At 39.2% G+C, this 114,044-nt stretch carries 115 protein-coding genes and 2 tRNA genes (2 of these 117 running past the window's edge); 52 read left to right on the plus strand and 65 right to left on the minus strand.

What is annotated here, in order from left to right; all coding sequences use genetic code 11:
• The 6 genes from EHQ52_RS00790 to EHQ52_RS00815 form a co-directional block, all read left to right on the plus strand.
• Nucleotides 1–61, plus strand: partial view of an FKBP-type peptidyl-prolyl cis-trans isomerase gene (locus EHQ52_RS00790; RefSeq protein WP_100723911.1) — the final stretch only. It extends 410 nt beyond the left edge of the window; only the last 61 of its 471 coding nucleotides appear in the window; its start codon lies beyond the left edge, outside the window; its stop codon occupies nt 59–61.
• Nucleotides 62–67: 6 nt separating this feature from the next.
• A complete protein-coding gene (locus EHQ52_RS00795; RefSeq protein WP_135613386.1) occupies nt 68–2,059 on the plus strand; it encodes an ATP-dependent helicase in 1,992 nt (663 codons plus the stop codon).
• Nucleotides 2,022–2,816 (plus strand): SprT-like domain-containing protein, encoded by a 795-nt coding sequence (locus EHQ52_RS00800; RefSeq protein ID WP_135613387.1) that lies wholly within the window; start codon nt 2,022–2,024, stop codon nt 2,814–2,816. The genes EHQ52_RS00795 and EHQ52_RS00800 overlap by 38 nt, the downstream gene beginning before the upstream one ends.
• Nucleotides 2,817–2,821: 5 nt before the next feature.
• Entirely contained in the window at nt 2,822–3,007 is a 186-nt protein-coding gene (locus tag EHQ52_RS00805; protein WP_135613388.1) for a hypothetical protein, read from the plus strand.
• Nucleotides 3,008–3,153: 146 nt separating this feature from the next.
• Nucleotides 3,154–3,876 (plus strand): hypothetical protein, encoded by a 723-nt coding sequence (locus EHQ52_RS00810; RefSeq protein WP_135613389.1) that lies wholly within the window; start codon nt 3,154–3,156, stop codon nt 3,874–3,876.
• Nucleotides 3,877–3,886: 10 nt separating this feature from the next.
• Nucleotides 3,887–4,432 (plus strand): YceI family protein, encoded by a 546-nt coding sequence (locus EHQ52_RS00815; protein WP_135613390.1) that lies wholly within the window; start codon nt 3,887–3,889, stop codon nt 4,430–4,432.
• On the opposite strand, the gene EHQ52_RS00820 is transcribed toward EHQ52_RS00815, so the two are convergent.
• From EHQ52_RS00820 to EHQ52_RS00845, 6 genes are read right to left on the minus strand one after another with little or no spacing between them, the layout of a single operon-like run.
• A complete protein-coding gene (locus EHQ52_RS00820; protein WP_135613391.1) occupies nt 4,433–5,623 on the minus strand; it encodes a VWA containing CoxE family protein in 1,191 nt (396 codons plus the stop codon). It abuts the gene before it with no gap.
• Between the two features lie 7 nt (nt 5,624–5,630).
• The gene (locus EHQ52_RS00825; RefSeq protein ID WP_135613392.1) at nt 5,631–6,434 is read right to left on the minus strand and encodes an AAA family ATPase; all 804 of its coding nucleotides are present in this window, start codon (nt 6,432–6,434) and stop codon (nt 5,631–5,633) included.
• A gap of 2 nt (nt 6,435–6,436) precedes the next feature.
• Nucleotides 6,437–7,774 (minus strand): TldD/PmbA family protein, encoded by a 1,338-nt coding sequence (locus tag EHQ52_RS00830; protein ID WP_135613393.1) that lies wholly within the window; start codon nt 7,772–7,774, stop codon nt 6,437–6,439.
• Nucleotides 7,774–9,156: a TldD/PmbA family protein gene (locus tag EHQ52_RS00835; RefSeq protein ID WP_135613394.1), complete on the minus strand. Its 1,383-nt coding sequence runs from the start codon at nt 9,154–9,156 to the stop codon at nt 7,774–7,776. The genes EHQ52_RS00830 and EHQ52_RS00835 overlap by 1 nt, the downstream gene beginning before the upstream one ends.
• A 51-nt stretch (nt 9,157–9,207) precedes the next feature.
• Nucleotides 9,208–9,627: an HIT family protein gene (locus EHQ52_RS00840; protein WP_135613395.1), complete on the minus strand. Its 420-nt coding sequence runs from the start codon at nt 9,625–9,627 to the stop codon at nt 9,208–9,210.
• Entirely contained in the window at nt 9,627–10,100 is a 474-nt protein-coding gene (locus EHQ52_RS00845; protein ID WP_135613396.1) for a hypothetical protein, read from the minus strand. The genes EHQ52_RS00840 and EHQ52_RS00845 overlap by 1 nt, the downstream gene beginning before the upstream one ends.
• A gap of 69 nt (nt 10,101–10,169) precedes the next feature.
• On the opposite strand from EHQ52_RS00845, the gene EHQ52_RS00850 reads away from it, so the two are divergent.
• From EHQ52_RS00850 to EHQ52_RS00870, 5 genes are all read left to right on the plus strand, one after another.
• Nucleotides 10,170–11,015 carry a hypothetical protein gene (locus EHQ52_RS00850; RefSeq protein ID WP_135613397.1) on the plus strand — a complete coding sequence of 282 codons (846 nt, stop codon included), beginning with the start codon at nt 10,170–10,172 and terminating at the stop codon, nt 11,013–11,015.
• 275 nt (nt 11,016–11,290) lie between these two features.
• Nucleotides 11,291–12,379 (plus strand): recombinase RecA, encoded by a 1,089-nt coding sequence (gene recA, locus EHQ52_RS00855; protein WP_135613398.1) that lies wholly within the window; start codon nt 11,291–11,293, stop codon nt 12,377–12,379.
• A gap of 123 nt (nt 12,380–12,502) precedes the next feature.
• The gene (gene argC / locus EHQ52_RS00860) at nt 12,503–13,516 is read left to right on the plus strand and encodes an N-acetyl-gamma-glutamyl-phosphate reductase (RefSeq protein WP_135613399.1); all 1,014 of its coding nucleotides are present in this window, start codon (nt 12,503–12,505) and stop codon (nt 13,514–13,516) included.
• Nucleotides 13,517–13,522: 6 nt separating this feature from the next.
• The gene (locus EHQ52_RS00865) at nt 13,523–15,451 is read left to right on the plus strand and encodes an AMP-binding protein (RefSeq protein WP_135613400.1); all 1,929 of its coding nucleotides are present in this window, start codon (nt 13,523–13,525) and stop codon (nt 15,449–15,451) included.
• 4 nt (nt 15,452–15,455) lie between these two features.
• Complete coding sequence (locus tag EHQ52_RS00870) at nt 15,456–16,085, plus strand: phosphorylase (RefSeq protein WP_135613401.1); 630 nt, start codon at nt 15,456–15,458, stop codon at nt 16,083–16,085.
• Here the strand turns inward: EHQ52_RS00870 and EHQ52_RS00875 are convergent, their stop codons facing one another.
• Nucleotides 16,086–17,840, minus strand: coding sequence for a patatin-like phospholipase family protein (locus tag EHQ52_RS00875; protein WP_135613402.1), 1,755 nt, complete (start codon nt 17,838–17,840; stop codon nt 16,086–16,088). It lies immediately after the preceding gene.
• Nucleotides 17,841–17,968: 128 nt separating this feature from the next.
• Here EHQ52_RS00875 and EHQ52_RS00880 point away from each other — a divergent pair, with 128 nt between their 5' ends.
• The gene (locus EHQ52_RS00880) at nt 17,969–18,571 is read left to right on the plus strand and encodes a DUF4254 domain-containing protein (protein ID WP_135613403.1); all 603 of its coding nucleotides are present in this window, start codon (nt 17,969–17,971) and stop codon (nt 18,569–18,571) included.
• Nucleotides 18,568–19,626 carry a glycosyltransferase family 9 protein gene (locus tag EHQ52_RS00885; protein WP_135613404.1) on the plus strand — a complete coding sequence of 353 codons (1,059 nt, stop codon included), beginning with the start codon at nt 18,568–18,570 and terminating at the stop codon, nt 19,624–19,626. The genes EHQ52_RS00880 and EHQ52_RS00885 overlap by 4 nt, the downstream gene beginning before the upstream one ends.
• On the opposite strand, the gene EHQ52_RS00890 is transcribed toward EHQ52_RS00885, so the two are convergent.
• Nucleotides 19,627–20,922: a glycosyltransferase gene (locus EHQ52_RS00890; RefSeq protein WP_135613405.1), complete on the minus strand. Its 1,296-nt coding sequence runs from the start codon at nt 20,920–20,922 to the stop codon at nt 19,627–19,629. It lies immediately after the preceding gene.
• Between the two features lie 125 nt (nt 20,923–21,047).
• Between EHQ52_RS00890 and EHQ52_RS00895 the strand changes: the two genes are divergently transcribed.
• A complete protein-coding gene (locus EHQ52_RS00895; RefSeq protein WP_167492167.1) occupies nt 21,048–22,376 on the plus strand; it encodes an O-antigen ligase family protein in 1,329 nt (442 codons plus the stop codon).
• On the opposite strand, the gene EHQ52_RS00900 is transcribed toward EHQ52_RS00895, so the two are convergent.
• The 9 genes from EHQ52_RS00900 to EHQ52_RS00940 form a co-directional block, all read right to left on the minus strand.
• On the minus strand, nt 22,356–24,122 hold the full coding sequence (locus EHQ52_RS00900; RefSeq protein ID WP_135613407.1) for a phospholipase D-like domain-containing protein: 1,767 nt from the start codon (nt 24,120–24,122) through the stop codon (nt 22,356–22,358). The genes EHQ52_RS00895 and EHQ52_RS00900 overlap by 21 nt on opposite strands.
• Nucleotides 24,119–25,507, minus strand: coding sequence for an LA_2168 family protein (locus EHQ52_RS00905; RefSeq protein WP_135613408.1), 1,389 nt, complete (start codon nt 25,505–25,507; stop codon nt 24,119–24,121). The genes EHQ52_RS00900 and EHQ52_RS00905 overlap by 4 nt, the downstream gene beginning before the upstream one ends.
• A gap of 11 nt (nt 25,508–25,518) precedes the next feature.
• The gene (locus EHQ52_RS00910; protein ID WP_135613409.1) at nt 25,519–27,630 is read right to left on the minus strand and encodes an LIC11755 family lipoprotein; all 2,112 of its coding nucleotides are present in this window, start codon (nt 27,628–27,630) and stop codon (nt 25,519–25,521) included.
• 50 nt (nt 27,631–27,680) lie between these two features.
• Entirely contained in the window at nt 27,681–29,567 is a 1,887-nt protein-coding gene (gene uvrC, locus EHQ52_RS00915) for an excinuclease ABC subunit UvrC (protein ID WP_135613410.1), read from the minus strand.
• A 3-nt stretch (nt 29,568–29,570) separates the two neighbouring features.
• Nucleotides 29,571–29,990, minus strand: coding sequence for a peptide chain release factor family protein (locus EHQ52_RS00920; protein ID WP_135613411.1), 420 nt, complete (start codon nt 29,988–29,990; stop codon nt 29,571–29,573).
• Between the two features lie 4 nt (nt 29,991–29,994).
• A complete protein-coding gene (locus tag EHQ52_RS00925; RefSeq protein ID WP_135613412.1) occupies nt 29,995–30,423 on the minus strand; it encodes an acyl-CoA thioesterase in 429 nt (142 codons plus the stop codon).
• 10 nt (nt 30,424–30,433) lie between these two features.
• Nucleotides 30,434–31,129: an endonuclease III domain-containing protein gene (locus tag EHQ52_RS00930; protein WP_135613413.1), complete on the minus strand. Its 696-nt coding sequence runs from the start codon at nt 31,127–31,129 to the stop codon at nt 30,434–30,436.
• Entirely contained in the window at nt 31,086–31,361 is a 276-nt protein-coding gene (rpmB, locus tag EHQ52_RS00935; RefSeq protein WP_100705946.1) for a 50S ribosomal protein L28, read from the minus strand. Before rpmB ends, EHQ52_RS00930 begins: the two co-directional genes overlap by 44 nt.
• A 90-nt stretch (nt 31,362–31,451) precedes the next feature.
• A complete protein-coding gene (locus EHQ52_RS00940) occupies nt 31,452–32,225 on the minus strand; it encodes an LOG family protein (RefSeq protein WP_135613414.1) in 774 nt (257 codons plus the stop codon).
• 31 nt (nt 32,226–32,256) lie between these two features.
• Between EHQ52_RS00940 and EHQ52_RS00945 the strand changes: the two genes are divergently transcribed.
• A complete protein-coding gene (locus EHQ52_RS00945; protein ID WP_135613415.1) occupies nt 32,257–33,405 on the plus strand; it encodes a hypothetical protein in 1,149 nt (382 codons plus the stop codon).
• Here EHQ52_RS00945 and EHQ52_RS00950 read toward each other — a convergent pair.
• Both EHQ52_RS00950 and EHQ52_RS00955 read right to left on the minus strand, forming a co-directional pair.
• Nucleotides 33,303–34,451 (minus strand): pyridoxal phosphate-dependent aminotransferase, encoded by a 1,149-nt coding sequence (locus tag EHQ52_RS00950; protein WP_135613954.1) that lies wholly within the window; start codon nt 34,449–34,451, stop codon nt 33,303–33,305. The genes EHQ52_RS00945 and EHQ52_RS00950 overlap by 103 nt on opposite strands.
• Nucleotides 34,452–34,473: 22 nt before the next feature.
• Entirely contained in the window at nt 34,474–34,839 is a 366-nt protein-coding gene (locus EHQ52_RS00955; RefSeq protein ID WP_135613416.1) for a hypothetical protein, read from the minus strand.
• An 83-nt stretch (nt 34,840–34,922) separates the two neighbouring features.
• On the opposite strand from EHQ52_RS00955, the gene EHQ52_RS00960 reads away from it, so the two are divergent.
• The 4 genes from EHQ52_RS00960 (at nt 34,923) to EHQ52_RS00975 (ending at nt 39,510) form a co-directional block, all read left to right on the plus strand.
• The gene (locus tag EHQ52_RS00960) at nt 34,923–36,686 is read left to right on the plus strand and encodes a phospho-sugar mutase (RefSeq protein ID WP_135613417.1); all 1,764 of its coding nucleotides are present in this window, start codon (nt 34,923–34,925) and stop codon (nt 36,684–36,686) included.
• Entirely contained in the window at nt 36,683–37,897 is a 1,215-nt protein-coding gene (locus tag EHQ52_RS00965; RefSeq protein ID WP_135613418.1) for an acetylornithine transaminase, read from the plus strand. The genes EHQ52_RS00960 and EHQ52_RS00965 overlap by 4 nt, the downstream gene beginning before the upstream one ends.
• A gap of 20 nt (nt 37,898–37,917) precedes the next feature.
• On the plus strand, nt 37,918–38,994 hold the full coding sequence (leuB, locus tag EHQ52_RS00970; RefSeq protein ID WP_135613419.1) for a 3-isopropylmalate dehydrogenase: 1,077 nt from the start codon (nt 37,918–37,920) through the stop codon (nt 38,992–38,994).
• Nucleotides 38,995–39,102: 108 nt separating this feature from the next.
• Entirely contained in the window at nt 39,103–39,510 is a 408-nt protein-coding gene (locus tag EHQ52_RS00975; RefSeq protein WP_100710094.1) for a response regulator, read from the plus strand.
• Between the two features lie 25 nt (nt 39,511–39,535).
• Here EHQ52_RS00975 and EHQ52_RS00980 read toward each other — a convergent pair whose 3' ends face one another.
• Complete coding sequence (locus EHQ52_RS00980; protein WP_135613420.1) at nt 39,536–40,234, minus strand: purine nucleoside phosphorylase YfiH/LACC1 family protein; 699 nt, start codon at nt 40,232–40,234, stop codon at nt 39,536–39,538.
• A gap of 95 nt (nt 40,235–40,329) precedes the next feature.
• On the opposite strand from EHQ52_RS00980, the gene EHQ52_RS00985 reads away from it, so the two are divergent.
• Nucleotides 40,330–40,992 carry a phosphoribosylanthranilate isomerase gene (locus tag EHQ52_RS00985; RefSeq protein ID WP_135613421.1) on the plus strand — a complete coding sequence of 221 codons (663 nt, stop codon included), beginning with the start codon at nt 40,330–40,332 and terminating at the stop codon, nt 40,990–40,992.
• A complete protein-coding gene (mutS, locus tag EHQ52_RS00990; RefSeq protein ID WP_135613422.1) occupies nt 40,961–43,519 on the plus strand; it encodes a DNA mismatch repair protein MutS in 2,559 nt (852 codons plus the stop codon). The genes EHQ52_RS00985 and mutS overlap by 32 nt, the downstream gene beginning before the upstream one ends.
• Nucleotides 43,520–43,537: 18 nt before the next feature.
• Here mutS and serB read toward each other — a convergent pair whose 3' ends face one another.
• The 9 genes from serB to EHQ52_RS01030 form a co-directional block, all read right to left on the minus strand.
• Complete coding sequence (gene serB / locus EHQ52_RS00995) at nt 43,538–44,404, minus strand: phosphoserine phosphatase SerB (RefSeq protein WP_135613423.1); 867 nt, start codon at nt 44,402–44,404, stop codon at nt 43,538–43,540.
• Nucleotides 44,405–44,409: 5 nt separating this feature from the next.
• Nucleotides 44,410–45,153, minus strand: a complete 744-nt coding sequence (locus EHQ52_RS01000; protein WP_135613424.1) for a GDSL-type esterase/lipase family protein — start codon at nt 45,151–45,153, stop codon at nt 44,410–44,412.
• Between the two features lie 23 nt (nt 45,154–45,176).
• On the minus strand, nt 45,177–45,350 hold the full coding sequence (locus EHQ52_RS19995) for a hypothetical protein (protein WP_008591702.1): 174 nt from the start codon (nt 45,348–45,350) through the stop codon (nt 45,177–45,179).
• A gap of 148 nt (nt 45,351–45,498) precedes the next feature.
• A complete protein-coding gene (gene bioB / locus EHQ52_RS01005) occupies nt 45,499–46,593 on the minus strand; it encodes a biotin synthase BioB (RefSeq protein WP_135613425.1) in 1,095 nt (364 codons plus the stop codon).
• Nucleotides 46,594–46,661: 68 nt separating this feature from the next.
• Nucleotides 46,662–47,966: an adenosylmethionine--8-amino-7-oxononanoate transaminase gene (bioA, locus tag EHQ52_RS01010; protein WP_135613426.1), complete on the minus strand. Its 1,305-nt coding sequence runs from the start codon at nt 47,964–47,966 to the stop codon at nt 46,662–46,664.
• Complete coding sequence (bioD, locus tag EHQ52_RS01015) at nt 47,963–48,628, minus strand: dethiobiotin synthase (RefSeq protein WP_135613427.1); 666 nt, start codon at nt 48,626–48,628, stop codon at nt 47,963–47,965. The genes bioA and bioD overlap by 4 nt, the downstream gene beginning before the upstream one ends.
• Nucleotides 48,629–48,630: 2 nt before the next feature.
• Nucleotides 48,631–49,770 carry an aminotransferase class I/II-fold pyridoxal phosphate-dependent enzyme gene (locus EHQ52_RS01020; RefSeq protein ID WP_135613429.1) on the minus strand — a complete coding sequence of 380 codons (1,140 nt, stop codon included), beginning with the start codon at nt 49,768–49,770 and terminating at the stop codon, nt 48,631–48,633.
• 16 nt (nt 49,771–49,786) lie between these two features.
• Nucleotides 49,787–50,767, minus strand: coding sequence for a malate dehydrogenase (locus EHQ52_RS01025; protein ID WP_135613430.1), 981 nt, complete (start codon nt 50,765–50,767; stop codon nt 49,787–49,789).
• Nucleotides 50,768–50,799: 32 nt separating this feature from the next.
• The gene (locus EHQ52_RS01030; RefSeq protein WP_135613431.1) at nt 50,800–51,867 is read right to left on the minus strand and encodes a DsbA family protein; all 1,068 of its coding nucleotides are present in this window, start codon (nt 51,865–51,867) and stop codon (nt 50,800–50,802) included.
• 230 nt (nt 51,868–52,097) lie between these two features.
• Here EHQ52_RS01030 and EHQ52_RS01035 point away from each other — a divergent pair, with 230 nt between their 5' ends.
• Together EHQ52_RS01035 and EHQ52_RS01040 are read left to right on the plus strand one after the other, a co-directional pair.
• The gene (locus tag EHQ52_RS01035) at nt 52,098–52,415 is read left to right on the plus strand and encodes a hypothetical protein (RefSeq protein ID WP_135613432.1); all 318 of its coding nucleotides are present in this window, start codon (nt 52,098–52,100) and stop codon (nt 52,413–52,415) included.
• Nucleotides 52,416–52,418: 3 nt separating this feature from the next.
• The gene (locus EHQ52_RS01040; RefSeq protein WP_135613434.1) at nt 52,419–53,063 is read left to right on the plus strand and encodes a hypothetical protein; all 645 of its coding nucleotides are present in this window, start codon (nt 52,419–52,421) and stop codon (nt 53,061–53,063) included.
• Here EHQ52_RS01040 and thrB read toward each other — a convergent pair.
• On the minus strand, nt 53,060–54,037 hold the full coding sequence (thrB, locus tag EHQ52_RS01045; RefSeq protein ID WP_135613955.1) for a homoserine kinase: 978 nt from the start codon (nt 54,035–54,037) through the stop codon (nt 53,060–53,062). The two genes, EHQ52_RS01040 and thrB, sit on opposite strands and share 4 nt — an antisense overlap.
• A 116-nt stretch (nt 54,038–54,153) precedes the next feature.
• Between thrB and EHQ52_RS01050 the strand changes: the two genes are divergently transcribed.
• Entirely contained in the window at nt 54,154–55,611 is a 1,458-nt protein-coding gene (locus EHQ52_RS01050; protein ID WP_135613436.1) for a sodium:solute symporter family transporter, read from the plus strand.
• Here EHQ52_RS01050 and EHQ52_RS01055 read toward each other — a convergent pair.
• The 5 genes from EHQ52_RS01055 to EHQ52_RS01075 all read right to left on the minus strand — a co-directional run bounded on the left by EHQ52_RS01055 (nt 55,586) and on the right by EHQ52_RS01075 (nt 61,258).
• Nucleotides 55,586–56,401 carry an alpha/beta fold hydrolase gene (locus EHQ52_RS01055; protein ID WP_135613438.1) on the minus strand — a complete coding sequence of 272 codons (816 nt, stop codon included), beginning with the start codon at nt 56,399–56,401 and terminating at the stop codon, nt 55,586–55,588. The two genes, EHQ52_RS01050 and EHQ52_RS01055, sit on opposite strands and share 26 nt — an antisense overlap.
• Nucleotides 56,386–57,375, minus strand: coding sequence for an SH3 domain-containing protein (locus tag EHQ52_RS01060; protein WP_135613439.1), 990 nt, complete (start codon nt 57,373–57,375; stop codon nt 56,386–56,388). The genes EHQ52_RS01055 and EHQ52_RS01060 overlap by 16 nt, the downstream gene beginning before the upstream one ends.
• A gap of 4 nt (nt 57,376–57,379) precedes the next feature.
• Nucleotides 57,380–58,597: a pyridoxal phosphate-dependent aminotransferase gene (locus EHQ52_RS01065; RefSeq protein WP_135613441.1), complete on the minus strand. Its 1,218-nt coding sequence runs from the start codon at nt 58,595–58,597 to the stop codon at nt 57,380–57,382.
• A gap of 14 nt (nt 58,598–58,611) precedes the next feature.
• A complete protein-coding gene (locus EHQ52_RS01070; protein ID WP_135613442.1) occupies nt 58,612–60,309 on the minus strand; it encodes a DNA repair helicase XPB in 1,698 nt (565 codons plus the stop codon).
• Between the two features lie 76 nt (nt 60,310–60,385).
• Nucleotides 60,386–61,258 carry an aldose epimerase family protein gene (locus EHQ52_RS01075; protein ID WP_135613443.1) on the minus strand — a complete coding sequence of 291 codons (873 nt, stop codon included), beginning with the start codon at nt 61,256–61,258 and terminating at the stop codon, nt 60,386–60,388.
• Between the two features lie 169 nt (nt 61,259–61,427).
• On the opposite strand from EHQ52_RS01075, the gene sppA reads away from it, so the two are divergent.
• The 6 genes from sppA to EHQ52_RS01105 all read left to right on the plus strand — a co-directional run bounded on the left by sppA (nt 61,428) and on the right by EHQ52_RS01105 (nt 67,234).
• Nucleotides 61,428–62,423: a signal peptide peptidase SppA gene (gene sppA, locus EHQ52_RS01080; RefSeq protein ID WP_135613444.1), complete on the plus strand. Its 996-nt coding sequence runs from the start codon at nt 61,428–61,430 to the stop codon at nt 62,421–62,423.
• A gap of 21 nt (nt 62,424–62,444) precedes the next feature.
• Nucleotides 62,445–63,863, plus strand: coding sequence for an MBOAT family O-acyltransferase (locus EHQ52_RS01085; RefSeq protein ID WP_135613446.1), 1,419 nt, complete (start codon nt 62,445–62,447; stop codon nt 63,861–63,863).
• Between the two features lie 131 nt (nt 63,864–63,994).
• Nucleotides 63,995–64,612: a hypothetical protein gene (locus tag EHQ52_RS01090; protein WP_135613448.1), complete on the plus strand. Its 618-nt coding sequence runs from the start codon at nt 63,995–63,997 to the stop codon at nt 64,610–64,612.
• Complete coding sequence (locus EHQ52_RS01095; RefSeq protein WP_135613449.1) at nt 64,609–65,589, plus strand: PP2C family protein-serine/threonine phosphatase; 981 nt, start codon at nt 64,609–64,611, stop codon at nt 65,587–65,589. The genes EHQ52_RS01090 and EHQ52_RS01095 overlap by 4 nt, the downstream gene beginning before the upstream one ends.
• 50 nt (nt 65,590–65,639) lie before the next feature.
• The gene (locus EHQ52_RS01100; RefSeq protein WP_135613451.1) at nt 65,640–65,927 is read left to right on the plus strand and encodes a hypothetical protein; all 288 of its coding nucleotides are present in this window, start codon (nt 65,640–65,642) and stop codon (nt 65,925–65,927) included.
• 14 nt (nt 65,928–65,941) lie between these two features.
• Nucleotides 65,942–67,234, plus strand: a complete 1,293-nt coding sequence (locus tag EHQ52_RS01105; protein ID WP_135613452.1) for a hypothetical protein — start codon at nt 65,942–65,944, stop codon at nt 67,232–67,234.
• Here the strand turns inward: EHQ52_RS01105 and glpK are convergent, their stop codons facing one another.
• Entirely contained in the window at nt 67,235–68,728 is a 1,494-nt protein-coding gene (gene glpK / locus EHQ52_RS01110; RefSeq protein WP_135613454.1) for a glycerol kinase GlpK, read from the minus strand.
• A 31-nt stretch (nt 68,729–68,759) separates the two neighbouring features.
• Complete coding sequence (locus EHQ52_RS01115; RefSeq protein ID WP_135613456.1) at nt 68,760–69,716, minus strand: MBL fold metallo-hydrolase; 957 nt, start codon at nt 69,714–69,716, stop codon at nt 68,760–68,762.
• A 276-nt stretch (nt 69,717–69,992) separates the two neighbouring features.
• On the opposite strand from EHQ52_RS01115, the gene EHQ52_RS01120 reads away from it, so the two are divergent.
• The 9 genes from EHQ52_RS01120 to EHQ52_RS01160 all read left to right on the plus strand — a co-directional run bounded on the left by EHQ52_RS01120 (nt 69,993) and on the right by EHQ52_RS01160 (nt 75,607).
• Nucleotides 69,993–70,307 carry an STAS domain-containing protein gene (locus tag EHQ52_RS01120; RefSeq protein ID WP_020768055.1) on the plus strand — a complete coding sequence of 105 codons (315 nt, stop codon included), beginning with the start codon at nt 69,993–69,995 and terminating at the stop codon, nt 70,305–70,307.
• A gap of 28 nt (nt 70,308–70,335) precedes the next feature.
• Nucleotides 70,336–71,151 carry a hydroxyacylglutathione hydrolase family protein gene (locus EHQ52_RS01125; protein ID WP_135613457.1) on the plus strand — a complete coding sequence of 272 codons (816 nt, stop codon included), beginning with the start codon at nt 70,336–70,338 and terminating at the stop codon, nt 71,149–71,151.
• A 168-nt stretch (nt 71,152–71,319) separates the two neighbouring features.
• Nucleotides 71,320–72,699, plus strand: coding sequence for a dihydrolipoyl dehydrogenase (locus EHQ52_RS01130; protein ID WP_135613458.1), 1,380 nt, complete (start codon nt 71,320–71,322; stop codon nt 72,697–72,699).
• Between the two features lie 62 nt (nt 72,700–72,761).
• On the plus strand, nt 72,762–73,679 hold the full coding sequence (locus EHQ52_RS01135) for an ABC transporter ATP-binding protein (RefSeq protein ID WP_135613460.1): 918 nt from the start codon (nt 72,762–72,764) through the stop codon (nt 73,677–73,679).
• Entirely contained in the window at nt 73,676–74,449 is a 774-nt protein-coding gene (locus EHQ52_RS01140; protein WP_135613461.1) for an ABC transporter permease, read from the plus strand. Before EHQ52_RS01135 ends, EHQ52_RS01140 begins: the two co-directional genes overlap by 4 nt.
• Nucleotides 74,449–74,721, plus strand: a complete 273-nt coding sequence (locus EHQ52_RS01145; protein ID WP_135613463.1) for a BolA family protein — start codon at nt 74,449–74,451, stop codon at nt 74,719–74,721. The genes EHQ52_RS01140 and EHQ52_RS01145 overlap by 1 nt, the downstream gene beginning before the upstream one ends.
• Nucleotides 74,722–74,786: 65 nt before the next feature.
• Nucleotides 74,787–75,011, plus strand: a complete 225-nt coding sequence (locus EHQ52_RS01150; RefSeq protein ID WP_135613465.1) for a BolA/IbaG family iron-sulfur metabolism protein — start codon at nt 74,787–74,789, stop codon at nt 75,009–75,011.
• A gap of 22 nt (nt 75,012–75,033) precedes the next feature.
• Nucleotides 75,034–75,345, plus strand: a complete 312-nt coding sequence (gene grxD / locus EHQ52_RS01155; protein WP_135613467.1) for a Grx4 family monothiol glutaredoxin — start codon at nt 75,034–75,036, stop codon at nt 75,343–75,345.
• Nucleotide 75,346: 1 nt separating this feature from the next.
• The gene (locus EHQ52_RS01160) at nt 75,347–75,607 is read left to right on the plus strand and encodes a glutathione S-transferase N-terminal domain-containing protein (RefSeq protein ID WP_135613469.1); all 261 of its coding nucleotides are present in this window, start codon (nt 75,347–75,349) and stop codon (nt 75,605–75,607) included.
• Here the strand turns inward: EHQ52_RS01160 and gshAB are convergent.
• Genes gshAB through EHQ52_RS01195 form a run of 7 tightly spaced genes read right to left on the minus strand, consistent with a single transcriptional unit; the run spans nt 75,590 to nt 84,275 of the window.
• Nucleotides 75,590–76,630, minus strand: coding sequence for a bifunctional glutamate--cysteine ligase GshA/glutathione synthetase GshB (gene gshAB / locus EHQ52_RS01165; RefSeq protein WP_167492168.1), 1,041 nt, complete (start codon nt 76,628–76,630; stop codon nt 75,590–75,592). The genes EHQ52_RS01160 and gshAB overlap by 18 nt on opposite strands.
• On the minus strand, nt 76,618–78,159 hold the full coding sequence (gshA, locus tag EHQ52_RS01170) for a glutamate--cysteine ligase (protein WP_135613471.1): 1,542 nt from the start codon (nt 78,157–78,159) through the stop codon (nt 76,618–76,620). Before gshA ends, gshAB begins: the two co-directional genes overlap by 13 nt.
• 29 nt (nt 78,160–78,188) lie before the next feature.
• The gene (gene ggt / locus EHQ52_RS01175; RefSeq protein WP_135613472.1) at nt 78,189–79,952 is read right to left on the minus strand and encodes a gamma-glutamyltransferase; all 1,764 of its coding nucleotides are present in this window, start codon (nt 79,950–79,952) and stop codon (nt 78,189–78,191) included.
• Entirely contained in the window at nt 79,952–82,195 is a 2,244-nt protein-coding gene (gene clpA / locus EHQ52_RS01180) for an ATP-dependent Clp protease ATP-binding subunit ClpA (protein ID WP_135613473.1), read from the minus strand. Before clpA ends, ggt begins: the two co-directional genes overlap by 1 nt.
• The gene (gene clpS, locus EHQ52_RS01185; protein ID WP_100710057.1) at nt 82,192–82,515 is read right to left on the minus strand and encodes an ATP-dependent Clp protease adapter ClpS; all 324 of its coding nucleotides are present in this window, start codon (nt 82,513–82,515) and stop codon (nt 82,192–82,194) included. The genes clpA and clpS overlap by 4 nt, the downstream gene beginning before the upstream one ends.
• Nucleotides 82,512–83,684 carry a GNAT family N-acetyltransferase gene (locus EHQ52_RS01190; protein WP_135613474.1) on the minus strand — a complete coding sequence of 391 codons (1,173 nt, stop codon included), beginning with the start codon at nt 83,682–83,684 and terminating at the stop codon, nt 82,512–82,514. Before EHQ52_RS01190 ends, clpS begins: the two co-directional genes overlap by 4 nt.
• A 3-nt stretch (nt 83,685–83,687) precedes the next feature.
• Nucleotides 83,688–84,275 (minus strand): sigma-70 family RNA polymerase sigma factor, encoded by a 588-nt coding sequence (locus EHQ52_RS01195; protein WP_135613475.1) that lies wholly within the window; start codon nt 84,273–84,275, stop codon nt 83,688–83,690.
• A 125-nt stretch (nt 84,276–84,400) separates the two neighbouring features.
• Here EHQ52_RS01195 and EHQ52_RS01200 point away from each other — a divergent pair, with 125 nt between their 5' ends.
• Nucleotides 84,401–85,027, plus strand: a complete 627-nt coding sequence (locus EHQ52_RS01200; RefSeq protein ID WP_135613476.1) for an NrsF family protein — start codon at nt 84,401–84,403, stop codon at nt 85,025–85,027.
• 2 nt (nt 85,028–85,029) lie between these two features.
• On the opposite strand, the gene EHQ52_RS01205 is transcribed toward EHQ52_RS01200, so the two are convergent.
• The 9 genes from EHQ52_RS01205 to EHQ52_RS01245 form a co-directional block, all read right to left on the minus strand.
• Nucleotides 85,030–86,913, minus strand: a complete 1,884-nt coding sequence (locus EHQ52_RS01205; protein ID WP_135613477.1) for an AAA domain-containing protein — start codon at nt 86,911–86,913, stop codon at nt 85,030–85,032.
• A gap of 5 nt (nt 86,914–86,918) precedes the next feature.
• Nucleotides 86,919–87,920 (minus strand): PLP-dependent cysteine synthase family protein, encoded by a 1,002-nt coding sequence (locus EHQ52_RS01210; protein ID WP_135613478.1) that lies wholly within the window; start codon nt 87,918–87,920, stop codon nt 86,919–86,921.
• 29 nt (nt 87,921–87,949) lie between these two features.
• Nucleotides 87,950–88,576 carry a 3-isopropylmalate dehydratase small subunit gene (leuD, locus tag EHQ52_RS01215; protein WP_135613479.1) on the minus strand — a complete coding sequence of 209 codons (627 nt, stop codon included), beginning with the start codon at nt 88,574–88,576 and terminating at the stop codon, nt 87,950–87,952.
• Between the two features lie 12 nt (nt 88,577–88,588).
• Nucleotides 88,589–89,986 carry a 3-isopropylmalate dehydratase large subunit gene (gene leuC, locus EHQ52_RS01220; protein ID WP_135613480.1) on the minus strand — a complete coding sequence of 466 codons (1,398 nt, stop codon included), beginning with the start codon at nt 89,984–89,986 and terminating at the stop codon, nt 88,589–88,591.
• Between the two features lie 124 nt (nt 89,987–90,110).
• On the minus strand, nt 90,111–91,586 hold the full coding sequence (locus EHQ52_RS01225) for an FHA domain-containing protein (protein ID WP_135613481.1): 1,476 nt from the start codon (nt 91,584–91,586) through the stop codon (nt 90,111–90,113).
• The gene (locus EHQ52_RS01230; RefSeq protein ID WP_135613482.1) at nt 91,570–92,355 is read right to left on the minus strand and encodes an ATP-binding cassette domain-containing protein; all 786 of its coding nucleotides are present in this window, start codon (nt 92,353–92,355) and stop codon (nt 91,570–91,572) included. Before EHQ52_RS01230 ends, EHQ52_RS01225 begins: the two co-directional genes overlap by 17 nt.
• 3 nt (nt 92,356–92,358) lie before the next feature.
• A complete protein-coding gene (locus EHQ52_RS01235; RefSeq protein WP_135613483.1) occupies nt 92,359–92,946 on the minus strand; it encodes a D-sedoheptulose 7-phosphate isomerase in 588 nt (195 codons plus the stop codon).
• A 2-nt stretch (nt 92,947–92,948) separates the two neighbouring features.
• Entirely contained in the window at nt 92,949–93,728 is a 780-nt protein-coding gene (locus EHQ52_RS01240; RefSeq protein WP_135613484.1) for an LBBP_01157 family protein, read from the minus strand.
• Between the two features lies 1 nt (nt 93,729).
• Entirely contained in the window at nt 93,730–94,629 is a 900-nt protein-coding gene (locus EHQ52_RS01245; RefSeq protein WP_135613485.1) for a glycosyltransferase family 2 protein, read from the minus strand.
• A gap of 109 nt (nt 94,630–94,738) precedes the next feature.
• Between EHQ52_RS01245 and EHQ52_RS01250 the strand changes: the two genes are divergently transcribed.
• Nucleotides 94,739–96,709: an O-antigen ligase family protein gene (locus tag EHQ52_RS01250; protein ID WP_135613486.1), complete on the plus strand. Its 1,971-nt coding sequence runs from the start codon at nt 94,739–94,741 to the stop codon at nt 96,707–96,709.
• Between the two features lie 2 nt (nt 96,710–96,711).
• Here EHQ52_RS01250 and EHQ52_RS01255 read toward each other — a convergent pair.
• Nucleotides 96,712–96,798: transfer RNA gene (locus EHQ52_RS01255), tRNA-Leu, on the minus strand.
• A gap of 17 nt (nt 96,799–96,815) precedes the next feature.
• Nucleotides 96,816–96,886, minus strand: a tRNA-Cys gene (locus tag EHQ52_RS01260).
• Between the two features lie 59 nt (nt 96,887–96,945).
• Between EHQ52_RS01260 and EHQ52_RS01265 the strand changes: the two genes are divergently transcribed.
• Entirely contained in the window at nt 96,946–97,398 is a 453-nt protein-coding gene (locus EHQ52_RS01265) for a DUF4505 family protein (protein ID WP_135613487.1), read from the plus strand.
• A gap of 44 nt (nt 97,399–97,442) precedes the next feature.
• On the opposite strand, the gene guaA is transcribed toward EHQ52_RS01265, so the two are convergent.
• Nucleotides 97,443–99,254: a glutamine-hydrolyzing GMP synthase gene (gene guaA, locus EHQ52_RS01270; protein ID WP_135613488.1), complete on the minus strand. Its 1,812-nt coding sequence runs from the start codon at nt 99,252–99,254 to the stop codon at nt 97,443–97,445.
• A gap of 89 nt (nt 99,255–99,343) precedes the next feature.
• Between guaA and queF the strand changes: the two genes are divergently transcribed.
• Nucleotides 99,344–99,757 (plus strand): preQ(1) synthase, encoded by a 414-nt coding sequence (gene queF, locus EHQ52_RS01275; RefSeq protein ID WP_100710043.1) that lies wholly within the window; start codon nt 99,344–99,346, stop codon nt 99,755–99,757.
• Nucleotides 99,757–100,020, plus strand: a complete 264-nt coding sequence (locus EHQ52_RS01280; protein WP_165780250.1) for a SemiSWEET transporter — start codon at nt 99,757–99,759, stop codon at nt 100,018–100,020. Before queF ends, EHQ52_RS01280 begins: the two co-directional genes overlap by 1 nt.
• Nucleotides 100,021–100,076: 56 nt before the next feature.
• Here EHQ52_RS01280 and lsa33 read toward each other — a convergent pair whose 3' ends face one another.
• Nucleotides 100,077–101,006 carry a surface adhesin Lsa33 gene (gene lsa33 / locus EHQ52_RS01285; protein ID WP_135613489.1) on the minus strand — a complete coding sequence of 310 codons (930 nt, stop codon included), beginning with the start codon at nt 101,004–101,006 and terminating at the stop codon, nt 100,077–100,079.
• A gap of 253 nt (nt 101,007–101,259) precedes the next feature.
• Here lsa33 and EHQ52_RS01290 point away from each other — a divergent pair, with 253 nt between their 5' ends.
• Nucleotides 101,260–101,478, plus strand: coding sequence for a ferredoxin (locus EHQ52_RS01290; protein ID WP_100710041.1), 219 nt, complete (start codon nt 101,260–101,262; stop codon nt 101,476–101,478).
• A gap of 103 nt (nt 101,479–101,581) precedes the next feature.
• Here the strand turns inward: EHQ52_RS01290 and fliM are convergent, their stop codons facing one another.
• From fliM to EHQ52_RS01320, 6 genes are all read right to left on the minus strand, one after another.
• Complete coding sequence (gene fliM / locus EHQ52_RS01295) at nt 101,582–102,607, minus strand: flagellar motor switch protein FliM (RefSeq protein ID WP_020768525.1); 1,026 nt, start codon at nt 102,605–102,607, stop codon at nt 101,582–101,584.
• Entirely contained in the window at nt 102,604–103,587 is a 984-nt protein-coding gene (locus tag EHQ52_RS01300; RefSeq protein ID WP_135613490.1) for a hypothetical protein, read from the minus strand. The genes fliM and EHQ52_RS01300 overlap by 4 nt, the downstream gene beginning before the upstream one ends.
• 116 nt (nt 103,588–103,703) lie before the next feature.
• A complete protein-coding gene (locus EHQ52_RS01305) occupies nt 103,704–104,312 on the minus strand; it encodes a hypothetical protein (protein WP_135613491.1) in 609 nt (202 codons plus the stop codon).
• Nucleotides 104,312–105,175 carry a peptidylprolyl isomerase gene (locus EHQ52_RS01310; protein ID WP_167492169.1) on the minus strand — a complete coding sequence of 288 codons (864 nt, stop codon included), beginning with the start codon at nt 105,173–105,175 and terminating at the stop codon, nt 104,312–104,314. Before EHQ52_RS01310 ends, EHQ52_RS01305 begins: the two co-directional genes overlap by 1 nt.
• A gap of 35 nt (nt 105,176–105,210) precedes the next feature.
• Complete coding sequence (gene argH / locus EHQ52_RS01315; RefSeq protein ID WP_135613493.1) at nt 105,211–106,632, minus strand: argininosuccinate lyase; 1,422 nt, start codon at nt 106,630–106,632, stop codon at nt 105,211–105,213.
• 18 nt (nt 106,633–106,650) lie between these two features.
• Nucleotides 106,651–107,088, minus strand: a complete 438-nt coding sequence (locus EHQ52_RS01320) for a heme-binding domain-containing protein (RefSeq protein WP_135613494.1) — start codon at nt 107,086–107,088, stop codon at nt 106,651–106,653.
• A 72-nt stretch (nt 107,089–107,160) separates the two neighbouring features.
• Here EHQ52_RS01320 and EHQ52_RS01325 point away from each other — a divergent pair, with 72 nt between their 5' ends.
• The 3 genes from EHQ52_RS01325 to EHQ52_RS01335 are packed head-to-tail and all read left to right on the plus strand — an operon-like array spanning nt 107,161 to nt 109,534.
• The gene (locus tag EHQ52_RS01325) at nt 107,161–107,631 is read left to right on the plus strand and encodes an NfeD family protein (RefSeq protein WP_135613495.1); all 471 of its coding nucleotides are present in this window, start codon (nt 107,161–107,163) and stop codon (nt 107,629–107,631) included.
• Between the two features lie 32 nt (nt 107,632–107,663).
• Nucleotides 107,664–108,599, plus strand: coding sequence for an SPFH domain-containing protein (locus EHQ52_RS01330; protein WP_135613496.1), 936 nt, complete (start codon nt 107,664–107,666; stop codon nt 108,597–108,599).
• Nucleotides 108,600–108,607: 8 nt separating this feature from the next.
• Nucleotides 108,608–109,534, plus strand: coding sequence for an SPFH domain-containing protein (locus tag EHQ52_RS01335; RefSeq protein ID WP_135613497.1), 927 nt, complete (start codon nt 108,608–108,610; stop codon nt 109,532–109,534).
• A gap of 48 nt (nt 109,535–109,582) precedes the next feature.
• On the opposite strand, the gene fliN is transcribed toward EHQ52_RS01335, so the two are convergent.
• Entirely contained in the window at nt 109,583–110,101 is a 519-nt protein-coding gene (gene fliN, locus EHQ52_RS01340; protein ID WP_086448896.1) for a flagellar motor switch protein FliN, read from the minus strand.
• An 81-nt stretch (nt 110,102–110,182) separates the two neighbouring features.
• Here fliN and EHQ52_RS01345 point away from each other — a divergent pair, with 81 nt between their 5' ends.
• The 4 genes from EHQ52_RS01345 (at nt 110,183) to EHQ52_RS01360 (ending at nt 113,718) form a co-directional block, all read left to right on the plus strand.
• Nucleotides 110,183–111,478 carry an AAA family ATPase gene (locus EHQ52_RS01345; protein ID WP_135613498.1) on the plus strand — a complete coding sequence of 432 codons (1,296 nt, stop codon included), beginning with the start codon at nt 110,183–110,185 and terminating at the stop codon, nt 111,476–111,478.
• A 125-nt stretch (nt 111,479–111,603) separates the two neighbouring features.
• A complete protein-coding gene (gene fcpB, locus EHQ52_RS01350; RefSeq protein WP_086448898.1) occupies nt 111,604–112,428 on the plus strand; it encodes a flagellar-coiling protein FcpB in 825 nt (274 codons plus the stop codon).
• Nucleotides 112,429–112,490: 62 nt separating this feature from the next.
• Nucleotides 112,491–112,952, plus strand: a complete 462-nt coding sequence (locus EHQ52_RS01355) for a hypothetical protein (protein ID WP_135613499.1) — start codon at nt 112,491–112,493, stop codon at nt 112,950–112,952.
• A gap of 4 nt (nt 112,953–112,956) precedes the next feature.
• On the plus strand, nt 112,957–113,718 hold the full coding sequence (locus EHQ52_RS01360) for an RsmE family RNA methyltransferase (RefSeq protein WP_135613500.1): 762 nt from the start codon (nt 112,957–112,959) through the stop codon (nt 113,716–113,718).
• On the opposite strand, the gene impL63 is transcribed toward EHQ52_RS01360, so the two are convergent.
• Nucleotides 113,715–114,044, minus strand: the 3' portion of a protein-coding gene (gene impL63, locus EHQ52_RS01365) for a cytoplasmic membrane protein ImpL63 (RefSeq protein ID WP_135613501.1). The gene runs 1,347 nt beyond the window's last position; the window shows 330 of its 1,677 coding nt (coding positions 1,348–1,677); its start codon lies beyond the right edge, outside the window; its stop codon occupies nt 113,715–113,717. The two genes, EHQ52_RS01360 and impL63, sit on opposite strands and share 4 nt — an antisense overlap.

Consider the following 114,044-nt stretch of genomic DNA (forward strand, 5'->3'; position numbering starts at 1 on the left):
AACCGACGAAGAAGTGAGTCACGGACATGTTCACGGTGAGGGGGGACATCACCACCACTGATCTCAAATGACTGCCTCCTTAGAGTCACTTAACGAAAAACAAAAGGAAGCTATCGAGACCCTAAACGGCCCGGTTTTAGTGATCGCCGGTGCCGGAACTGGAAAAACAAAAACAATCGTCCACAGACTTTCCAAATTAGTCGAATCAGGCATTCCTGCCGAAAATATCCTACTTCTTACATTCACTCGCAAAGCTTCTCGAGAAATGCTTTCGAGAGCCGTATCTCTATTGGACAAACGATGTGCTCGAGTCCACGGAGGAACATTCCATTCCTTCGGAAGTCATATTCTCAGAAAATATGCACCTGTTCTTGGATTCTCCTCTCAGTTTTCAGTTTTGGATGAATCGGATACTTCTGATATATTCCAACTTTTAAGAACAGAAGGAGAATATGCAAAGCAGAAGTCTAGGTTTCCTTCTAATGATACATTGATCTCCCTCCACTCTTCTATTATCAATCGTGGCAAATCATTAGAAGAATTATTAGAAGCAGAAAATCCTAAGTTCTTAGACCAAAAATCTGCTATTCGTAAAATTTTCCAAGAGTATGCGAATTATAAAAAACAAAGATCTCTTTTAGATTATGATGATCTATTGACCTATACAAGAGACCTTCTGAACAAGAATGAAACAGTTCGAAAAAAAGTCTCGGAACAATACAAATATATCATGGTAGATGAATTTCAGGATACAAATCAGATCCAAGCTCATATCACATGTTTACTCGCGTTAGATCATGAAAATATTTTAGTCGTTGGTGATGATGCACAAAGTGTATATTCCTTTCGAGGAGCCGACGTAAATGGAATATTCAATTTTCCGAAACTATTTCCTAAAACAAAAACGATCTATTTAGAAAGAAATTACAGGAGCACTCCGTCTATTCTAAATCTTGCAAATGTGGTCCTGGCTAATTTTAGGGAAAAATATGAGAAGTATCTATATACCAAAAATGAAGACTTCCAAAAGCCTACCTTGATCGGTTATGCAGACGAATTAGAAGAAGCAGAAGGAATCGCAGATCTGATCTTGGAAAGAAGAGAAGATGGTGTTCCTTTAAAAGATATTGCAGTTCTATTTAGATCCGGCTGGAATTCGAACCAGTTGGAACTTGTTCTTTCTCAGAGAAATATTCCATTCTTAAAATTCGGTGGAAAAAAATTCGTAGAAAGCGCTCATGCTAAAGATTATCTTTCTCTTCTAAAAATAAGGGAGAATAAGACTGACTCGGTTTCTTGGCTAAGAGTTTTGTTACTTCTTCCTGGAATTGGAGCTGCAAAAGCAAGATCCATCTTAACTGACCTAGAAAAGTCAGGCGGAAATTTGGAAAGAATCGTTTCCGAATCCAAGGGTACCACTGCTTCTCATTTAAAAGAATTAAATCATTTAATCAACGAGTCTGAAAAAGACTTAAAAAACCTTTTAGGGAAATTCATAGATTATTATTCTCCTTTACTCGAAAAGAAATATGATGATTTCAAAAGAAGATTAGAAGATCTGAATGCATTTTTAACTCTTTCCCAAAAATACGAAACTTTACACGAATTTTTAGTGGATATGAGTTTAGAGGGGCCAAGCCCCAGCCTGGACAAAATTTCCCCAGAAGAGGAAGATGAAAGATTAGTTCTATCCACGGTCCATTCTTCCAAAGGATTAGAATTTGATACTGTAGTTCTTTTAAATGTTTCAGAAGGTTCTTTTCCTTCCGGCAGAGGCGAAAAAAACTTAGAAGAAGAAAGAAGATTATTCTATGTGGGAATAACAAGAGCCAAGAAAAAACTGGTGCTCACCTACCCTCAAATCTCCCAGCAAAAAAATTCACAATATTTCAATCGAGTTTCCAGATTCATCGATGAAATTAAAGACCCCGAAAAAGTAATAGATAAAAGTTTTATCAATAAAAAAGAAGAAACTTCCGGTCCTTCTTCTTCCCAAAATCCTCAGCAAATCAGTGATTCAGATGCCAGAAAAAGAATTAGAGAGTTTTTCGGTTCCTGATCCGAGTTCAGATCGAAACTGGGAAGAACTTCTAGTTTCTATTTGGGATTCTTTGAAAATCAAATCCAGACGTTTCAAGGAAAGCCAGGTACGTACTGTAGAACTCAAATTTTATCCCTATAGAAACGGAAATCATTCTGTATCTTATCATAACGGCCTCTTAACCGCGAAATTTCATACTTCCTTATTGGAAGCAAGAGAAGAGACAATATTATCCTTTGTTTCATTACTCATTTCTAAATTGTTGGGACTCAAACCAAAACCATCCTGGAAAGAAGAAGTTGCCGAATTCCTAAATTCTCTTCCTGAATCTGGACCTATAAATTTCAAAAAATTGAAGGAAACCGGAGTTGCTTACGATCTAAAGGTCATTCTGGAAAAAATTTCTTCTTTCTATTTTCCTAAAATGGATGCAAAACTTCTTTCTATCGGCTGGGCAGATCGTTTGGGAAAGAGACGATTGGGTAGTTACGAAAAACGGAATATGAATATACGTATTAGCCCCATCCTGGACCATAAAGAGGTCCCACTTTATGTTATAGAACATGTAGTACATCACGAAATTCTACATCATATTCTTCCGAGTAGAGTTAAAAACGGCCAAAACTCGATCCATAGCCCTGAATTCAAACGTAAGGAAAAAGAATACGTTAGATACAGAGAGGCCATAAATTGGTTGAAAATGGAATATCCTAAGTTTCTAATAAAACACCAGAGAGAAATTGGCCTTAGGCTGAGATCAGAATTTTACAGATAAACTTCATGCATCCGAACCATTTCGAAACAGTATATATTCGCAAAAACATAATTGAAGAAGAACTTTCCAAACTTTTAAAAGAGTTTACTGGGTTAAATTATAAATCATTATCCGATTACGATAAGGGTGTTTATGATGGATATACCCAGGCAGTTACTGAAGTACTTAGAAAAGTGCAAACCAAAAGATAATACAGATACGCATTCTCAAAATCCTAAGAACTAAGTTCCCGGATTTTGGATCTTTCGTTTATTCCAAATTTTCTGCTGCTCATTGCTTTTTGTCATCCAGCCCAAATAATGATTTTCTTTTCTAAAATTTGTTTTATAGATCGGATATGTCTTTCGCAAAGAAAGTATTCGCGATTTCCTATTTTCTTTTCTGCACAAGTTCGATGCTGTATTCTTCTCCATACGTTTATAATGATTTTTCTGGATGGTCGGAGACGAGTCCCTTAACGCCAGATTATTCTAAATATTCTCCCAAATTTTATAACCAGGAATCTTCTCCCGTAAATACTGCTGAAACTAAGGATTTGCAAAAAGAAAAGGAACGTGTGGAATTACGTCGTTCTATGTTGGATTGGCACCAAGTTTTAGGACTTGCAACCTGGGCGTTCTGGCTCACCACAAACTTAGTAGGAGAACAAGCACTCTCTAATCTTAAAAAAGAATACGAGCCTTACGCAAATTATTTGCTTATCTCTGATCCCCAAAAAAATCTTCTTTTATATACTGCACTCATGAAAGCATCTCCATGGGATTCAGAATCTTCAGGTAGTTCCCATGCAGCACTCGCAGGCACAACATTTACTTTATATGCAATCACTGCAGGCCTCGCATTCTTCTCCCCTTCCAAAAGTTTAGAAAGAGAACCAGGACTTAGCACAATATTCACCCATAAGGCAATGATCTGGATCCATTTGCCTGCAATGCTTGCTCTTCCTCTTATTGGAGAAAGAATTTCTAAAGAGGGCCCAAGTGCTGCAAATGAAATGAGAGCGGTCGGTTGGGCTGGTTTTGGTGCATTTAGTGTTTCTATCGCAGTTTTTTATTTTTAAGGAGTATTTTGTGTCTTATCTTTTACGTTTTCTGATTTTGTTCTTATTAAGTGTTTCTTCGATTTTTTCAGAAGAATTAAAACTGCAAGAATCTACGATCAATTTTATAGCAATCCATCCGTTCAAAACGGTGAATGGAAAATGTTCAGGAACGGTTGTAAGTCCTACAATATTGACTCAGACAACCGGTGGTTTACAAATCCCTAAACTTGTAAAAATAGAGATCCCAATCTCACAAATCAAATCCGGAGACGAAAATAGAGATGAGCATATCATAGAATCTCTAGGATATCCTACAATTACCAATATAGTTTTTATGAGCACATCTATTATAGCAAAAGAGAATGAATGGACTATTACCGGAAACCTAACGGTTAAAGGTAAGACCAAAACGGTTAAATCAGTGGCGACTATCCAAAAAGAAGGACAGGAAACCATTCTTTCTGGAAAATTCCAGGTTTTGATGAGCGATTTTGATGTGGAAAGACCTAGCTTGTTATTTGCGACTGCAAAGGATGAGGTAAGTATTGATTATAGGTTTATTCTAAAACCTTAATTATCTTTTTCCTAAAAGTTCACGTATCCCGTCTTCTAATCCATCTACACTTAGAAAAAACATTGGAAATACTTTTTTGAGTTCGTAGATGGTAGGGGCATCCCAATATCTTTTTGGTTCAGGATTCATCCAGATCGTGTCGGTCCAATGAGATTTGATCCGTTTAAAACTATCCAGTCCTGATTCGGGATGTTCTGGAAGTTTTGATTCCTGCCTAAACCTGGAATGATAAAATCCATAAGAAGGATCCAAAAGTTCATAAGGAGCCATATAGGCATCTCCCACAATAATTACCTTTGTATCGTCTTTATGTTTTTTAAAAAGATTTTTTAGAGGAACAGGATATCTAAGATCTCCCTTAGGATATACTGAATCGTAAACTGAGTTATGAAAATAATAATGTCCGAACTCCTTAAAATGATTCATCTGGTGGGCTGCCGAAAAAAGTTTACTCACTCTTTCTGCATAAGGAGTCATACTCCCACCAGTGTCCATTAAAAGTAACACTTTGATCCCATTCTTTCTGGTTCGATCAAATACAAGCTCAGGGTCTCCCGCATTTTTGCAAGTTGCGTCCACAGTTTTAGGAAGATGAAATTCTGGGATCCCTTCCTTTCTTAAATTCCTGAGTTTTTTAAGTGCGATCTTAATTTGTCGAACATCCAATTGTTCGTCAGTTCTGTAGTCCTTATACTTTCTTTCCATCGCCTGGAAGACAGCTGACTTACCGCCACCTTCCCCGCCGATTCGGACTCCACCTGGATTTACTCCAGAATGTCCGAAAGGAGAACTTCCTCCAGTGCCGATCCATTTATTCCCACCATGATGTTCTCCCTTTTGATTTTGGAGTCTGTCCAAAAACTCTTTCCAGAGTTCTTCCGGAGGAATCATGCCTGGGGGAAGTTTATTCGGATTTTCGAATATTGTAGAAAGCCAATCCATCATTTCTTTACGAAAAGATTCTTTCAGCACTCCTCTTTCGCCGAAGAGTTCAGTGAATACAAGATCAAAAGCGTCGTAATATTTTACGTCTTTAACTAAGCAGAGCCTGGAAACTCTATAGAATTCATTTAAGGAAAGAAATGTTTTATCTCTGGTAAGTGTATCCGTTGCTTTTAGAAAATCCAAAAGTTCCACAGTGGAGATTGGAACTCCAGATGATTTCAGCCTGTAGAAAAAAGGGAAAAACAAAATATTTTTATCTGAACAATTTCAGATCCTCTTCATTCTTTACAAGAGCGCCTATATATGGAGTTCTTCCGTCTTCAGGAAGTGTTGCCCCCATATGGATTAGAATTTGGATCCAATCCAGTAGTTCGCTTGTACCAGGCTTTTTTTTCATATCATCCATGGTTCGGATCACATAGAAGGACTCGAGGGCCCTTTTCAAAAGAGAAGATTCAATCTTTGGAAAATGAGAAGATACTATATCCGCCATAAAGGCCGGTTCAGGAAAATCAATATAATGAAAGATACATCTTCTTAAAAAAGCTGCAGGAAGTTCCTTTTCATTATTTGACGTAATGAGAGTCAAAGGCCGATTAACAGCCTTGATCTTACGACCAGTTTCCTGGATCACAAATTCCATTCTGTCTAATTCTAAAAGTAGATCATTCGGGAATTCTATATCCGCTTTGTCTATCTCGTCAATTAATACTACAGAAGGTTCAGTGGCAGAGAATGCTTCCCCAAGAGCGCCCAATCGGATATAATTTTCGATATTGCGGACCTTCTCCTTATCTTCCGTAAATCTGGAATCGTTTAACCTGGAAACTGCATCATAAAAATATAAACCTTCCTTTGCAAGAGAGGTGGATTTTACATGCCAGGAATAAAGTGTTTTTTTGGTCTTGAAGGAAAGATAATCTGCTAAAAGTGATTTTCCAGTTCCTGGTTCTCCTTTTAGTAATAAAGGTCTTGCAGTTATCTCAGCCACTTGGACTGCTTCTTCTAATTCTTTGGAGAGTAAGTATGTTTCGGGCTTGTTCCTTTCTTCCGACATGATCAACCTGCTATATGAATTTCTGAGATCAAAATATCAGGGACCTTGATAGAAGAATAACTGTCAGAATATTCGTTGGAAATCCCTTGGATCTTATGGAGTAGATCGAAATAGTTTGTATTCATCGTGATACGATCCACTGCGTGTTCCGGTTTTCCATTTTTATAATAGATCCCTTGGACCCCGATGGAAATTTCTCCGGAAACTGCACTACAACCTGCCCCACCTTCCAACTTAGTTACCAAAATACAATGAGAATCGGACGCTAATAATTCATCTCTTGTCTTATTTCCCAGAGGAACGATCATATTAGAAAAAGAAGTTCCCGCTCTTCCTGAATAAGAACGTACTCCGTGACCCGTAGGCAAAACATTATCCTTTTTGGCAGATTCTAAATTATACAAATAAGATTTAAGAATACCATTTTCCAAAACCATGGTACGTGCAGATGTTGGAATTCCTTCTGCGTCTACCAAACGAGAACCTGGATAATCAGGAGTATGAGCTTCACAATAAATACTTAATGCAGTAGAAGCCACCTCGTTGCCTAATTTTCCAACTAAACGAGAAGATCCTTTTTGAACTGCATCTGCAAAATAAGGAGAAGAGAACATTCCGAATATCTGAGGACTGATACGATTTCCTAAAACGATCGTATACACACCGCTCGGAAGAGGTTTCGCTCCTAAAAGTTCAGTTCCTCGATAAGCAGCTTCCTTTGCGATATAAGATGGATCGAATTGGGAAATATCCCTGCCGGAGCGGTAATAACTTCCCATCTTCTTGATATCACCTTCGGCGACGACAAGACCTGTTCCAAGGTAAGCAACATTGGATTCTTTTTTAACAAATACACCTTTTGAATTTGCGATCAAACTTTGGGTGGAACTTTTTCCTACACCTACATGAGGAACATTCTCTACTCTTTTATCTGATTCCCAAGAAGCATGGTCTAGTGCAAGTCCCTGCTCTCTCATCCATGCAAAATCCAATTTTTCTAATGCAGGATTATAATGTTTTAGATCCACTTCTGCCAATGGTTTTGGCTCAGGAAGTTCCATGTCCAAAGGATCAGTGATCTCTGTTTGGTCCATTGCATCTCTTACCATTTGGGAAAGAGCTTCTTTGCTAAAACGTTCGCTATAAGAATATCCTGGGCGGGAATTATTCAGAACTCGGATGCCAACTCCTCTAGAGCGAGAAGTTTCTGTGGAAACAATTCTTCCTTTAAATACTTCTATTCCGATATCTTCTGAGTCAGTGGCGATCAGGTCAAAGGAATCGATTCCATAACGTTTTCCTTCTTCGAGTACGAATCCGGCAGCTTGTTCCAAATCCATTATCTTCCTCCCACTAGGATCTCATCCACTTTAAGCGATGGTTGTCCTACAGTTACTGGGATAGATCCGGAAGAAGCACCGCAGGTTCCTGCAGCCAATTCTAAGTCTTTTCCAACCATTGAAATTTTAGGAAGAATTTCATGACCTTTGCCAATCAGAGTGGCTCCTCTTACAGGTTCTGAGATCTTTCCATTTCGGATAACATATCCTTCTTCTACCGCAAAATTAAATTCTCCAGTGGCTGGGTTTACCGAACCACCACCCATTCTTTTTGCATAAAGTCCAAAATCTACGGATGCAAACATCTCATCCAAAGAATCTTTTCCAGCTTCAATATAAGTGTTTCTCATTCTGGAAACTGGTGCATATTGGTAGGATTCTCTTCTTCCGCTTCCGGTTCTAGCGGATCCTGTTTCCATAGATCCGATCCTATCAGCTAAATATGCTTTTAAAATTCCGTTTTCTATCAGAAGAGTTTTTTGAGTAGGCATTCCCTCATCGTCCACCTTCAAAGAACCATATTGTTCTTCAATAGTGCCATCATCATATGCTGTAAGGCAGGATTGTGCGATTGACTCTCCTAGTTTTCCTACAAATGGAGAAGACTTTTTGCGAATAGCCTCAGTTTCCAAAGGATGACCACATGCTTCATGGAAAATTACTCCGCCGAAACCATTGCCCATGACCACAGGCATTTTTTTGCCTTCTATATAACCTGCGTCCAACATGAAGAGAGCTCTTTCGCCAGCTTTTCGTGCTATATCTTCTACAGCGAGTCCTTCGAAAAATTCGAATCCTTTTAGAGCGCCTGGAGATTCACTTGCTACGAATCTTTCTCCTTTATTCTCCGCAGTTACAGAGAGAAAAAATCTACTTCTGACCCGAAGATCTTCTACCCATAGTCCTTCTGAGTTTGCGATCAATACATTTGTTACTATATCAGAAGCGCTTACACCTACTTGTATGATCTTAGAAGAAACTTTTCGAGCGATTGTATCTGCCGTTTGTAGAAGTTCCAACCTTCTAAATGGGGGAACTTTTCTAGGATCATGAATATTTTTAGAAAAAGAATATTTAGCTACATCTCCCGGAAGAGTGAATGTCCCAGAACCATTTGCCACTTCTCCGCGAGAATCGGCGAGTAATTGTATTAAAGAAAGTAAATGTTGTTGGTCATCGTTACTTGTATAAGCATACAAAACATCGGTCCCATATACCAATCGAATCCCGATCCCATAATCAGTTGCTGCAAGTGATTGTTCTATTTTTTGGTCTCTGAGAGAGATAGAAGAATTTCTGGATTCTTCTTCATAAATTTCTACAAAGTCCGCTTTTCTTTTTTTACCTGCGTCGATCAGGGTTTCTATATTAGATTGATTCATAACCTTTTACTTTAGACAGAAATTTTTTGATAATAATGGAAGGAAAAAGGATCATTCGAATTTTGGGAATGGTATCCCGACCGGAGCCGAGGCCAAACCTTCTAATGCTAATCGAATATACTCAGGTCCTTTGATCTCTTCGTATCTAGGAACCAAATGAAAATGCATATGAGCTACTTTTTCTGCAACTAAGACTGTATAAATTTTAGGCGGAGAATATTTTTTCTCTATCCAATTAGTTGCGAATTTAAGTGTCTCTCCTAAATCCTTGAACTCTTTAGGGTCCCAGTCAGAATATTTTTCTCTATGGGAAATTGGTTCTATATACAGATAACCTGGGATTTTTTTATCTTCAGGTGCATGACGAATGATAAAAGAAGAATTTTGGTGAATTAAACCTGGTATCTTTGCCCCACGCAACACTGCGCAAATGGGACAATCTGGAGATACTACTAATGTTTTTTGGGCCATTACACCCCGCTGCCCTGAGAAAGATAAGATTTATATTTTTCGTACACCCTAAAAATATAATCCTTATCAGAACAAAAACGGATAATACATCTATAGAAATGGTATCTTTCCAGATCCTTTCTTTCTCCGTTTTCATCTACCTTATACTCTTTTAAGAGAGACTTTAACATTCCTAAAAATAGGGATCTTTCCTTTTGATTATAACCGTCTTGGGAATAACGCACACCTTCTAATATATTCACGAACTTTTCGGCAGATGCTTGGAATGCATCCGGAGAAGATAGGAATTCAGACTTCTCTTCCGCTGAAAAAGTGGAGAGATAATCATGGAATAAAGTGAGTTGTATCGCCTCTACCAAAGACTGGGTTTTGGCCTTTGTTTCGGTATAAAAAGGAGTTTGGATGCTATATTCCACAAAGTCTTGCCAGGAAGATTTGGTGGTTTGTATTTTATGTAGTTCTAACAGGCTCATATATTTTTTAAAGCTTTTCAGTTTTGGGTTTTCGATTATGGTTTGAGTATTACAGGATAAAAGCCGCCTATGTCAAAGGTTTTCCGATTCTTCTTTTTGCTTTTCTTTCTCTCCTATCCCTTAAGCCTTATAGCTTCCGAAAAATCCTCGGAAGAGTTATTAAACTCGTTTTTAGAATGGTCCGGACATCCGATTTTAGAGGAAGAAAGGATAGTCCGTAATATAAGTTCTGAATATATTACAGAGTTGAAAAAGGATTCTGAACAAAGTTTAGAATTGTTCCTAAAAAACGATCTAAAACCTGACAGAAGACAAAACCAAAAGCCAGGACTTGATAAACTAAGAAAAGACCTGCAAAGTTTGGAAAGGTTTGAAGGAGTTCAGATCAAATTTACAGGAAAAGAATGGGAGACCCTATTCTATAATAAGGGGAATTTCCCAGATTCTTATTACGAATTCGAGACTGGTCCCGTTTCAATTAGATACATATTCCGTAATCTTCCCTATCGCCCTTTACCTAAATGGGGAGAATTGAAACTACAAGGAAGCTTTCTACTCTTCTCTGAATCAGGAGCACTTTTATTACACAAAACAGCACAAGAGTTTCCTATCAAGGATCTGGACATCAGGGAAGTCAGGACACTCTTTGATGAAAATAAAAAGAATGGAGGACACGCGAAAAACTTCTCCGAAAACAAAACAGAGCTGTTTTATTTTCCAAATCAAAACCTGGCTCCATTTTATATATTACTTCTCTCTAAAATACTTTTAGTATTCTCCTCATTCATTATATTTATATTATATGCTGGAAGGTTCTGGAGATTCCTTATAGAACAAACTCGTAGAAGCCAAAAGGCAGAAGTCTCGTTTTTAGAGGATAAAGAGAAGGCCGAGAAGGGACTTTTGTCCGATTAGGCCTTGTTTTTCCGGGTCCATTTTACTACAATCATATTTACTATACAAATATTTGCACTTTTTTCGCCCTTGATCCAATTTTTTGGGTGACATAAGAGTGATTTCATTAGAAACTTTTCTAAAGGGAATCTGAAGGTTTTTTAGATCTGACCTGGAATTTGTCCGGGACTAAGAGTATCCTTCGTATTAGAAAAGATTGATTCCCATTAAAAAAGTACACGCAGTTTTATCTGAGGGGGAACCGGGTCTTGGCAAGAGAAGGAGCTAAAGAGTCCATGAAAAAGCAAAAAGAAGAAGCACAGGGTTTGGATGATTCCAAGCGCCAGGCCATAGACCAGGCAATGACCCAAATCGAAAAACAATTCGGTAAGGGCTCCATTATGCGCTTAGGATCAGCATCTGCAAGCGTAGTTGCCCCTGTTATTCCTACAGGATCCTTAGATCTGGATATCGCACTTGGAATTGGCGGTTATCCATTAGGAAGGATTGTAGAGATCTACGGTCCGGAATCTTCCGGTAAGACCACTCTTACACTTTCAGCAATCGCAGAATGCCAGAAAAGAGGCGGAGTTGCAGCGTTTATAGACGCAGAGCACGCACTGGATCCCGCTTATGCTAAAAAGTTAGGAGTAAACTTAGAGGAACTACTCGTTTCTCAACCAGACAACGGAGAAGAAGCATTAGAAATTTGTGAATCTTTAGTCCGAAGTAACGCAATTGATATCGTGGTCTTAGACTCAGTTGCTGCATTAGTTCCTAAGGCGGAGATCGAAGGAGATATGGGAGATTCTCATATGGGTCTGCAAGCGAGACTTATGTCCCAAGCACTTCGCAAACTGACTGGAACCATTTCTAAGTCAAAAACTGTCGTTATCTTCATCAACCAGATCCGTATGAAGATCGGTGTTATGTTCGGTTCTCCTGAAACTACCACTGGTGGAAACGCATTAAAGTTTTATAGTACGGTTCGTTTAGACATCCGTAAGATTGAAACACTTAAAGAGAAGGAAGAAGCCACCGGTAACAGGGTACGTGTAAAAGTTGTAAAAAACAAAATGGCACCACCTTTCCGTCAGGCGGAATTCGACATAATCTTTAACACCGGAATCAGCCGAGAAAGTTCTCTCGTTGACTTAGGGGTAAAACACGACATTATTAGCAAATCCGGGGCCTGGTATTCCTATAACACGGAAAAGATAGGCCAAGGAAAAGAAGCCGCTAAAGAATTTCTGAAATCAAATCCAGAGATCGCCTTCCAAGTAGAAAATATGGTAAGAGATCTAAATGGATTACCCCCTTTAGCACCTGACGGTAAACTACCACCTGCTCCGCCGTCTGAAGAAGTCCAAAAAGCAGCAGGCTAATTACTACTGGCTTTCTTTTTAGAAACCATTGACCGCCGGATGAGAACTCATCCGGCGTTTTTTTATTCCAAGCCTAATCCCGATTTTTAGAATTGTTTCAAACGCTAGTCATAAGGAAGATACATGTCAGAGATCAGCATCATCGGAGCAGGCGGATTTACAGGAAAAGAATTATTAGGATTACTCGCCCGCCATCCAAAATACAAGGCTGTGCATGTTACTAGCGATAAACTTGCAGGCAAATCTCTTTCAGAAGTTTTTCCGGATTTAGTTTCTCCCAAAGATCTAATCTTTAAAAAACACGAAGAGGAACTTCCAAAAGGTTCACTCGTGGTTCTTGCAGTTCCAAACGATGCTGCCTTAGAGTTAGCTCCTAAATTTTTAGACAAAGGTCATAAGGTAATCGATCTTTCCGGAGTATATCGTCTTCATAACCAAGAAAAATTCGAAACGAATTATAAATTAAAACATACTAGCTTTCATTTAACTGCAAAAGCTGTATTCGGTATTCCGGAAATTTTCAGAAATCAATTGAAGGGCGCTGACTTTGTTTCCAATCCCGGCTGCTTCTCCACTTCAGTGATATTGGCTCTGTATCTTTTGGGAAATCTCAGAAAGGAAATTAAACCGAGGATTATAGCAGATTGTAAATCAGGGATTAGCGGCGCTGGCGGAAGAGTAGAAGACGGTGGATATTCCTTCAATGGTGTGTACGAAAACTTCAGAGCTTATAAAATTTTAAGCCACCAACATGAACCAGAAATCCAAGAATATTGTTTTGCTGGATCAGGACTTTCCGAACCTGAAATTTTATTTGTACCTCATTTACTTCCAGTATATAGAGGAATTCTATCTACGATCTATCTGGAAGCAAATTCAGAAAATCTACCTTTCTTAGATACACTGATCGAAAATTCTAAATTAGAACCATTTATTCGGATCAGAAAAACTCCAGAAGAGATTGATCTGGCGAAAGTGCAACATACAAACTTCTTGGATATAAGCCTCAGACAGAGAGGAAAAAATATCACAATCGTTTCTGCTTTGGACAATCTCATGAAGGGAGCAGCTAGCCAGGCGTTACAAAATATAAATTTAATGTTGAACGAGTCAGAAACTCTGGGTTTACTCTCTTAATTCCCTATGGAAAAAAGAAGCATCTATCATCTAGTCAGGGACTCTTGTATTCATTACAAAGACAGGCCTTTCCAATGGATCTGGGATGAAAAATTAAAATCATTCTCAGGGATCTCCTATTCTGAATGGTTTTTAAATCTGGAAAATCTCTCCGGATTTTTCAGGCAGAAAAATGTAAACAAAGGTGATAAGGTAGGCTTATTCTGTGATAATAGAACAGAATGGGCATTATGCTCCTTCTCAGTAATGTGTTCGGGTGGAGCGGATGTTCCAAGAGGATGTGACGCAAGTGAAGAAGAGATTTTTTATATTTTAGATCACACTGAATCCAAGATCACATTTATTGAAAAAGAACAGGTCCTAGTTAAATTAGGAAATATTCTAAACAGATTAAAACATCTAGAAACTGTAATACTCATAGAGTCGGAAGAGAATTTTGCATCTTTGGCAAAATTGAAAGCTGCTTATCCTAAAATTGAATTTATAGATCTGGAAACTGCGATCGCTCACGGAAGAGCCTGGGTCGAAAAAAAAGGAAAAAATCTTTTACATTCTATCGGTGAATCTTTAACTGAAAACGATATTGCAACAATTATCTATACTTCCGGGACCACTGGAGTTCCTAAAGGTGTAGTTTTAAAACATAGATCCTTTACCTGGACGATTGATCAGTTACAACAATTTGTGCCTGCAAATTATTCTGATAGAGTGGTAGTTTTCCTACCTCCTTGGCATATTGCAGAAAGGATTTTAGAAACTGCACTTCTTTCCTGGGGAGCCTCACTCGCCTGCTCTAATGTTTCTCAACTTACGCGTGACTTTGAGATCATCAAACCTACAGTTCTTGTTTCTGTCCCCAGAGTTTGGGAAGCATTGTATCGTAGGATCTGGGATAAGGTTTCTAAATCTTCTCCTGCAAAACTTGCTATTTTCAAAACTGCAGTTCGGATTGCAGAAACTTACAATTCTTTGTTAGATACTGTCACTGGAAATTATTCAGAAACAGAAGAATCAAATAAAGAAGAGAAATTGACTGACACATTCGTGGCTACCCTTCTTCTTCCTGTATTCTATTCTTTAAATATTGTGGCTCAGAAAGTGCTCGCACCTGTTAGAGCTCTATTCGGTGGACAACTTAAGTTTGCATTTTGTGGTGCTGGAGCAATGCCTCCTAAGATCCAATTTTTCTTTCGTTCTATGGGAGTTCCTATTATAGAAACTTACGGAATGACTGAGACTACTGGAATGGGAGCATTAGGAAGTTTTCCGATCCCAAAAACAGGATCTATAGGACCTGTGTTTCCTGGAGCACATATCAAATTAGTCAATGAGCAGAATGTTGTAGTTTCCAAACCTGGAGACAAAGGCATCGCATGGCATAAGGGGCCACATGTAACTGCAGGCTATTATAAAAATGCTGAACTCACTCAAGTAAATTTTTCAGATGGATGGTTTAACTCAGGTGACTTATTCGTTTGGACCAAAACAGGCGAATTAAAATTTGCGGGTAGAGCAAAGGATACGATCGTTCTTTCTTCCGGAGAGAATGTGGAGCCAGAACCAATCGAAGGAAAAATTTTAGAAACTGGCTGGGTGCTAACAGCGGTAGTTATAGGCCAGGATCAAAAGTTTTTAGCAGTATTGATCGTTCCGGACTTTGGCAAAATCAGAGATCATTTTTCCTCCCAAGGGATTAGTCTCTCTAATGACAATTCCACCCTGGCCAAAGACCCAAAAGTACTGAAGTTTTACAAGGATCTGATCAAGAACACGATCTCAGAAAAGAACGGATTTAAAAATTTCGAAAAAATCAGTGAGTTTCGCCTTTTAGACAAGGAATTCGAAAAAGGAAAAGAACTCACCGAAACCATGAAAGTGAAAAGAAATAAGGTTGCAGAACTCTATGCCGATCTGATAAAAACGATCTTTCTTTAATCAGATGAGCGACCTTAAAATCCAGGATATCCTTTTCTGCTCGGCTTTCGCGGGAGAAATCGACAAACTCAAATCGAATCCGAGTATCCATACCTTCGAAGCAGGTATTGGAGAATTGGAAGCCGCAATCAATCTCCAAAAATATCTATCAGATCCTTCTAACTGGAAACCCAAAGCGATTCTGGGGATAGGCTCCGCAGGCGTTTATAACTGGATACCTCGAAAAGATTGGGAAGGTAAATTCGGAATTTCAAAAGTATTCGCAAATTACCAAATCGCATTTTTAGACAAAAAGATCAGACTTCCAGAAAGTATGACTTTTAAGTTAGAATTCCCAGATTTACAATTTCCATTCGAAGGGAACGATTTTGTAGAATCCGCAACTAATGGAACTGGCTCAGTCACCCTTGAAGATTTAAGCCCACGCGCATTAGAAAGGATTAAGGGAGAAGGTTTGGCTTTCGAAAATATGGAAGCCTTCGGTCTCGCAAAAGTATGCCATCTATTTAATATTCCTTTCGGGACAATATTCGCTCTTACGAACAAAGTAGGACCAAAAGGAAGTGAAGAATGGAAACTTTCCTGGAGAAAACATTCAGATAGACTCCAGGAAAAGATCCTAAGTTATCTCTGACTATTTTTCCGCGGGGAAGAATAATTTACGGATATCACCGATTGCGGCTTCCGTTTCTAATTCTCCCTTCTTAATGATTTCTTTGTATTTTCCGAAATCAGTAAATGCGAATTCTTCAATATGCAAATTGATAAAAAGATCCATTTTTTCTTTTCTCAGTTTTGTGATCTCTCTTCCCTCTAATGTGATCGCTCTTGCCATGATCTTCAGAATTGGAGGATAAGTAATATCTTCCCAAAGATTTTTGAAAAATGATTTCCCAGTTACCTTTCTATCTTCTAAAAGCCTGACGATCCCCTCATCTCTCAAAGGGGAAACGTTTACGGATAAGATCACATCCGCACCTTTTCTTCTGATCAAGTTTTCTGGAACATTATTGATCACTCCCCCATCTATCAAAAGATGATCACCTTTGAAAACAGGAGGAAACATACCAGGTAAACTCATTGCTGCAGCAAGTGCTTCCCAGACAGGTCCTTGGTCCATTACATATTCTTGTCCGCTGTGAAGATCCACTGCAGAAGTTGCGAATGGGATTTTTAGATCTTCTATTAATTGGGTCCCAAATGCATCTTTTAACATTCGAAGCATTCTTTTTCCTTTAAAGAATGAGATGAGCGGAATAGTAGGATCGAATGGTTTTTCTATTCCTCCAAAAAACTTACCGATCATTTTGAAGATGGAATCAGTGCTTTCTCCTCTTGCATATAAAGCTCCGATCACTGCACCGAAGGAAGAACCGCTTACAAAATCAAAACGGATCCCTTCCCTTTCTAAAACTTTTAAAAGGCCTACATGGGCAAGTGCTCTTGCTCCTCCTCCACCAAGTGCAAGTCCTCTGGTTCTTGAAACCAAATATCTGGCGAATGTTTCTCCCTTATAAAATATCTTTTGGTTCGCGGATTCTTCATGTTTTCTTAATCCGTTTTCAGAAACAATAATGCGGGAAGTCCTTCCTGAAAAATTTCGTATCCTTGGTTCCCAATAGCCTAAGATCTCATTTTTCTGTTTTAAATTTCTTTCCGGTTTTTCTTCCCAGAAAACGATCTGATCACATTGTTGTACAAGTTTATCCAGCTCAGGTTGGATTTCTGGATTTTTAAAATAGAGATGTAGTATAGAAGACTTCTTTCTCAATTGAGCGATTGTTCTGATCATCTCAGAAACTGATTTTCCTTTGAATGTATCCATTCTTAAGAGAGAAACATGGCCTTCGTGGGACTTCCTACCGTTATCTACGATGGACTCTAGATGGACTTTAAAATCCTCTACTTCTTCAATAGGTATATGGCATACAAGCCTTCTTGGAGAATGTATTTGGCTAGAAGAATCTTCCATCACCTCTCTCATTCTCATTCCCATCAGTCTCATTAGGTTTTGAGAAAGAACCCTTTCTTTGGCGGCTAGTTTGAGGAAATATTCTCCATCTAAAACATATAATAATGTATCCAGAATTGCAGTTGCAGAACCAGTGTGAGCTGTTCTTGTAAGAACGCTATTTTCAGCGAATACGTCACCTTCTCCCAAATAACGAACTGTTTTGCCAGCCTCTCCCAAGGTCATCATTACTTCTCCATGTCGGATTATGTAAAGTTCCTTGGAGATCTCCCCCTTATAATAAATGACTGTATGATTGTGAACGTTCCGCTCTTCTATATGGCCATAGAGTAAGACTAGTAATTTTCTCGGGAGACCCTTGAACAAGGGGATGGACGCTAAAAATTGCAACGCTTCCGGAGGTACTATTTTTTTCATGCGGGCAAAATCCTAATCGGGGAAATTTATTTTGTAAAGCGGAACTAGATCTTACTCTGGTATTAGCCGACGGACCGACAAACGGAAATCCTCTTGATTTTTGGTCTATCGCGTAAATTCTAGCTCCGATGAAGTTAGAATCGGCCAAAGTGGTTGAGATATTCAAAAATTCTGTCACGGACTGGCATAAAGAGGAAGCTCTTTCCCCGAATCCATTCCCCGGGTCCTCCCTTGAATTCCTATTTTACCAAAAAAACCAGATAGATACTATCCAATGGCATGTGGAAGACGAGATCAGAAGGCCTGACCTCCCTGATAAGGAACTTGTCCAGTTTAAAAGAAAAATAGACGCTTTGAACCAGGAAAGGACAGACCTTGTTGAGCAGATTGACGACCAGGTCTCTGCGATGTACAAGTCTGTGGAAAGAAAGCCAAACGCCAGAATGAACTCTGAAACCCCTGCTTGGCTGATTGACAGGATGAGCATCCTGGAACTCAAAATTTATCATATGAAAGAGCAAACGGAAAGAAAGGACGTGAGCCCGGAACATATCCAAACCTGCCAAAACAAACTGAATGTTTTGCTTGAGCAGAGGACAGATCTTTCTAAATGTCTAGATGAACTTCTGGACGATTTATCTAAAGGAGATAAATTCTATAAGGTGTATAGGCAGATGAAAATGTATAACGACAAAAATCTGAACCCATCCTTATATACAAAACAAGCATGAATCTTTTGGTGCTAAGATTCTCAGCGATGGGAGATGTCGCCTTGATGGCTCCGGCATTGATCGCCGTAGCCGCCAAGTATCCGAATATACAACTCACTGTTGTTACAAGAGGGAACTATGCTCCCTTCTTTTATAATATCCCGAACGTTCATGTAATCGGGATCAATCTTAAAAAGTACAAAGGGCTCTCTGGCTTATATCGTTTATTCAAGGAATTGAATAAACTAGGTCCTTACGAAAAGATCGTAGACCTGCACTCTAGCGTTAGATCTCGCTTTATCAGTTTTTTCTTTTGGATCAGAGGGATTTCGGCCTTTCGGATCATCAAAGGAAGAAGAGAAAAAATGCGCCAGATACGTAAGACCAGAAAGGTTTTGCGCAAACTTCCTCATACTGTAGATCGATATCTTAAAGTTTTTGAAAAAGCAGGATTTCCTGCAACAGTTCGCAAAGGTCCTTGGATCAATGTGGATCCTGACTCCAAAATTTATGCAAAAGACTTCCTCCTCGCTAGAAAAATAGATAAAAAAGAAGGACTCTGGGTAGGTTATGCACCTTTTGCTGGCCATAAGCTGAAAGAATGGCCTTTAGAAAAAAGCCTAGAATTACTCAAACTACTCAAAGAAGAATTTCCTAATATTAGAATTTTCTTATTTGGTTCCTCCCAAGAAGCAGTTCAAATGGAAGAATGGAGAAATGGGGACCAATCCATGACAATCGTTTCCGGTGGTAAACTTGGAATACGAGGTGAATTGGGTATCATGGAAAGAATGGATGTGATCATCGGAATGGATTCTTCCAATATCCATATCGCAGCACTTCTTAAACGCCCTGTCATAGCACTATTCGGGACCACTCACCCACTTTCTGGATTCGCACCTTTCGGTCAGGAAGATACTGGAGTTTTACAAATAGACGATCTACCTTGTAGGCCATGTAGTATTTACGGAAATACCACATGTTATCGAAAAGACTTTGCCTGTATGGAAAGAATTACTCCGGAAGACGTAATCAAACGGATCAACGTCATCAAGAATATTAATACACTTTTCTGATCAGCCTAAGATCCCGAAAGGATCCAATGAAAAGATCGTATTTAATATAGATCTTTTCTTCTTCTTATTCTTTTGATCCGCAACAGATTTATATACTTCTTCCATTCTATCCACACAAGCTTTCATCTCGTGGTTTTGGGAAATTTTTAAGGATTCCTTGGAGAACTCAGCATACATTGTTGGATCTTCTAGAATCCGAACTGTTTTCTCTGCAATATCTTTTACATCAAATGGTTTTGCGATAAATCCATTCACACCATCATGAACGAGTTCCGGGATCGCAAATGAATCCACACCTACCGCAGGAAGTCCACAAGCCACAGATTCTAAAATTACAAGTCCCTGTGTTTCCATAGTAGAAGCAGTCAAGAATAGATCGTAATTCGGATAATGGTTCGGAAGTTCGGCCCTATCTATAAAACCTGTAAAAGTTATCGCTTGGTCTATTCCAAGTTTCTGGGCCTGAACCTTAAGAGAAGCCAAAGCAGGTCCATCTCCGATAATTGTCAAAGTTGCTGATGGGACCTTTTCAACGATCAATTTGAAAGAATTAATGATCACATCACAATTTTTCTCGTAGGAGATCCTGCCAACATGCAAAAGTTTAGGACTTTCAGAAAGAGTTTTAGGACTTCCTTTAAACTGGGAAAGATCCAGACCATTGGAGATAACAGCTACAGGTTTTTTTAATCCAAACTCTTCTAATTGCTTTTTGATCAAATGAGAAGGAGAAATGATCAGATCGCAACGATCGTATAAATTATTCGTAATTTTCAAAATGATCTTTTTGCGAATATTGAACTTGTCTAATTTTTCAAACTTAACTAGATCTTTAGTTTTGATCTTCTTATTCAACTTTCCAATTCTCATAAAAAGTTTGTCTAGTTTAAGAAGTCGGTAAAAGGAAAGATACATGTCCTGTTCAGACATCAAAGTATGATAAGTTCCGATACTTGGGATCCCGTATTTTTCAGTTGCGTTGATCCCATAGACTCCCATAAGCCCAGGAGTATGAATATGTACTAGATCAGGTTGGAATTCCTTGATTGCTTTTTTAATTTTAGAAGGAGAAGGCAAAACCACCTTAATATCAGGGTAGCTTGGTAGATATCCGCTTCTAAATCTTTCTAAACGAATATGATCTCCCATTCGATCAAAGTCACCTTCTCCATAACGTGGACAACAAATCAAAAATTCATGTCCTCTTTCGGCGAGGGCTTCCGCAAAATTTCTCATTGAAATAGCGACCCCGTCTATTTTGGGTAAAAAGGTGTCCGAAAAATAAAGAATCTTCATCTAGGTTCCTAATGCGGAACCAATCTCCTCCATAATATAGATTTTGCCACTCCATTACAGAAATCTATGCGAAAAATAATCGAATTTACAAAGAATAGATGAGTGAGATTATTTCCAGAAACCAGATGAAAGAGTTTTTAAAAAAGGCATATCTATTCTGTTTACTCGCAACCCTTCCTTCCATAGGAATTTCGGTCAGTCTCAGCCAGGGATTTCTGGTGCTTTCCTTTTTTTTCGGACTTGCGGAGCAACTGAAATCAGGAAATTGGAAGGAGATCCTACCAAATCATCCAGTTTCTAAAATTTCACTTTCCCTTTTTCTCTGGTACGGGATCGTATTTCTAATCCACCTTGTTTCGGATAATTCTCCCGGGTATGCAAAGGTTGCCTGGAACGGAGAACTCAAAGACTTCTTCCTATTTTTTGGATTTCTGTCTGTAGGATTTACTACAAAGGAGGATTTGCCAAAGGTATACAGAGCACTCTTTTGGCTTTTTTTACTCCTTGTATTCACAGGAGTCGCAGGCGGTTTTACTCCAGTCAGACTTTCGAGGCTTATAAGCGATCTATACAAGACTTCCAGCAGTTATAGATTCACTCATCCATTAGGCTCGCTTTCTTCCATTCCTCTTTATATCTCCATAGGTTTGATGAATACTCATTTAACCTTTGGAGGTTTATTACAATTTTTCTCTGCTTTTGCAGTCTTCGGATTTCTAAGAACTCTAATCCAAGGAGATAAGAAAAAAATCCTGATCGCAGGACTTCTTCTCTTTTTATATTGCCTAGTGTTCTTATTGAATCAGGCAAGATCCAGTATGATCGGTGCTGGAGTAAGTATCTTCTTTGCAAGTGCGCATTTATTTTTTATCAGAAAAGAATTTTCAAAATCCTTTTTGATTAAGGGTGCTTCCCTCTTTTTAGGACTTTTATTTTTGATAGGACTTGTTCTGGCTTTCAGTCCTGCTGGAAAGAAGGTTATAGGTCCACTTTTCGGAAAAGAAAAACATACTGATTCCGGAAGAACATTCATATGGGATTCCAGTTTTCCACTCATCCAAGAACATCCAATCATAGGAGTTGGTCCCGGAAATTATAATAAAGAGATAGAAAAGGTAAGAATTTCTCATTCAGAAGAATATTCTGAACTCTCCTATTTTTATGAAGTCACACAAAGAGGACATGCTCATAACGACTATTTCCATCTGGCTTCCGTATTTGGGATCCCAGCTGCTTTGATCTATTTAGGTTTAGGCGCAATTCTAATAGCTTTCCTTTTTCAATCTAAACAAGATTTTCAGGTGCTAATATTCTTTTATGGGTTGATCGGATTTTTTGTTTCGGGTTTATTCCAATGCTATTTCCAAGATGACGAAGTGGTTATCCTATTCTGGATCTTACTAGGACTTTTCGTAAAAGGAGAAGTTCTAATCTCAAAGAGAGATAACGCATAAGTTTTTTCTTCTTTGATTTGGAAGTCCTTGTTCTGCGAAAAATTCCAGATCGGATTTAGAATATCGATCTGGAAAACCAGAATTTCCTCTGAAATTGTAAGCTGCAAATAAGATCTGATCTGGCCAGTTTAGATTATAATTAACTGACTTATAACAAAAATACAACCCAAAGTTATCATATTCAAGCATCAGAACGCCAGAATTCGATAGAATGCTCTCTGAAAGATAATACACTTCTTCTTCCAATTCTATACCGACTTTTTTAGGGAGTTTCCCTCTTTCTAAGATCCAAACTTGCACAGGAGAATTTTGGGAGAGAAGGTTATTAAGTTCAGAATCATTTGGAAAAATCCAGGCTCCTTCTATTTCTAAAAATTGAGAAGGTCTTAAGAAAACAGAAGGTTTCAAAATCGCAGAATGAAATTCTTCCATCAGATCTGATTTAGGAAGTGAAAATTCTAATTTACCTGATCTAGAAAATGATTGGATCCCAAGGCTTTCTGCTTCCAACTTTGGAAATTCACTTTTACCTGCGAAATAACGAGAGCTAATTGATTCATAGTCTGCAACGGATTTGCAAGATTCTTCTTTCCACCTATAGAAATTATTCCAGCGAAACCAAACAAATCCAATCTCTAAAAATATATCCTCTGATTGAGTTTGAGATCTGCAAATCTGATCGTTCCAAGGATCGTAACTATAAGTATTATTGATATTTAGCGGCAAATTTGATCCTAACACATCTACACGTTTAGATTTGTTCCGTATATTCTCCCACTCTTCTTTGAATTCTTTGGCAATTCGAGAATCCTTTATTCTAATTAGAATCTCTCGATTAGAATCCCTTGCGCTCAAAGAATAATTATAAGATCCAGTTAGAATTTCTAGATCATCTAAGATCATAGTCTTATGATGAAGAAGCCCGCCTTTACCGATCGTTAGATCATCCAAAATATCTTCATTTCCATCTTCTGAGATCTCGATCCCAGGAATTCCAGATAAAATATTTCCTTCTGGATCCACCGGACGATTATAGATCCCATTGATGGATCCATGATTTGTTCTAGTAAATCCTGAACTTAAAATAGGATCATAATGATCAAAGATCAGATATTGAATAGAATGCTGAGAAGAAAGGACAGAGTCCAAAAGTCGATTCTGGATCAAATTTCCTTCCTGAGGAGAATTCCAAAATTCTAATCCACCAATTCGCAAAACAGGAAAAGGATATTTTTCCTTTAAAAAAGAATGAAAGTTGTCCCATTCTTTTTGATCCAATTTAAATTCTAAATAGCCGTTATGATCTTGCTCCAGACCGTAATAGGTAAAATTACCAGTCCCCATAAACACCAAAGAACGATCGGAAACTAGAACCTTGGTATGTTGTAAACCAGTTCCTTTCCAATATTTTAGAAACGGTAGAATGGAGCTTGGATATGTTTTTCCCCATTCTCCCATGAATTCTAAACGAACTCCTCGTTTGTTTGCTTGGATAAGTTCTGTTTCTATTTCAGGATCATCGAATGAATAAATATGCATATAGATAGAGTTATTCGTTTCACGAATGATCCTTAGGATTTCATCTTTTACATTTCTCTTCTTGCCGGAAGGAACAAATCGCCCAGGATAAGAGAAGAAAACCTTGGGATATAAGTCATCTTCCCAAAAAACAGAGACATCTTCTTCCGTTCTTTCGCAGTATAAGAAGCAGAGAATGGTGAACATGAAAAAACAAAACTTCTTCATCTCCAAACTCCTCCTATACGAAAGAGCATGTACCATTGTTTAAGTCCTTCTTGCTCGTCAGATTCAAAACCTCCTAGATCTAATTCAATTTTTGCAGAATTATCTTCCAAAGGAGACCAGGCGACACTTACACCTGCCTCTCTCAGGAATTTATTTTGCATATTCTTGGAAGAAATGGACCAAATACCTGAGGAAGAATTCTCTTCCTTCAGAAATCCGATATAGGTAAAATGAACACTCGGAGATATTCCGAAAAAATTTCCTTCTGCTTTCCAGCCGAATAGATTTGCTGAACGTTTACCGGGAAGATTAGTTTCTTCTCTTTCCAATCCCTGGTCCGTGATCCAAGCCGACGGATAAAATCCCCAGACTTGTTGTAAAATCGGATTCGAAATGGGAGAAGCGCCCATTCCTATAAAACCCATTTCTAAAACTTCGCCCTGAGATGATCTTTTCTCTCTATCAGGTAAAAAACCAAAAATGGAAATTTTTCCGTATGTATTATAAAATCCTAAATCAAATCTAAGAGCTTCCCCGCTAATTGGTATAGCTCTTTCAGGTCGAGAAGGATGATATCCTGTTTTATCAATCCCACGCGAAAAAAAGAAGTCGCCGGAAACATAAAAATATTTCCAAAGAAACCCAAGTCCGAGCCTCCATTCTACTAAATAATCTCTATCTCCTTCTATTGTTTCTGTTTTTGATTCTTTTGTATCAGAGCCGAACCTTCCCCAATCTCCCAAAGAAAGATAACGAACCCTGAATCTATATACAAACAGATCTTCCTTGTTTCCAGTCAGACTTATCCCTGCTCTATATCTAGACTGAGAAGAAAATACTGTATCCTTTTCAGAGATTAATTCATCTCTTGCTTCCTTCGGAAGGAAAAATTCTCTACCTTGTAGTTTCAGCCATTGATTTTCTAATAAAGGAAATCCCCTATATAGATCCAAAACATCGAATCTAATCTTGATCCGATCTAATTCAGTTTCCGCAAATAAACCTTCTACTCCATCTTTCCAAGAGGACCAGGCAGGAAATTCTTCGGAATCCAACCTTCTTCCTGCTCCGAATAAAAATCCTTTGTAATAGGCTCCAATATAAGAGTTTTTACCAGGTAAGAAGAATGTTCCTGAATTTGCTGTAGTAATCAGATTCCATTCTAGACCTGTTCGAAACTTCTCCGTGGTCTTCTCAAATTTAAAACCAAAAATAGCAGGAGAAGCTAAAGCTGAAATTCTAGAACTTTCTTTTTCTTCTGAGATCCTTCCTTGTGTTCTAAATAAGATCCACTGGAAATAAATTTGCAAGGATGGATTTTGAACTTCCTCTGAAGATAAAATTTCTGAGTATAAAAATATAAATAAGAAGAAGATTTTTTTCATAATCCACCTTCTTATTCTGGAAATCCAGGATGAGCATCTGTCAAAGGACAACTAGGATCACGATAAGGCCTACCCGCATAAGAACTTACAGACCAAAACCTCGTAGCTGGTCCAATTTTAGAATATGCAGATTTTCGAATCTTATTCCTGGTATCATTAACCCCTGGGCCAGCAGAACTATAAGAGAACTCATCCCAAAGTTTTCCAGTGTAAGGATCGTAAATTTTAAGAATGTTTGTTCCGGAAGAAGGTAGGCTGAAACTTGTATCCTTCCAAAACTCAATCTCGGGAAAACATGTCGATTTTCCAGAAGAGAGTAAGCTTAAACCTTCTTTCTCCAAAGGTAAGAGAATAGAAATCGCTGTTCCATTCCCCTGGATAATTTCTAAATAAGCGGAGTCAGGAGAATTCTCAGTAACAGATACGAACTCCAAAAATCTATCTTTAGAAATCGGATCTGGTCCCTGATAGGAACCCATCCATGAAACTTCTGAAAATATTGCTTTGCTTTCAATCTCAGATCTTTTACAAAATTTCCTAGCTGGAGAAGTCCTAGGATTTTCGGAGTAGATCGCTGATTGTGAAAAAGCAGGATCAGCTGAATTAGAATGAAGAATGGCCAGGCCATTCTTAAAACAAATACTTACAGTTTCACCATTCGTTTTTTGAAGTACGATCCTATTCGGAATTCCTCTAAAAGTTCTAAAGATCCCATCCCAAAGCACCTTCTCCTTTCCTGAAGAATTCGAGAGTGAAACAATATCATTCGCAGTGACTGATTTAAAATTCGAAAGAGAATAAGAAGAATTCCCCAACAGAAAAGGAAGATTCCCGATATTAAGTATTTCATCCGAAGAAATTCTTTTAGAGATATGTATCGGAAAGAGGTTTTTACCCCAAGCAATTCTTAAAGAAGAAGGATCGCAAATTTTGCTTCCATTATAGATCAGATCTAAATATTTCCAATCTGAATGAAGAATTCCCTTATGCAATAATCCATTCGGGTTTAACTCTTCTAATTCAAAATCATTTAGATCACAAGCAGATTCGCTCTCTATATTAGAGTCGCGATTTTCTCCCGGATCCATACAAAACTTAGAAGCAGCTTCGCAATTAGAGAATGATTTTCCTTTCCAGGAATAATACGTTTCTCCAAATAGATAACCTGTTCCTGGAAGATTGAACTCTAGATACTGATCTAATCGGCCCAGTAAAATTTTTCCAACCTTCTTCAGATCCCCCCATTTGATTCCTGAAAGTGAGATCCTTTCTAAACTAGCAGAATCTTCTGCATAGATCCTAGTTTCATAAGGAGAGATAAAGCCAGTTGTTATTGGAAGGGAAACCTTGTTCCCTAATAAATTAAATTCCAAACCTTCTTCGCAGATCGGGAATGTATTTGGATTATAGATCTCTATCCATCTCCCTATACTTGAATTCGTTTCACCGAATATTTCAGTGATGATCGGAATTGATGAGACACAGGTGTCTAATCCATTTTGGTTTTTACTCTGAATTAGATTCTGGATATCTTTTTCTAAACTTGGTGCTTTAAAGAATAATCCAAGATAAATTTCTGATTCTCCTAAAGGGGAAAGAACTAAATAGCAAGTTCCATTCGAAAATATGAATATGCTAAGAACTTTAAAATGATTTTTGAGATTTATATTTGCTCTATCCCAAACCAAAGCATCAGTGCTCAAAGATTTAAGTTTTCTATCCCCGATCAGTGCAAATTTAGAACCTTCTACCTTTTTCTTAATCCCAGAAAATGGATAGGTTCCTAGTTTGTATTCAGAATCATCTGAAAGTGTAGAACTAAATTCAGGAATTAATGTACCTTCTTTCCATGCCGAAACAACTTGTGCAAATTCTGAAATTCCATCTTCGCTAATACAAATCCGGATCTTAAAATTTGGATCTTCTCCTGAGATGAAACAAGCTCGCCCATCTTCATGGACAAGATCTGAAATGAGTTTTGGATCTTTCGCTAAATTAGGATTATATTGGAATTGTATAGATTTTTCTAGATCTTCCCAGAGTAACTCCGCCCCTAAGTCCTGTTTACAAGAAGCCGAAATGAAAAAGATGATTAGGCAGAAAGCCAATAGTATTGTTCGCATTTTCCCCTCCAGAGCTACTTGTCTGGGGAAAAACTTATTACTTGCGAATTTTAAGAGTTAGAGTTGGAATTTTCCGGAATATTGGTTCCGCCAGTCTCACTGTTTTGGTTTGCTGAAGTATGAAAATAAGTATAAATTTTTTCTGCTAATGCTTCTCCAATGCCTGGGACTTTCATTAGCTCTGCTATATTTGCATCTTCTATTTTTTTCTGTCCTGAAAATGATTTAAGTAATAGTTTACTTCTTTTTAAGCCAATATCTGGAACTTCTCTGATAAGACCAGTTAGAGCTTCACGATTTCGTCTAGAACGATGATGTTCCACTCCGAATCTGTGAGCCTCGTCTCTAAGATGACGAAGTAATCTCATTCCAGGCGAATTCATATCAAAGCTATAAGGAGAAGTTTCTCCAGGAAAATAGATCTCTTCTCTTTTTTTAGCAAGTCCAACCATCGGAAGATTTGCAGCCCCTGCTTCCACCGCTGCCTCGCATGCTCTTCCAAGCTGTGTAGGACCTCCATCAATTACGATCAGATCAGGCATCACACCATCTTCATTTATGATCCTTTGTAATCTTCTGGAGATTACTTCATGCATCATTCCTGGATCATTAATGCCTTCATAACCTCTGATATTATATTTTCTATAACCTTGTTTGAATGGTTTTCCTTCGACAAACATCACACCACTTGCTACAGGAAAAGATCCTTGGAAATGGGAAATATCATAACATTCTATAATATGAGGAGGTTCCTTGAGTTGGAACATATCTTGTATTTCTTTTAAGCCTACAGTTTGGTCTTTATAATGAGTTGCCAGAAGTCTTTCTGTAAGTCCAAGTTCTGCGTTTTTTTCTGCGATCTTTAAGAGGGACTTTTTTTCACCTGCTTTAGGAAATCTTAATTTAGGTCTAAATCCTGTTTTCTCTTGTAGGAAGTCTAGAACAGTCTCTCCTTCTTCTTTTAAACCGAAAGGAACTACTATACTTGCAGGGATCATTCCTGCTCCCATATAATAATCCCGGAAGAAGGAGGATAATATTTCTTCTTCTGTGGAATTCTGCACACCTTGCAAAGGAAAAGACTTTTTATTATCTAAAAGTCCTCCTCGAACTTCCATGAGTACAACTTGTCCTTCGTCTTCTTTACGAGCAAATGCGATTACATCCTCGTCACCGCCATCCATACTCACTACGGTTTGTTTTTGTCGGAAGATCTGTAATCTTCCCAACATATCTCTATATCTGGCAGCGATCTCGAATTCCATCTTTCCAGAATACTCATCCATACGTTTGGTGAGTTCGGTTGCCAGGATCTCTTTTTTGCCTTCTAAAAATTGGATGATCTGATTTACAATAACAGCATATTCCTCTTCCGGGACTGTTCCTTGGCAGGGGCCCAAACATCTTCCCATTTGAAAATTTAAACAAGGACGTTTAGGTTTAGGAAGAGGAAGTTTTTGTCTAACTTTTCGAATCGGGAAAATTCGAAGTATCACATCTAAAATTTCGCGAGTGGTTCTTACATCTGTAAAAGGACCAAAATATCTATCACCATTATCCTTTATTTTACGTGTGATAAACACCATTGGATAAGGTTCAGAAAGCGAAACACATATATATGGGTACTTTTTATCATCCTTTAAACGGACATTATAACGCGGATTATGTTTTTTGATCAGAGTAGCTTCTAAAATTAAAGCTTCTTTTTCTGTGGAAGTGGCAAACCAATCCAGATCAAAAATTTCTTTTTGCAGGTATCTAGTTTTAAGATCTGTCTGTTTTTCTTTTAGATAATTACGGATCCTTTTATCTAAATTTTTGGCCTTGCCTACATAGATTACCTCTCCTTCTGAATTCTTCCAGAGATAACATCCAGGAGAACCAGTCAGGTTTTTGAGTTTTTCTACAATCAGAGTATGATTGATCACTTCAGGCATGGTTTAATATTCTTCGCCCCAATCTTCAGAAGAGGTTTTTCTTTTTAGACCTGCCAAAGTTTTAGAAGCGGCCTTTCTTTTGGCTTTTCTGGCCTTATCCGCCTTAGCCTTTCTGATCTTAGCAAGTTTAGGATCTTCTATCTTAGAAGCTTCTAAAATTTCGGCCTCTATTTTATCACATAGAAGAATTCTGGCCTTGTATCTGTTTAAACCTTGGGTGCGATGAATGGAACATTTAATTTCGAGGCCGGTTTTTTTATAAAACAATCGGACAGCAGTCGAAACCTTGTTTACGTTCTGTCCCCCCTTTCCTCCACTTCTTACAAAAGTTTCTTCCAGATCGGATTCTTTGATCCCAAGCTTTCGCATTCTGGAAATAAGAAGGTTTGCTTTTTCCGGAGAGACCGGGAATAGAACGGCCATTTTATTATCTTAGAAATTCTTCCGGATCAAATTGACTGAAATAAGGGAATGGTTTTCCGGAATCATCCAAACATACATAGGTCACTCTACAATCTATGATCTCTCTTATTTCTTTTTTCTTCTGATTTTTTGCGATGGCTGCACTTCGGATGGTGATAGAACTTTTTCCTACTTTTTCAATTTTAGAAAAAATTTGAATGATCTCTCCGAGTAATCCAGGGCTTTTAAAGATCACATTATCCATCGTTACTGTAACAAGATTCGAATATCCGATCTTTTCGATAACGAACATTGCACAACCTTCGTCGATCCATGCAAGCATCTGCCCGCCAAAAAGAAAACCATGCTGGTTTAAATCCCTGGACATGACTATATGTTGGGTGCTTAATTCCATCCCTTGGATTTTTTCATCTAAAAAGACTTCTACGCTCATGTGGGCCTCTCTAATCTTTCGGTGAAGTGGAAGAAGGACATTCTTTTCTGAGAATACAAGTCTCACAGAATGTCTTATGCGCCTTACAATATTTTCTTCCTAAAAATATAAAATACAAAGACAGATCCATCCAATATTCAGGCTGAATATTTTGCATCAGATCCTTCTCCACTTTTACAGGATCCGATTGTTTGGTAAGACCTAACTTTTTAGAAATTCTTTTAACATGAGTATCCACCACGAATCCTTCGGATATATGATGTATCTCATTTAATACAACGTTTGCAGTTTTTCTTCCTATACCTGGAAGTTTGGTCAGTTCTTTGATACTCTTAGGCAATTTGCCGTCGTATTCATTTAGAAGAAGGTTTGCAAAACCGGAGACTGACTTTGCCTTATTCTTATAGAAACCGGTAGAATAAATTAACTTTTCTATCTTCTTCAAAGGAGCAGAAGCAATAGATTCCAATGTAGGAAACTCTGCGAAAAGCAAAGGAGTAACCTGGTTTACTCTTTCGTCAGTACACTGAGCGGAAAGAATTACCGAGATCGCAAATTCGTAGTCTTTGGAATATTGGAGAGGAGAATTTACGTCCCCGAATTCCTTCCTGAGAAGGAAGTAAATTCGAGAAACATATTCAGGGGTCGGGGAAAAAGAAGGACTAGATCGCCTTTTTTTGGATTCCGACGTATTTTTTGGGAGCAAGTGCTTTTAGTGATTCGCCGTTATCTTTGATCGCAGCTTTGATCCCTTTCTTTTTAAGGGTTCTTAAAGCACGAGTAGAGATACGAACGGTTACCCAACGATTCTCATCTTCTAAGAAGATACGTTTTTTGATTAGGTTGATTTTCCAGGATCTACGGGTTTTAAGGTGAGAGTGGGAAACATTGTTTCCGGATATCGTTCCTTTCCCTGTCACAACACATTTTCTGGCCATACTGCGACCATAATTTTCTATAAGTTGCTTATGTCAAGGAAACCAAAAAGATTTGGGAAAAATCCTAAAATTTCTCCCCTTTTGGACGACTTAATCCGAATCCAGCGGGACCTTCTTCTTTAATGTTTCCAGAACATCCTCAGGAGTATCACAATAAGTGATTAGATTCAGATCATCTGGATCTATGAGTCCATATTCTTTCATAGTTTCTAAATTGAATATATCATTCCAGAATTTGGTCCCATATAAAATGACCGGGATCTTGCGGTTGTTCCTACCTGTTTGAATAAGAGTCAAGGTCTCGAATAATTCATCCACAGTTCCGAAACCTCCAGGGAAGGCGACTACTCCCATGGTTAATCTAAGGAACCAAAGTTTTCTCATGAAAAAATAATGAAATTCAACGCTCACTTCAGGGTCCACGTAAGGATTCACGAATTGTTCGAATGGAAGTCTGATATTCAAACCAAGGCTTGGGCCACCTGCTTCTTTGGCCCCTCGGTTGGCAGCTTCCATAATACCAGGTCCACCACCTGTGCAGACCGCCATTCTTCTGGTCTCTTTTGAAATTTCCTTTCCCCAAGAAGTGACTAAGGCGGCGGTTTTGCGAGCGTCCTCATAATAAACAGACATCTCTTTTTGTTTTAGGAATAATTTCTTTTCCGATTCAGATAGATTTTTAGTTTCCCTCTCTCTACATTCTTCAGGACTTAAGATCCTAGCGGATCCAAAAATGCAGATTGTATCCTGGATCTTTCCTTCTCTAAATAAGGATTGAGGATAATCAATCTCCGCAAGAACCCTTAGATGGAACGCATCTATGGATTTTAAAAACTCTTCATGTTCTAAGGACGTTCTTCCCATATTTCTTTCCTTTTTTTAGGGGAAGTTAGGCTTGCCTTTCCCAACTCTGTCTATTAACCTATCTCCAAGAATGATCGGACTAAGAAGTTTAAAAGAAAAAATTTTCTCACGGATCCGGTCCTCCTTTTTCCACCTTTCCATCAAATGGGAAGCGGGAAAGATCAGACTCCAAAAAAGACTGGATCCTTACGTTACAGCGGAGTCTCATTCCGATAATTTTCGCAATTTAAACGGCAAGGAATCCGCAACGACCGAAGACTGGTCTGAGAACCTGCCGCCCTTCTCCTTTACTGAAACCGAAACACAGGAAATTTTTCCAAACGCAAAAAGGAAATTCCATAGAGTCCGAAAACACAAAGTTTCTCTTTGGTCCCTATTATTCTTTCTTCCTTGGAAATCTAAAATTCCAGAATCAGCCTCTTCATTCAGAGCATTTCATCCTGGAGAAAATTTATTCCAAGAAGAGCCAAAGAAGAAAGTCCGCAAAAAGGAAAATTTCCACCTACGAAACAAACCATATTTCTGGGAAGTTTGGTTTCCTCAAATAAGCACTCTTACACTTTCTCCATTTGTAATTTGGGAGACCTCCGTTCCTGCGGATCTGTTCCAAGATTGTTTGCCTGAATCAGTTCTTCCTATAGGAGAACCCGGAAAATGGAAGGTTCGGATCCAATCTATGAGAGTATTATCTCACCAATTGGGAAATTTATACGAGGATAGTTTTCCGAGTCCAAACAGAGTTTATAGAACGGAAGTCTGGGTTTACGGACATACAAAAGAAGAGGAGATAGATCCAGAAAGACCTTTGCTATTTCCACTCGGAGTTTGGATCTCACCAGATCTATTAAAAGAAGAAGAACCTAGGCTCAGACAAGGATTACCTTTTAGAACCGGTGAAACATACTGGAAAATACAAGGTGAAAACTTAAAAATAGGGATCAGAGGTTTAGAATGGACCTGGAAACCAGCCAGAGAAAATTCTCATTTTGAAAGTATATTAGAAAGCCCTCATGTATTTTTAGGAAAATCCTATTTTACACTGGAATCAGAATCTTTTACGAGAGACAGGCAGATCGCCTATTTGTTCAAAAGAGCAATCACATCAGATCCTAAAGTGCTCCAGCGCTCTAGACCAAGACGAAATCTTTCCTCTGTTTCTCCAAATCCTAACCGGATATAACCTTCCGTTTCAAAATCTGCGGAAGGTAAAACAAACACTCCTGCCTTTTCATACAGAAGATCTGCAAATTTTTTAGAGTCCAAACCTGGCTGCAATTTTGCAAAACCGACTACTCCACCTCTTGGTTCTTTAAAACTTTCGATTCCAGGGAGTTTACCAGTCGAGGCAGTCGCATGGGCGAAGGTTCGCAGATTCCCACGCAATGTTTCCCTAATCTTACTCTGAAGCACTTTACGATTCTGCAAAAGTTTCAAAGTAAGAAATTCAGAGATTGGAGAAACTGTATGAGTTAAATAATCCTTCATGGATCTTGCTTTTTGTATCCAATCCTTAGGACCGATCAACCAACCAATCCTAAGTCCCATCACTCCAAAACATTTTGTGATAGAACCAGTAGAGACAGAGTTTTCGGAAATACCGATGCCGCTCCAACCCAGATCCAATCCTTCTTCCGAAAGAAATCTATAATGTTCATCGAATAGGATCCAATTTGGAAAATTACCGGAAAGTTTTTGGAGTTCTTTTTTATCTTCTTCTTCCGCAATGATACCTGTTGGATTATGAGGGTGATTGAATATGACAAGCTTGGGAGAATTTTGAAATAGTTTGTTTAGATTTTCTTTTCCAAATCCTTCTTCCCTACTTTCTAATCTGGGAAGAAGGTCCACTTTTTGTAGATTGGCGCCGAGTGATCTTGGAACTTCGTACAATGCCTGGAATGCAGGCCAAAATAAGGAAGTTGTGTCCCCTTTTTGTAAGAGTAAATGAAATGCGATAAAGAGTGCTTCTCCAGTTCCGGTAGTCATAAGAACCTGATCAGGAGAAACATTAGTATAAAGTTTTGAAATTTCTTCTCTTAGATCTTTTCTTCCTGAATTAGGAGAATCTGCCAAGGAGAGTTTTCCTAGTTCCCTCAGATCCAAATTTAGATATTCTGCAAGCTGCCCGAGATCCAGATTTCTGATCCCACTTTCTCCCAAATTGCAGGGAGCTTCCGTCCTAAATTTTTCCAGACGATCTTCTATGAAAAATTCTCTTAAACCCACGTCCAGATCATGGTTTAATCGTTCAGGAAAGAAGCAATGCAAAAGCTCCGAAGAATGAAAGTAAAAATAGACCTAGTAATATCCAACCTAGACCACTTAAGAAAAATCGGAGGTCCTTAAGAGCGAATAAGATCTGCTCCGGATCCTTCTCCTCCAAGACCAAGGATTTACGGAAAGAAAGAGAAGCCCCGTAACCCAAAATCCCCAAGATAAAAAATAAAACCGCTGACACAGCTTGGATTACAATCTTTCCAGGAGACTCTTTCAAAAAGGCTCCGAATGTTAAAATTCCAGAAAGTAAAAATAGAAGGAAGGAAATGTTCCTTAATACCGCTCTAAGTGAGTCCAGTTCCCTATGTTGTTCCCTTGAAATTTCATTAGATTCCATACTTATAGAATCGGCGAAAAAACGTCTTGAACCAGGAAGAACTAGATTTTTTATTCCAAGTATAGGGTGAACTAGAGAAATATATGAGCACAGAATCCCACATAGAATCCTGGACCAAATCCCCGTTTTCCACCCAGGTGCAACAAGAAGCGAAGGCCGTCCTGGATAGATACAAAAAGGGAGAAACCGGCCTAGAGATCGAGGCATTTACCGTACCCTTAGAATTCGGAACCGGAGGAATGAGGGGAAGGATCGGCAATGGGATCGGTAGAATGAATGAGTTCACCGTGGGAAAAGCTGCCCTAGGTTTTTCCAGATATCTGGTCCAAAAATCCAAAAAACCAATCTTGGTGATCGCATACGATTCCAGAAGAAGGTCCAGAGAATTTGCAGAGGTCACAGCTGGAGTAGCCGCATCTTTCGGAATAAAGGTAATCTTATTTTCTGAAGTAGCTCCTACACCGTTACTCTCTTATGCAGTCCGTTATTATAAGGCAACAGGTGGAGTGGTCTTAACTGCATCTCATAATCCACCTGAGTACAATGGTTTTAAAGCTTATCTTTCTAAAGGAGAACAACTCGCTCCTCCTGATGATAAAAAGATCATCACTCTCATCGATAAAGTCCAAGACTGGAATGAGATCCCATTTCTTTCTTCTAAAGATGCAAAATACAAGAAGCTGGTCCAAAAAGCCGGAGAAGATTGTTTCTCTTCTTATTTGAAAGCTCTTAAAAAATCCGGGATTGTATCTTCTAAGGTTACTCCTAAAGAAAGATCTCAAACCAAATTAGTATATTCTCCTCTCCACGGAACTGGAGGAAAATATATGAAGAAGTTACTACAAGACTTCGGATACAAAAACGTTACCTTGGTTCCGGAACAAAAAGATCCGGATGGAGAATTTCCGACGGTAAAATTTCCAAACCCAGAAGAACCAGAAGCTCTGGAGATGAGCAGAAAACTTTCCGAAAAAATTGGAGCAGATGCATTTATTGCAACCGACCCCGATGCGGACAGACTTGGGATTGGAGTCAAAAATCCTAAAGGCGGTTATGCACTTCTAAACGGAAACCAAATCGGTTCTATTTTAGCTGCTTACTTAGCGGAGAAGGTAGGATCTAAACCTAAAAAAGGTAAAAAGCCAGTTCTTGTAAAAACAGTAGTAACCACTGATTTGCAAGCTGAGATCGCAAACAAGAACAAGATCGCACTTAAGAATGTTCTAACAGGTTTCAAGTTTATCGCAGAAGTGATGGGAAAACTGGATAAAAGCAAAACCCAGTATTTCCTTTTTGGGGGAGAAGAATCCTATGGTTATTTGCCAGTGGATTTTGTAAGAGATAAAGACAGTTTATCTTCTGCACTTCTACTCATGGAAGTTCTTTCAGAAAAAAAAGACCTTCTTTCTTATATGGATGATGTATATCTTAAATATGGATTGTACCAAGAAAGTCTAAAGTCTTTAACATTAGAAGGACTTGCTGGTAAAAAGAAAATCCAAGATTCATTACAATCACTCCGTGACAATGATCTGATCGGAAAATCAATCGGCAAAAGAAAGGTCACTGGATTTTTAGATTTTAAGAATAAGATCGCAAAAGGAAGCGCTTCTAAATCTGCGTTTTCCGGCCTTCCTTCTTCCGATGTGATCCAATTAGAGTTAGAAGATCAGGCAAAGCTGACCATCCGTCCCTCTGGGACTGAGCCTAAGATCAAAATTTATTCTTCTTTCAAAAGTAGGACTTCTCCTAAGACCAAAACTGAGATTCCAAATCTCACTGAAAGTTTATTAGAAGAATTGAAAGAAACAGAGTCCTTATTTTTACAATTGGCGGGTTTATCATGAACGAAACTGCATCAGATTTCCAAACTACAAAAGAACTTACGGACAAGTATCTTCTAGACTTATTCAATCGTTACCCTGTAGCATTCCGTTATGGAGTGAACGAATTATTATTCGATCAAAACAATAAACAGTACATCGACTTTTTGGCGGGTGTTGCGGTTACAAATCTGGGGCATAGTGATCCGGATATTATAGAAGCAATCCGTAACCAGATAGATAAATTGATGCATACTTCCAATTGGTTCTATTCGGAAGAAGCATCTCGTTTAGCGGAACTTCTCATCTTGAATACATTTCCTGGAAAAGTGTTTATATGTAATTCTGGAACAGAAGCGATCGAGGCTGCCTTCAAACTTGCGAGAGCATATGCTGAACAAAAGCAGATCCATGATCCGATTATCATTTCTTTACAGAAAAGTTTTCACGGAAGATCTGTTTCAGGGATCAGTTTAACAGGACAGAAAAAACTACATACTGGTTTTGGAAAACTTTTAGACGGGATCGAATTCGTTTCTCCAAACAACGAAGAAGAACTTGTAGAAGCTTTCGAAAGATTTGCGGGCAGAGTGGTAGCATTCATCGCAGAACCAATCTTGGGAGAAAGTGGTATTATTCCTCTCTCTCATGGATATATGAATTTAGCAAGAGAGTTAACTTTAGAAAACGAAGCACTTCTTATCTTAGATGAGATCCAAACTGGTTTTGGAAGAACAGGTACAATGTTCGCATTCGAAACTTACGGGTTTTCTCCGGATGTAATGGCTCTTGCAAAAGGACTCGGTTCTGGGTTTCCAATCGGAGCCTTAGTAGTTGCTGAAAAATACCAAGACGTTCTAGCTAAGGGTACTCATGGCACAACTTACGGTGGAAATCATTTGGGAGCTGCAATTGCGTATGAGACGATCAGGATTATGCAAACAAGAGACGTTCTATCAAACGTAAACTCTTGTTCTGAGATCGCGTTTAGCCGTTTAAACCAGATGAAACAAAAGAACAAGATCATCAAAGAGATCAGAGGAAAAGGTCTTCATATTGGAGTAGAATTAACTGTTCCCTCTAGATCGATCGCAGAACTTTGTTTGGAAAAAGGACTGATCGTAAATGCAACTGGAGACACAGTCATTCGGATCATGCCTCCGCTTACTATCTCAACACAATATTTGAATGAAGGACTGGATATTCTTGAATCAGTCCTAGACGCACAGAAATAAAAAGGAAAACAATATTCTCTATGAAAAAAGTAGCCGTATTAGCAGGGGACGGAATCGGCCCCGAGGTCATGAAGGTGGCCCTCTCCGTTCTTAAAAAAGCGCTCGGCTCCAAAGCCTCTGACTTCCAATTTACGGAAGCGCTTGTAGGAGGAATTGCAATCGACAAAACCGGAGGACCCCTTCCTCCGGAAACATTAAAACTTTGTGAAGAATCAGATGCTATCCTATTTGGATCTGTTGGAGGACCTAAATGGGAATCTCTTCCTCCAGAAAAACAACCGGAAAGAGGAGCGCTTCTTCCTTTACGTAAACATTTCGATCTATTCGCAAATTTACGACCAGCGATCATCTATCCAGAACTTAGAAACGCTTCTCCCATCAAACCTGAAATTATTGGAGAAGGTCTGGATATTCTGATCCTAAGAGAATTAACCTCAGGTATCTATTTCGGTCAGCCAAAAGGTAGAGAAGGAAGTGGAGCAGAAGAATTCGCATTCGATACAATGAGATATTCTCGTAGAGAGATCGAAAGAGCAGCAAGAGTTGCATTCGAAGCAGCGAGAAAAAGAAATAATAAAGTCACGAGCATTGATAAGGCAAACGTATTAACCACTTCTGTTTTTTGGAAAGAAGTAGTGATCGATCTGCACAAAAGAGAATTTTCTGACGTCCAATTATCCCATCTTTACGTGGACAATGCAGCGATGCAGCTAATCGTAAATCCTAAACAATTCGACGTGATCCTTTGCGAGAATATGTTCGGAGACATTCTTTCTGACGAGGCTTCTATCATCACAGGCTCCATCGGGATGCTTCCTTCCGCTTCCCTTTCAGAGTCCGGGTTTGGTTTATACGAACCTTCCGGCGGATCCGCTCCGGATATCGCAGGCAAAGGAATTGCAAACCCAATCGCCCAGATTTTGAGTGCCGCTCTACTATTACGTTATTCTTTCTCTATGGAAGAAGAAGCACAAAAGATAGAAACCGCGGTCCGTAAAGTGATTTCCGCAGGAAAACGTACCAGAGATATCGCCGAGAAAGGCGCCGAAATTTTGGGAACGGAAGAAATCGGAATAGAAATTGAGAAGGTTTTATAAAGCCTGGAATTGAATTCCTTGCCTGGAAATTTCATATTTTTACGTATATAAATACTGAAAGTATGAAACTTTCTGGAAATTTCTTGAATTAACGGGGACGGTGACTGGATGAAAGGCGGAGTAGCTCCATCAGGAAGACCTTATCAGGTAATCATTGCGGAAAATTCTAAATTCCAAGCCAAACAATTGGCTCAGATCCTGGAATCCGAAGGTTACGAAGTGGTCGGTTTTGCGGAATCGGGCAAAGAGCTCCTAAACATGTATAAGGACAACCGAAAGGTGGACCTGATTACATTAGACCTTCACCTCCCTGTGATAGACGGTTTTGCTGCCTTTCACGAAATGAAAGAAATGGGAGTTCTTCCCAGAGTGATCGTGATTACCGACGAAAACACACCTGCAGTCATCAAATCTCTGACTGACGACGGTATCATGGACTATCTAGTAAAACCGATCAAAAGAGAGAAGGTTCTAGAAAAAGCAAACGCAACAGTTCGCAAGACCATCAAGATCTGATCCTTGAGTTTTTCAACTTAGGATCTTATTCCAACCAGATACAATTTAAGTTCCTACCTGTATCTCCCCTTCTATGACTAAAAAATTTAGAATTGGGAGACATGGTGCAAACCCCAGCAGTTTCCAAAAAAGGTTGGATCCCAAGACCTTTAATCCTATGAAGTAAGAAAGTTTTTTGTTCCAACAGGAACTTTCCAGGTTCTTCTAAGTTTTTTAGAGAATTCGGAACTTCCTTTCTAAAGAGAGAAGCAACATCTTCTCCGACTTCGTAATGTTTGCCGGTCGCATAAGGCCCCAGATAAAAATGAACGAGTTCCGGATCTACTCCGTATCTTTTCTGCACATGAGCCAGAGTTTTTTCTGTAATTCCTGCAAGAGTTCCTTTCCAACCTGAATGGATCACACCCACAAGAGCAGGCCTTCCTGTCCAAAAGAAGATGGGCATACAATCAGCAGTTTTTACTACTAAGATCTTTTTAGGTTCTGTTGTAAATAGAGCATCTCCTGTAGGAATTTCGGCACTAGGCGAACCATTTGCCTCTATGACGGTAGTTCCATGTTCCTGGCCTATGAAGAATACTTCTGCGCCAGCAACTCCTGAAGCCTGGGCAACCCTTTCCCGGATAAAATTAGGATCATTCGGATCTCCGGAAGCTTCTTTGTTTCCCAGGATCAAAAGCCTAAGGCTTCTTTTATCTTCTAGAAAAAATCTATGATCGATCATACTTGACTTGGGGAAGTCCTGGTCTTGTATAGAAAAGAGAGGAAATATTTCGAGCCGTAAACGGAACCGAAATACAGTCCCGGAAAAAAAATCCCATGTCCAAAACCCCCAAAGTAAAAATCTGCGGAATACGAAAAGTAGACGATCTAAAAATCTGCGTGGAAGAAGGAGCCGATCTAATCGGGATCAATTTTGTTTCTTCCAGTCCAAGACTTGTTTCTCCAAAAGAAGCAGAGATCCTGATCACCTATTTATATGTATCTGTTCCTGCATTTTTACGTCCAAAAATCGTATTCCTTTTTTATAAATCTTCAACCCAATATATAGAAACACTTTTAAAAAATTTACAACACGACTATGTCCAATACGTTAGCGACGACTCATTAGCTCCCGGGGAAACTTCTCCTCTTTACCAAACCAAGGATTCTAGAATCATTTCTTATCGTGTTCGAGGAAAAGTAAACGATGACTCTCTTCATTTTCTAAATTCAGATTTATTGATATTAGATAGTTATAAATCAGATGCTGGCGGAGGAACTGGAGAAAGTTTTCCTTGGGACCAGGTGTCAGAAGTTCGTAGACCTTATCTACTCGCGGGAGGGTTGACACCGGAGAATGTTGCAAAGGCACTTTCTCAGACTAAGGCATACGGAGTCGATGTGGCAAGCGGTGTAGAATCTTCGCCAGGAAATAAAGACCAGGAACTCATTCGGAAATTTATCAGAAATGCAAAACAATTCTCTTACAACGGAAACTAATTCTCCTGATCTAACGGAAGCTCTGGATACTCCTATGATGAGGCAGTATCTGGAAATCAAGTCCAAGTTCCCTGATTCTATTCTATTCTTTAGAATGGGAGATTTTTATGAGATGTTTTTAGAAGATGCAAAAATTGCCTCAGCCATTTTAGACATCGCACTTACTAAAAGACAGAATTCTGTTCCTATGTGTGGGATCCCATTCCATAGCAAAGATGGATATATTTCCAGGTTACTTTCCGCAGGAAAGAAGATAGCAGTCTGCGAACAATCCAAACCGGAAGACGGAAACACAAAACTGATGACGAGAGATGTGGTGAGGATCATCACCCCTGGCACAGTAATCGAAGAACATTTACTTTCGGGCTTCCAGAACAATTATCTATGTGTATTAGTCCCGAAAGCTGCATTGATCTTTGTAGGAATGGCAGATGTTTCTACTGGAGAAGTTTTACATTTTGCAGTTCCAATTTCCAGAACCCAAGTATTAGAGTCCGAATTTGTAAAATTTAAGCCGAGCGAGATTTGTGTATTCTCCCAAGACCTAGAAAGGATCAGAACCTGGCAAAACTTCGGAGAAAGAGAATTAACCGTTTTAGACGCTACTAAAGTTGGATCTGAAAATTCTAACGATCCATTCCAAACAGTAACAAGAACATTAGAATATTATATTAGAGAAAATTATAGGGACGGGACTCTCACCCTAAGAGAGCCTCGTATCTTACAAACTGGTTCTTATTTGGAGATGGACAGAGAAACCATCCTGAACCTGGAACTGATCGAAAACGAAAAAGAAGATAAGGGCCATACCCTATTTTCAGTTTTGAATTTTTGCAGCACTGCAAAAGGAAAAAGAGTTCTAAAACAAAGGATCTTATTTCCGGAAACAGATCCAGCCATTCTAAAATCCAGATGGGAAAAACAGGATATCATCAAAAAGATCCCACTCGCTCATTTAACCCAGGCACTCAAAGATTTGGGAGATTTGGAAAGGATCCTGGGCAGATTTAGAGGAAATAAGGCTTATCCTAGAGATTTTAAAACAATCCTTTCTTCTATCCAAACCTTGGATTCTTTGATTAGTTTACTCTCTCCTCTTGGATATCCAATCTCTAAGCCAGATAAACTGGATACTCTTAAGGATTATATTGAAGGAAGGATCCATACAGAAGAACTTCCTGTAATATTAGGAAACGGTAAATTTCTAAAAGATGGTTTTGATAAAAACCTGGATAGAGCCAGAGAAGCTGGGTCCAAAGGTGCAGATTGGATCTTAGAACTAGAAACAGAAGAGAAGAAGAAAACAGGACTTTCTACTCTCAAAATTAAATATAATAAGATTGTTGGTTACTTTATAGAGATCTCTCGAGTACAAGCAGAGCAGGCTCCTAAAGAATATCTTAAAAAACAAACTCTGGTTACTTCCGAAAGATTTACCACTGCAAGACTAGAAGAGATAGAAAGAACTATCTTAGAAGCAGATGAGATCATCCAAAAAGTAGAGAAGGCAGAATTCGAAAAAATGGTCCAAACCGTTTTGGAATATTCTTCTGAACTTCTAATTGTTTCCGAAGAATTCGGAGATCTGGACTTCCAAATTTCTCTCTTAAAAGCTGAGGAAAAATTCGGCTGGATCCGCCCTGAACTAAGCGAAGATTCCAATTTAGAAATGAAATCTTCCAGACACCCAGTGGTAGAAGCAAGTCTTCCAGTAGGTGCAAAATTCACCCCGAATGATGTGGGCTTGGATGGGAAAGAAAACTCAATTGCCATCTTAACTGGTCCGAATATGGCCGGTAAGTCCACATTCATGAGGCAAATCGCGATCAACCAGATCTTATTCCAGATCGGTGGGAGTGTTGCCGCTGAAACAGCAAAACTCCCAATCTTGGATAAACTATTCACTCGTATCGGAGCAGGAGATAATCTGAATGCGGGAGAGTCCACATTCTACGTGGAAATGAAAGAGACCGCAAATATTCTCAAAAACTGCACTTCTCAATCTTTATTACTTTTTGATGAAGTAGGAAGAGGAACTTCTACCTATGATGGGATGAGTATTGCTTGGGCGATTTTGGAATCTCTTTCCGAAATGTTTCCTCGACCTAAAACTGTTTTTGCCACCCACTATCATGAACTAACAGAACTTTCCAGGTTGCCTGGTGTTTGGAACCTTCATATGGAAACGGTGGAGAAGGACGATAAGGTAATTTTCCTAAGGAAAGTAAAACCTGGTAAGGCTAAAAAATCATTCGGTATCTATGTGGCCCAACTTGCAGGAGTTCCTGATTCAGTGGTAAAACGAGCTGCTGAAATTCTAACAGATATGGAATCTAGGAAAAAGGAAATCCGTATCCAAACTAGAGAACCTTCTTTGTTCCAAGACATGAGTGCATCTAATGGAGACAGTCAATTCTGGCAAGATTTCAAAAAAGAGATCAACGATCTTCCGATCGATTCTATGACACCGATCGAAGCATTAAAACTATTAGACGATTGGAAGAAAAGAGTTAGTTCTCGAGGCTAACTGCGCCAACATCGCGAATTATTCTGCAAATAAATACAAAAGAACATCCATAGAAGCAAAATCGATCCAGTTGGAAATATTGGACTTAAGACCTTCTTTCGCATGAAAACCTATACCGATCCCGGAAGCTTCTAACATCAGTTGGTCATTTGCGCCGTCACCCACAGCTACGATGTTTTCCCTTTCCATTTTAAAACGAGATTGAAGCTCCAAAAGAGATTCTCTTTTGATATTTTTATCCACCACAGTTCCGGAAACTGTTCCTAAAAGTTTATCCCCTGCTCTGTCTAGATAATTTGCGCGGATCTCGTCGATGGAATATTCTTGTTTAAATCTTTCTAATATGTCTGTGAATCCGCCGCTGAAAACTGCGGTTTTTACATTCTTCTTCTTGAGCCCTTGGAATAATTCAGGAACACCATGATTTGGATGTAATTTAAAATATAATTCATCGAATACAGAAACAGGAAGATCTTTCAGATAAGAGCATCTTTTTTGAAGAGCTTCTTGAAAGTTCAGATTTCCTTCCATTGCTTCTTTCGTTACATGTGCAACTTCATCATAAACACCAGCATATCTTGCGAGTTCGTCTATAACTTCTTCTTGGATCAAAGTAGAATCCATATCAAAGCAGAATAAGGCTTCATTGTTTAGAAACGAAGAGATTTGGATTAGATCAATTTTACGGAATCTTTGTAATTCTTGTCTAAGATAGACCAATTCTTCTCTTGGAAGAGAATGGTCCGTTTTCCAAATATCACATACAAAATTTTTGGAAACTTCTGACCTTCTTTCGATAAAGACAGGTTGTTTGAATCTTGCTGAAAGTGCTTCGGATAATCTTTGGGGATCCGAATCGTTTTTAGGGCTGAAAAATAAGATCACTTAGATTATTTAACGAGAGATTTAATTTTGCGAAGCCAGATGATATAGGCGTCTTTATTGATATGGATCGGATCTTTTTTACCTTCAAAAGTAAAAGCCAATTCTTCTCGGATAAAAGGGATCTCTTTCTGTCTGAACTCAGGCCAGATATCCAAAAATTGAACGTTAGGATTCTCATTAGCGATCCGTAAAAGCCAAGCATTTACAATTGGAGATACAGAATTCACATTTCTACTCAAAACAGGCGGAATCCCAAGTATAAGCACCTTAGTATTTGGCAGGCTTGTTCTTATCTTTTGGATCAGAAGCCTATGGATGCCTTCTATATAATCCAGACATTTCCCATCTCTAATATCGTTTCCACCAATTTCGAGGATAATGGTAGAAGGTTTTAGATTCAGGACAGTGGAGTCCAAGCGGTTTAGAAGAAGTTCCGTCATATCCCCTGCAATCCCCCGATTCACAGAACCTGGGAAATTCGCTTGGGTTAGATCCGGAGGAATAGCAGCTATCAGGCTATTTCCTACAAAAACTATATTCGCTTTTTTTAATTTTTCGTTCTCTTTAGTGTAGAGTAAAACAGCTTCCAGATATAATTTCTGGTATTTTTCCCATTCATCTGAGTTCCGGACTCCAATCTTGTCTACACATTTGAAATCCGGATTATAATAATCGTATATTGTCCTAGGTTGGAAAACGGAACAAGAGATTAGGGAAATAAGAAAAAAACAAATCCCTAATACTTTCATTTGGCAAGTCCCTCAAAAAACTCTCAGTTCTCAGATTCTTTCATATGAAATCGTTTATGCCAGTCAGCGATCTGAGCCTGCAGATATTCTTCTGTATCACATATACGAAATTCAATTGGGTTGTTGGAAACTGTATCGATCAATTTGGCTTCTATATAGCCGTTTTTTAGTTTATTGATCTCTATTTTATATTTCATCCGACAATCTCCGTTATATCCAGGATTTTCACCCCTACCAGAGTTTCAATCTATTCCGAAATTAATCTTGGAAAACCACCGAGCCTGGGAATCTTCCCATAGTCGGTCGGAAAATGCTATACGATTTTGGTTCTCAACTGGAAAAAAACTATTTCAAGAATTTACGATATTTGTAAAGTTCCGGGAAATTTTCAGGAGCATAAGGATGGTCTTTTCCAAGAGCGGATTCCCAATCTATTTCTTCTCCCATGCCGGAAGAAAATTCAGGATAGAATCCAGAGTCTAAGATCATTCTGATCGTGTCTGCTGCATCAGAACCTTTTACATTCAGATACCCGCTTGCAAACAAGGAATTCGCGGCGTATAAAGCCATTCCTTGCAATCCTCTAAGATGCCCTTCTCTTCCTGCTGCAATACGGACCTCTGAGTCAGGGTTCACCAAACGAAATGCAATCAGAGTTCTGAGGCAAAATTCAGGGCTTAAACTTTGTGGGTTTTTAATCGCGTGTCCTGCAACTGGGATGAAGAAGTTCACAGGGATTGAGATCACTTTTAGATTTTTGATCTCGTATATAACATCCGTTAGATCCCAAAGTGACTCTCCCATTCCGACGATAACACCGGAACACATTCCTACTCCTGCTTTCATGAGATGGGTAATTGTCTCTACTCGTTGTTCGTAGGTATGCGTGTCACAGATTTCTGGATAGTGTGCCTTAGAAGTATTGAGGTTATGATTATATCGGTCTAGACCGGCAGCCTTTAAACGTTCTGCCTTCTCTCTATCTAATAGACCAGCGGACAAACAAACTTTTAGCCCTAGTTCTTTGCTGATCTTTTCAATGGTGAATGCCAACTTTTCAGTGGCGAGGGAATTAGGACCTGTTCCCGCAGTGACCATACAGAAACGGTAGGCACCATTCTCCTTGGCCTGGACTGCATCCTGGAAAATCTCCTCAGGAGATTTCATAGAGTATTCTTGGACTCCGGATCCTGCGTTCTTTCTTTGAGCGCAATAACCGCAGTCTTCCGGACAATGACCGTTCTTAATATTGTCTAGAACATGGATCCGAACTGTTTTACCAAAGTATTTTTCACGGACCTTGTATGCCTTGTCCAAAGCCTCAGTCAATGGGATCTGGCCGCTTAGAATTGCATGTGTTTCCTCCCGATCGATAATGCTTGGCACCTCTGAAAATACTTTTTCTTCAGTGACTGGAGGAGTTTCTAGACTAAGTTTCATTCTGCCGATAGTTTCCGAAGCAGTGTTTTCCTTGGCAATCTATAATTAAGCTTAAAAACGGGTGTTCATCAATCTTGGATTTTGTATGCAGCAAGACCTTCTCGTATTGCTTGGAATACCTTATCCAAAGAAGACTTAGAAATATTATATGGAGGAGTGATATAAATCACATTCCCAAGTGGTCGGAGTATAACTCCTTTCTCTTGGCAGATCCTGCGGAATTCTCTCGCAAATGGATTCACATAACCGGGCCTGACCTTTCCTGTAAAAAGTTCTCCTACACCTACGGAACCAAGCACTCTTGTATTCTTGATCTTATCTGGAAATTCGGCTCTTAGTTTGGCCCAACCTTCTTCCAAATAAGACTCCAATTGTTTTACGTCTGCGAGTCTATTTTCTTCTTTATAAATTCGTAATGAAGCAAGTGCAGCAGCACAACCTGGGGGATATCCAGTCATAGTATGCCCATGATAGAATGCCTTCATTGGTTCCGAGGATAAAAACTCTTTATAAATTTCTTCCCTGACCAGGGTCACTGCCAAAGGTAGAATTCCTGCAGTCAGACCTTTTGCGAGAGCAACCATATCAGGGCGGATACCTGCCTTTTGGTAGGCAAAGTTTGCACCTGTTCTTCCAAAACCAGTAAATACCTCGTCCAAAAGAAGAAGTACATCATGACGCTCTGTGATCTCTCTTAACCTTGTAAGAACATTTGGTTTATGGAATAACATTCCACCTGCTCCTGCGATCAAAGGTTCCATCACCACTCCCACTACTTCTTCGGAGTGAGCTGATAAATATGCCTCAAGTTCATCTAAACAATCTTCCGCACAAGAATGTGGGGATTTGGATACAGGACAATCATGGCAGGCAGGAGAAGGGAAACTTTTGGTTTGGAATAAAAGGCTTTGGAAGACTCGATTAAATACTGAATCCCCCCCTACACTCATTGCACCGATTGTGTCCCCATGATATGAATAGGTGAAGTTGATAAATACCTTTTTCTTTTCTCTACCTTGGTTCCTAAAATACTGAAGAGCGATCTTCAGCATGATCTCGAGTGCAGTGGAACCGTTATCTGAATAGACAACTTTGCGAAAATTCCAATCAGTGAATTCTAAAAGTTCGTGAGCCAGTTCTAATGCGGGAGGATGTGTAAAACCTGCGAGAAGTACATGATCCAATGAATCTAACTGTTTTTTAACAGCTTCTACAAGTTTAGGATGATTATGACCGTGGATACTTACCCACCAGGAAGAGATTGCATCTATATATTCTTTTCCATTTTCATCATATAGAAATTCTCCCTTTGCAGAAACTATCTTTAAAGGAGGATCAGAGTCTAGTTGGATTGTGTATGGATGCCAGATCAAGGGAATAGTAAGTCCGGAAGGATCCTATCCGGATCGAATTCATTTGCAACCTTATCTAAGAATTCTTTTCTAGATAATTTCCTTTCAGGAAGAAGGAATGTCCCTAAAAGTCCAATTTCAGCAGCTTCTATAATGGTCCTAATATTATCAGAACGAAGTGGATTTTCAGGACCTATAAAATAAACTCCTAAAACCTTGATCTCTCTTTTTCTAAGAGCTTCAAGCGATAATAATGTATGATTGATTGTTCCAAGTTCTGTAGAAGCTACTAGTACCAATGGAATTTTTGCCTGCTCTACTAGGTCCACGGTAAAATAATAACGGTTGAGAGGAACATATAATCCCCCAGCGCCTTCTACCAATATTTTAGCATCCTTAATGCTGAATAGATGTCTTGATAGTTCGTCTGTATCTACACTTGTATTTTCCATTTCAGAAGCTAAATGAGGAGAAGCAGGAAGTTCGAATGTATAATAATTTTTTAAAAAATAAGACTCATTCAATCCGGTAAGATTCATGATTTTCACTCTGTCTGAATCTGTTCCTGTTTGGATCGGTTTTAAATATTTTAATCCAAGATTTTCTGCATACTTTGCCATCATAAGAGAGCAGAAAAATGTTTTACCTACATCGGTCCCGGTTCCGGTTACAAAGACGGACAAACTTAATTCTCCCGAACCAATCGTATGAATTTTTCAAGATCTTCTTTTTTGATCTTAGAATTGAGAGAAACTCTTATCCTGGAAATATCAACAGTGGGAGGACGGATCGCTTTGGCTTGGAATCCATTTTGCTCCAGGCGAGAAGAAAGTTCCAATGCTTCTTCTTCTGAGCCTAAAAGTATTGGTATGATTTGAGTATTAGAATTTCCAGTATCTCTTCCAATCTGATGCAAAGATTCACGGAAGAATTCAGAATTATCTTCTAATATTTTTCTTTCATCATCCATCTGTCTTGCAAGACGAATAGCAACTCTGCCTGCATGAGCGATCGCAGGTAGTGGGCCAGTAGAGAAAACAAAAGTGCGAGCAGAATGAAGTAAATATTTTCTGGCGTCCTTGGTTGTAGAAATAACTGCACCTTCTAAACCGAGAGCTTTTCCTAAGGTAGACATTCTAAAATCTATTTCAGAAGTTCTGGAGATATTTTCTTCTAGGGAAACTCCTGCTCCTTCTTTCCCGAATAGCCCGATTGCATGAGCCTCATCTATATATAGTAACGCCCCGTATTTTTCTTTTAGATCTATTAATGCAGATATATCAGTTTTGTCTCCGTCCATACTGAATACGGACTCTGTGACGATCATCTTATGTTTGGTGCCAGAATGTTTTTTTAATAAATCTTCCAGATCGTTTTGATCAGAATGTTTATAATATACTTTTTTAGCTCCGGAAAGTCGAACCCCATCCATTAAAGAAGCATGATTTTTACGATCACAAAAGATTGTATAAGAAGGATCTGCCACGCAGGAAATCGTTCCCAAATTTGCAGCATAACCATTCGCGAAGAAGAGAGAATCTTCAGATTGTACCCAGTTCGAAAAATCATTCTCTAATTCTTCGAATACTCTTCTATGACCTCGAACTAAACGGCTAGCAGTAGAACCTGCACCGTAGATATCGATACCTTCTTTTAAAGCTTGGATGATTTCAGGATGGTTAGAAAGCCCCAGATAATCATTGGAGCAGAGGTCCAGGCCAGAAGGAGGATCCAGAGTCCGGATCCTATTCTGAGATTCTAACCTGGAAAAGAAGGCAGGAAGCTCCGAAAAGAAAGGAAGTTTCGAGGATTGCGTTTCCTGCACAGGTTTTCCGAAGGGATTATAACATCCCTTTTACTTCGTCTCTTTCTGACTTAAGTTCGTCATGAGTGATATTGAACTTCTCTTTTGCGAAGTCGTTCAATTCGAGTCCCTTAACGATCTCGACTTTAGTTCCGTCTGACTTCACAGGGTATCCGAAGATTAGCCCCTTATCAGCACCGTAAGATCCGTCAGAAGTAACAGCAACACTGAACCAATCTCCTGCTGGAGTTGGAGTGATGATCTGACGAACAGTATCAACAACTCCGTTAGCAGCAGATGCAGCAGAAGAAGCTCCTCTTGCTTTTATGATCTCAGCTCCACGTTGTTGAACATTTTTAATAAAATCGCCTTTTAACCAATCATGATCCTTGATCACGTCGGTTGCTACTTTTCCACCAATCTTAGCATTATAGAAGTCAGGGTATTGAGTAGAAGAGTGGTTTCCCCAGATCGCAAGATTAGTTACATCTTTTACAAGATTTCCAGATTTGATAGCAAGTTGGGATTTAGCACGGTTCTCATCCAGTTTGGTCATCGCAAACCAACGATCTGTAGGAACTCCTTTTGCATTATTCATTGCAATAAGACAGTTTGTATTACAAGGGTTTCCGACGACTAAAACTCTTACGTCAGAAGAAGCGTTCTTCTCGATTGCTTTTCCTTGATTTACGAAAATCCCACCGTTTATTTTAAGAAGGTCACTTCTTTCCATTCCAGCTTTTCTTGGAACGGAACCTACAAGAAGCGCCCAGTTGATGTCTTTAAAGGCAACATCTAGATCCGCGGAAACACTTACTTTTTGCAAAAGAGGAAAGGCGCAGTCTTCCAATTCCATGATCACACCTTTAGCAGCAGGAAGAGCTGCCTCCAGTTCCAACATTTGGATCTCTACAGGAGTGTCCGCTCCGAACATTTGACCGGATGCGATCCTAAATAATAAAGAATATCCGATCTGCCCAGCGGCACCCGTAACTGCTACCTTAACTGTTTTTGCCATTTGAAACTCCTAACTTTTTATATACTTAGAGCTTAGTTATTTTTTAGCTCTTCGTCGATGATCTTCGTGAAATTTTGGATCGGCATATTGCCTTCCACTAAAATACCGTTAATGAAGAATGCAGGCGTTCCGTTCACGCCGTAACTTTGTCCTGCTTGCATATCTGCTTCGATCTCACCTTTGATCTTTTCTTCGTCAGAGATACAACGGTTGAATGCTCCCATATCTAAACCAGCTTGCTGAGCTAGTCTGATTACATTCCCTCTTTCTAATTTTCTTCCGTTTTCGAAAAGAAGACTATTGTACTGCCAGTATTTTCCCTGAGGAATAGCACAGTTCGCAGCAACGTGGGCAAACATTGCGTTTCTATGAAAGTCCATAGGGAAATCCCTAAAGACCCATTTAATTTTATCTTTATATTGTTCTCTCAGAGCTTTAGTAGTGGTCTGGCTCATCGCGCAATAAGGACATTCAAAATCTGAAAATTCTACGATAGTAACTTTTGCATCACCAGGTCCAAGAGTTGGATTCTCGCTAGCTTCGATCGCAACTCTAGTCGGAGGAGGAAGTTCAGGTCCAATGATCTCTGTATTATATTCTTGTCTCATTCTTCCGAAGAATGCTTGTCTTTCTCTATCAGCTTGCACTGCTTTTAGGTATTTTGCAATTTCTACTTTGACTTCGGCAAATGATTTTCCTTTTAAGCCAGGCTCATTCTTGAATTGATTATAAGCAGCCACGATCTCATCAGGAACAGGTTCATATCCTCTTCCAAACTTAGTCAGCTCTTCTACAGGAATTCCTTTGGCAGCTGCTTCTTTTTTTAAGATCTCTTGAGAAGCAAGTTGGGAAAACATTCTGTACATCTGCTGGTTATTTTCCTGCAGATATTTACGATAAGCACCTGGGTTATCATTCTTAATATCAGAGATAGTATAGAATCCGAAAGTCCCAACTCTCATATAATGTTCTGGGATCGAAAGTTTTATAATAATAGCGATAGAGACTAAAAAATAACCTAAAAAGATCCAAGGAAGAGCCTCCTTGAATTTCGGACCAAAAACACGGCCTAATAAAGTGGAAGAAGTTTCTTCAGACATAATATCCTTACCAAAGGGAGAAAAGCTCCCCTACCAGCCAATTTAGAAAGCTGAGTATGGGAGGCAAACGAATAATTCGGGGGGCGAAAAAGGCAGAAATCGTCCCCAATCCAATGGAAAAAAAACGCTCAAATTCAGGCTTATAAAGGAATTATTTCGAAAAAAAATTAAGCAAGCAATCGGATTTCCGATAGGAATTAATAGAGACCTGAAAACGGAGGTTTAGGTTTATGAACGTAAATGGGATACATTCGGGACAGTATCCGGCGACTTGGTCTCCGGTGCAGAAAGAAGTTAAACCCGAACAAGAACCAATTGGTGATGTGCTGGAAATCCATGCTGCCGATTGGAAAGGAATCAAACTGAAAAACGAACCCAAAGCAGATGAGTTGGTAATGAAACCGAGTCCAGTAAGTGCAGAAGAAAGATTGAGCCAAGTAATCAGCCCAGAACAAATGAAGGATCTTTTATCTATGATCGTAAGTTCCAGATTCAGCTCTGTTTCAGAAACAAATACCGGTCGCGGTAAGATAGATTTAAAAGGCTAACAATTGTCTTTTGAGTTAGCTCTTGTATTTTCGCCCAAGCTAGATTTAGCCTTAGGTGTCCTGTCACTCATTGCAGTTTCAGGAATGGGATTCTTTTTTTATTGGGAAGTACTACGCCCTTACGCTGCCAAAACACGCCCAGGCCAAATGGATCCTCCTGAAGAAGGAGATTCCTACGAAATCGTAGTTCCAGAAAGCACCAGATTTTATAAATTTTCTGTAGGGCAAGTTTACGGAAACATCCCTACTCTCTGTAAATCCATACAGGACGATCATCTAGTATTCGTTCTAAAAAAAGGCAAAGATACGGAAGATTATGATATTCTAATCAATCGCTCCGGCCCTGCAATTATGAAACCCCCTCGTATGCAGCATTTTGCTAAAATGGAATCTCAGGAAAAATTAGAAAGCCATGAGATCATAGGGCAAACTGCATCCTTTAGGATCTCTGATAAGATTATCAAGGATCGTATGACTCAATACTTTGAGATAGGGATTACTTCTAACTTTTTTGTGAATAAGCTTGGAAAGGAAAGAATGAGATTTATATTCTCAGTGCAAAAGATCCATCCAGGACTTTCTACCAGATCCAGGGATAAAAAAGGACTCTATCCATTCGGTAAGGAAAGATCTTCGGAAGAAGATTAAGAGATCTTTTTAGAAGATATTTTAGCTCCACTCGTATCTGGAGAAAGAGGAACTAACCTACATAGTATCCCTGATTTTTCAGAAAATTGTTTTGTAAGCTCTGAGAACTTTTTCTCCAGTCTTTTGGAATCTTTTCTTCTAGTATAGACAAGAACTGCAGGACCACTTCCAGAAAGAGAAATACCTATCGCAGATTTTTCAATTTCTTGCACAAGAGGCAAAAGTGGAAATTCTAAATTCATTCTATAAGGAGTATGGATCTTATCTTCTAATGCTCGTTTAAGAAGTCCAGGCTCTCCTGATTCCAAAAATTCCCACCAAGTAGACATTCTACTTAAATTAAAAATAATATCAGAAACAGGATAAGTGTCTGGAAGGCATTTCCGAGAATGATTGGTAGAAATCTCCAATTCAGGAATTAGAAAGAAACAATGTACATTCTTAGGGAATTTTCTTTTAAAATAATAAAGTTTCTCTTCCGCAAAATAAGAAAAAACAAATCCGCCTAAATAAGCAGGAGTTGTATTATCAGGGTGACCTTCTAATAAAGCGAGCTGGTATAAGAACTCTGCTTCACTAGGAAGTTTAGTATCCGGAAAATATTTCTCTTGTGCGAACCTTGCAGCAGAAAATCCAGCTACCACTGCACTCGCGCTAGAACCCAAACCACCTTTTAAAGGAAGTCCAAGCTCCATAGTAACAGAATAAGGAATGGGAGAAGAGGATGATTTTATTTGTGGAGATACAAATACCGAAAAATACGTTTTATAAGATTGTAAAACTAGATCCTCATCATCCGTAAATACAGGAGCAGAAGATCCTTTGATCTTTCTAGTAAATTCTGAGGTTTTTCCGAATTCAAAGCTGAACTCATTATAAATCTGGAAGGCCAATCCCAATAGATCGAAACCAGAACCTAAATTTGCAGAAGTTCCTGGGACCTTGATTTGGAATTTGTATTTTGCCGCGCTCATACGAGTATCCGGATTTTCTGCCATCTTTTGGGAAATTCTCCGATCGTCATTTGCTTTTCTAAAACAAAAAGAATTCTGATTTGCGCTTAGGTTCCAGGAAGAAAGAATGCTCGCGTATGCATTTTGCTTGGTCCGATGCTCTTGTTTTATTTTTCTATTTTGGGATCGTTCTATATTCCGGTTATAAATCCGGACGTAATAGTTCAGAATCCAAGGAATTCTTCTTAGCGAACAGATCTCTTTCTTGGGTTCCACTTTCACTTTCCATTGTAGCGACGGAAACCTCTGCATTGACCTTTCTTTCGGTTCCTGGAATTGCTTATTCAGGAAACTTCACATTCTTACAGGTAGTGTTCGGATATATTTTAGGAAGAACAGTCGTTGCATTAGTTCTGATCCCACTTACCTATCATCATAATTTTCTTTCAGTTTACGAATGGGTTGGAACAAAATTCGGAAGAAAGTCCCAAAAAACAATGTCCGCTCTTTTTTCAGTGACTCGAATTTTAGGAGATGGTGTCAGACTTTATGCATCCACACTTCCTGTTGCGATGTTACTCGAGTTAGGGCTTCCTAAAATTTTACCCTATTCGTTTAGTCAATATTCGATTGGAGTTTGGACCTTAGCAATCGTCACCCTGATCACTGTTTTATATACAATGCAAGGCGGATTCAGATCAGTCGTTTGGGTGGATACATTACAATATTTTGTATATGTATTCGGAGGAGTATTTGCACTCGTTCTACTTTACCAAACAAGTCCTGAACCTTTAACAGTTATTTCTTCTGCTTGGGAAGGAAACAAACTCAGGTTTTTAGAATGGGAGAATCCTTCCGCAACTTATTTTATGCCTTGGGCCGTGCTTGGCGGTGGCTTATTAAGTTTAGGAACACATGGCGCAGACCAAATGTTTATCCAAAGATCTCTCGCCGCAAGAAACGTAAAAGATGCTCAAAAAGCAATGATAGGCTCTGGAATTGCAGTATTCTTCCAAATGATATTATTCTTAGGGATCGGGACCTTCTTATTCTATAAATTCAATGGGCAGACAATCGCTCAGGATAAGGTATTTTCTAAATTTCTAATAGAAGAAGTTCCTGCCCCATTTTTAGGATTGCTGCTTTCTGGGATATTGGCATCTACAATGTCTACATTATCCAGTTCCATAAATTCTCTATCCTTAACTGCAAAGGCTGATTTTGGTTGGAATTTAGGCGGGCAGAAACTTTCTTCTTTATTCTTCGGGATCTTACTATTTTTCAGTTCCCTCTTCTTCTTCTCCCTTCCTGAGAATTATACAAAAGGATTATTAGAATTGGGGTTAAAGATCTCTTCCTTTACAGTAGGATCGATGGTGGCTGTATTCTTAACAGAAGTGATTCCGTTCTTAAGAAAGAGAATTACTGTTTCGGATCTAGGACTAGCCTTAGCTCTTGCTGGATCTATCTTAGTAACTGGAATTTTCGGAACAGTGAAAAACTATAATTTCACGGTGCTTGTTCCACTTGGAATGATCTTATTCTGGAGTTTTGCTTTGATTGCGGGATTCATTTTCCCGAATCAGAAACGATAGAATCCATAAAAGTGGTAAGGATTTTTCGAAATTCTTCTGCTTTGGTAAAATGTATATAATGATCACCGCCAGGAATTGTTTCAAATTTGGCGTTCGGGAAATATTCTAAACATACAATCTTATCACTTGTATGAAAATATTCAGAATCTCCACCTATGATAAATATTACCTTTCCAGAATATTGTTTATCTGCTCCGGAAAATTCCGCTTGGAACATATTTTTGGAATGAGAGATTGCATCCACATTCAGTTTCCAGCGATACTGCCCAGATTCTGTTCTATCTAAATTCATCAGCAAAAAGTTACGGATAAATGGATTCGTTACGAAGTTCGAAGTAGCTGAATCTATTTCTTGCCTATTTTTAAAATTAGAAAGATCCGTTCTTAAAACGGCAAGCTCCCCTTCATATTTGAATTCATAGTCTCTTGGAGCAATATCTTGGATGATTAGATCTTGTATCTTTTCTGGATGTCTAAGAGCAAATGTCATCGCAACTAGTCCGCCCATAGAATGTCCAAGCAGGATTACTTTACCTAGTTTATGATCTTCTATAAATTCTTTTACATCTTCTGCCATTAAACTAAGAGAATGTTCTGGCGAATGCGGCGAATCTCCATGGTTTCTGAGATCCAAGCTATATACTTTAGAATAATGGCTTAAAAAATCGGAAACGCTTACCCAGTTTTTAGAAGAACCGAATAGTCCGTGTAATATTAAGATAGGAGTAGTTAACTTTGCGGTTTCTTTAGCAGGATATTCTTTAAAGAAAAGTTTCACTTCTTTAAACATTCCTCTTCTATCACTTTCAGTTTAGAATAGAACTTCTTTCCATATCTGGAAGGAAGTTCCTGTACTTTAGTTCTGAAATTTTTGAGACCTGATTCTTTAGGAAGTTTGGTATCACACACCAAAGTTTCTCTATCCTTGGAAAAATGGAGTAATCTCTTTTCTAAATGGGAAGAGAATATAGGAGCATAGTTCCCATTCGGTTGGAGAAGTAGATATTTTAATCTGCGATTTTCTTCGTCTTGGAGAACACAAATTGGATCTCTTCCACATCTGATCTCTGGTGTATATTTTACAGCTAAGTATGCTGCAAAGTCTCCAGGTTTAGAATTTGGATAAGCTTCTGCTACTTTCCAAAAAGTTTCCGGTCTGACTTTTAGTTTTGAACCTTCTGGTGCATTAGATAATGTATCTGTCCAATTTCCTGTTTTGGAATATACTCCGAGTTCAGTTGGATTATTCTTTAAAAGGTCTTCTAACTTTTGTCTAGATTTGGATCTATATTCAGGGGATTGTAAAACTTCTGAATATCTTTGTAGGACAACTAGCCTACGGATCTTCAGGAATAAATACTCGTTTCCTTGGAAGATAGGACCTTCTTCTATTTTTGTTAAATAGGTAAAAACAGATTCCAATTCGTTTGGCCCAGAATCTTGGTACAATAGTTTTTCGATAGCCTTAGTGATTACAGGATAACTTCCCTTACTTCCCATTCTAAATAATGCACGGGAATCCACCCAACCTGTGAGCCCATCTTTGTCTGTGAGTAATTGAAATTTGGAATCTGCTTCTTTCTGGTTTTCTGCAGAAAGAATTTCACCAAAGGAAAGTTTGCGTAGCACTTCCGATTTTTTTTCCGGGAACAGATAGAGTTCTGTTCCCGGATCTAAAACGATGTACTGCTTTCTGCCTTGAGCAGAAATGGAGAATGTACATGCCGCGATCAGTATTAGATATACTAACCGGCGTAAATACATTCTTTTAACGGGAGAAATCCTTTACCATTTCGGAAATTCTTGAGACACCTTTTTTGATGTCCTCTTCTCCCATCGCATAAGATAGACGAAGTGCATTATCGTCTCCAAATGCGATCCCTGGAACTGCGGCTACTTTATACTTATCCAAAAGATGAGCACAGAATAATTTACTCTTGCTTGTCTCTGAACTTGCAGCCTGTAACTTTTTGAAACCATCAGTTTCATAAGCACCAGTCAGGTAAGGGAATACATAGAATGCACCCTGAGGAACATTCACTTCTACACCTGGGATCTCATTTAAAAGTCCTACGATCAGGTCCCTTCTTTTTTGGAACGCTTTAGCCATTTCAGCTACACAAGCCTGGTCTCCATTCAGTGCAGCTTCTGCGGCAGCTTGGGAGATAGAAGAAGGATTGGATGTAGACTGACTTTGGATAGTATCCATGTTTTGGATAATATCCAAAGGTCCAGCTCCATAACCGATTCTCCAACCAGTCATGGAGTATGCTTTGGACACACCATTGGTTACGAATGTAAGTTCCTTTAGTTCAGGAGAAAGCATTGCCAGATTCGAAAATTGGAATCCGTCAAAAACGATACTCTCATAGATATCGTCGCTTAAAACCATGACCTTATGTTTTAAGATCACTTCTCCAATTGCTTCTAATTCCTTTCTGGAATATGCAGAACCAGTTGGATTAGATGGAGAGTTCAGAACCACTACCTTTGTTTTAGGTGTGATCGCTTTCTCTAATTGTGCGGGAGAAATTCGGAAATTGTCTGCTTTGGTTGTAGGAACAATGACTGCCTTACCTTCGGCTAGACGTACTATATCCGCGTAGCTTACCCAATAAGGAGCCGGGATCACAACCTCGTCTCCAGGATTTAAGGTAGCTAAGAAGAAATTATAGATAACCTGCTTTCCGCCTGTTCCTACAATGATCTGGTTTCTGGAATATTCCAGTCCATTATCTCTTTTGAATTTAGTGATGATTGCGTCTCGGAGTTCCACCGTACCGGAAACGGCAGTGTAACGGGTCATTCCCTTATCGATCGCTTTTTTAGCAGCCTCTTTAATATGGGCCGGTGTCTCGAAGTCAGGTTCTCCTGCTCCGAAACTTACGATGTCTTCGCCTTTCTTTTTTAGTTCTGCCGCCTTAGCGCTGATTGCTAGGGTGGGTGAAGGCTCGATTACATCCAGCCTTCTTGCGTTCCATTCCATTTGGTCCTCTCTTTTTATTGGACTCCGACTTTTTCTTCGAGTGATTCTCTGAATTGGTCTAGAGTATATATTTCGTATTCGTAACCTTGTTCTGTAAGGAAAAGTTGTCTGTTCTGACCGAATCTTTCTTCGTTCGTATCTCTTGAGATCAAAGAATAGAAAACCGCTGTATTATCCTCACCTTTAGGTCTTAAGATTCGGCCCAAACGTTGTGCCTCTTCCTGACGAGAACCAAAGGTTCCGGAAACCTGGATTGCGATATTCGCATCCGGTAAGTCGATGGAGAAGTTAGCAACCTTACTAACGACCAGTGACTTGATCCTACCCGATCTGAACGCATCATACAATTCCTGTCTTTCTCCCAAAGGAGTTTTTCCTGTAATTAGAGGAATTTTGAAAGTTTTGGAAATCTCTTCCAACTGATTGATATACTGCCCGATCACAAGTAGATGAGACTGTGAATGTTTCTTCATGATCATTCCGATCGCTTTCAATTTCTCCGGATTTTCGGAGGCCAAGCGGAACTTCTCCCTATCATCTGCGATAGAATATCTCATACGAAGATCGTCTTCCATAGAAACACGGATCTCTTTACATTTTGCTTCCGCGATCCAGGATTTACTTTCCAGTTCCTTCCAAGGCACATCGTACTTTTTAGGTCCGATGAGACTGAATACATCTTCTTCCAGCCCGTCTTCTCGGACTAGGGTTGCAGTAAGCCCCAATCTTCTTTTTGCCTGTAATTCAGAAGTCATTCTAAATACGGGAGCTGGAAGTAAGTGAACCTCGTCATAAACGATTAGTCCCCAGTTATTCGCGCTGAATAGATGGAAGTGGGTGAAATCCCCCCCTTTCTTCTTTCTGTGAGTGAGAATATTATAAGTAGCGATTGTGATCGGTTTGATCTCCTTCACTTCTCCTGAGTATTCTCCAATATCAGATTCAGGAATATCAGTTTTGTCTAAAATTTCGTTTTTCCACTGACGGATAGAAAGTGTGTTCGTAACCAGGATCAGAGTTTCTGCTCCTACGATCTGCATCACACCAATACCTACGATAGTTTTACCAGCACCGCAGGGAAGAACCACCACTCCGGATCCACCTTCGTTTCCACCGCCAGCATGGAATACTTCCACGGAGGCTCTTTGATAATCTCTCATTCCGAACTTTCTACCAGACTTGGTAGTAGGTCTCAGGTTGAATCCGTATTTGTTTCCTTCGTCGTAACCTGCAAGGTCCTCTACAGGGAAACCGATCTTGATCAGAGCCTGTTTGATATGGCCTCTGAATTCTTTTTTGATATAGATCTTATCGTTCTCAGTCTTTTCGATATAAGGCTGGACCGCTCTATGGTTAGAGATCTCTTGTAAAAATCCTTTTTCATTGGAGATGATACAAAGATCTCCATTCTCTTCCTTGACTAGTTTTACTTTTCCGTATCTTCCGATCTGTTCTTTGATCTCGTTGACTACGTTTTTAGGAACCGAGTATCTAGAATATTTTTCTAAACATTCTACGATCTCGTCTGCACTCATTTTGATAGATGCAGCGTTCCACAAGGAAAGAGGAGAAATTCTATAAGTGTGTAGATATTCCGGACTTTTTTCTAATTCCGCGAATTTAGCTACGACTAGCTGGCAGGCTTCGAATTCAGGATTATCCACCTCTAAAAGCATAGTCTTATCACTTTGTACGATTAACGGTTTACTCACGGCGTGGAATCTCCCCTAAAACTTAGACTGAAAATGACCCCCTCCTTGTCAAGAAGAAAGCGATTATAAGGCCGAATCATGACGCTCTCACCAAAATCCTGAATTCTCCGAAGGTTTCGGAGTGACCTTTAAGCTCTTTTAGATCCTGTCCTGACAAGAGAGCGTTGCCTGGAGAGCTGCAAGGTTCGACTGCGATCGCAGAACGATCTGGTTTTGTATAAATTTGATAATAGTTTAATGGAATTTGTCCTTCCTCCGGTGGAGGACTTAAGACAGTGATAGAATATTTTTTGGTTCCATTTTCCAAAACAACTCTTGGTTCTCTTCCGTAGAACAAATGATCTAAACTTGGGATTTTCTCCCCTTCTAAAACAGAAGAAATTGGATTAGAAATAAAAGGTTGGATCGGAACTAGGTTCTCTCCTAATTCCAAATTTTTATCCAAGTGAAGATGAAGTTTCCAATCTTCATCATTTTTTCCTAAATTTATATAAGGATGATAACCGTAAGCAAATCGGATAGAATCTGATCTTAAATTATTAAATCTAGTCTTCACACTTAGAAGAGTCCCGGAAGAAGTCTCTTCGATTGAATATTCTTCTCGGATTGCAATTCCAGAAAGTGGAGAATCTTTCCATTCTTCCGGAAAGTTTACTCTGAACTCTGCACCCTTTTGGTTATTCTTTAGTTTTAAAAGTTTTCTCTCTAAAGAATGTACTAACCCATGAACTGGAAACTGATTAGAATCTCGGATCATTTCCTTTGTATCCCACCCTTTTCCGTTTAGAATGAATTCTGCGGAAGCATATCGATTCACCCACGGGAACATTAGAAAATTACCTGATTCGAATATACTCAGGATTTTATTATAAGGAAGAATGATCGGAAAACTTTCCTTGCTAATTGGATGGGTCCAGTCCCAAGAAATCCATTGGGTACCGTCGGTCAAAAAACTAGAGTTCTCCGTCCGAAATTCATACATTGCGGGAAGGAGGTTGGGAAAACTAGCTGAGAGGGAAAGTAAAAAACGGATCTGAGACTTTTTTTTGGACACCAAACAGAAAGGAAAGGAATTGAAGCGATACCCAGGCCTCTCAGAATGGGCTGGAGGCTTCCTGATGAAATTCCTTTTCCACAAATCCATTTTATTTGTATTAGGAATCTTATTCTTAAGCCAGTGTTTGTTTCTTTCTTTTCCGAACCAAACTTCTCCTGTCCCTAAAGAAAAATTAGTCACAGGTTCTTCTACAGAAAGCCCTGATAAAATATTACTTATTCCAATCGAAGGAGAGATCTCCGGACAAAAATCCTCAGGAGGGCTTTTAGGCGGAGAAAAGGACAGCTTAGTCAGCAGGGTTAAAACCTATTTGTCTATGGCAGCAACAGATCCTGCGATAAAAGGTGTAATCTTAAAAATAGATTCTCCTGGCGGCTCAGTTACTGCAAGTGATCTAATCCATCATGAAATTTTAGAATTCAAAAAGAAGAAGAATGTGCCAGTTCTTTCTCTATTCATGGACACCGCTGCTTCAGGTGCATATTATCTGAGTATGGCAACTGATCATATCCAAGCTCATCCTACAACTATAACAGGCTCCATCGGAGTTCTTAGATTCGGGATCAATGTAAAGGAAGCCTTGGACAAATTAGGGATCAAGAGTAGCACAATCCGTTCCGGTCCAAACAAGGCCACAGGAAATCCTGTTGAGGAATTCACTCCTGAACAAAAGAAAGTTTTCCAAGATATCATCATGGAGAATTACGAAAGGTTTTTAAGTATTATCAAAAAAGGAAGACCTAAATTAAAAGAATCTGAACTTAGAAAATTAGCAGACGGAAGAATTTATTCTGCAAACCAAGCTTTAGAAACTGGACTCATTGATTCTATTGGTTATTTTGAAGATGCAGTTATTCAAGTGACTAAACTTCCAGGTTATAAAGCTTCTTCTACACTTAGCCCAAGGATTGTATTCTATTCTTATAAGGGTCCTCAACCTGAAAACTTCTACCAGATAGATAGTAATACAGGAACTGGTCCTACATTATTGGAATCCTTGCTTCCTTTCCGGATCTCTCCAGATCACAAATTGCATTATCTATTTTCACCCGAATAAGGTTTATAAAATAATTCTAAAATGCTTTTTAACTCCCTTCCCTATCTAGCTTTATTTTCGCTTACATTCTTGCTGTATTGGAGCCTTCCTCAAAAAGGAAGGAAACCTCTACTTTTAATCTCTTCCCTTCTTTTTTATTTTTACTCAGGCGCTGCATTTTCGATCCACTTCTTGCTCGTGATCGCAGTGAACTTTTATTTTTCACTCAAACTTTGGGAGAAAAAAAGAGAAGGAAAATCTACATCTAAACTTCTGATCTGGATCATAGCTCTCAATTTTGTTAACCTAGCATTCTTCAAATATTTCTATTTCTTTCTGGATTCATTGGACTTCTTCACAGGAACTTTGCAATTTTCAGAATTTGGAAAAGGGATCCATATTCCTCTTCCACTCGCAATCAGCTTTTATACATTCCAGCTGATCGCGCTACAAGTGGATATCCATAGAGATCATGTTCCTGAAAGGATCTCTTCCTTAGATTATTTCTTATTCATTCTATTCTTCCCTCAATTGATCGCAGGACCGATCATGAGGACTACAGATTTCCTTCCTAAACTGGATAAACCTGCAATTGATTTCAATCGAGTGCAATGGGGAATTTTTCTAATTCTTTCTGGTTTATTTAAGAAGGTAGTGATCGCTGATAATATTTCAGGGATCATCTCAGGAATTTATCAGCATCCTGGAGAATATAATTTTTTCAGTCTGTATATAGTAACATTCGGATTTGCATGCCAGGTATATTGTGATTTCAGCGGGTACACGGATATCGCAAGAGGTTCCGCATATTTACTTGGTTATGAGATCCCGGAAAACTTCAGAGGACCTTTCCTTTCACCAAGTTTCAGAGAATTCTGGGGACGGTGGCATGTTACCTTATCTACTTGGCTAAGAGACTATCTTTATATTCCATTAGGTGGAAGCAGAGGTGGATTCTGGCGAACACAAGCCAATTCGATGATCACAATGACTTTAGGTGGTCTATGGCATGGAGCAAACTTTGGCTATGTTCTTTGGGGAGCTTACCTAGGTCTGATCCTGGCAGTAGAAAGAATTATATCTCCAGGTGATCCTAAAAAAGAAGAAGAACCAAGAGGCTGGAAACGTTTCTGGAAAGTGGCCTTGATCATTCATTTATTTGCGATCTCAGGTATCTTCTTCCGAACTGCAGTTGCAGGTAAAAACTCACTTAGTTTAGCTTGGGAGTATTTTACAGGTTTCTTAAATGTAGTCGGCGGAAAGGCATTGGTGCGCTGGGAAGAATTGACATTATTCATTCTATTTACATTCCTCTGGAATGCGGTTCAATATTATCCTAGCATCAGAGAGAAAATACAGATCAGATTCCGCTGGTTATTACCTTCCTTCTCCATCATTATACTTTTATTAATGGGTATATTTGGAGATGGTGGTGGAGAGTTTATCTACTTCCAGTTTTAGTCGGATCGGCTGGTTGCAAGCCGGAGTATTATGATATTTCCGGTTTGCCTTTCGTAAGCCTAAAGTGGATTTTGGAAGTATAGAGAGAATTAGAAACTCGTAAATAATGTGTTTCTTTTCCCAGATTTCCTATGAAAGATCTACTTACAGTTTTAAGAATACTTGTATTTCTTTCACTTCTTAATGGATGTTTTCCACCTTCCTGGATCAGAGAACTTCCTGAAAAACCTGAATCTTCTAACGATATAATCTTAAAGGGAATATACAGCAAAAAACTTCCCCCCTTCTCTCCTTTTACTTCAGTGACTTATAAGGAAAACCAAGCAGAAAGATTGGATTTTTCTAATTCAGAAAAATCTTTCCAAAAGTACTACTTGAGGGAGATCGAAGAAAAAGGAGAAATTCGTCGAATCCAAATAGAAGGATCCGGAAAATACGAGTCCAGAGGAAATTGGCTGCTTCTCATTACTCAAAAAATCAAAAAAGAAGAATCCGTTTGGAAAGATGGAAAACAAATCTCAGGTCCCGAAATAAATTTCCTGGAAACTTCTCACAAACTATTGTATCATTACGATCCTTCTAATGATTCCTTAATTCCTATGATCTATGAATCAGGATACAGAGAAAAACCTTTCGGAGTTGTAGAAGGAACAAATACACCTTATGCAGAAGATGAATTATTCCGTATCTCTCGTAGGAATTATTCCAAGAAGGAATACCAAGGCCATGCCTATTTTAAAGTAAGATGAGAAGTTCCACTACGATCAAACAGTACATGAAGGACGCTTGGCCGGTATTGATCGTGCTGAATCTTTCTATTTTGGGTAGTTTGGGAATAGGACTTAAATTTTACACTCCTCCAGTTAGAATTCCAATCGTTTTACTTTTAGTATGTTGTTTTACTTTATTCATTAATTTTTCTGCATTCGTTCTGTTTTTAACTGAGAAGATCCTACCAAAAGAGCAAGAGTTCGGGAAAATAATCAAACGATTCCGCAGAGGAGACAGTAGGATGCAAAACTACGTTCTCCCTTTGGATTATGTAGATGAAAATTATGAGATCCGCGGAAGATGTATGACTTATAACCCGATCGGCGGGGACTTCTATAATTTTCTAAAAGATAAAGACGGAAATTATTGGATGGGGATCGGAGACACTTCAGGTCATGGGTATGTGGCTGGACTATTTAGTCTTATGATCATGAACCAAATGAGCCATCTGGTCCATAAATTTGAAACCCCCCATGAGATCATAGACCAGATGTTGGAACATTTGGAAGAAAGGACGAATACATTTCCTCATATCCATCGTAGTCTTTATGCTACTTTTCTTTTGATGAAGGCAGATACTAAAGGAAATTTTCTACATTCTGGGATCCATCCAAGTTTGGTTCTGTATAAGAGCAAAGAAGACAAAACTTATGTTGTAAGCACTGATGGAAAATTCCTTTCTACTGTGATGAATTCTCCTCTCAAAAAGCCAAAACCTTCTGAAAGTTTCAAAATGGATAGAGATGATATTCTGTTCTGTTTTACAGACGGACTTTTCGAACAAAAGAATAGAAGTATTGGCGGATACTATGGAGAGAATTTATATAAATTTCTGGAAACTGCTCCCAAGAAAAATATCCGCAAACTAATAGATGATCTATTCTCCGACGTTGTGAAACATACAGGCGGAAGAATACAAGACGATATGAGTCTTTTAGTAATCAGAAAATTTTAAGAATATAATTTACTCTTGAATTAAGAGAAATAATCAGCGAATCTGTAAGAATGGACCATGAATATTGGGTCGTTAGACTTTCAGGAATCCTACTCTGGAATGAAAGAGATATTCGTAAAATTTTAAGAGTGGTTTCAGATAGTAGTCTTGTCACAGGACTCTCGGAAGAAGAGACACTGGACTTTTTACAATACGGCTTCGAAGAAGAGTTAAGTTCTTTAAAACAAACCTACGATTGGACCTTATTCAAAAAACGACTGATTTCTAAACTTTCTAAACGAGAAACAAAAGCCCCAGGTCTTTCCGTTTTACATCCGGATCTAATCGAAGAAGATTAAACACCAAATTTCCCATGATCTATCTTGAGGGAGAGAATTATCATTTTCTATTCTGTAACCCCGATTCTGTAGCAAGAGTTCATTCTAAAATTTCTCCCTTTTATGATTTTCAATTAAGTCAAATCGAAGAACTCCCCTTTCTATATTCGCAAGCAGCACTAATTCCTAAATTTCTTTATGAATTAGAATACGATCGAAAGATCACTCTTAGTTCTGCGATCAAAACCCCACCATACTTGAAATTTTCAGATGGATTGCTTTATTCCGAAGAGTCTAAGTTCCCTAAAGAATCAGAAGAAATATTTGAAGGTGCAAGCTACCCAATTCGCTCCAATCCTTACAAGGTTGTGGGAACTCAAACAGCAAGATCTCACACACCTATCCTTATAACTCGGGAAAATCTACAAACACAAGTGGGAAGTATCCAAACTGGAAAGTTTACACTTTATAGAATGTTCCGAAAAAGAATGTTCTCCACCAAATATCTTTCTCTCAGAGATATAGTGAATCCCGAATTAAATGAAGAAGATATAATTAAGAAAATCGAAGAATTATACTTTGATCCTGAAAGTAAGACATATCTATTTCGTTTGGTAAAAATTCTATATGCGGGAACTCCCACAGAAGAACAGGGACTTGTTTCTAATCTATTTACTCACGAGATAGAATTTGCTAAATTCTTAAGGGATCGTATCTTTTCTATTGAAATACTTCCTTTAATACATGGACCATTCTTAAATTCTATTTTAAACAAATTGGATGAAAGGATCTTAAAATTTTCGGTTCCCAAACTTTCTCCTCCTGTTCGAAGAATGGTAGAGAAGAATGTTTCCAAAAACAAATGGAAACAGATTTTAGATGGCCCAAGTAAAAAGCCTGAACCAGGAGAATCCTTTCCTGAAATTGTAGAAAAAGAGATCTTCAGAAGATTCTCCAGAAGGATATATTACGAAGAAGGGAATTTCCCTTTATACAAAGACTCAGCTGAAGAGGAAACCTCTAGAACAGAGATCGAATTCGAAGGTATTCCTGGAGAAAAGTTTAATCTAAATAGATCTTCTAACGAGATTGAGCTCTATGCGATTACAAAGGATAAAATACTTCTTCGTATCTTGAAATATATGGAAGTCTTGAGAATAGATATTTATCTTTCTAAAAAAGAAAGAGATCAGTATGAGTTTTTTAAAATTTCAGCGGATTCTATTTTAGAAATTCCCAAATATGATCAGGCGAAACTAATCATAGGAGCAGGCATCAACTCAGAAAGGAAACCCTTGGAGTTTAGCCTGCTCTCTTTTTCTTACTGATTAAGATTCAGGTGTAAGAATTCTTTTTACTGAATCCTTCCAGACTCGGATCTCTTTTTCTCTTAAGCTGGAACTTAATTTAGGAGAGAATTCCTTACTAGTTTTTTGGTTTTTCTTTAGATCGTTTACGGAAGAGTAAAAACCTCTTTCCAGTCCTGCGAGATATGCTGCTCCCAAAACAGTTGTATCCAGGTTGGAAGGCCTTACGATCTTCTTCCCTAAAATATCTGCTTGGTATTGCATGAGCCAATTGTTTGCAGTTGCTCCACCATCCACTTTTAGGACTTTCAGCTTGGAACCAGTATCATTTTCCATCGCTTCCACTAGTTCATAAGATTGTAATGCGATTGATTTTAATGCTGCTCTTGTGATCTGTTCTTGGGTGGTATCTCTAGTAAGACCTAAGATCGCACCTCTTGCATTCATATCCCAGTAAGGAGCGCCCAAACCGGAGAATGCAGGAACAAAAACCACATCATCATCCTTGGTAACGGAAGAAGCCATCTTCTCCGAAAGTTTGGATTCCTTGAAAAATCTGAGATTATCTCTTAGATACTGGATTACCGCTCCACCGATGAAAATGGAACCTTCTAAACAATAGACCGTTTTTCCTTCTGGCCCGCAAGCTAGCGTAGTGATCAAATTGTTTTTAGAAATTTGTAATTTGTTTCCTGTATTGAATAATAAGAAACATCCAGTTCCGTATGTGTTCTTTGCCTCTCCAGGTTCAGTGCATAATTGTCCGAATAATGCACCCTGTTGGTCTCCGACTAAAGATGAGATTGGAATTCCATCAGGCAGCCCCTTCACTCCTTCTGTTCTTCCGAACAAACTGCTGGAATTATGAGTTTCGGGAAGGATTGCTTCAGGTATTTGTAATATTTTTAATAATTCCTTATCCCATTCTTTTTTCTCAATATTGAAGATAAGAGTTCTACTCGCGTTTGTATGATCCGTTTTATGTGATTTTCCAGCGGTCAAACGATATAAAAGATAAGTATCTATCGTTCCGAAAAGGACTTTGCCTTTTTCAGCCTTTGCTCTTACGCCTTTTACATTGTCCAAGATCCATCTGATCTTAGTTCCACTGAAATAAGCATCAACTACTAGGCCTGTTTTTCTTCTGAATATTGGCTCTAATCCTTCTTTCTTTAATCCGGAACAAAAGTCGGAGGTCCTACGGCATTGCCATACGATCGCATTATAAACAGGAGCGCCGGTATCCTTATCGAATAATACAGTCGTTTCCCTTTGGTTCGTAATCCCTATAGCAACCGCTTTTTCAGGTTTTAACTTTCCATTGCGGATCGCTTTCAAGATAAGCTTTTCAGTTTTTGCCCAAATCTCTTCGGGATCATGCTCTACCCAACCTGGTTTAGGAAAATGTTGTTTAAATTCGGAATAAGCGCTTGAAATCACTGTTCCGGATTTGCTAAAACAAAAAGTACGTATACCTGTGGTACCGGCATCTATTCCGATGATATATTCACTCATTCGATAACTCCCTGATCGATTGAATTAAAGATTAAATTTGGATTTCCAGACCTTCTCTTGCCATGATGATCTCTAATTGGTTGTCCGGATCAAACATTTCTTTGTATTTAATCGCGCGCAGATAAACTGCATCCAATTTTTCATCATCATAAGAAGGATCATGGTGAAACATTACTAACTTTTTAACATTCGCTCTGAGAGCGATGTCAGTCGCCATGGAAGCAGTACTATGCCCCCAGTCGATTTTCTGTAAGGACTCTTCGAAAGTATATTGAGTATCGAATACTAGAACATCAGCTCCTCTGAAATAGTTCAGATAATCTTCTATATTTTCCATCTCGTCCAAATTGAACTCTGCATCTGAAGCAAAGATAAGTGCCTTGCCATCTTCTTCGAACCTATAAGAAAAACTTCCGCCAGGGTGACGGACTGCTTTAGAGATAGAAGTTATAGAATCTGTTACTCTGAATGCTCTACCTTCTGGAACATGTCTGAAAGTTTTCTCTGCCTGGAAACCGTCGAAAGGAACAGGAAAATGAGTAAATGTATGCTGGTATCTTAATCTTTCTTCTAGATTTTCTACAGAACTTACAAATTCAAATTTATTGCCTGGAGTATAAAGGGGAACGAAGAATGGGATTCCCTGGATATGATCCCAATGAGTATGGGTGAAGATCCAAACCGCTTTTCCTTTTCCTGTATCGTAGCCTTCGTGTAAGATGGAGTTTCCCAGTTCTCGGAGACCAGTGCCTCCGTCTATGATAACAAGTTTATCTTCTTTATCTCGGATCTCAATACAGGTCGTATTCCCACCGTAGGTGCTCCAATTGGAAAGTGCCAAGGAGTCTAAAAAATCCTCGATGGCCTCCGGACTTTGGAGGTCAGACGGAGATGCCAAACTTAGTATCCTAAGAATTTTAGATCGAATCAGGTCGCCCTGAACGGGGGAAGAAATGGAGCCCCGCACTCCCCAGAATTTGATCCGCATACAGTTTTAAATATCGTCCGAATTCTTAAGTTTCGGTACAAAATCGAGCACTCAGTTTTACTGAATCAGTAGTTTTTGCGAGCGATTTCTTATTTTATTTGAAATAGATTTAGATCAGTTTTCGTTCTAAAAAAGAGTTTACCTCTTCTTTGCCACAAATTAGTCTATTGGATCGGGTTCACTCCCGGTTTAGAAATTAATTCCGAGATTTCTTTCGGAGATCCGTTGTTTTCTTAACCCGAGGATAGTCAGAGAAATAGAGATCGGAGCCACTCATTGGAAGGTTTTCAAACAGACGTATCCCTAGAACAAGGGTCTTGTGTAGTTAAGATCCAGGGGAATGTAAGCCTAAAGAACGCATTTGCGTTAAAAGAACTCATCATTCGCCAGTTTGACGAGGGCCATAAAGATATCATCCTGGACTTCGAAGGGGATGTATACTTGGACTCTTCCGGGATCGGGGCCATCTTCAATACCCAAAAATACGTCACAGAAAGACATGGTCATCTGAAACTCAGAAACCTAAGTAGAGATGTGATGACTATTTTGAGGATCGCGAATCTAGACAAACATCTGGATATTATCCAATAGGACTTCTTCTCACCTTTGTCTAAAATCCATGTTGGAAGTCCTAAGGATCTACACAGACAGTCCTCTCCGAAATTTTACTTACCTAGTCAGAGAACCTAATTCCCAAAAAACTCTTTCTATAGATCCATATGATCCGGACCAAATTTCCCAAGTTTTGGAGAAGAAGTCCTGGAACCTGGATTATATTCTAAATACTCACGAGCATAATGATCATACCTGCGGAAACGATGGACTTGTTTCCAAATATAGAGCCGAGGTGCTGTCACATCCCGCCGGGATCGGAAAAATCCCACATGCTTCTCATTCCTTAAAAGAAGGAGAGAAAATTTTAGAAAGCCCGGACGGAAATTCTTATCTAAAAGTTATTTATACTCCAGGACATACATTTGCGCATGTTTGTCTTTTGCAGATTGAAAATGGAACTCCTTACGCAGTATTTACTGGAGATACAATCTTTAATTCAGGTGTAGGAAATTGCACTCGAGGTGGAGATCCTAAAACACTTTACGAAACTGTCTTAAAAGAATTCAAAAATCTCCCGGGAAATGTTAGATTATACCCGGGACATGATTATCTCAAAAACAATCTGAAATTCAGTTTAGCGATTGATCCTAAAAATGAAGCCGCTACCAAAGCATTGACTAAGGCGGAAGGTATGAAAGAAGACCAAGAATTTTGGACCACAAACTTCTCCGAAGAAAGAACATTTAATCCATTCTTCCTTATATTTGATCCAAAAGAAAATCTAGTCTCTGGTATTAAAAATAAAATGCAAAATCAATCCTTAGCTTCTGATCCCCAAACTCTGTTTATTGCCCTAAGGTCTCTCCGGGATAAATGGTAGAAGTATCTAAAACTTCTTCTTTTTATTTTCCCAAAATGAGTACAAACAATATCTAATATTTTGTGAATCAGGGAGAATACTCTGGTAAATTTTTGGAATTTATCTGAGGCCCTCTCCAAAAGAATTCTTTTCGTTTAGAAGCATCCCATTCTCCATTGAATTAACCGCATGAAAAAGTATGATATTCTCGTAATAGGCTCCGGAGGAGGAACAAAGCTTGTCACACCTCCTTCTAAACTTGGTTATAAGGTAGCAATTTTAGAAAAAGATCGTTTGGGAGGGACTTGCTTGAACAGGGGTTGTATCCCTTCTAAGATGTTAGTCCATCCTGCGGAAATTTTAGCACAAGCAAAGGATGCCTCCAAATTTCAATTAGGGATCCCTGGCCCATTTTCAGTAGATTTTAAAACTTTGGTAGAAAGAGTTTCCGCAACAGTGGATGCAGACTCAGACAGTATCCTACCTGCTTACGAAAAAAATCCAAACATAGACTTTTATCCTCACGAAGGTAGATTCGTAGAGAATAAGGTAGTAAAAGTAAATGGAGAATTGCTCACCGCAGATCGTATCTTTATAGCTGCCGGATGTAGACCTTCTATCCCTGATATTCCTGGTCTTGAAGGAACTCCTTATATGACTAGCAGAGAAGCTTTAAGAAGAACCGAACTTCCCAAAAGTCTTTTAGTCATCGGCGGAGGTTATATTGGTTTGGAACTTGGATTTGCATATTCTGCATTCGGTTCTAAAACAACTTTTATCGTTCGGAACAGAATGCTTTCTCACGAAGATAAGGATATCATAGACGGTTTCGAAAAAGCATTTTCTAAAAGAGAAGATGTTCGTTTAGGAACTGAAGTGAAGAAGGTAGACTATAAAGACGGCATATTCCGTCTGGAATGCCAAAATTCTTCTGAGACTTTTATATTAGAAGGAGACGCATTACTCGTTGCAACTGGTATCAAACCGAATACCGACTGGTTGGACCTACAACGCACTGATATCAAAACAGACGAAAAAGGTTATATCAAAATAAACGAATATTTTGAAACCACTGCGGATGGTGTATATGCTCTGGGAGATATTATTGGAAAATATTTCTTCCGACATTCAGTAAACTTCGAGGGGGAATTCCTATTTAATTCTCTATATGTGGACAAACATAGAACTCCGGTCGAATATCCTCCCGTTCCCCATTCTGTATTCACCCATCCTCAAGTAGCAGCTGTAGGTAAAACTGAACAACAATTGAAGGAAGAAGGGACCGAATATATCTCCGCTATCAATCCATATTCCAGCAGTGCCACAGGAATGGCGAGACTATCTGAAGACCAATTCGTCAAAATATTAGTAAGTCCTAAAACCAAAAAAGTCCTGGGAGCCCATATCCTAGGAGATGAGGCTTCTAACCTCATTCATCTTTTTATACTCCTGATGACCATGGGTGGGACTCTAGATGACTTGCTAAAGATGATTTATGTTCATCCCGCTTTGCCTGAAATCGCAAGAAACGCTGCCAGGAAAGCAAGAGAAATCTTAAGCTCTTCCTAAAGCCAAAAGATTGTCGAAACAGGGCTTGTTCAAAATCATAGAATTGGAGCGATTTTTCGGGAATGAACAAAGCCTTAGAGATAAAAAATTTGGTGAAGACCTATGCCGGAGGGGTGCAGGCCTTAAAAGGAATTGATCTAACTGTGGACGAAGGGGACTTTTTTGCCCTTTTAGGTCCTAACGGTGCGGGGAAGTCCACTACGATCGGTATCTTAAGTTCCTTAGTAAATAAAACTTCAGGAGAAGTGAAAATTTACGGAGCGGACATAGACAAAGAACTCACATTAGCAAAATCTTATATTGGTGTAGTCCCTCAAGAATTCAATTTTAATATATTTGAAAGAGTAGAACAAATAGTTGCTAATCAAGGTGGGTATTACGGTCTCCCTAGAAAAGTAGCTGTAGAGAGAACTCATAATTATTTAAGCCAACTTGGCCTTTACGAAAAGAGAAAAGAAGGTGCAGGCAGACTTTCTGGCGGAATGAAAAGAAGGCTCATGATCGCGAGGGCACTCGTCCATAACCCAAAAGTTCTGATTTTGGATGAGCCGACTGCAGGAGTGGATATAGAGTTCAGAAGATCTCTCTGGGACTTCTTAGTTAAACTGAATGAATCAGGGATCACAATCATTCTTACTACACATTACTTGGAAGAAGCTGAAAATCTTTGTAAGAAGATAGCGATCATAGACCAAGGAAAGATCGTAGAAAACACTTCTATGAAGGAACTTCTGGTAAAATTAGATTCACAGACATTCGTATTGGATCTAAAACAACCAGTCACTTCTACAATTGATCTAAACGGATTCCATTTGAATAAGGTGGATGATCTAACACTGGAAGTAGATATAGGAAAGAATAATTCATTAAATGAGTTATTCAGACTTTTAGACAAGAGCGGGATCCAAATATCAAGTATGAGAAATAAGTCGAACAGATTGGAGGAATTATTCTTGAAACTAGTGGAGAAAAAACTATGAACTTCGAAGAAAAATTTAACGCATTCTCCACAATTGTTCGAAAAGAAACAATTCGTATCCTAAGGATCTGGATCCAAACATTGATCCCTCCGGGTATTACGATTTCATTATACTTCCTTATCTTTGGAAAATTGGTGGGATCTCAAATTGGAGATGTGGGAGGTCATACCTATATCCAATTTATCGTTCCTGGACTTGTAATGATGTCTGTGATACTAAATGCTTATAACAATGTAGTATCTTCTTTTTTTGGAGCAAAATTCGGAAAGAATATAGAAGAGTTACTAGTTTCCCCTACTCCTGCGTATCTGATCGTGCTCGGATATTCTATCGGCGGAGTGGTCCGAGGAGTGTTAGTAGGATTTATAGTAACACTGGTGTCCCTATTCTTCACTGAATTAAGACTTTATGATGCTTGGATCGTAATCGTAACCGTAGCACTTTCAGCGCTGATGTTCTCTATGGGCGGATTTCTGAATGCACTTTACGCCAAAAAATTCGACGATGTTACCATCATTCCTACATTCATACTGACACCTCTTACCTATTTAGGTGGAGTATTCTACTCTATCAAAATGCTTCCGGAAGGATGGCAAATCGTTTCTAGGTTTAATCCTATTCTTTACATGGTGAATGCATTCCGTTACGGATTTTTAGGAGTAAGCGATATTGATCCATTAGAGGCGATCGGACTTTTAGTGATAGGAACCATTCTACTTTATTCTGTCTCCGTATTTCTACTCAGTCGTGGTTACGGAACGAGGACCTAATGCAAGATATGTTTATAGAAATGGAAAGACTTTTGAGAAATGGACTTTCTCCTTCTGAATTAAGAATAGAGGATTTTTCAGAACAACATGCTGGACATTCCGGCAACCCAACCCGCAAAAAAAGAGGAACTCATATCAGGATCTTTATTACGAGTCCTGAATTCCAAGGAAAATCTCTTTTGGAACAACATCGCTCCGTTTACCAGATCATGGATCCATTCCTAAAAGAATGGGGTGTCCATGCTCTGGAATTAAAGACTTCTATCCCTTAGAAAAAAGATTGTCCGGGAAGAGATTCTAAAAAGTGCTGATAGTATTAGAGTCTAAGATATAACAGATGACTGTCCAAGAAATTCAGGAAAAAATACAAGCAGGACTTCCAGGCTCGGAAGTAGAGATCCAAGATCCTTACAATGACGGAGTGCATATCAAAGCGATCGTAAAGTTTTCCGGATTTGCCGGAAAGTCCATCGTGGAACAACACAGAATGGTGTACGCCACATTAAAGGACGAATTAAAAGCAGAAGTCCATGCATTAGGACTGGAAACCAAAGTATCATAACTAACAGATAGGAATAAGTATCATGGAAAAAGAATTACAAGATAAGATCGAAGGACTGATCGCTTCTAAAAAAATATTTCTGTTTATGAAGGGAACTCCTGACGCTCCTATGTGCGGTTTTTCCGCAGGAGTAACCAATGTTCTCAGAAGTTTAGGTGCAGACTATAACTCGTTTAATGTTCTTTCTGACATGAATGTCAGAGAAGGGATCAAAGAATTTGCAAACTGGCCAACCATTCCTCAGTTATACATCGACGGAGAATTTGTAGGCGGCCATGATATCGTAGTGGAAATGGCAAGAAGCGGAGAACTTCAAAAAAAGATCGGCGCTTAATATGATGAAACTCTTCCAATACGATACCTGTCCTTATTGCGCTTTCGTTCGAGGCCATTTTTCTGAAATGGGCCTAAAAGAAGGCAAGGATTACGAATTGGTAGAAGCCAGCAGAGGAACCCCGGGCAGAGAGGAAGTCCTACGTTTAGGAGGACTCTCTCAGGTTCCTTTTCTGGTAGATGGCGATATTAAAATGTATGAGTCCAGAGATATCGTGGACTATGTAAAAAGTAAGATCCAAAAATTAGGAATTGTAACCTAATACATCCAAAATTTTCTCCCCTACCTTTCTATTTTTTCCTGAATAAGGATAATTATGAATATATAATACAGGATTGAAGTTTAACTCTAAGATCCTGTAATCTCCTTCGGATTCCAGCTCCTTTACTATAATATCTACCCCACAAATCTTTGCTCCTACAACTTTTGCAGCTTGTACTGCCAGTTTTTTATAAGAAGGATCTGCAATATCTGTTACATCAACAGAATCTCCACCTGTACTGATATTCGAGTTTTTACGAACAAAAACTTTTTCTCCAGAGCCAGGAATGAATTCTGGAGATTTTCCAGATTCTTTAAGTACATTTAATTCAGTGTCATCTAATCTGATCTTTTCCAGAGGAGTCACATGACCCACTCCTCTTCTTGGATCTGAATTTTTTTCTTCTATTAATTCTCTGATTGTCTTTTTGCCATCGCCTGTTACATTCGCAGGAATACGATTACATACGGCGACACATTCGTCACCGATCACTAAAAATCTATATTCGTTTCCTTCTGCGAATTCCTCTACAATTGCTGTTTCTGAAAATCCAAGTGCAATTTCCAGAGCCTTCTTTTTTTCTTCACTGGAAGAAGAAGGAGGAAGAATACTGATCCCAATCCCGAAATTGGTAGTGACAGGTTTCACTACCATCTTTCGATCAGAGTTCTTATTTAGGAATTCCAATCCAGAGTTTAGATCAGAAACTGCAGTCCCTCTAGGAACCAATATATTCGATTCTTCTAAAATACGTTTAGTAATGGTTTTGTTTTCCATCACGAGGAAGGTCATATAGGAATCTAATTCTGTTTTGGAGGCTTCTTTTACGAGTCTTGTGACACCTTGGCCGTTTAGTCGAATGAAATGGCTGGGGCGATCTAAAACTTCTACTTCTAATCCTCGATTAAGCGCATCACGGATCACTATTTGAGTGGAAATCTCCAGATCCTCGAATCCTTTTAGGATGAATTCGTTTGGATCTAATTTTTGCCCAGCTTCCAATTTATATTTCAATGGTTGCAGATCCTTGCAGTTGGGTTCTTCTTCACTTTTTCAGATTCTTCTATTTTGACTTTCTCTGCCAGTGACTTTTGGACTTCTTTAGCAAACATAGCAAATTTACCCGGTGTAAGTTCCATCTGGGACTGGTTTCTGTAATTTTCTTTAGCCAAATGAATTCCCAAATCTCTGAATTCCCAGTCTTCGTTGATGATACGATCCATTAGTTTTCCAGAAGGTGTACATTTTGGATCTTCCCAACGTTTATTCATAATGTTTAATATTTCTTGGTAGAATCTTTTTCCAGTATGACGATCCAACTCTTCTGCGATTGGCAAAAGGCTTTGGGTGAACTCTTTCCCTCTGGTTAAGAAATCCTGCTCTTCTCCATCATCTCCTAAAACTTTTAAACCCGGTTTTCTTCCTTCCCAGATAATCCTTTTTGTATTTTCTCTGATCCTAAGTTTCTCTTTTTGGCCTATGGATTTACTTTCTTTCAAGAGACCATCTAAAAGGACCATTTGTATATAACCAAGACTCGGCTTATGAATTCCGGTAGGAGATTCAGGTTGAAGATCTAAACAACGTATCTCAATGTATTGGATCCCACGACTCTGAAGAGCATCCAAAGGTCTTTCATCATTTTTAGGGATTTGTTTAGGTCGGATTGGGGAATAGAATTCGTTTTCTATCTGCAGATAATGATCATTAAGTTGGTTTGGAATCCCACCATGTGGCTGGTATTTTGCATAAGGAGTGCTAACTGCATAACACATTCCATCTATATATTCCTTTAAAGAATTATAATTGATAGGAAGTTCATCTTGCACCTTGCTCGTATACCCAATCTCGCTCATTCTTAAAGAAGTAGCATAAGGGGCATAGTACGTATGATTCTTATGTTTTACAAAAGGAAAATCGCTTGGCACTGGTAAGAAAGTTTCGTCAAAAACCGGAGTGGCTCCAGTTAAATAGAGAATTTCAGGAACCCTTCTCATAAAATTACGAGTAACAGATAGATATAATTCCGAAATTTCTTCTTTAGTGAATGAATGTATTTCTTTTCCCAAAAATTGTTTTAAGAACAAATTCGAAAAAGAGAAATTATAATGTACACCTGAGATGGTCTGCATTCTCCTTCCATAACGAAGACCGAGTCCATTACGATAGACTGTTTTCCATTCTCCAGAAAAAGAATGACCGTACTGTCCAAGAGGAATGTCTTTATCTTCTTTAGGAAGAATAGGAGGCATACTAAAAGGCCAGATCCATTCTTCTTTTAAATGCCTGGAAGTGAATATATGCAGATCTTGTAATTCTCTTACGATTGCTTCAATTCTAGGTCTTGGATTTGTAGCAAATTCAAGCTGAGGTTCCGAAAAATCAGTCTTAATGAAATGATTCGTAAGACTGGAACCTAAGGATTCCGGATGAGGAGTAGTAGCAATTTTTCCATCGAAAAATATACGCATACTTTCCTTTTCCAAACCGTGTTTCGCTTTCACAGCGTGACGCAGATTTGGAAATACCGGAGTTTTGGCGGATTGATTCATTTTATATTCCTAGTTCTTTTTCTTTAATATTATTCCCCCAGAGGGATTCCATCTCCCCTTGGGTCCGCTGCACCATACAATGTACCATTCTCTCTTTTTACACAGAATAGTTTTGCCATATTATTTCCGAGTCTTACCTCGTGTTTTTTTGCCTTCAACTGATTGAAAGTAGCAGTATCAGTCGCAGGACCTTCAACAGAAAGTGCATCTGGGAAAAACTGATGATGAATTCTTCCCCTTGCAACTGATTCATAGAGTGTAAGATTCAAATCTAAAGTAAATAATATGGATTGTAAAACTGCATTTACTATATAAGAACCACCCGGGGCTCCAGTAACCAGAAATGTTTCTCCATTTTTCAAAACGATAGTTGGAGACATGGAACTCAACGGTGTTTTTCCAGGTTGGATAGAATTCGCTTCTGCACCAATTAACCCATATACGTTAGGCTCTCCAGGAGAACGACTGAAATCGTCCATTGTATCATTCAGGACGAAACCATAACCTTCGAGCACTACAGCTGCACCAAATCGATAATTGATAGAATGAGTGGTAGAAACCGCATTTCCTTCCGCATCCACTACAGAGATATGAGTTGTCTGAGGAGATTCTGCCTTTAAATTCAATCTACTTAAGTAAGTAGAACTTGGAGTTGCTTTTCCCGGATTAAAGTCAGAAATTTTTTCCTTAGCATACTCAGAAGAGACTAAAGTTTCCACAGGGATTTTTGTAAATCCTGGATCTCCTCCAAGGACTGCCCTATCAGAATATCCTCTTCTCATAACTTCTGCCAAAAAGTGATAATAGTCGCTTTGGGAGAAATCATACATGGAATGAAGTTCTTTTGTTTCTAACATCTTCAACATTGTGAAAAGATGAACTCCAGAAGAAGGAGGAAACATCGTCTTAATATTATAATTTCTGTAAGTGATCTCTAAAGGTTTTTCTTCTTTTACCTTATAATTTTTCAGATCACTAAAATGGATTGGACCGCCGTTTGCAGATACTTCTTCTGCGAGAGCCTTTGCAATTGCTCCAGTATAAAAGTCCTTGTCACCAGTTTCAGAAATGATCTTAAGAGTTTTTGCCAGATCTTTTTGGACAAAAACTTCCCCAGGCTCTGGAATTTTTCCTCCAGGTATAAAGATCTTCTTCATTCCAGGACTCATATCCTGTTCTGATTCTTGGATCGCTTCCGAAAGATCCGGATATACTATAAATCCTTGTTCGGCCAATCGGATTGCAGGAGCCAAAACTTCTTTTAAAGGAAGTTTTCCGAATTTTTTATGGATCTGCACAAGGCCGGCTACCATTCCAGGAACACCCACTGATTTGTATCCGAGTAAGGATTCTTCCTTGGGGCGGCCCTTATACATATTACGGTTTGCTAAAGAAGGTGCTCTTTCCCTGAAATCAAAAGCATATGACTTTCCAGATTTCGCATGATGATAGACTAAAAATCCGCCTCCACCAATTCCTGTGGACGAAGGACGGGTAACGGAAACTGCAAAGGAAGAAGCAACCGCCACATCAATCGTGTTTCCACCTTTTTTATAGATCTCCAATCCCACCTTGGAGGAATCTATGGAATCCGTAGAGATCATGATCTTCTTGGATTCCGCAAACAAAGTGTTTGGATCTATGCCAAACTTAGGAGCCACAAGGTTCTGGGTAGAAACTTCTCTTCCTTCGATGAATAGTATATTCTTCTTGCAGGATCCAAAAGCAAGAAGAAGCAGAATAGAAAGTGCAAAGAAATATTTGGGACTAGGTCTAACCGTTCTAAAAGACATTATTTTTCTCTAGAACGGAAGACTAATTTCAGTTCCTCGTTTTGTATTTCCAAATTCACATCCCCGCCGTTTTTTAATTCTCCGAAGAGTATCTCTTCAGATAGTTTTTTGGAAATATTAGAATCTATCCATCGTTGTACTGGCCTTGCTCCGAAGAGAGGATCATAGGATTTTTTAGCGATCCAGATTAGAACATCCTCTTCATAATGAAGTTGGATACTTTTCTCTTTGAGTCTGACTTCTAAAAGTTCTAACTGTTTACGGACGACCTTGGAAACAGTTCCCTCATCTAAAGAAGCGAATTCAATGACTGCAGTAAGCCTATTCCTAAACTCAGGAGAAAACTGCTTCTCAATTGCTTTTAGTCCACGATCAGTCATGGCAGTATTATCGAATCCTAATGGATTAGAGGCCCTTTCTCTGGCACCAGTATTTGTGGTCATGATCAGAATCACTTGTTTGAAATCTGCCTTTCTGCCATTATTATCAGTTAAAGTGGCATGATCCATGATCTGAAGTAGAATATTATAAATATCCTCGTGAGCCTTTTCAATCTCATCTAAAAGAAGAACACAATGAGGAGTTCGAACGATCGCATCGGTCAATTGACCACCCTGCTCAAAGCCTACATAACCAGGAGGAGAACCGATAAGGCGAGAAACAGTATGTTTCTCCATATACTCGCTCATATCGAATCGGATGAATTCCACACCTAAGATTGCAGCAAGTTGTTTGGATAATTCGGTTTTACCAACACCAGTCGGCCCCGCGAATAAGAAAGATCCCACAGGTTTTCCAGGTTCCGACAATCCGCTCCTGGAGAGCCGGATCGCTTGGACGAGTTCAATCACTGCCTTGTCTTGGCCGTAAATTTTTCCTTTTAATTCTTCGTCCAGGTTTTTGAGTTTTTCTCTATCGTCTGCCTTAACCGTGCGTGGAGGAATTTTAGAAATTTTTGATACAAGTTCCTCTATCTCTTTTACACTAACGATTTTGGACTTAGAACTTTCTCGTAGTTTTACTTTTGCACCAGCCTCATCGATCAAATCGATCGCCTTGTCTGGCAGTTTGCGATCTAGAATATAACGATCTGCAAGTTTTGCTGCTTCTTCTACGGCTCCGGAAGAATATTTTACGGAGTGGAATTGTTCGTATTTAGGAAGAAGTCCTTTTAAGATCTGGATGGTTTCTTCTACACTTGGTTCATTTACTTCTAATTTTTGGAATCTTCTGGAAAGAGCATGGTCCTTCTCAAAGATCGCTTTATATTCTTTATATGTTGTAGTTCCAATACAACGAAGTTCTCCATTCGAGAGAGCAGGTTTTAAAAGGTTAGAAGCATCTAAAGATCCTCCTGATACAGCACCCGCACCTATAATTGTATGGATCTCATCTACAAATAGTACATTGTCCGGATCGGAAGAAATAGCCTGCACAACATTCTTCAGTCTTTCCTCGAACTCTCCTCTGAACTTGGTTCCTGCAAGTAACAGCCCCATATCCAAAGAATACACTTTCGTATTTTTTAATACATCAGGGACTTTTCCGTTTACGATCTGAAGAGCGAGTCCTTCTACAATTGCAGTTTTTCCAACTCCTGCATCTCCTACGAAAATAGGATTGTTTTTGCGACGTCTTGCAAGAATATGAATCGTTCTTTCAATCTCTTCTGCTCTTCCGACGAGTGGATCCAATTTGCCAAGGCTTGCTTTTTCAGTCAGATTCACACAGAAATCAGCCAAAGCATCTCCACTTTGTTTTTTAGAAGTCTCATCGGTAGAATTTCCTTCTCCTACCTTCTCCCCTGATTTTTTGATGCCATGTGAAATATAACGTACCACATCGAAGCGGGAAATATCCTGTCTTCCTAAAAAGAAAACTGCATGAGATTGATCTTCTCTGAAGAGAGAGGCAAGTACATAACCTCCATCCAATTTTTTCTTTTCTGTAGACTGTACATGAAACGCGGCTAACTGAAGAACTCTTTGAGCGCCGATTGTATATTCAGGCTCTATTTCTCCAAAAGATTCTGGAACCGATTCCATTTCAGTATCTAAGTATTCTTTTAATTCAGATCGTAACTGATTCAGATCAGCGCCGCATGCGATAAGGACCTCTACAGCAACTGGATCATTCGTTAAGGAAAGAAGAATATGCTCAAGTGTGATATACTCATTTCTTCTTTTGAGGGCTTCCGTTCTTGCTTGGTTAAGAGATTTTTCTAGTTCTTCGGATAATGTCATGATTCTTCCCCCTCTTCAATTTCCATTTGGCAATGCAAAGGATGTCCATGTTCCTCTGCGAGTATATGAGTTTCGTTCACTTTTGTTCTGGCAACGTCATGAGAATAGACTCCACAAAGTGCCTTTCCGGTCGTATGTGCCTGCAACATTATTTGTTCACTCTCGACCTGAGTCCGATAAAATACCACGCGAAGTATCCAAACCACAAACTCCATAGGGGTATAATCATCATTTAAGATCACTACCCTATACTTGGCTGGCTTTTTAAGTTTCAGTTTCTCTTTTGTGAGAACCTGCTCTTCTGTTTTTAAATCGCTCATTGGTCTTCGGATTCTCCCCTTACAACCTCGTTCTTTAATGGGGAAGATAGATTAGTTTCTCTTATCATCTCTTGCATATGCATTCTTTCGCTTTCTAAAAAACGTTCAATCGCATTTCGAGCCTGGTCATGGAAAATAAGATGGGAGCTATAAGTAGGAACTGCAGGAAATCCTCTTAAAAACTTCTGCTCTCCTTGGGCCCCTGCTTCAAAAATTTCAAAACCATTCTTGATCGCGTATTCAATAGGGGCATAATAACAACATTCGAAATGTAGAAAAGGATAATGACCAGAAGAACCCCAATATCTTCCATACAACTTCTTTCCCTTTTTCAGGTTGAATGTTCCGCCTATCGTGTCTCCATCCTTCTTCGCTAAAAATAATACCAGATTTTGTGAAAATTTCTCTAAAATGATCTTAAAGAATTTTCGGTTCAAATAAGGAGATCCCCATTTCCTGGAATAGGTCTCTGTATAAAAAGAATAAATAGAGTCCATGTCCCTTTCAGAGATATCTTTGCCTTCTTTACATAGGATTTGGATCCCAGATTCTTTGATTGTCTCTCTTTCCTTTTTGATCTGTATCCTTTTCTTGGATCTAAAATCTCCTAGAAAATTCTCAAAACCAGTATATCCCCTATTCTTCCAATGAAATTGGTGAGTGATACGAGTAGCAAATCCACGTTTCTCTAATGCTTTGGCTTCCTCTTCTTCTAAAAATAGAAAATGAATGCTGGAGAGTCCTTCTGTTTTTGCATTTTCCAATAAGGGAGGAAGTAGGATATCCAACGCTTCTTCTGCAGATACATTCTTTCTTCTGAATATTTTTTTACCGTTCACAGGAGTGAATGGATAAGCTACAATCCCCTTAGGATAATACGAAAGTCCGTTCTGAGAGAAAAAATTTGCCCAGGAATGATCAAAAATATACTCACCGTATGAATCGTATTTATGATAAAAAGGAAGAGAAGAATGTATCCCATCATCGTCTTCCGCCACCCAATACTCAGGATGCCAACTAGTCCTTTCCCCTACGCAGGAAGAAAGTTCCAGAGAATGCAAAAACTCATGATTGGAAAAAGGATTTTCTGGATCTCCTAAAAGGTTCCACTCCTCTGGAGAAATTTCTTGGAGAGAAGGTATCCTGCGGATCTTTGATTTACCGGGCATTTTCTATTTCTTGGACGTTTTTGAGCCTTCTATCGTTCTCTCGGACTCAGAAAAAAATCGTTTTAACTTTTCTAAGGAACGATGGACAATCACTTTTACATTGGATTCTGAAAGGCCTGTGGTCTCGGAAATTTCTCTGACTGATTTTCCTTCCAATTTTGCCATTGTAAGGATCCTTCTCTGTCTAGGCTCCAGAACATTTAGCCAGGATTCTAGTCCTTGTTGGACCTCCCACTTGTCCTCTATAGAAGTTTTTTCTTCCTGAGCAAATCCTTCCATCTCTGTAGAAACAAGCCTATCACGAGTTCCTTTCCTGCGGATATAGTCTATGGTCTTATACCTGGCGATTGAGAAAAACCAAGGTGCAAATGGTTTTTCCTTTCTGTAAGTGACTCTGGCCTTATGTATTCCGATCAGAATGTCCTGGATCAGATCCTCTCTATCGTCCTTGTCACGAACCTTGGAGCTTAAATGATTGTTTAAAATTTCCCTGCATTTGGAAAGTAGGAGTTCGTATTCCTTGGAATCTCCTTCTTGGGCTAAGCGCATTCTTTCCGAAAGAATTTGCCAGATTTCTTGCTTTTCCGCCATGTAACCTTATGCAGTTTGACTCGAATGAATTAATGAGTCGTATAAAGAAAAGCTATTGGACTGGATTTTTTAAGGATGTCCAATCTTTCTTCGATTAATGCGGAAAATCTAAACCAGGAGGATATATGTCAAATTCCGAATCGGACAAGACCAAACAACTGATCCAAACATTGAGTTCCGACCTGGAAAAAGGGAGCCTAAACATTTATACCCTTTTCTTTTCCTGTTTGGGTTTAGTATTATTTGGGACTGCTCTGGGATGGTCCGTTTCCAATATAATAGGCCGCTCGAGCGCATTTCCAGGCTGGTGGCCTGAGCCTACATTATTACTGGTTTGGGGAATTGTCTCCGCTTATCTTTTCAGCAAACTCGCTTTTCCTGAAGAAAGGTCCGCTTGGACATTTTGGGCTGCGGGCGCATTTCTATTCGTCTGGACTGTTTTTATTCTAGGTCGCTTTTTTATGGAAGAAGCTACAGGCCATGTTCATGTAGGGCTTTGTTCTGTAATTATAGCCTCTACTTCTATCTTATTTGGAGCTGGAGCTTGGTTTCTTTTGAGAAATACCGCAAGTTCCAGACCTGGACTTTCAGGGTTTCTATTCTTAAACCTTTTATTAGCAAGTTCTAATCTATGTTTAAAATTTGTATGCTCTGTCCAAGATCCTTCCCATATTCTGATCTCTCATTTGGCATTCACATTGGTTTGGATTGGGGTCTTATATATCCCGATCCGAAAAAAATTCAGTTGGTAAGCCTAGTCTAAAAATTCCCAGGCAGTTCTAAGTTCTCCTGCTAATTCAACTGTTTCCAGTAAGTCTTTAAAAAAATCGTTCTGTCCGAGAGTAGAGCCATCGCCCACCATTACTAAAAGTTTTTTAGCTCTGGTCATTCCCACATTCCATCTTCTTGTCTCGGACAAAAATCCAATTTGTCCTTCTGGATTGGAACGAACCAAACTAAAAACCACCGCATCAGATTCTCTCCCTTGGAAAGAATCTACTGTTTCTACTTCTAATTGAGAAAAATGTTCCGGAAGTATTTCCTCCAGTTTTTGTTTCAAAAGATATCTTTGGTATCTATAGGGAGAAAGAAGGATCAGATTTTTAGGATCCCATCCTGAATCTATGATCTTCTTCACTATGTTTACAGTAAACTCTGCTTCCCAAGGATTTCCTAAACTTCCTTCTGAATTTTCTTCGGCAGTGTCTGTGCCTGAACTATCTAAGAATACTAAACTCGAGCCAAATGGTTCTCCTGAATCAAAAGGTGCTTTTTCTCTAAAATTTTGATCTAATCCTGATTTGAGTCGGTTTTCATAAAACTTCAGATTCGGGAATGTTTGGATCGGATCAGTCATTCTATATTGAGTGTCTAACAGAAATACTCTCTCTTTATCTTGGAAAACAGGAAGAAGTCTCTCCATTAGGGAAACCTTAAGGTTTGGATCTTCTGAGATCACAGTAGGAGGAAGTTGGAATGGATCTCCTGCGATCACAAACTTATCCGCTTTTAAGATTGGGATCCAAGAAGAAGGTTCTATTGCCTGGCTGCCCTCATCTAAAATTGCATAATCAAATTCTAAATTATGAAGTTGGTAAGAAGAAGCCCCGGTATGTGTACAAACGATCACTGGATGGGACTCAAGCAGATATCGGATCAGAACCTTCTGTCTTTCTTTGATATTTTTTCGCAAGGCATCGGCTTCTTTATAAAGACTTCTTCTTTCTTCTGCTTCTTCTCTACCAAAACTTCTTTTGTATTTGCGGGCCTTCTTCAATAACTCTTGTACTTCTTTTCTGTCCCTTTCTATTAACTTTGCTTCCGGAGAATGATTCAATTTCATCTCTAAGGAATTTTGAATAATATCAGGATGCATCCTAGCTGGATGGCCAATTCGTAAAACAGGAACTTTTAGTTTTTCTAAAGATTCTACAAGTAGATCTGAGGCTGAGTTTGTAGGGGCAGAAGCAAGTATTCTCTTACCATCCGCAGCCAGAATACGGATTGCTTCCACGATTGTTTTAGTTTTCCCAGTTCCGGGAGGACCATGGACTAAAATAAAATCTTCTGTTTGTAAAATTGCAGATACAGCTTTTTTCTGAGAATCATTCAGAGTTTCCGGAAGATTGGATAGTGATTTAAAATTTGGTTTAGAAACTTCTAACTGATTGGAGAATAGATCCGCAAAATATTTTTCTCTGGAACCTTTTTTAGCGGAGATTACTTTTTCTAAAGCACGATCCCATTCCTTAAAACTTGTCTCATCGGGAAGTATCTCGAGAGCAAGTTTGCCCTCTTCTACCCAATCTGGAACTTCCTCCATATAAACAAGGTAGGAATCTTCGTTTGCTTTCAGTAAAACTGAGATATATTCTTCTGATTCTTTTACGATCCGTATAGGTGTACCAGGTCGGAATAATTCAGGAATGTTTTTGGATTTTGTGGTCCTTAGTAAAACTTTCCAGTTTCCGTCTGCACTTAATTCAGCGTCTTCGAATACTAATGGAAATACAGTGAATCCGTCTTGGATCCTTTGGTTGATATCGGAGGAGGAAATTTCTTCCTTATACTTATCCAGCTCCGCCTTTCTTTCTTTTTTTAAAGATTCACGTAAGGCGGAATAATAAGATTCTTCCATTCCAATTAGAGTCGGTCTGGAGAAAGTACTACAATCTTATAACTAGGAGTCTTTTGATCTTCTCGAGTAGGAAGACTTTCTGCATAATGAATAGCGGATGCTAGTGTAGTACCGGTAGTCAGTCCTGCAAAAATTCCTTCTTTTTGGTAGAGCTCTGATTGGTAACGAAGCGCCTCATCTCTATCTACTCCAATATACTGATCAGTAACTTTAGGATCAAAAGACTCAGGAAGTCGGATACTGGAATCACCTTGGATCATTTTACGGATGAAGCGAGAATTTTTGCTCACTCCCATAATGACTCTCAAAGAAGGTTTTTTACTTTTTAAATATCTTCCTACACCGGAAAGAGTACCGCCGGAACCTCCTCCTGCTACGAATGCATCTACATTCCCAGCAAGATCTCTCCAGATCTCAGGCCCGGTAAATAAGAAGTGTGCATTCGTATTTGCCATGTCCTTGAACTCATTCAGGATCACGCTGTTTTTCTCTCTGTCTTTAGCTGCCTTTGCAGTTTCTAAAAGAGAATCGTCCCAATTACCTTTTGCAAGTTGAACAACTTCCACACTAGCACCGTAAGATTTTAATTCTTTGATCTTCTCTTGATCCGTATCAGGAGCTAAGAAAACTTTGAACTTGTACTGGCGGAGAGTAGAAATCCAAGCTAAAGAGATTGCAGTAGTATTATATCCAGCTTGGAAAATAGAACCGCCGGGTTTTAGTTCTCCCCTTCTTTCTGCTGCAAGCACCATAGAAAGTGCAGTTCTATCTTTTACACTTCCGGTAGGATTACAAAACTCTGCTTTTAGATAAATTTCTACATTCGGAATATGAGAACCGATCTGATTGAGTCGGATCAAAGGAGTATTCCCGATCATCTGGAGAACATTCTCTTTGATCGGTTTAGCTACACTTAGCTCTCTTCCGAAAGCATTTTGGACATTATTCAAAGCCCCCAGAAGGCTATTGCCGAATTCATCTATGGAGCGTGAAATTTCGTCGAACATAGTCTTCTAGAGTCCTGTATTTTAGAAAATTACTTATGAGAAGCGTACAACCAAGGAACATCTTTTCGATTTTTCTCTTCGTATATAGAGATCTCAGCAGCATGCTGCAGAGTTAAACCGATATCATCCAAACCATTGAACAAACAATATTTACGGAAAGAGTCCACTTCGAAATTGTAAACATTTCCGGAAGGACTGATCACATTCTGTTTGTCCAGATCGATCTTAATTTTGGCTCCCGGAGTCTTATCCACGATCTTGAAAATTTCGTCCACTTCTTCCGGCTTTAAAACAACTGGAAGCATACCGTTTTTGAAACAATTATTATAAAAAATATCAGCGTAAGAAGGAGCAATAATCGCTCTAAATCCGTAATCTTCCAATGCCCAAGGAGCATGTTCTCTGGAAGAACCACATCCAAAATTGTCTCTGGTTACAAGAACGGAAGCACCTTTATATCTGTCTTGGTTCAGGCTGAACTCAGGATTTGGTTTAGTTCCCTCGTCGTCCAGATATCTCCAATCATGGAATAGATGGATACCAAAACCGGTACGTTCGATCTTCTTCAAAAATTGTTTAGGGATGATTGCATCCGTATCTATATTTGGGCGATCAATTAGGACCGCTAAACCTTCGTGTTGAGTAAAGGGTTTCATGAGTCAGTATCCTTATTTCCAGTTCCGAATATCTACAAAATGTCCTTCGACTGCAGCAGCGGCTGCCATTGCAGGACCGACCAGGTGAGTTCTTCCACCCTTTCCTTGTCTTCCTTCGAAGTTACGATTGGAAGTAGAAGCGCATCTGTCTCCTGGTTGTAAAACGTCGTCGTTCATAGCGAGGCACATGGAACAACCTGGTTGTCTCCATTCGAAGCCAGCTTCTATAAAAATTTTATCAAGTCCTTCTGCTTCTGCTTGGCGTTTCACCCTTCCGGAACCGGGAACTACAATTGCCTGAACCTTCGTGGAAACCTTCTTACCTTTTACGGTCGTCGCAGCCACTCTCAAATCTTCAATTCTAGAGTTTGTGCAAGAACCGATGAATACCTTATTCACAAAGACATCTTCCATCTTTTGTCCAGGTTTCAGGTCCATATATTTCAGTGCGTTTTCGATACTGATCTTTTCTACAGCATCCGGAGCATCTTTTGGATCAGGAACAATTCCAGTCACAGGAACTACTTGTCCTGGAGAAGTTCCCCAAGTAACTTGAGGAGCAATTTCTTCTGCTTTTAATACTATGCTAGTATCAAATTTAGCTCCGTCGTCTGTCACATAACGTTTCCATTTTTGGACAGCCAGATCCCATTCTGCACCTTTAGGTGCGAAATCTTTTCCTTTCAGATAATCAAAAGTAGTTTGGTCTGGAGCGATAAGCCCTGCTCTTGCACCTGCCTCGATGGACATATTACAAACAGTCATACGAGCTTCCATACTTAAGGAGGAAATTGCAGATCCTCTATATTCGATTACATATCCGGTTGCTCCACCAGTACCGATCTTTCCGATAATCGCAAGAACGATATCCTTAGCGGTTACATGAGGAGAAAGTTGACCATCTACTCTGATCTCCATGGTCTTTGCTCTTCTTTGTAAAAGAGTTTGAGTAGCAAGCACATGTTCTACTTCAGAAGTTCCAATCCCAAAAGCAAGTGCTCCAAAAGCTCCATGAGTAGAAGTATGGGAATCCCCACAAACAATAGTCATCCCTGGATGAGTCAGTCCCATCTCAGGAGCGATCACATGGATGATCCCTTGGTCAGGGTGATTTAGATCATAAAGAGTAATACCATTCTCATTACAATTCTTGATAAGAGTTTTCATCTGGTTGGCGGAGATTGGATCGGCCAATTCCAGGTCACGGATCCGAGTGGAAACGTTATGGTCCATCGTAGCAAAAGTAGCTTCCGGACGGCGCACCTTTCTTGCAGCCATACGAATACCATCAAAAGCCTGGGGACTCGTTACCTCATGGATGAGATGTCTGTCTATATAAAGTAGATAAGACCCTCCGTCCAATTCACCGACCAAATGGTCTTCCCAGATTTTTTCGAACATCGTTTTCATGGTGCGCAGATCCCCCAGGGGGTAATTCAAGAGTAAAGATTAGACTTCCTTACGGAAGCTCTCTTCCATGCTAAAAATCAGGGGTTTTTCGTAAAGAAGGTTCCGGGGGAAGGCCGCGAATCTATCATTTGCCTCGGAAAACGAGTAAAGCCTTACCGATCCCTATCTCGTCAAAATCGTACAAGATCCTTGGTCTCAGAATTTTTTTACCGTTCAGGAATGTTCCGGATTCGGAAACCAGATCGTATAGAATATACCGATTGCGGACCTTTCTGATCCTTGCATGATTTTTACTTACAGATTGTTCGTATAAAACCAAATCACAAAGGTCGGAATTTCCAATATTGGTCTCAGCTCTTGCGAGTGAGTATTGTTTGCCTGGATTTCTTCCTTCTTTAAAAACAAGTGTGGCCTTTTCATAGGATTCACCCTGATCGAATTCTTTTAGAGCAACAGGAGCCGCCCTTTCCGTCTCGATCCTATCTTCTTCCGAATAAACAAGCTGGTACTGGTTACCATACATTTTACGATAAGCATCTTGTTCGAATTCTATCGTATGAAGTCTTTCTTCAGGACTTACAGTTCCTTCAGGATTCTGCTTTTTTCCTTTTTTCAGAACAACGATCAGGGCTACCAAAGTAAGAATTAATAAGAAAGTAAAACTAGGTAAAAAGATAGAAGGATGTAATAAGAAAACGAGAAGCCTAGTCCGAAATGGAAGATCATAAGAAAAGCTAAGTCGTCTGGAATTTTTAGTCTCCAGTTCTACTTCTAAATTTCCAGTTCCTTGGAATTGCCATTCGTCTTGGAAAGGAGATTCATAAACCAAGGACCAAGGTTCTTTTCTGAAATAATCCAGGTCTCCAAAAACCTGGGTCCTAAAATCAGGACTATTCAAAGAATAGAATGTTCCGCCATATCTTTTTGCTAAAAACTTTCCTCCGTTAGAAGGAAAAGACAAAACATTGATAGGAATATTCGGAGTGTATTCTCCATTCTGAGCTTCATTAGAAGGAATGAGATCTTGGTCGTAAAATAGAGTCAGAATATAATCGGTCTCTTTCAAACGAGGAGAGATCTTTTGAAAAACATAGTCCAGATTTGCTGAGGTATTTCTGTTGGACTTCCCACCTGGAACCTTAGCTTCTTTCAAAGCATCCGATTTACTTAGATCATCTTTGGAGAAGAATACATCATCCGTAAAAAATATAAAGCTGAACCTATCTGCAGAATCAGCTCTTTCTACAATTGTTTTTAAGATCTCTGTGGCTTGCACATTATGATCAAATGAATTCGTCATCTGAGTGATGAGATAAATATGAACAGGCCTTGTGCCTTCTGGTCTATGGATCTTAAGAGGACCTACTCGTCTGGAACGATTTTCTTTTTGTTCCGAAACTGTAAGTATCTCTTGGTCCAGAGATACACCCTTGCCTGCTCTCAATTTTAATTCTACTTTAGGATATCTGGAAATATCATATTCTTCTAAATGAATACTTTCTGCCCCAACAAACGCTGGGTATACGCAAGCTAGCAAAATCAGAAAATATATGAAGAAGCGACCAATCATAAGATTTTGCAATTTAAGCGGGATTTTCATCCAAAGTAAACAGTTTTCTGGAATACTCCAAATGAGGGTTCCAGGACCCGTTTTGCTTTTTCAAGGTCTCCAGTTTTTCCCCACTTCTCATTACAGTTATAGTATCGGCTAGCTCCCTAGCAGAACTAAGATCATGGCTGATAAATAGAAGCCCTGCTCCCAGATCTTTCACCTTGGATTTCAAAAGTTCCAGGATCGCCCTTCCTGTGATCGGATCCAAAGCAGAAGTGGGTTCGTCTGCGAGAATCAGCTCTGCTCCTGAATACACCGAAAGTAGTACTAAAATTCTCTGTCTTTCTCCTCCGGAAAGTTGATGAGGTCTCGCCTTCCAGGCAGCCTCTGGATCAGAAAGTCCGAATTCTTTTAGGAGTCTGAGACCAGTTGCCGGATTTGCAAGTTCTGGTTGGATGAGAGAAAAATATTCTAGGATTTGAGAACCTATACTCAAAAATGGATGAAGACCAATTGCTGCAGTTTGAGGGATTAAACTAATCCGTTTTCCTCGCCAATTTTTCCAAAGAGAAAAATCTCCACTTTGTATGTCTTGGGAGAAGAGTGAAAATTTTTCCCAGGTTACGATAGCTTCTTCATTGAGAAGTCCGAGTATCGTGCTTGCAAAAGTAGATTTTCCGCTTCCGGATTCTCCGACCAAAGCATGAACTTCTTTTTTAGAAATTTGGAAATCGAAGTTTTTAAGAATATGTGAAGACCCGATTTTTACATTCAGGTCTTGTATAAAAAGAATAGTCTCGGATGATTCTCTCTCCAAGTTTTATCCTAACTGAAAGAGTTCATATTCTACGATCGAACAAAGAATATGGCCGATCAGAATATGGGATTCTTGGATACGCGCGGTTTCTTTTCTAGGGATGATTAGATCTAGATCCGCCATACCTTTCATTTTTCCGCCATCTCCACCTAAGAAAGAGATTGTTTTCATCCCAATCTTTTTGGCGGATTCCAAGGCAGCGATCACGTTTTTGGAATTCCCACTGGTTGAAAGACCTACAAGTAAATCTCCCGGTTTTCCGAAAGCTTCTACCTGACGAGAAAACACAAACTCGTATCCGTAATCATTGGAACAAGCAGTTAGAACCGCTGAGTCAGCAGATAATGATAACGCAGGAAGTGCTCTTCTTTCATTTCCAGATTTATAACGGACCACAAGTTCTGCTGCGATATGAGACGCATCACAAGAAGAACCGCCGTTTCCGCAAAAAAGGATCGTACTCCCTTTTTTTAATACTTCGGAAGCAATTTTTCCTGCTTCTTCAATTTCAGGAAGAAGTGTATCCAATACTGCTTTTTTGGTCTCGATAGAGTCCTGGATCTGTTTGGATGCGATTTCTTTTAAGTTCATTCTCATTTATCCTTTTTAGACCGAATTTTAGAGAGCACTGACTCAAAATCCTTTTTGGCTGAATCAAATTCATACAGTGTCAAATTTTCGGAATGCGGAGAATTCCTATTCCCGCTTACGTTTAAAAAATACAATTCTTTAGAAACGATCTGTTTCACTCTTTCAGAAGAATTTGCCTGGAATACATCCTCAAATTCCTTTCCTAAAAATACCAATAATACTGCGATTGTGCTCGGCCTGAGATTAATCAATATCTGTTGTTTCCAAATTGGTTCCCAAGTAAGTATCTCTTTCCAAGAATCAATAGAACGTTTTAGATCTGCCTCTTCTTGCAGAACCGACCAAGATTCTTCATCCCAATTTGGGGTGTTAATTCCAGACAAGATACTTTTTAGACTTTTATGGTCTCCGCTTAAAAGTCGGTTTAAGTCAGCCTCTCCTAAAAAAATCACCCCGCTGATCTTATCACCTTGTTCCGTTAGATAGTTTCCAGTTGAAACAACTAAGGAATATTCTCTGCCTGATTTTTCCTTACCTTCTAAACGGAATAGATTTCGGTTATTTTTAGTAAGTTTAAGAGATTGATTTTCAAAAATTACACCGGAAGGTTTTTTACGGGTCACAAAAAAGCGATCTGCTTTTTCTCTTAGGTCTTTTAATTCCCAGGTATAACCTCGGCTATCCCTAACTAATTCTTTTTCTGTTTCGTGAGAGACTTTCTTTTTCTTTCTCCAAAAAAAGAGTTTATTCCAAAAACCTGATTTTTGTTTACCCTTGGCCATCTTAGTTCCCGTAATCTTTTCGGAGATTAGAAGGGCGTTCTATCAATTTTTTCCCCATTTCGTAGACCTTTGCTTCTTTTAGAAAAGTGGAATATGCAGAAGAGATTGCGATCGTAAATCCAGGAAATCCGTCCAGAAACCCAAGTTTGAAAACATAGATCTCTACAAATTTTCCAAAAGGTTTTATGATTGTACGGGCCAGGGAAAAGTTTTTATTCTTCTTCCAACGAGTCCAGGAAACAATAGAAGAGAATTTATTGATGGTATCTACTTGTTGTGCAAGATCAGCAAAACTATAATGAAGGATATCTCCTTTTATCTTTTTGCCCTTTCCCTCTACAACAAGATAGTCATGAGGATTTTCTCCAGTCCATTTAGACTTGGATTTTCGGATGATTCGATATTTTGTCTGAGGATACCAACCTGAGAAGCGGATAAATCTTCCCATATGGAATGTAAGTCTGGAAACTTTGAGCCCATTCAAGGAAGGATCTTCTGGGCTTTCTAAAAATGTGCGGAGAGAATCAATGAGTTCCTCACTCAGTCGTTCATCTGCATCCAAAGAAAGGATCCATTCGTTCTTACAGAGAGAGATTGCGTCATTCTTCTGTTCTACATGTCCCTTAAAATTCTGGGAAGAAAAACGAACCTCTGGAAAGGACTCGCTGATCTCTTTGGTTTTGTCTGTACTATTTGAATCTAAAACAATAATCTCGTCTGCAATATCTCTGCAAGATTTGATACAGTCCCCGATATTCGCTTCTTCATTATAAGTGATGATCGCAACTGAAAGTTTCTTTAGAAATCTTTCCCGGACCTCATTTCTGCTCAAGGGTGCCTTGGCTTTAGATTTCTTTTTTTTAGGGGAAGAAGGTTCCTTGGTTTTAACGGATTCTGCCATATATTTGAATATCGCAAAGGAGCGAATGAATTCCTAAAATAGTAGGATTTCCTTCTTTGTCAGCGGTTTTTTCTGGAAATCTGAGAGGAAAAGGAAAGTCTGGGGACCGGTGAAACCTAGCTTCTTTTCTCAAATTTCAGAGACCTCTGGAAAGATCTCATTTTATTCCTTATTATTATTTTTAGTAGCATTTCCACTTTCTGTTTCCGCCTCGCAAGTATTGGCAGGCCTAAGCATTTTCTGTTTTATATTCTCTCCTAAGGAGAATTTTCAGAAGTCTAAAACTTACCTTATACCCTGGGGATTCATTTTAGGAGCCTATGTCCTAGTATTTATTTCGTCTCTCTATCACTTCGAAGAATATTCCAATTTCTGGAAAACATTTACAAGACAATCAGAAGCCGGAGATTTCTGGCTTTCGATCCTATTTCCAATTGCTGCAGTCCATTCTTCAGAAGAAAAAAATAGAAGTCTGATCTATAAATATCTTTGGATCTCATTCTTACTCGTTTTGATTTCTGGGATAGCATCCGTTTTCAGCGAGTACAGACTAGGCAAATTTATATCCAATGGTTTTACTCCAGCGCCGGGAGACAGGAGACAACATCCTGCTGGCCCACTTTTCGGTTTGGAAACGTATCTTCCGATCGGACTAATGAACACTCATTTGACCTATGGTGGATTAATTTCTTTTTATATTCCAGGACTTGCTCTTCTTCTTTTCCAAAAGATAAGGAAGAAGGATCTAAAATATACATTAGGATTCAGCGCTCTTCTCCTATTATCGCTTTGGGTATTTTTACTCAACCAAAGCAAATCTGCATGGCTTGGAGTTCTTGCAGTCACCGTTTATTTTATTCTAAGTAAATGGAAAAATTTCTCAGGTAAATTCCCAAGGATCACATTTACAAGAGTTTCAGTTGTGATTGTCCTTTTGATCACTCTTGGTGGAACCGTTCGATTCTTTTACCAAAAAAATTGGTTATTACAAAGAACTCTTGCGCAACTTACGGAGATCCAAACTCCTGAAAACCAAAGATATTGGATCTATAAACTTAGTCTTCCATTACTCGCGGAAAATCCAATTTTGGGAACTGGTGGAGGAAGATTTAAGGAAACTAGTTCAGAAATTTCTAAATCATTTATAGAAAAGAATGAACAACTTTGGTATGAGTTATACATCACTCCAAATAAACATGCTCATAATGATATTTTAGAATTTGCAATTGTGGGCGGATGGCTTTCCGGAATTCTATGGATCGGGTTCTTTTATTTTTTGTTTAGAAAGATCGCTGGTTCTAGCTTAGAAGAAGGAAATTTTCCTTTGGTTGGTATCGGGTTTATCTGGGTAGCTGGATTTTTCCAATGTTATCTTTTAGATGATGAGGTTGCGCTTCCCTTCTTTGCTTTGGCAGGACTTTTATGGGGCAGGGAGAAGGAAACGTCTCCTAAATTCTCTACTGCTTCTACGATCTTCTTAAGTATTACCTTACTATTAAATATTTCTTTCTGGATTTGGAGGCTTTCGATTCCTGCAGAACTTGCCTATGGAAGGCAGGTATTTGCTTCTTCTTCTACTCTTGCTAAAAAGTTAGAAAGACGTATCTTGCCTTTTAGAAATCAAAGCGAAGAAAGAGAAAAAAGAATTTCTGAAACTATTTCAGTTTCTGGCTTAGAAGGAAGTTCAGAATTTTCTTTAGAAGGTTGTCTCACTCATAGATATCCAAATCCTTCAAAACTTAGGGAAGAAGATTATTCATTAGGGATCTATATTTCCCCTATTTTAGAAAATCCACCGACTAAGATTACCATTACAGTATTTTCAGAAGAATCTTTTGATGAAGACAAACTTTATTGGTCTCATAGAAAATATGATTTAGGAACTAAGGATTTAGATCTGAAACCCGGTTGGAATTCCTTCGTTTGGAAGGAGACCATAGGACTTTCTAAAATTACGATTTTTCCAGATATCGTATTTTTCAGGAGTTTTAAGATCCGATTTGGGGGTTTTAATCCAGAGAAGCAGATGGATCTGCCAGTCCTAGACTTGGGAGATCTCTGCGATTTTAAATTGAACTAAGTTGGTACCTGGAGCGGGACTTGAACCCGCACGAGCGTGAACTCACAGGATTTTAAGTCCTGGGTGTCTACCTATTCCACCATCCAGGCGTTTGAGAGACTCTGCCAGGCGTCGCCCGGATTCGAACCGGGGATCAAGCTTTTGCAGAGCCATGCCTTACCACTTGGCCACGACGCCGATATGAGGTATGATTTTGTGTGTGGGCAAGGTGTCAATAGAAAAGTGGAGGAAAGACTTTGAGGATCTATTTCTATCGAATCGACTCGAATGCTAGACTTTTCCACGAGGATTCCGAGCTGACGGATAAAAAGTTTTTAGACTTCTTTTTTACTCATCTAGAAAAAAACCATACCGGAAAATATCCTGAATGCGCCTATATCTCTCCCTGCGGAAAAGAAATGAATTTTGTGCAAACGGAACATTACCCAGTTCTGTTTAAACATAGAATTGGAGATAAACTCTATTACGGAGGAGAAAAAGGGATCTTATTCCAGCCTGAAAATTTGAAATTTGATACTTTTGGAAATTTACTCCACCCTTTTCAAAAAGAGATCTGGGGAAGAGTTTCTACAGAAATCCTTTTAGATCCGGAACTGGAATGGAAAGAAAATCCAGAAAATTGGGATCTGATCTGGAACGGAAAAAATTTTCTCATCCCAAAATTCGACCCAACTGATCTTTCGAATTAGATTCAGGTCCGTTCTTTCAGATTAAGCCCGGACTATAGTAGAATTTATTCCCACTCGATTGTGCCAGGTGGTTTGTTTGTAAGATCGAAAAACAAATACTCTATCCCGGGAACTTTCAGAACTTCTGAAACTAGTTCATCCAGAACATCTTTTTCCAATCGGAAGAAACTCGCAGTCATCGCTTCTTGAGAATCCACAGGTCTAAGAACGATACTTCTTTTTCCGGATTCGGAGCCCAAAGGAAGAAGTACTACAGGCATTTGCCAGATCTGATCATAGATCTTTCTTTTTTGAAGGACCTTTTCCACCGCTGCGTCAGCATCTCTCAAAATATCAGAATCTTTTTTGTCCAAGTCGATTGGCTGGAATTTGAAGTTTGCTTTTGCAAAGGCCTCAGACTTTCCTAAAAATAGAACCACTCGATTGACTGAAGAAATTTGATTTGTGATCGCTGTGGAAATTTTATCCAACTCGTCCCAGGTTTTATCTCCTGAAATCGCTGCACAATATGCGTAAGACCTCTGGTCCCCTTTAACACCGACAGAGGCAACAGGAAGAAGTTTTGCTCGTAGCGAAGAATCAGAAGCAACAAATTCATCTAATGATTTTTGAACAGATCCTGCGACTGGTTTTTCTTGTGCGATCATTCGAACCACAAGTCCTGGTCCAGGGAAAGGATGTCTTCCGGTCCATTCCTTAGGAAGCCCTAGGTAATTTCCAAGTTCTCTGACCTCGTCTTTGTAAAGGTCCTTGATCGGTTCTACTACCTTCCCTTCTTCCATTAATTTTTGGATGGCTTCTACTCTATTATGGTGGGTCTTGATCGTATGAGAATGTTTTGTTCCGCCACTTTCTATTGTGTCCGGATAGATGGTCCCTTGTCCGAGTAACCATTCGTCTGCATTCAATCCTAAACTTTTAGCACAATCTGCCTGTGCTTGTAAGAATAGATTTCCTACAATTTTACGTTTTTCTTCCGGATCTTTTTTACCTTTTAGAGCAGAATAAAAAAGTTCGGAAGAATCATGCACATGCAACTGGATCCCTTGGGGAGAAAGTTTTTCCTGAAGACTTGAAACCTCGTCCTTTCTCATAAATCCAGTATCTATTAGAACACCCTTAACTCTGTCTTTTCCTAAAGCCCTGGAAAGAAGAAGATACGAAACTGTCGAATCCACTCCTCCGGATACGAGTAAGAAAATCTTTTTGTCTGCAGGAACGATTGTATGTAATTCTTTTTCTTTTAGATCTAGGAATTGTTTTAGATCCCAGGTACCTTCTGCTCCAGAAATTTTTACAAAGTTTTCTAAAAGAACAGAACCTTTTTCTGTATGAGTTACTTCAGGATGAAGTTGTATCCCGAACCATTTTTGGGTTGGATTTTCGACTACTGCATATTCGCAGTCCTGGCTGGATGCTGTGCGAGTAAAACCTGCCGGCAAACGAGTCACCTCGTCCCCATGGCTCATCCATACAACTTCCCCACCAGCAAAACCTTTGAGTAATTGTGTTTTAGGAGTATCAATAAAATCTAAAGCGGCTCTTCCGTATTCCGCGGTGCCTGCTTTTTTAACTTCTCCGCCTAGAAGTTTCATCATGAGTTGGTGGCCGTAACAAATCCCTAAGACTGGAATTCCTAGTTTTAACACTTCGACCGGTAGAGAAGGAGAATCTGGTTCGTATACGCTCTCAGGTCCGCCGGAAAGAATGATGCCTGAAAGTTTGGAATATGTTTCAATAGGTTCGTCGTTACCTAAAATTTCGGAATAAGCCCCCAAACGACGAATTCTGGACGCGATCAAATGGGCATACTGCCCTCCAAAATCCACGATCCCAATTACATTTTGGTGCTTCATTCCAAGGTATCCTTAACGTTTCCTTTATGTGAGTTGTAAAAAGATTCCCAGAGACAAAGTCCGGAAAACTCTGGTTTAAAGAGGGAATCATGAGCCATCAACAAGAGTCGATAGGAATTTCCGCTTATGAGGGAAGACAGGACCATATCCCTAGTCTGAAACTTCCCGAGATAGAATCTTTCGCCAATGTGTACGAAGGTAAGGATTACACAATCGATTTTACCATTCCAGAATTCACTGCGGTTTGCCCTAAGACCGGACTGCCTGATTTTGGAGTGATAGAGATCAGCTATATACCAAAGGCAAAATGTATAGAGTTAAAATCTCTGAAAGAGTATATTCTCGCCTACAGAAATCTTGGAATTTTTCATGAGAATGTTGTGAATCATATCTTAGAAGATCTGATCCAGTCTGTAGACCCAAAATACATCAAAGTCAAGGGTGATTATAACCTAAGAGGTGGGATTAAAACAATCGTCACAAGAGAGTACACAAGCAAATGATAGATCCGATCTCTTTACTTGGATTCATCGCTTGTACTCTGACTACTCTGGCATTTCTTCCCCAGCTTATTAAAGTGATCCTGGAAAAAAGGACCAGGGATATTTCCAGGAATATGTATCTGGTTTTATCAGTGGGAGTGTTTTTCTGGCTTTGTTACGGGATCTTAAAGAATGATTTTCCGATCATTCTTGCAAACGGATTTACCTTACTATTTACCACCACCATTCTCTGGTACAAACTTCGTTCCAAAGAAGAAGAATAAAAAAAGCCGCTTCCTTACGGAAACGGCCCTTTGTTTTTTTAGAGTGGAAAACTAACTTATTTAGGAGCTGCCTGGTCTTTTAAAGACTTACGCTGATTTTCCAATTCCTTCTTGGCATCGTCCATAGAAGATTTTACTTTTTCTTTCTCTTCTTTGCCCTGCTTTTGGATGGCTTCTTTTTCTTCTTTTCCAGCGCTCTTAGCTTCTTCTAAAAGTTTACGATTTTCTTCTTTTGCACCTTCAATCAGTTCTCTATTTCTTTGTTTTTGCTCTTCTAATCCTTGGAGGATACGAGCCTTATTCTCTTGGAAATCTTTTAGGATTTCTTGGATACGAGCTCTTTGTTCTTCCGTAATGGATTGGATAGTAGCAGAATCATCCTTTAACTCTTGGGCTTCATCCTCAGTTAAAGGTTGTTCTTTGAATGTATCTCCATTAGAGCTAACATTCTCTCCTGCGTCCGCGATAGTTTGGCTTTCAGGATTATCTGCGTCTGCAACTTCGACCGATCCGTCGGAAACTCTGGTGCTTGTGCCTTTACCAGACTCTTCTACTATGAATTCAGTTCCTCTAACAGAAGCTACGACTGTAGGAGTAGAAACGGTGAACTTGGAAGTTTTGGTAAGTTTACCCGATACCTTGGTGAAAATTTTTCCTTTGATCAAACCCATATCTGCGTAGGTTTCCCCGTTTGCAGAATCGATAAAAATTTTCTTTAGAGTTAGGCTTGTGTTTTCTTTGATCCTTACAAGAACTCCTTCAGTCAATTGAAGGTCTGCATAAGAATCCTTTCCGGTTTCTATCTTATCTTCCGGCAAAAGGAAAGTATCTATTGCTACTGCTTTTTCTTTCCCAGCGTTATCGAAAATTTTTACTGTTCCCTTGGTGAATGTGATCACTCCACCTTGGAGATCTTCTTTGGCTTTCTTACAATCTACAAATACAATGCTCAGGGCCAGAAAGAAGGTTATGGCAATCCGTTTCATTTAGTTCTGATTCTCCCTTGAAATAGGTTTAGGAAGAATATCGATGAAAGAAATTTCCGTCCACATTTTTACTCAGACCTTTTGAATTATTCGGGAAGGATCTTGTCTAATTTGTAGAAGGCCTCAAATCCCATTGAGACTGGCAATCAGCGGCGGAATCTGAAAGGAAAAGGTATTGCGCCATAGCCCCAGTCTAGAAATTGTAGCCCTAGACCGCCAACAACGAACTAAAAAGTTCCAAAGGAGTGACAGAATGAGCAAAATAGCCTACGTAGATAAGGACAACTGTACTTCTTGCAACCAGTGTGCAGACAATCTACCTAAGTACTTTCAAATGGACGATAACGATACTTCCGAGACTCATATCGGAGGAGAGAATGTTAACCAAGCTCAGATCCCTGAGGAAGATTGGAAAACTGTTCAGAAAGAAATGGATGAATGTCCCGGTGAATGTATTCACTGGAGAAAGTAATCGTTTTCCGATTTCTATATTCTATAAAAAAGAAAAAGCGGGAATCTTTTCCCGCTTTTTTTGTGTCTTGATATGGATCAAAAGTTTCTGTAGAGAAGATAGGTCAATATTCTTGTTCTGATCTAGTAGAACCAAGTAATTCGTCTGGAATATCTTCTACTCTATCTCCTATCTGGATAGCGAGTCTGTTCCCAACTCTTCCTGGGAGACATTTGAATTTCTTACGTTCCCCTACTTTTACAAGCATATCCGATCTGGTAGTGGTGTTTTCTAATTTAACAACATCACCTACAGTTAGATTCATAAAATCCAAAATAGAAATATCTACTGAACCGACTTCAGCGATCACAGGAATTTGCACCTGATCCAAACGTTCTTGGATGATTGCTCTGTTCTCGTCCAACTCACCCTTCCGGATAGATGAATACCAGTATTGTGCGGAGAGTTTATTAATGATAGGCTCGATCGTGATATATGGAATACAAAGGTTGGTTAGACCTTCTACCTCACCGATCTTAGTCTCTAAGTTGATCAAAACCACCATGTCATTCGGAGGTACAACCTGAGCGAACTGAGGGTTTGTTTCGATATTACCAAGACGAGGTCTTAGGTCGATTACAGTCGACCAAGCCTCTCTCATGTTTCCTAAGATACGAACGATAATTCCTTCCATTACGCTCATCTCGATCTCGGAAAGTTCTCTGGAGATTTTTGCAGTCTCTCCCTTACCACCAAATAGACGGTCAATGATCGTAAATGAAATAGAAGGATCTATTTCTAAAATTGCGGAACCCCTAAGCGGGTCCATGTTAATTACAGCAAGTGTGGTCGGGTTCGGAATAGAACGAATAAATTCTTCGTAAGTTAACTGATCCACAGCAGCAACGTGAACGTGAACTAAAGCTCGGAGCTGAGCAGAAAGTCCAGTAGTTGCCAAACGAGCAAATGTCTCGTGCATCATTTGAAGAGTACGGATCTGGTCTTTAGAAAATTTATCGGGACGTTTGAAGTCATAAATTTTGACCTTCTTTTGTTCCCCTACGGAAGAATATTCATCTTCCGCTACTTCTCCGCTGGAGATCGCGTTTAATAATGCATCTATCTCGTCTTGGGATAAAATTTCGGTCATTTTCTTACCTTCGCTAATAGATTAGCCACTTTCCAAAACATTCCGTTTTCTTCCGGCATTCTTCTTAAAGTAAATTCGTATTCGTATCGGACAGGGACTTTATTCACTCTTCTTTCCACAGCGACCCGCACTTTGGAAAGATTTGAATTCACCTTCTCCGTTCCCAAGATCTTATAGTATTGTAACATACCTGATCTGTTTTCTGCCAGATAATTTCTGAATTCTTCTAGAACAAAATCTTTTTCAGCTTCTTCTGATTGTTGCCAATCTCTTGCAAATCTGTCGTATGCTTGTATATATTCAGGGAAATGGATCCATTTGAAATGGAGCTTCCAGTTTTTCTTTTTTTCAGCACCTAAGAATAGATGGATCACTTCTTCAGGCTCGAGTCCGTCTGTTGATGGATCTTGGTAAGGAACTCCAGGAAGCACCCAATCTTTTTTACGCTCTTCTACACTGAAATAAGGATGGCTTTCTGATCTTACAAAATGGTCTCCATATTCGGAGATATTAGGATAGAAGTAAGCGGTTACGAAATATTTTTTGCCTGGCTCTAACTCATATAGATGGTCAATTCTGATCTCTTTAGAAAAAGTTTCATCTTTATGAAGAATGATCTCTTTGACCTCGTCACCTACAAGGTTCTCAACTTTATTCCTTCTTCTTAAGATAGGATCTTGTTTTCTTTCTTCTTCTATTCTTGAAACAGTTCTACCGTCTTCATCTCTTACGATTACTTGGAAGGAACGTAGATCTTTTCCATAAGGGAAAATTCTTAGGACCTCGTTTCCAGTATTCCTAACTGAAAGTACAGCTGAGATTGGTTCCTTCTCACGGAACTGCATTTTAGGAAGTTTGATATCCACTATGCCTTGGGCTTGGATATAATTTTCGGAAACTTCTCCCCTTGCATTTCTGTTAGGATACGATCCCAAACCGAATGCACTCAGTAGAATTAGTATGATCAGAATTCGTTTCATTCTAAAATTTCAGCCCGTGCGGACGCAAAATCTATGGTCCTCTTTTAGATTTCGGCAAAAAGAGACAAAACCCACTAAAAAATACGGGAAATTATCCAGGAAAACCGGACTCTTTTTCAGCCTTCTGCGTCTTCTATAATATAATCAGCTATCCGGATCAATCTTCCAAGAACGGGCTTGAGCTTACTGTATTCCTGGTAACATTCCTCGTATTTTTCCAGAATTGGCCCGATTTGGGCTACAGACTTAGGAGATAGATTCAAACTGGAAATATTGGATTCTGAAAGTTTTTCAGCAGATTCCAAACTATCGAAAAACCTAGAAATCTCCTTAAGGATGGATTCATCTGCCCTATCATTCTTTTCGAAATTGGATTCTATTTTTAGAATATAGTCAGTGAGAGTTTGTTTGAGTCGGACTTCTTCTTCGTTTGCTTTACGTTTTGCAGTAAGTGTATTCACCTTACTATAACGTGCCATCGCTTCTTCATAAGAATGGCTGACTGATTGCCTGTTTTGTTGGATCAGGCGCACTAGTGAAACAACAGAACGGAAATCCCAGGCAGTGTCCTTTTTGTTCCGGATCTCTGGGAACATTTCTCCACCTTGGGAGTCATCCACCTGTAATCCGGAAAGTTTTTCTAATATTCTTCCCGTGGATCCAGAGCCCTGTATCTCTCGGGCCACCGAAAGAAAAATAGGATTTTGGTCCAGGGAAGTACTCATTATTTTGCCCTCTTATCGTAGATGGACACTTTGCGAATGGTAGTTTTGCCGTTTCCGGAAGCGATGATCTTATCTACTATATCAGCGCCTTGGATGATCTGGCCGAATACAGTATGTAATCCATCCAAATGAGGAGTGTCAACTTGGTTGATGAAAAACTGAGAACCATTTGTATTTGGTCCTGCGTTTGCCATTGCCAAGGCTCCCTTGATCGCTTTCTTACTTTTAACAACATTATTATAACGATACCCGAGTCTGAAAAGTATTTCCATTACAGAAAGATTTTTGGCTTTTTCCAAATTACTTTCTAGTTCTTCTCTTCTTTCGTCTGCTTCTCTTTGGCTGCGAATTCCAAGCTCTCCACCAATGTATCTATAAAGATAACCAGTATAAAATTGAGACTGTCCTATTTTGGCTTGATCCAGACCTAGGCTTGCCGCATTGATCTCGTCAGCAAATCTATAGCCAGGAGTTCCAGATCCGTCACCGTATGGACATCCACCTTGGATCATAAAACCCTCAATTACTCTATGGAATGTTAATCCATCATAGAATGGTCTTTTCTGAGGTTGGCCATTGCGAAGAGTGAATTCTTTCTCTCCTTGGGCAAGATCAATGAAGTTTTGGACCGTTTTGGAAGCATCCTTATCGTACAGTTCGAAAAGCATATTTCCTTGGGTTGTTTCTATCAAAGCATAAATAGCTGGTTTTTCAGGAAGAGCCACGCGAGGTTTTTCTTCTTTTCTGACTACGACATCGACTGGGCTGTACGCTTCCGGAACATATCTTTGTTCCGCATATGGATTTGCCTTACAGGCAAAGGAAAATAATAAAATCGCAAACCATACTAAGGCACCAAACATTTTGGGCTTAGAATTCGATTTTATATTCAGATAATTCATTTCGTATTCCTTTGGATTGATTTGATAGATTGTTTCGCAAGTTCCAATTGTTCTAGCTGTCTGGATCTGGAAGTCCCGCCATAGCTAGATTTTTTGTCAGTAGAAAGTTCCAGACTTACCGCTTTAGAATATTCCTCTCCAGTAAAGTAAGGTGAAATTCCTTTTCTGACCTCTTCTGAGATTGTGAATAAATTTTCTTTTCTTTCTACACATTCTGAGACTAGTCTTCCTACTAGTTCATGCGCAGTTCTAAATGGGACTTTTTTCTCACCCACAAGAAAGTCAGCCAAATCTGTAGCAGTGGCAAATCCTTCTTTCAAGGATCTTTCTCCTCTTTCTGGTCTGAACTGCATTTCGGAAACCATTGCTTCTAAACCTTCCAGACTTAATAGAACAGTTTCCACAGCATCAAAAACCGCTAACTTGTCTTCTTGTAAATCACGATTGTATGTAAGAGGCAACCCCTTTAAGAGCCCAATTAAATGATTTAAATTCCCCGCCACCCTAGCGGATTTTCCACGGATAAGCTCAGCTATATCCGGATTTTTTTTCTGGGGCATGATAGAAGATCCGGTAGTGAGTGAATCAGGCAGTTTTACAAGGCCAAATTCTTGAGAAGAATAAAGAACTATATCCTCACAAAAACGAGAAGCATGAGACATTGTTTGCACTGCAGCAAATAAGAACTGCAGAAGATGATCTCTATTTGAAACACCATCCATACTATTTGGAGAAATTGAATCTGCTTTTAATTCAGAAGCTAGAAACTCTCTGTCGTTTTGGTAATTCACTCCAGCCATAGCGCCGGAGCCGAGAACTAGAATATTTGCAGTCTTCTTTGCAAATTCGAAAAACTCTAGGTCACGAGTGAACATCCAAAAATAAGCCAATAAAAAATGAGAGGCTCTGATTGGTTGAGCAACTTGTAAATGAGTATAACCAGGAATGATTGTATCTATATTTTTAGAGGCTTGCTCATAAAGTGTTTCTCTCAAAGAATCCAAACGTACTAAAATTTCTTGGATACGATTTCTTACATAAAGCCTAGTGTCTTGAGAGACTTGATCATTTCTAGACCTTGCTGTATGTAATTTTTTTCCAACTTCTCCTTTCAATTCAGTGAGTCTTGATTCCACATGCATGTGAATATCTTCTAACTCTGAACTGAATTTGAAATTTCCGGATTCAATCTCTTCTTCTACCTGATTTAATCCGTCTAGTAGTTCTTTTACTTCTGTGGAATTTAAGATGCCCATCTTTGCAAGCATCTTGGCGTGAGCCCTACTTCCTTCTAGATCTTCTTTGTACAATTTTTGGTCGAAGGAAATAGATTCTCCTATCCTTTCCATAATGGAAGAAACTTTTTCTTTAAATCTTCCTCCCCAAAGTTTAGAGTTTTTGTCCTCAGGTGTATTCATTAAAAAAATTTTGATACCTTATTGATTTTCCGCAAAAGTTTGGAGCCAGTCTCTTAGGATCTCGATTTCTTCCTGATCCAGTTTAGAATTAGTATGTAAGAAAATATAATCCTTGGGAGGCATATGACCTTCTTCCACTTCTTCTAATATCTCTTCCGCGAGATCCGCCTTTTTTTCCGGTTTTAAGCTTTCCCACTCCGAAAAATTTAATTCTTCACGACCTTCTTCTATATGATGAGAGATATATAAAGAAACCGGAAAAACCTTGGAATACCAAGGCCATTGGACTAGATCCGAATGGCAGTCATAACAAGACTTTCGAAAAATCTTTTTGACGCGTTCTTCCGTTTTGATTTCATTAGCATTCTTTCCCAACGGAGGTTGTACGGGGATTAACTGAAGAGCAAGGAATACGACTAGTAGTCCAATTCCCAGACGAATCCAAATTTTTCTCATCACTCCCGCTAAGAATATGGACGGGAATGTTTTTGAAAATAGAATTTTTCCCCTTTCTTCTACCTAAAAACCATGGACTTTTTACAAGACGGACATAACCTCTCTTATCTTTGGATCGCCTCCGGGATCTTACTCATGGTGGCAGAACTTTTTATCCCCGGAACCTTTGTGATCTTTTTAGGATTATCTGCGGTTATCGTAGGAAGTATTTCTTATTTTTTTGAAATAGGATTTTGGCCCCAGGCAATCATTTGGGCAGCACTTTCAGGAATTCTAATTTGGGTGGGAGGAAGTTTTCTCAGGAAATTTTTTCCATCTTCTTCCGAAAAAGCCACTCTTATACCAGAAGAAGGTCCAGGAAGGATCGTTCTAGTTTCCAAAGACATTCTTGTAGAACGGAAAGGTGGTAGGGTCGTATTCCAGGGAACAGAATGGGATGCGATCAGCAAAGCCAAACGAATTCCCGCAGGAAAAAGAGCAAGGATCTTAGAGAGAGAAAACCTTACATTCGTTGTGGAGCCTATCGAGCTTCCTGAAATATAATCATTTTTAAATAGGAGTTAGAAATTTACAAAATGGACCCTTTTCTATTTTTTACGCTGGTTGTCATAGCAGCTATCTATCTCATTATGAAAACCTGTATAGTGGTTCCCCAAAACTATTGTTTTGTTGTGGAAAGGCTAGGAGTGTTCCGCGGAGCACTTGGAGCGGGTTTTCATTTTCTAATCCCGATCATTGACCAGATCAGATACAAACAACTTTTGAAGGAAATCGCAATCGATATTCCTCCTCAGACTTGTATCACTAAGGACAACGTTTCCATTTTGGTGGATGGTATTCTATACATCAAAGTTATGGATCCGTACAAAGCTTCTTACGAGATCGAAAACTTTAGAAGTGCAACCATCCAGCTGGCTCAAACCACTCTTCGTTCTGAGATCGGTAAATTGGTATTGGATCATACTTTCTCTGAAAGAGATGATATCAATGCAAATGTGGTCCGAGCATTGGATGAAGCAACAGATCCTTGGGGAATTAAAGTAACTCGTTACGAGATCAAAAATATTTCTCCTCCTAAAGAAATCCTACATGAGATGGAAGAACAAGTAAAAGCAGAACGTGTAAAACGTGCTGAGATTACCATTTCAGAAGGTGAGAAAGCTTCTAGGATCAATCGTTCTATGGGTGAAAGACAGGAAGCAATCAATCTTTCAGAAGGTGAAAAGATCAAAAAGGTAAATGAGGCAGAAGGTAAAGCTAAAGAGATTGAGTTTATTGCCCAAGCAAAAGCAAAAGGGATCAAACTAATCTCTGATGCGACTGCAAACGAAGGCGGAACAGAAGCAGTTAATCTTCAGATCACAGAGGATTATCTCTCTGGCCTAGGTGTAATTCTAGAAAAAGCAAAAACCACAGTTCTTCCTACTGAAATGGCAAACGTAGTCGGTTTCTTTGAAGGAATTTCGAAGGTTACCAACAAATTCCCAGGACTGGATTCAGAGAAGGAGTAATATTCAAGATGTTTGTTTCAGTATTTTTATGGATATTTTGGCTCGGGTTTTTACTCTACCTCGCATATAAATTGTATCGTTCTTTGAGAATTGTTTCAGCTCAAGAATGTATCATTGTAGAAAGACTTGGGAAATACAGCAGAACACTTCATGCAGGGTTTCATATTCTAATCCCTTTTATAGATTATGATGCATATTATCATACTCTAAAAGAGCAAGCGATAGATGTTCCTCCTCAAACTTGTATCACTAAAGATAACGTTAAGGTAGAGATGGACGGGATTCTTTATCTAAGAGTTCTTGATCCTCAAAAAGCAAGTTACGGGATAGAAGATTATAGATTCGCAGTTACACAACTTGTGCAAACTACTATGAGAGCTATCATCGGAACCATGGATCTGGATACAACATTTGAAACCAGAGAAGTGATCAATAGCAAAATTTTAGAAGTTTTAGACCAAGCAGGAGAGCCTTGGGGCGTTCGTGTAAATCGTTATGAAATCGTGAACATCGCTCCTCCTAAATCTGTTATTGAAGCAATGGAGAGAGAGAAAAAGGCTCAGATCTCTAAAAAAGCTCAGATCTCTCTTTCTGAAGGAGATAGAGATTCTAGGATCAACCGCTCCTTAGGTATTAAAGAAGAAGCGATCAATAAATCTGAGGGTGAAAAACAAAAAAGGATCAATGAGGCAGAAGGACAAGCTGCTGAAATTGAATCCATTGCAACTGCTACAGCAAAAGGTATTGAACTACTTGCAGCTTCTATCAAAACAAAAGGTGGAAAAGAAGCAGTAAAACTCAGGATTGCTCAGAGATTTATTAAAGAGGTAGAAAAATTAGGACAGGACGGAACAGAACTCGTTCTTCCATTGAACCTATCTAATTTTAAATCTGTAATGAAGTCTGTACTCGGAAGCGAGGACAAAAAGGCTTAAAGACCATCGTCGTATCCGGAAATCAACCTCCGGATACGAATTTTTTATTTAGAGCATTCTTCTGGAAGGATCAACTATCTCTGTAATTCTAATTCCGTAATAATCATCCAATAAAACCAGTTTACCCTTTCCAACCAGTTTGCCGTTTGCTAAAATATCCAAATCTTCGCCCACAGCATTGTCTAACTCCACAACAGCACCTTCGTTCAGACCTAGAACATCTTTAATGTACATATTGGTCCTACCGAGTTCTACAGTAAGAGCCACATTGACATCTAATAATAGATTTAAGTTCGCGGTATTGGAAGAAACTGAACTGGAACGAGCACTTGCTTTTGGAGGCGCAGGAGTAGAAGAAGGTCCCAAGGCCGCAGCAATATCCGCGAAAGATGGAGCTCCTCCAGATGCTGGAGAAGTAGAAGCGCCTGCTCCACCACCAGAATCACCTAATAGAGAATCCAATTCTCCGCTCAGATTAAAATCAGCTGAGCCACCGCCGCCACCCCCGGGACTGGACCCGGTTAGTAATGCGTCTATATCGTCTTGTGAAAGGGAGCCTTCACCCATTAGGACTTGCCTCCAAAGGTTCTTTCTAAATTCTTCGACAGAACCGAAAGATTATACAAGAGAAATTCTAGGTAAGAAAGAATGAAACCTGAAGATTTGACCAGTCCAGTATCCCGAAATTCCGGAAATATTCTGGATTTCACCCAGGCCAAAAACCTGCTTTATTCTGAATTAAAAGGTCTAGGGGTCAAAGACTCCGAACTTCCCGCTTTTTTACCCGATAAAAAAGATCTGAGGATAGAATTCCCAATCCCGGGTGCGGACAAAGGCCAACTTTTGGACTGTATCCAGATCGTTCGAAATCATATTGAAAACCTAAGGATCCATACATTCGAACCTGGATATGTCTGTCTCCAAGCATTGAATGAGAATTTATTCGAAACCAAAAACATCCTAGACAATGCAAAGTTCCGTTTCTATTCGGGAAGGAACCAAAGCAAGATAGAAATGACCAAAAAGGGAGATTTCCATAGAGAGGAAATTTTCTCCGCAATTGATCTATTCAAATATCTCAGACTTTCCAAACAAGAATCCGTTCAGAATCCAAAAGAACTATTACTCAGACTAGGGATTGATGTATTCGATCCAATAGAAGCAAAGAAGAAGGGAGACTGGATGACATTCGAAACCATCGCCGGTTACGAGGATGTCAAAAGGCAAATATTAGAATCCATTATACTTCCACTCAAATCTCCGGAGACACTAGAGGAACTTTCTAAACTCACCCGAAAATTCCCAGGCAGAACAAAACCTAGGGCAATTCTTTTAGAAGGAGAACCTGGGGTTGGAAAAACTACTATGGCAAAGGTGATTTCCTGCATGACTGAGATCCCTCTTATCTATGTGCCAGTGGAATCTATTTTAAGTAAATATTATGGGGAAAGCGCCCAGAACATGGCTTATGTCTTCGACGTGGCCTCCCTATTCCCTTCTTGTCTTCTATTTTTGGATGAAATAGATTCCTTAGCTGGGTCCAGAGACGACGGCTTATTCGAGGCCACCCGAAACATTCTATCCGTATTATTACGAAAACTAGATGGTTTCGAAGGGGGACAAAAATCGATTACTCTAGGGGCAACTAACAGAAAGCAGGATCTGGACAAGGCTTTGGTTTCCAGATTTGACAGATCCGTATTCTTCCCCCTACCTAACGAAAAAGAAAGGGCTGCGATATTAGGAAATTATGCTAAACATTTACAGGATTCCGAGCGTTTAACAATTTCACAACGATTGGGATCGCATTCTGGGCGGGATTTAAGGGATTTCTGCGATTTTGTAGAAAGAAGATGGGCGGCCAACCTGATCGAAAAAGGATTGAAACCGACTCCTCCCCCCTATGAACTGTATTTGGAAACGAGTTCAAAATCCGGAAAATAAACGTTTTCGGTGCGAAAATGTAAGTCTTGGATTTAATCGGGAGTCTATTTTACCGATACTAGAGACAGGGAATTCTCGACTTTCGAGAAACCCAAACGCAGAAGAGACCAAGGAAATAGGGTACAATGAAACGCAAAATCGCATTCTGCCTGGCAATTTTTTCAATCGCAGGCATACTCAACGCTCAAGACAACCAAGCCCAAAAGAAGGAAGACGGTCAAACCGGTGCGGCTATCCTTGAAACGGAAAAAGGTCTGGATCAAAGAGTTACAGCTCTAAATGAAAGACTAAAACGTCATACAGTACTCATGAAAATGAAAGTACGTGTTCTTCCATTCCGTACGGTTCTGTTCAAAGGAAAAGCAAACAACGATGAGTGTGTTGCTTCCAACAGTAACGCACAAGAAGATGCAGCAAACAACTGTATCAGAGTAGAAGTTTACGATTTCATTAAGGATGAGGAAAGAGGACAAGGTAAGATCGTTCAAGGTGGACTTTCCAAGTATATGGAAATCTACTTCGAAGGGCCAAACACAAACGATCCGGATCCTAGAATGGAACCTCCTCGTAAAATCAGCAAAATTATCAGCAAAGTTTATAAGAACAACTTCTTGATCGAAGATAAATCAGTATCTGAGATCATCGATAGAGCTCCGAACGACCAACCAGGACATAACGATAAGATCGAACTTTTCTACCAAAAGAACGGCTATCCTGAAGGCGGTCGCCCTGAGACTCCTAGCGAAAAAGGTGTTGGTAAATACGTTCTTGCTAACGTAGAAAATACTAAGACCCACCCTATCCGTAACTCTTTCAAAAAGACTTTCTACATTAAACATTTGGATACGTTCGACAGATTATTTACCAAAATTTTCGATTACAACGACCAATTAGGTAATGAGAATTACAAAGAGAACGTAAACACGCTCAAGGAATCCCTGAAATACTAAGCTAAGTGCGGTATATTCTTCCTTGTTCCTCCTGCGGCACCGAACTCAGGATTCCCATCGATATGGGAAAACTGACTGTTCGGTGTCCTAGATGTTATCATTCTTTCGTTTTTGATCCAGAAGACTCCGCCAGTTTTAGAGGTGGAAGATACGATCTACCTGGAGGAGACTCCAATACGCAGAGTCCTCGTTCCGTGCGGGGATTTTTTCGTTTTCTAGAAGATAAATTCGAATCCATCAAATCCAGATTTAGTCGGAACAGATCTTACGGTTGGCAAAATCCTGGAGAACGTCCCAAATCATTCGAAAATTATAATGATCAGAATCGCACTGGATTCGGTCCAACACTCGCAAAATATATTTTATTCTTTCTTATACTGATCGGGATCACAAGAACCTGTTTCTTTTCTTCTCAAAACTGGAATGAATCTGTTCCAAATTGGAATTCTCCGGAAACCCAAGAACCTTCTATTCCAAGCCCAAAAGAAGAAGATGATGATAAAGCTCCCCAAGTAGAAATTTAGACGTATGAACTATTTAATATTGGATCTCTCTCAGAAAACAAATTCTGGGGAATTCAAGATCTCCAATAAGGATCGGGTCACTCATATCCTAGACATTCTACAAAAAAAAGAAGGAGATAAGATCAAAGCCGGATTATTAAACGATAGTTTAGGAATTTTTAAAATTCTAAAGATATCTTCCGAAGGAATTTTAGGATCTTATACACAAATTATAAAACCTAAGAGAAGAAGTCCCGGTATAAATTTAATCGTATCCATCCAAAGACCTCCGACTGTGGAAAAAATCCTAGAACTTGCCAGTGTATGGGGTGTACAATCCTTAGAATTCAGGCTTGCAATATTATCCAGAAAGGAATATCTCACCTCCCCTGTTTGGAAAGAAGAGAATATTAAAGAAAAACTAATCCTTGGAATGGAACAAGGCGGCAACGTTTTTCTTCCTAATGTAGAACTTGGATTTGTTCCTCCAGTTAAAAAGACTAGTTTCAAGAAGAAGCAGTCCATTTCGGAAATAGTATCTTCTTCTCGTAATTTTTTCTATTTGGATAAAAAAGGAAAATCCATCCAAGAGTTTCTTCCATTGGAAAAAAAAGAATATTCTATCTTAGTTGGGCCTGAACCCGGTTGGACGAAATCAGAACTGGAAACATTCAAAAAATCGAATATCCCAGGGGTCAGGCTTTCTTCTTCTGTTTTGAGATCAGAACAAGCTGTGTCCTTCTTTCTTTCCCAATGGGAAAACTCAAAGAACCCTCGTTTAAATTAGAAGGATAAAGAGTTAGAAAAAAGGACCTTTTGTTCGTCTTGGGCCACAAAACTATTCGATGTGCTATCGTATACCCATCTACGGATATCCTGCACTCTGATCGCGATAAATCCTAGATTCAGAGCAGCTTCAATTGCCCCTACTGAGTTATCATCTACCTTGAATGCATCTTTGTTCTGATCAAAATTTTTACGTGTATAATAACCGGAGATCATGAATAATGAACCGATCGGAAAATACAAACCTACGAATATTCTGGAATTATTCGGTCCCGAATAATTCTCATAGTTTGCCTCTAAAGATATTCTATAAAAACTTAATACTAC

This window comes from Leptospira koniambonensis (assembly GCF_004769555.1).
In the GTDB taxonomy this organism is placed as follows: Bacteria; Spirochaetota; Leptospiria; order Leptospirales; family Leptospiraceae; genus Leptospira_B; species Leptospira_B koniambonensis.

What these genes read in the sequence shown, in the direction of transcription:
- sppA (WP_135613444.1), top strand. Translation starts at nt 61,428, where the DNA reads ATGAAATTCCTTTTCCACAAATCCATTTTATTTGTATTAGGAATCTTA.
- EHQ52_RS00870 (WP_135613401.1), top strand. Translation starts at nt 15,456, where the DNA reads ATGAGCGACCTTAAAATCCAGGATATCCTTTTCTGCTCGGCTTTCGCG.
- EHQ52_RS00890 (WP_135613405.1), bottom strand. Translation starts at nt 20,922, where the DNA reads ATGAAGATTCTTTATTTTTCGGACACCTTTTTACCCAAAATAGACGGG.
- mutS (WP_135613422.1), top strand. Translation starts at nt 40,961, where the DNA reads ATGCAAAACAATTCTCTTACAACGGAAACTAATTCTCCTGATCTAACG.
- EHQ52_RS01145 (WP_135613463.1), top strand. Translation starts at nt 74,449, where the DNA reads ATGCAAGATATGTTTATAGAAATGGAAAGACTTTTGAGAAATGGACTT.
- bioB (WP_135613425.1), bottom strand. Translation starts at nt 46,593, where the DNA reads ATGAAACTTAGTCTAGAAACTCCTCCAGTCACTGAAGAAAAAGTATTT.
- argH (WP_135613493.1), bottom strand. Translation starts at nt 106,632, where the DNA reads ATGAATACACCTGAGGACAAAAACTCTAAACTTTGGGGAGGAAGATTT.
- EHQ52_RS00920 (WP_135613411.1), bottom strand. Translation starts at nt 29,990, where the DNA reads ATGGCCGTTCTATTCCCGGTCTCTCCGGAAAAAGCAAACCTTCTTATT.
- EHQ52_RS01050 (WP_135613436.1), top strand. Translation starts at nt 54,154, where the DNA reads ATGCATTTTGCTTGGTCCGATGCTCTTGTTTTATTTTTCTATTTTGGG.
- EHQ52_RS01095 (WP_135613449.1), top strand. Translation starts at nt 64,609, where the DNA reads ATGAGAAGTTCCACTACGATCAAACAGTACATGAAGGACGCTTGGCCG.
- uvrC (WP_135613410.1), bottom strand. Translation starts at nt 29,567, where the DNA reads ATGCCTGAAGTGATCAATCATACTCTGATTGTAGAAAAACTCAAAAAC.
- EHQ52_RS01235 (WP_135613483.1), bottom strand. Translation starts at nt 92,946, where the DNA reads ATGAACTTAAAAGAAATCGCATCCAAACAGATCCAGGACTCTATCGAG.
- EHQ52_RS01205 (WP_135613477.1), bottom strand. Translation starts at nt 86,913, where the DNA reads ATGGAAGAATCTTATTATTCCGCCTTACGTGAATCTTTAAAAAAAGAA.
- lsa33 (WP_135613489.1), bottom strand. Translation starts at nt 101,006, where the DNA reads ATGAAACGGATTGCCATAACCTTCTTTCTGGCCCTGAGCATTGTATTT.
- EHQ52_RS00835 (WP_135613394.1), bottom strand. Translation starts at nt 9,156, where the DNA reads ATGAATCAATCTAATATAGAAACCCTGATCGACGCAGGTAAAAAAAGA.
- EHQ52_RS00955 (WP_135613416.1), bottom strand. Translation starts at nt 34,839, where the DNA reads ATGGAATCTAATGAAATTTCAAGGGAACAACATAGGGAACTGGACTCA.
- leuD (WP_135613479.1), bottom strand. Translation starts at nt 88,576, where the DNA reads ATGAAACCCTTTACTCAACACGAAGGTTTAGCGGTCCTAATTGATCGC.
- EHQ52_RS01290 (WP_100710041.1), top strand. Translation starts at nt 101,260, where the DNA reads ATGAGCAAAATAGCCTACGTAGATAAGGACAACTGTACTTCTTGCAAC.
- EHQ52_RS00895 (WP_167492167.1), top strand. Translation starts at nt 21,048, where the DNA reads ATGAAAGAGTTTTTAAAAAAGGCATATCTATTCTGTTTACTCGCAACC.
- EHQ52_RS00885 (WP_135613404.1), top strand. Translation starts at nt 18,568, where the DNA reads ATGAATCTTTTGGTGCTAAGATTCTCAGCGATGGGAGATGTCGCCTTG.
- ggt (WP_135613472.1), bottom strand. Translation starts at nt 79,952, where the DNA reads ATGTCTTTTAGAACGGTTAGACCTAGTCCCAAATATTTCTTTGCACTT.
- fliN (WP_086448896.1), bottom strand. Translation starts at nt 110,101, where the DNA reads ATGGGTGAAGGCTCCCTTTCACAAGACGATATAGACGCATTACTAACC.
- EHQ52_RS00845 (WP_135613396.1), bottom strand. Translation starts at nt 10,100, where the DNA reads ATGAGCCTGTTAGAACTACATAAAATACAAACCACCAAATCTTCCTGG.
- EHQ52_RS01245 (WP_135613485.1), bottom strand. Translation starts at nt 94,629, where the DNA reads ATGGCAGAATCCGTTAAAACCAAGGAACCTTCTTCCCCTAAAAAAAAG.
- EHQ52_RS01135 (WP_135613460.1), top strand. Translation starts at nt 72,762, where the DNA reads ATGAACAAAGCCTTAGAGATAAAAAATTTGGTGAAGACCTATGCCGGA.
- fliM (WP_020768525.1), bottom strand. Translation starts at nt 102,607, where the DNA reads ATGACCGAAATTTTATCCCAAGACGAGATAGATGCATTATTAAACGCG.
- EHQ52_RS00965 (WP_135613418.1), top strand. Translation starts at nt 36,683, where the DNA reads ATGAACGAAACTGCATCAGATTTCCAAACTACAAAAGAACTTACGGAC.
- EHQ52_RS00800 (WP_135613387.1), top strand. Translation starts at nt 2,022, where the DNA reads ATGCCAGAAAAAGAATTAGAGAGTTTTTCGGTTCCTGATCCGAGTTCA.
- EHQ52_RS01225 (WP_135613481.1), bottom strand. Translation starts at nt 91,586, where the DNA reads ATGAAAATCCCGCTTAAATTGCAAAATCTTATGATTGGTCGCTTCTTC.
- EHQ52_RS00910 (WP_135613409.1), bottom strand. Translation starts at nt 27,630, where the DNA reads ATGCGAACAATACTATTGGCTTTCTGCCTAATCATCTTTTTCATTTCG.
- EHQ52_RS01105 (WP_135613452.1), top strand. Translation starts at nt 65,942, where the DNA reads ATGATCTATCTTGAGGGAGAGAATTATCATTTTCTATTCTGTAACCCC.
- EHQ52_RS01345 (WP_135613498.1), top strand. Translation starts at nt 110,183, where the DNA reads ATGAAACCTGAAGATTTGACCAGTCCAGTATCCCGAAATTCCGGAAAT.
- glpK (WP_135613454.1), bottom strand. Translation starts at nt 68,728, where the DNA reads ATGAGTGAATATATCATCGGAATAGATGCCGGTACCACAGGTATACGT.
- EHQ52_RS01085 (WP_135613446.1), top strand. Translation starts at nt 62,445, where the DNA reads ATGCTTTTTAACTCCCTTCCCTATCTAGCTTTATTTTCGCTTACATTC.
- queF (WP_100710043.1), top strand. Translation starts at nt 99,344, where the DNA reads ATGAGCCATCAACAAGAGTCGATAGGAATTTCCGCTTATGAGGGAAGA.
- EHQ52_RS01115 (WP_135613456.1), bottom strand. Translation starts at nt 69,716, where the DNA reads ATGCGGATCAAATTCTGGGGAGTGCGGGGCTCCATTTCTTCCCCCGTT.
- clpS (WP_100710057.1), bottom strand. Translation starts at nt 82,515, where the DNA reads ATGAGCGATTTAAAAACAGAAGAGCAGGTTCTCACAAAAGAGAAACTG.
- EHQ52_RS01190 (WP_135613474.1), bottom strand. Translation starts at nt 83,684, where the DNA reads ATGCCCGGTAAATCAAAGATCCGCAGGATACCTTCTCTCCAAGAAATT.
- EHQ52_RS01305 (WP_135613491.1), bottom strand. Translation starts at nt 104,312, where the DNA reads ATGAGTACTTCCCTGGACCAAAATCCTATTTTTCTTTCGGTGGCCCGA.
- EHQ52_RS01195 (WP_135613475.1), bottom strand. Translation starts at nt 84,275, where the DNA reads ATGGCGGAAAAGCAAGAAATCTGGCAAATTCTTTCGGAAAGAATGCGC.
- EHQ52_RS00980 (WP_135613420.1), bottom strand. Translation starts at nt 40,234, where the DNA reads ATGATCGATCATAGATTTTTTCTAGAAGATAAAAGAAGCCTTAGGCTT.
- recA (WP_135613398.1), top strand. Translation starts at nt 11,291, where the DNA reads ATGAAAAAGCAAAAAGAAGAAGCACAGGGTTTGGATGATTCCAAGCGC.
- EHQ52_RS01065 (WP_135613441.1), bottom strand. Translation starts at nt 58,597, where the DNA reads ATGGAATGGAACGCAAGAAGGCTGGATGTAATCGAGCCTTCACCCACC.
- EHQ52_RS00925 (WP_135613412.1), bottom strand. Translation starts at nt 30,423, where the DNA reads ATGAGCGTAGAAGTCTTTTTAGATGAAAAAATCCAAGGGATGGAATTA.
- thrB (WP_135613955.1), bottom strand. Translation starts at nt 54,037, where the DNA reads ATGAGCGCGGCAAAATACAAATTCCAAATCAAGGTCCCAGGAACTTCT.
- EHQ52_RS00875 (WP_135613402.1), bottom strand. Translation starts at nt 17,840, where the DNA reads ATGAAAAAAATAGTACCTCCGGAAGCGTTGCAATTTTTAGCGTCCATC.
- EHQ52_RS01000 (WP_135613424.1), bottom strand. Translation starts at nt 45,153, where the DNA reads ATGAAAGTATTAGGGATTTGTTTTTTTCTTATTTCCCTAATCTCTTGT.
- EHQ52_RS00825 (WP_135613392.1), bottom strand. Translation starts at nt 6,434, where the DNA reads ATGTCGGAAGAAAGGAACAAGCCCGAAACATACTTACTCTCCAAAGAA.
- EHQ52_RS01060 (WP_135613439.1), bottom strand. Translation starts at nt 57,375, where the DNA reads ATGTATTTACGCCGGTTAGTATATCTAATACTGATCGCGGCATGTACA.
- EHQ52_RS00940 (WP_135613414.1), bottom strand. Translation starts at nt 32,225, where the DNA reads ATGGGAAGAACGTCCTTAGAACATGAAGAGTTTTTAAAATCCATAGAT.
- EHQ52_RS01200 (WP_135613476.1), top strand. Translation starts at nt 84,401, where the DNA reads ATGTCAAATTCCGAATCGGACAAGACCAAACAACTGATCCAAACATTG.
- EHQ52_RS00850 (WP_135613397.1), top strand. Translation starts at nt 10,170, where the DNA reads ATGTCAAAGGTTTTCCGATTCTTCTTTTTGCTTTTCTTTCTCTCCTAT.
- EHQ52_RS01160 (WP_135613469.1), top strand. Translation starts at nt 75,347, where the DNA reads ATGATGAAACTCTTCCAATACGATACCTGTCCTTATTGCGCTTTCGTT.
- argC (WP_135613399.1), top strand. Translation starts at nt 12,503, where the DNA reads ATGTCAGAGATCAGCATCATCGGAGCAGGCGGATTTACAGGAAAAGAA.
- fcpB (WP_086448898.1), top strand. Translation starts at nt 111,604, where the DNA reads ATGAAACGCAAAATCGCATTCTGCCTGGCAATTTTTTCAATCGCAGGC.
- EHQ52_RS00975 (WP_100710094.1), top strand. Translation starts at nt 39,103, where the DNA reads ATGAAAGGCGGAGTAGCTCCATCAGGAAGACCTTATCAGGTAATCATT.
- EHQ52_RS19995 (WP_008591702.1), bottom strand. Translation starts at nt 45,350, where the DNA reads ATGAAATATAAAATAGAGATCAATAAACTAAAAAACGGCTATATAGAA.
- EHQ52_RS00880 (WP_135613403.1), top strand. Translation starts at nt 17,969, where the DNA reads ATGAAGTTAGAATCGGCCAAAGTGGTTGAGATATTCAAAAATTCTGTC.
- EHQ52_RS00840 (WP_135613395.1), bottom strand. Translation starts at nt 9,627, where the DNA reads ATGGCCCAAAAAACATTAGTAGTATCTCCAGATTGTCCCATTTGCGCA.
- EHQ52_RS01360 (WP_135613500.1), top strand. Translation starts at nt 112,957, where the DNA reads ATGAACTATTTAATATTGGATCTCTCTCAGAAAACAAATTCTGGGGAA.
- gshA (WP_135613471.1), bottom strand. Translation starts at nt 78,159, where the DNA reads ATGAATCAATCCGCCAAAACTCCGGTATTTCCAAATCTGCGTCACGCT.
- EHQ52_RS00795 (WP_135613386.1), top strand. Translation starts at nt 68, where the DNA reads ATGACTGCCTCCTTAGAGTCACTTAACGAAAAACAAAAGGAAGCTATC.
- grxD (WP_135613467.1), top strand. Translation starts at nt 75,034, where the DNA reads ATGGAAAAAGAATTACAAGATAAGATCGAAGGACTGATCGCTTCTAAA.
- EHQ52_RS01125 (WP_135613457.1), top strand. Translation starts at nt 70,336, where the DNA reads ATGTTGGAAGTCCTAAGGATCTACACAGACAGTCCTCTCCGAAATTTT.
- EHQ52_RS01210 (WP_135613478.1), bottom strand. Translation starts at nt 87,920, where the DNA reads ATGTTCGACGAAATTTCACGCTCCATAGATGAATTCGGCAATAGCCTT.
- clpA (WP_135613473.1), bottom strand. Translation starts at nt 82,195, where the DNA reads ATGACATTATCCGAAGAACTAGAAAAATCTCTTAACCAAGCAAGAACG.
- EHQ52_RS01310 (WP_167492169.1), bottom strand. Translation starts at nt 105,175, where the DNA reads ATGTTTGGTGCCTTAGTATGGTTTGCGATTTTATTATTTTCCTTTGCC.
- leuB (WP_135613419.1), top strand. Translation starts at nt 37,918, where the DNA reads ATGAAAAAAGTAGCCGTATTAGCAGGGGACGGAATCGGCCCCGAGGTC.
- EHQ52_RS01330 (WP_135613496.1), top strand. Translation starts at nt 107,664, where the DNA reads ATGGACCCTTTTCTATTTTTTACGCTGGTTGTCATAGCAGCTATCTAT.
- EHQ52_RS01325 (WP_135613495.1), top strand. Translation starts at nt 107,161, where the DNA reads ATGGACTTTTTACAAGACGGACATAACCTCTCTTATCTTTGGATCGCC.
- guaA (WP_135613488.1), bottom strand. Translation starts at nt 99,254, where the DNA reads ATGAAGCACCAAAATGTAATTGGGATCGTGGATTTTGGAGGGCAGTAT.
- EHQ52_RS01055 (WP_135613438.1), bottom strand. Translation starts at nt 56,401, where the DNA reads ATGTTTAAAGAAGTGAAACTTTTCTTTAAAGAATATCCTGCTAAAGAA.
- EHQ52_RS00905 (WP_135613408.1), bottom strand. Translation starts at nt 25,507, where the DNA reads ATGAAAAAAATCTTCTTCTTATTTATATTTTTATACTCAGAAATTTTA.
- EHQ52_RS01130 (WP_135613458.1), top strand. Translation starts at nt 71,320, where the DNA reads ATGAAAAAGTATGATATTCTCGTAATAGGCTCCGGAGGAGGAACAAAG.
- EHQ52_RS00985 (WP_135613421.1), top strand. Translation starts at nt 40,330, where the DNA reads ATGTCCAAAACCCCCAAAGTAAAAATCTGCGGAATACGAAAAGTAGAC.
- EHQ52_RS00900 (WP_135613407.1), bottom strand. Translation starts at nt 24,122, where the DNA reads ATGAAGAAGTTTTGTTTTTTCATGTTCACCATTCTCTGCTTCTTATAC.
- EHQ52_RS01320 (WP_135613494.1), bottom strand. Translation starts at nt 107,088, where the DNA reads ATGAGAAAAATTTGGATTCGTCTGGGAATTGGACTACTAGTCGTATTC.
- EHQ52_RS00960 (WP_135613417.1), top strand. Translation starts at nt 34,923, where the DNA reads ATGAGCACAGAATCCCACATAGAATCCTGGACCAAATCCCCGTTTTCC.
- rpmB (WP_100705946.1), bottom strand. Translation starts at nt 31,361, where the DNA reads ATGGCCAGAAAATGTGTTGTGACAGGGAAAGGAACGATATCCGGAAAC.
- EHQ52_RS01355 (WP_135613499.1), top strand. Translation starts at nt 112,491, where the DNA reads ATGGGAAAACTGACTGTTCGGTGTCCTAGATGTTATCATTCTTTCGTT.
- EHQ52_RS01030 (WP_135613431.1), bottom strand. Translation starts at nt 51,867, where the DNA reads ATGTCTGAAGAAACTTCTTCCACTTTATTAGGCCGTGTTTTTGGTCCG.
- EHQ52_RS01240 (WP_135613484.1), bottom strand. Translation starts at nt 93,728, where the DNA reads ATGGCCAAGGGTAAACAAAAATCAGGTTTTTGGAATAAACTCTTTTTT.
- EHQ52_RS01100 (WP_135613451.1), top strand. Translation starts at nt 65,640, where the DNA reads ATGGACCATGAATATTGGGTCGTTAGACTTTCAGGAATCCTACTCTGG.
- EHQ52_RS01035 (WP_135613432.1), top strand. Translation starts at nt 52,098, where the DNA reads ATGAACGTAAATGGGATACATTCGGGACAGTATCCGGCGACTTGGTCT.
- leuC (WP_135613480.1), bottom strand. Translation starts at nt 89,986, where the DNA reads ATGAAAACGATGTTCGAAAAAATCTGGGAAGACCATTTGGTCGGTGAA.
- EHQ52_RS01150 (WP_135613465.1), top strand. Translation starts at nt 74,787, where the DNA reads ATGACTGTCCAAGAAATTCAGGAAAAAATACAAGCAGGACTTCCAGGC.
- EHQ52_RS01140 (WP_135613461.1), top strand. Translation starts at nt 73,676, where the DNA reads ATGAACTTCGAAGAAAAATTTAACGCATTCTCCACAATTGTTCGAAAA.
- EHQ52_RS01025 (WP_135613430.1), bottom strand. Translation starts at nt 50,767, where the DNA reads ATGGCAAAAACAGTTAAGGTAGCAGTTACGGGTGCCGCTGGGCAGATC.
- EHQ52_RS00810 (WP_135613389.1), top strand. Translation starts at nt 3,154, where the DNA reads ATGTCTTTCGCAAAGAAAGTATTCGCGATTTCCTATTTTCTTTTCTGC.
- EHQ52_RS00865 (WP_135613400.1), top strand. Translation starts at nt 13,523, where the DNA reads ATGGAAAAAAGAAGCATCTATCATCTAGTCAGGGACTCTTGTATTCAT.
- EHQ52_RS01300 (WP_135613490.1), bottom strand. Translation starts at nt 103,587, where the DNA reads ATGAAACGAATTCTGATCATACTAATTCTACTGAGTGCATTCGGTTTG.
- EHQ52_RS01090 (WP_135613448.1), top strand. Translation starts at nt 63,995, where the DNA reads ATGAAAGATCTACTTACAGTTTTAAGAATACTTGTATTTCTTTCACTT.
- EHQ52_RS00830 (WP_135613393.1), bottom strand. Translation starts at nt 7,774, where the DNA reads ATGGATTTGGAACAAGCTGCCGGATTCGTACTCGAAGAAGGAAAACGT.
- EHQ52_RS01335 (WP_135613497.1), top strand. Translation starts at nt 108,608, where the DNA reads ATGTTTGTTTCAGTATTTTTATGGATATTTTGGCTCGGGTTTTTACTC.
- EHQ52_RS00805 (WP_135613388.1), top strand. Translation starts at nt 2,822, where the DNA reads ATGCATCCGAACCATTTCGAAACAGTATATATTCGCAAAAACATAATT.